Source organism: Sinosporangium album (genome assembly GCF_900100605.1).
In the GTDB taxonomy this organism is placed as follows: Bacteria; Actinomycetota; Actinomycetes; order Streptosporangiales; family Streptosporangiaceae; genus Sinosporangium; species Sinosporangium album.
On sequence record NZ_FNCN01000010.1, the window covers coordinates 126,566 to 241,908 of the forward strand.

89 protein-coding genes and 1 pseudogene (1 of these 90 cut by a window edge) are annotated in these 115,343 nt (G+C 68.2%); 50 read left to right on the top strand and 40 right to left on the bottom strand.

Annotated elements, in window-relative coordinates:
• The first annotated feature begins 19 nt into the window (after positions 1–19).
• Positions 20–8,356, top strand: a complete 8,337-nt coding sequence (locus BLQ73_RS12785) for an NUDIX hydrolase (protein ID WP_093170644.1) — start codon at positions 20–22, stop codon at positions 8,354–8,356.
• Positions 8,357–8,471: 115 nt separating this feature from the next.
• On the opposite strand, the gene eccCa is transcribed toward BLQ73_RS12785, so the two are convergent.
• Positions 8,472–12,506 (bottom strand): type VII secretion protein EccCa, encoded by a 4,035-nt coding sequence (gene eccCa / locus BLQ73_RS12790; RefSeq protein ID WP_093170645.1) that lies wholly within the window; start codon positions 12,504–12,506, stop codon positions 8,472–8,474.
• A gap of 104 nt (positions 12,507–12,610) precedes the next feature.
• Between eccCa and eccD the strand changes: the two genes are divergently transcribed.
• The 10 genes from eccD (at position 12,611) to BLQ73_RS34605 (ending at position 20,870) form a co-directional block, all read left to right on the top strand.
• Positions 12,611–14,098, top strand: a complete 1,488-nt coding sequence (eccD, locus tag BLQ73_RS12795; RefSeq protein ID WP_245691039.1) for a type VII secretion integral membrane protein EccD — start codon at positions 12,611–12,613, stop codon at positions 14,096–14,098.
• 117 nt (positions 14,099–14,215) lie between these two features.
• Positions 14,216–14,638 (top strand): YbaB/EbfC family nucleoid-associated protein, encoded by a 423-nt coding sequence (locus BLQ73_RS12800; protein WP_245691040.1) that lies wholly within the window; start codon positions 14,216–14,218, stop codon positions 14,636–14,638.
• A gap of 75 nt (positions 14,639–14,713) precedes the next feature.
• Entirely contained in the window at positions 14,714–15,028 is a 315-nt protein-coding gene (locus BLQ73_RS12805) for a WXG100 family type VII secretion target (RefSeq protein ID WP_093170648.1), read from the top strand.
• A gap of 34 nt (positions 15,029–15,062) precedes the next feature.
• Positions 15,063–15,395, top strand: a complete 333-nt coding sequence (locus BLQ73_RS12810) for a WXG100 family type VII secretion target (RefSeq protein WP_093170649.1) — start codon at positions 15,063–15,065, stop codon at positions 15,393–15,395.
• Positions 15,396–15,408: 13 nt separating this feature from the next.
• Complete coding sequence (locus tag BLQ73_RS12815) at positions 15,409–15,819, top strand: hypothetical protein (RefSeq protein ID WP_093170650.1); 411 nt, start codon at positions 15,409–15,411, stop codon at positions 15,817–15,819.
• Positions 15,820–15,859: 40 nt separating this feature from the next.
• The gene (locus tag BLQ73_RS12820) at positions 15,860–17,290 is read left to right on the top strand and encodes a WXG100 family type VII secretion target (RefSeq protein ID WP_093170651.1); all 1,431 of its coding nucleotides are present in this window, start codon (positions 15,860–15,862) and stop codon (positions 17,288–17,290) included.
• A gap of 41 nt (positions 17,291–17,331) precedes the next feature.
• Positions 17,332–18,483, top strand: coding sequence for a hypothetical protein (locus BLQ73_RS12825; protein ID WP_143020237.1), 1,152 nt, complete (start codon positions 17,332–17,334; stop codon positions 18,481–18,483).
• 1 nt (position 18,484) lies between these two features.
• The gene (locus BLQ73_RS12830) at positions 18,485–19,270 is read left to right on the top strand and encodes a WXG100 family type VII secretion target (RefSeq protein WP_093170653.1); all 786 of its coding nucleotides are present in this window, start codon (positions 18,485–18,487) and stop codon (positions 19,268–19,270) included.
• 65 nt (positions 19,271–19,335) lie between these two features.
• A complete protein-coding gene (locus tag BLQ73_RS12835) occupies positions 19,336–19,638 on the top strand; it encodes a hypothetical protein (RefSeq protein WP_093170654.1) in 303 nt (100 codons plus the stop codon).
• Positions 19,635–20,870 carry a transglycosylase SLT domain-containing protein gene (locus BLQ73_RS34605; protein WP_093170655.1) on the top strand — a complete coding sequence of 412 codons (1,236 nt, stop codon included), beginning with the start codon at positions 19,635–19,637 and terminating at the stop codon, positions 20,868–20,870. The genes BLQ73_RS12835 and BLQ73_RS34605 overlap by 4 nt, the downstream gene beginning before the upstream one ends.
• 102 nt (positions 20,871–20,972) lie before the next feature.
• Here BLQ73_RS34605 and BLQ73_RS12845 read toward each other — a convergent pair whose 3' ends face one another.
• The 3 genes from BLQ73_RS12845 to BLQ73_RS12855 form a co-directional block, all read right to left on the bottom strand.
• Positions 20,973–23,171 carry a serine/threonine protein kinase gene (locus BLQ73_RS12845; RefSeq protein ID WP_176955410.1) on the bottom strand — a complete coding sequence of 733 codons (2,199 nt, stop codon included), beginning with the start codon at positions 23,169–23,171 and terminating at the stop codon, positions 20,973–20,975.
• A gap of 183 nt (positions 23,172–23,354) precedes the next feature.
• On the bottom strand, positions 23,355–24,509 hold the full coding sequence (locus tag BLQ73_RS12850) for a S8 family serine peptidase (RefSeq protein WP_093170657.1): 1,155 nt from the start codon (positions 24,507–24,509) through the stop codon (positions 23,355–23,357).
• Between the two features lie 117 nt (positions 24,510–24,626).
• Positions 24,627–25,085: a MarR family winged helix-turn-helix transcriptional regulator gene (locus tag BLQ73_RS12855; RefSeq protein WP_218125821.1), complete on the bottom strand. Its 459-nt coding sequence runs from the start codon at positions 25,083–25,085 to the stop codon at positions 24,627–24,629.
• A 97-nt stretch (positions 25,086–25,182) separates the two neighbouring features.
• Here BLQ73_RS12855 and BLQ73_RS12860 point away from each other — a divergent pair, with 97 nt between their 5' ends.
• From BLQ73_RS12860 to BLQ73_RS12870, 3 genes are all read left to right on the top strand, one after another.
• The gene (locus BLQ73_RS12860) at positions 25,183–26,619 is read left to right on the top strand and encodes an MFS transporter (RefSeq protein WP_093170658.1); all 1,437 of its coding nucleotides are present in this window, start codon (positions 25,183–25,185) and stop codon (positions 26,617–26,619) included.
• 245 nt (positions 26,620–26,864) lie between these two features.
• The gene (locus BLQ73_RS12865) at positions 26,865–27,794 is read left to right on the top strand and encodes an ABC transporter ATP-binding protein (RefSeq protein WP_093170659.1); all 930 of its coding nucleotides are present in this window, start codon (positions 26,865–26,867) and stop codon (positions 27,792–27,794) included.
• Positions 27,791–28,642, top strand: a complete 852-nt coding sequence (locus BLQ73_RS12870; RefSeq protein ID WP_093170660.1) for an ABC transporter permease — start codon at positions 27,791–27,793, stop codon at positions 28,640–28,642. The genes BLQ73_RS12865 and BLQ73_RS12870 overlap by 4 nt, the downstream gene beginning before the upstream one ends.
• 370 nt (positions 28,643–29,012) lie before the next feature.
• Here the strand turns inward: BLQ73_RS12870 and BLQ73_RS12875 are convergent, their stop codons facing one another.
• On the bottom strand, positions 29,013–29,552 hold the full coding sequence (locus BLQ73_RS12875) for a winged helix-turn-helix domain-containing protein (protein WP_176955411.1): 540 nt from the start codon (positions 29,550–29,552) through the stop codon (positions 29,013–29,015).
• A gap of 215 nt (positions 29,553–29,767) precedes the next feature.
• Between BLQ73_RS12875 and BLQ73_RS12880 the strand changes: the two genes are divergently transcribed.
• Positions 29,768–31,258 carry a flavin monoamine oxidase family protein gene (locus BLQ73_RS12880; protein ID WP_245691041.1) on the top strand — a complete coding sequence of 497 codons (1,491 nt, stop codon included), beginning with the start codon at positions 29,768–29,770 and terminating at the stop codon, positions 31,256–31,258.
• A 136-nt stretch (positions 31,259–31,394) separates the two neighbouring features.
• Here BLQ73_RS12880 and BLQ73_RS31265 read toward each other — a convergent pair whose 3' ends face one another.
• The 3 genes from BLQ73_RS31265 to BLQ73_RS12890 all read right to left on the bottom strand — a co-directional run bounded on the left by BLQ73_RS31265 (position 31,395) and on the right by BLQ73_RS12890 (position 34,610).
• The gene (locus BLQ73_RS31265) at positions 31,395–31,610 is read right to left on the bottom strand and encodes a hypothetical protein (RefSeq protein ID WP_143020238.1); all 216 of its coding nucleotides are present in this window, start codon (positions 31,608–31,610) and stop codon (positions 31,395–31,397) included.
• A gap of 130 nt (positions 31,611–31,740) precedes the next feature.
• Positions 31,741–33,312, bottom strand: a complete 1,572-nt coding sequence (locus BLQ73_RS12885) for a peroxidase family protein (protein ID WP_093170662.1) — start codon at positions 33,310–33,312, stop codon at positions 31,741–31,743.
• Positions 33,309–34,610, bottom strand: a complete 1,302-nt coding sequence (locus tag BLQ73_RS12890; RefSeq protein ID WP_093170663.1) for a cytochrome P450 — start codon at positions 34,608–34,610, stop codon at positions 33,309–33,311. The genes BLQ73_RS12885 and BLQ73_RS12890 overlap by 4 nt, the downstream gene beginning before the upstream one ends.
• A 218-nt stretch (positions 34,611–34,828) precedes the next feature.
• Between BLQ73_RS12890 and BLQ73_RS12895 the strand changes: the two genes are divergently transcribed.
• Complete coding sequence (locus BLQ73_RS12895) at positions 34,829–35,884, top strand: acyl-CoA desaturase (RefSeq protein ID WP_245691042.1); 1,056 nt, start codon at positions 34,829–34,831, stop codon at positions 35,882–35,884.
• A gap of 36 nt (positions 35,885–35,920) precedes the next feature.
• Complete coding sequence (locus BLQ73_RS12900; protein WP_093170665.1) at positions 35,921–36,700, top strand: aminotransferase class IV family protein; 780 nt, start codon at positions 35,921–35,923, stop codon at positions 36,698–36,700.
• A gap of 4 nt (positions 36,701–36,704) precedes the next feature.
• On the opposite strand, the gene BLQ73_RS12905 is transcribed toward BLQ73_RS12900, so the two are convergent.
• On the bottom strand, positions 36,705–37,466 hold the full coding sequence (locus BLQ73_RS12905) for an FHA domain-containing protein (protein WP_338056624.1): 762 nt from the start codon (positions 37,464–37,466) through the stop codon (positions 36,705–36,707).
• A 461-nt stretch (positions 37,467–37,927) separates the two neighbouring features.
• Between BLQ73_RS12905 and BLQ73_RS12910 the strand changes: the two genes are divergently transcribed.
• Together BLQ73_RS12910 and BLQ73_RS12915 are read left to right on the top strand one after the other, a co-directional pair.
• Positions 37,928–38,509, top strand: a complete 582-nt coding sequence (locus BLQ73_RS12910) for a MarR family winged helix-turn-helix transcriptional regulator (RefSeq protein ID WP_093170667.1) — start codon at positions 37,928–37,930, stop codon at positions 38,507–38,509.
• A 139-nt stretch (positions 38,510–38,648) separates the two neighbouring features.
• The gene (locus BLQ73_RS12915; protein ID WP_093170668.1) at positions 38,649–39,185 is read left to right on the top strand and encodes an NUDIX hydrolase family protein; all 537 of its coding nucleotides are present in this window, start codon (positions 38,649–38,651) and stop codon (positions 39,183–39,185) included.
• A 13-nt stretch (positions 39,186–39,198) separates the two neighbouring features.
• On the opposite strand, the gene BLQ73_RS32375 is transcribed toward BLQ73_RS12915, so the two are convergent.
• Entirely contained in the window at positions 39,199–39,861 is a 663-nt protein-coding gene (locus BLQ73_RS32375) for a hypothetical protein (RefSeq protein ID WP_093170669.1), read from the bottom strand.
• 196 nt (positions 39,862–40,057) lie between these two features.
• Between BLQ73_RS32375 and BLQ73_RS12925 the strand changes: the two genes are divergently transcribed.
• Positions 40,058–43,462: a CHAT domain-containing protein gene (locus tag BLQ73_RS12925; protein WP_143020239.1), complete on the top strand. Its 3,405-nt coding sequence runs from the start codon at positions 40,058–40,060 to the stop codon at positions 43,460–43,462.
• An 18-nt stretch (positions 43,463–43,480) separates the two neighbouring features.
• The gene (locus tag BLQ73_RS12930; RefSeq protein WP_093170671.1) at positions 43,481–44,770 is read left to right on the top strand and encodes a hypothetical protein; all 1,290 of its coding nucleotides are present in this window, start codon (positions 43,481–43,483) and stop codon (positions 44,768–44,770) included.
• A gap of 220 nt (positions 44,771–44,990) precedes the next feature.
• On the opposite strand, the gene BLQ73_RS12935 is transcribed toward BLQ73_RS12930, so the two are convergent.
• Positions 44,991–45,479, bottom strand: a complete 489-nt coding sequence (locus BLQ73_RS12935) for a hypothetical protein (protein WP_176955412.1) — start codon at positions 45,477–45,479, stop codon at positions 44,991–44,993.
• A 599-nt stretch (positions 45,480–46,078) separates the two neighbouring features.
• On the opposite strand from BLQ73_RS12935, the gene BLQ73_RS12940 reads away from it, so the two are divergent.
• Together BLQ73_RS12940 and BLQ73_RS12945 are read left to right on the top strand one after the other, a co-directional pair.
• Entirely contained in the window at positions 46,079–47,104 is a 1,026-nt protein-coding gene (locus tag BLQ73_RS12940; RefSeq protein WP_093170673.1) for a sugar ABC transporter substrate-binding protein, read from the top strand.
• Positions 47,105–47,278: 174 nt separating this feature from the next.
• Positions 47,279–47,903 (top strand): annotated as a pseudogene (locus BLQ73_RS12945) (response regulator).
• A 47-nt stretch (positions 47,904–47,950) separates the two neighbouring features.
• Here the strand turns inward: BLQ73_RS12945 and BLQ73_RS12950 are convergent.
• Positions 47,951–48,292, bottom strand: coding sequence for a DoxX family protein (locus BLQ73_RS12950; RefSeq protein ID WP_245691043.1), 342 nt, complete (start codon positions 48,290–48,292; stop codon positions 47,951–47,953).
• Between BLQ73_RS12950 and BLQ73_RS12955 the strand changes: the two genes are divergently transcribed.
• Complete coding sequence (locus BLQ73_RS12955; RefSeq protein WP_093170675.1) at positions 48,291–48,767, top strand: hypothetical protein; 477 nt, start codon at positions 48,291–48,293, stop codon at positions 48,765–48,767. The genes BLQ73_RS12950 and BLQ73_RS12955 overlap by 2 nt on opposite strands.
• Positions 48,768–48,920: 153 nt before the next feature.
• On the opposite strand, the gene cas6e is transcribed toward BLQ73_RS12955, so the two are convergent.
• The 9 genes from cas6e to BLQ73_RS13000 form a co-directional block, all read right to left on the bottom strand.
• On the bottom strand, positions 48,921–49,610 hold the full coding sequence (gene cas6e / locus BLQ73_RS12960) for a type I-E CRISPR-associated protein Cas6/Cse3/CasE (protein ID WP_093170676.1): 690 nt from the start codon (positions 49,608–49,610) through the stop codon (positions 48,921–48,923).
• A complete protein-coding gene (gene cas5e, locus BLQ73_RS12965; protein WP_093170677.1) occupies positions 49,610–50,317 on the bottom strand; it encodes a type I-E CRISPR-associated protein Cas5/CasD in 708 nt (235 codons plus the stop codon). The genes cas6e and cas5e overlap by 1 nt, the downstream gene beginning before the upstream one ends.
• Positions 50,317–51,510: a type I-E CRISPR-associated protein Cas7/Cse4/CasC gene (gene cas7e, locus BLQ73_RS12970; protein WP_093170678.1), complete on the bottom strand. Its 1,194-nt coding sequence runs from the start codon at positions 51,508–51,510 to the stop codon at positions 50,317–50,319. Before cas7e ends, cas5e begins: the two co-directional genes overlap by 1 nt.
• Complete coding sequence (gene casB / locus BLQ73_RS12975) at positions 51,510–52,175, bottom strand: type I-E CRISPR-associated protein Cse2/CasB (RefSeq protein WP_093170679.1); 666 nt, start codon at positions 52,173–52,175, stop codon at positions 51,510–51,512. The genes cas7e and casB overlap by 1 nt, the downstream gene beginning before the upstream one ends.
• Before the next feature lie 30 nt (positions 52,176–52,205).
• Entirely contained in the window at positions 52,206–53,861 is a 1,656-nt protein-coding gene (gene casA, locus BLQ73_RS12980; protein WP_093170680.1) for a type I-E CRISPR-associated protein Cse1/CasA, read from the bottom strand.
• Positions 53,854–55,137 (bottom strand): CRISPR-associated endonuclease Cas3'', encoded by a 1,284-nt coding sequence (locus BLQ73_RS12985; RefSeq protein WP_176955413.1) that lies wholly within the window; start codon positions 55,135–55,137, stop codon positions 53,854–53,856. The genes casA and BLQ73_RS12985 overlap by 8 nt, the downstream gene beginning before the upstream one ends.
• Positions 55,138–56,005: 868 nt before the next feature.
• On the bottom strand, positions 56,006–56,620 hold the full coding sequence (locus BLQ73_RS12990) for a hypothetical protein (protein ID WP_093170681.1): 615 nt from the start codon (positions 56,618–56,620) through the stop codon (positions 56,006–56,008).
• Positions 56,621–57,250: 630 nt separating this feature from the next.
• Positions 57,251–58,516 (bottom strand): sensor histidine kinase, encoded by a 1,266-nt coding sequence (locus BLQ73_RS12995; protein ID WP_245691044.1) that lies wholly within the window; start codon positions 58,514–58,516, stop codon positions 57,251–57,253.
• On the bottom strand, positions 58,513–59,169 hold the full coding sequence (locus BLQ73_RS13000) for a response regulator transcription factor (protein WP_093170682.1): 657 nt from the start codon (positions 59,167–59,169) through the stop codon (positions 58,513–58,515). The genes BLQ73_RS12995 and BLQ73_RS13000 overlap by 4 nt, the downstream gene beginning before the upstream one ends.
• Positions 59,170–59,423: 254 nt before the next feature.
• Between BLQ73_RS13000 and BLQ73_RS13005 the strand changes: the two genes are divergently transcribed.
• The 7 genes from BLQ73_RS13005 (at position 59,424) to BLQ73_RS13035 (ending at position 64,785) form a co-directional block, all read left to right on the top strand.
• Positions 59,424–59,960: a hypothetical protein gene (locus BLQ73_RS13005; protein WP_093170683.1), complete on the top strand. Its 537-nt coding sequence runs from the start codon at positions 59,424–59,426 to the stop codon at positions 59,958–59,960.
• A 98-nt stretch (positions 59,961–60,058) separates the two neighbouring features.
• Positions 60,059–61,084 carry a peptidoglycan-binding protein gene (locus tag BLQ73_RS13010; RefSeq protein ID WP_218125822.1) on the top strand — a complete coding sequence of 342 codons (1,026 nt, stop codon included), beginning with the start codon at positions 60,059–60,061 and terminating at the stop codon, positions 61,082–61,084.
• Positions 61,081–61,779, top strand: coding sequence for an ABC transporter ATP-binding protein (locus BLQ73_RS13015; RefSeq protein ID WP_093170685.1), 699 nt, complete (start codon positions 61,081–61,083; stop codon positions 61,777–61,779). The genes BLQ73_RS13010 and BLQ73_RS13015 overlap by 4 nt, the downstream gene beginning before the upstream one ends.
• Entirely contained in the window at positions 61,779–62,993 is a 1,215-nt protein-coding gene (locus tag BLQ73_RS13020) for an ABC transporter permease (protein ID WP_093170686.1), read from the top strand. The genes BLQ73_RS13015 and BLQ73_RS13020 overlap by 1 nt, the downstream gene beginning before the upstream one ends.
• 122 nt (positions 62,994–63,115) lie before the next feature.
• Positions 63,116–63,736: a pentapeptide repeat-containing protein gene (locus BLQ73_RS13025; protein ID WP_093170687.1), complete on the top strand. Its 621-nt coding sequence runs from the start codon at positions 63,116–63,118 to the stop codon at positions 63,734–63,736.
• 221 nt (positions 63,737–63,957) lie between these two features.
• A complete protein-coding gene (locus tag BLQ73_RS13030) occupies positions 63,958–64,161 on the top strand; it encodes a cold-shock protein (protein ID WP_093170688.1) in 204 nt (67 codons plus the stop codon).
• Positions 64,162–64,539: 378 nt separating this feature from the next.
• Positions 64,540–64,785: a GvpL/GvpF family gas vesicle protein gene (locus tag BLQ73_RS13035; RefSeq protein WP_245691045.1), complete on the top strand. Its 246-nt coding sequence runs from the start codon at positions 64,540–64,542 to the stop codon at positions 64,783–64,785.
• A gap of 647 nt (positions 64,786–65,432) precedes the next feature.
• On the opposite strand, the gene menC is transcribed toward BLQ73_RS13035, so the two are convergent.
• The 4 genes from menC to BLQ73_RS13055 all read right to left on the bottom strand — a co-directional run bounded on the left by menC (position 65,433) and on the right by BLQ73_RS13055 (position 70,044).
• A complete protein-coding gene (gene menC / locus BLQ73_RS13040) occupies positions 65,433–66,542 on the bottom strand; it encodes an o-succinylbenzoate synthase (protein WP_093170689.1) in 1,110 nt (369 codons plus the stop codon).
• Complete coding sequence (locus tag BLQ73_RS13045; RefSeq protein ID WP_093170690.1) at positions 66,539–67,420, bottom strand: GNAT family N-acetyltransferase; 882 nt, start codon at positions 67,418–67,420, stop codon at positions 66,539–66,541. Before BLQ73_RS13045 ends, menC begins: the two co-directional genes overlap by 4 nt.
• 144 nt (positions 67,421–67,564) lie before the next feature.
• A complete protein-coding gene (locus tag BLQ73_RS13050) occupies positions 67,565–69,160 on the bottom strand; it encodes a PucR family transcriptional regulator (protein WP_093170691.1) in 1,596 nt (531 codons plus the stop codon).
• Between the two features lie 371 nt (positions 69,161–69,531).
• On the bottom strand, positions 69,532–70,044 hold the full coding sequence (locus BLQ73_RS13055) for a hypothetical protein (RefSeq protein WP_093170692.1): 513 nt from the start codon (positions 70,042–70,044) through the stop codon (positions 69,532–69,534).
• A gap of 323 nt (positions 70,045–70,367) precedes the next feature.
• Between BLQ73_RS13055 and BLQ73_RS32380 the strand changes: the two genes are divergently transcribed.
• Together BLQ73_RS32380 and BLQ73_RS13060 are read left to right on the top strand one after the other, a co-directional pair.
• Positions 70,368–71,168: a helix-turn-helix domain-containing protein gene (locus tag BLQ73_RS32380; protein ID WP_176955414.1), complete on the top strand. Its 801-nt coding sequence runs from the start codon at positions 70,368–70,370 to the stop codon at positions 71,166–71,168.
• Positions 71,165–73,447, top strand: a complete 2,283-nt coding sequence (locus BLQ73_RS13060; protein WP_176955415.1) for a WD40 repeat domain-containing protein — start codon at positions 71,165–71,167, stop codon at positions 73,445–73,447. Before BLQ73_RS32380 ends, BLQ73_RS13060 begins: the two co-directional genes overlap by 4 nt.
• Positions 73,448–73,495: 48 nt before the next feature.
• On the opposite strand, the gene BLQ73_RS13065 is transcribed toward BLQ73_RS13060, so the two are convergent.
• Entirely contained in the window at positions 73,496–74,332 is an 837-nt protein-coding gene (locus BLQ73_RS13065) for an SAM-dependent methyltransferase (protein ID WP_093170694.1), read from the bottom strand.
• 824 nt (positions 74,333–75,156) lie between these two features.
• On the opposite strand from BLQ73_RS13065, the gene BLQ73_RS13070 reads away from it, so the two are divergent.
• Positions 75,157–75,885, top strand: coding sequence for a response regulator transcription factor (locus BLQ73_RS13070; protein WP_093170695.1), 729 nt, complete (start codon positions 75,157–75,159; stop codon positions 75,883–75,885).
• A gap of 18 nt (positions 75,886–75,903) precedes the next feature.
• The gene (locus tag BLQ73_RS13075; protein WP_093170696.1) at positions 75,904–77,433 is read left to right on the top strand and encodes a sensor histidine kinase; all 1,530 of its coding nucleotides are present in this window, start codon (positions 75,904–75,906) and stop codon (positions 77,431–77,433) included.
• Positions 77,434–77,915: 482 nt separating this feature from the next.
• Here the strand turns inward: BLQ73_RS13075 and BLQ73_RS34610 are convergent, their stop codons facing one another.
• The 3 genes from BLQ73_RS34610 to BLQ73_RS13090 form a co-directional block, all read right to left on the bottom strand.
• The gene (locus BLQ73_RS34610; protein WP_420820009.1) at positions 77,916–80,498 is read right to left on the bottom strand and encodes a SulP family inorganic anion transporter; all 2,583 of its coding nucleotides are present in this window, start codon (positions 80,496–80,498) and stop codon (positions 77,916–77,918) included.
• Between the two features lie 87 nt (positions 80,499–80,585).
• A complete protein-coding gene (locus BLQ73_RS13085) occupies positions 80,586–81,194 on the bottom strand; it encodes a carbonic anhydrase (RefSeq protein WP_093170697.1) in 609 nt (202 codons plus the stop codon).
• A 477-nt stretch (positions 81,195–81,671) separates the two neighbouring features.
• On the bottom strand, positions 81,672–83,198 hold the full coding sequence (locus BLQ73_RS13090; protein ID WP_245691047.1) for a phospholipid carrier-dependent glycosyltransferase: 1,527 nt from the start codon (positions 83,196–83,198) through the stop codon (positions 81,672–81,674).
• Between the two features lie 163 nt (positions 83,199–83,361).
• Here BLQ73_RS13090 and BLQ73_RS13095 point away from each other — a divergent pair, with 163 nt between their 5' ends.
• Together BLQ73_RS13095 and BLQ73_RS13100 are read left to right on the top strand one after the other, a co-directional pair.
• The gene (locus BLQ73_RS13095) at positions 83,362–84,018 is read left to right on the top strand and encodes a response regulator transcription factor (protein ID WP_093170698.1); all 657 of its coding nucleotides are present in this window, start codon (positions 83,362–83,364) and stop codon (positions 84,016–84,018) included.
• A 50-nt stretch (positions 84,019–84,068) separates the two neighbouring features.
• A complete protein-coding gene (locus BLQ73_RS13100; RefSeq protein WP_218125825.1) occupies positions 84,069–85,184 on the top strand; it encodes a sensor histidine kinase in 1,116 nt (371 codons plus the stop codon).
• 312 nt (positions 85,185–85,496) lie between these two features.
• Here the strand turns inward: BLQ73_RS13100 and BLQ73_RS13105 are convergent, their stop codons facing one another.
• The gene (locus tag BLQ73_RS13105; protein ID WP_093170699.1) at positions 85,497–88,586 is read right to left on the bottom strand and encodes an AfsR/SARP family transcriptional regulator; all 3,090 of its coding nucleotides are present in this window, start codon (positions 88,584–88,586) and stop codon (positions 85,497–85,499) included.
• Positions 88,587–89,787: 1,201 nt separating this feature from the next.
• Between BLQ73_RS13105 and BLQ73_RS31275 the strand changes: the two genes are divergently transcribed.
• Entirely contained in the window at positions 89,788–91,020 is a 1,233-nt protein-coding gene (locus tag BLQ73_RS31275; protein WP_143020242.1) for a hypothetical protein, read from the top strand.
• Between the two features lie 357 nt (positions 91,021–91,377).
• Here BLQ73_RS31275 and BLQ73_RS13115 read toward each other — a convergent pair whose 3' ends face one another.
• Together BLQ73_RS13115 and BLQ73_RS13120 are read right to left on the bottom strand one after the other, a co-directional pair.
• Positions 91,378–93,552 (bottom strand): tetratricopeptide repeat protein, encoded by a 2,175-nt coding sequence (locus BLQ73_RS13115; RefSeq protein ID WP_176955416.1) that lies wholly within the window; start codon positions 93,550–93,552, stop codon positions 91,378–91,380.
• Between the two features lie 186 nt (positions 93,553–93,738).
• Positions 93,739–94,074: an rRNA adenine N-6-methyltransferase family protein gene (locus BLQ73_RS13120; RefSeq protein WP_093170702.1), complete on the bottom strand. Its 336-nt coding sequence runs from the start codon at positions 94,072–94,074 to the stop codon at positions 93,739–93,741.
• A 305-nt stretch (positions 94,075–94,379) separates the two neighbouring features.
• Between BLQ73_RS13120 and BLQ73_RS13125 the strand changes: the two genes are divergently transcribed.
• On the top strand, positions 94,380–95,405 hold the full coding sequence (locus tag BLQ73_RS13125) for a zinc-dependent alcohol dehydrogenase family protein (RefSeq protein WP_420820010.1): 1,026 nt from the start codon (positions 94,380–94,382) through the stop codon (positions 95,403–95,405).
• Between the two features lie 53 nt (positions 95,406–95,458).
• On the opposite strand, the gene BLQ73_RS13130 is transcribed toward BLQ73_RS13125, so the two are convergent.
• Positions 95,459–96,367, bottom strand: a complete 909-nt coding sequence (locus BLQ73_RS13130) for a helix-turn-helix domain-containing protein (protein WP_420820011.1) — start codon at positions 96,365–96,367, stop codon at positions 95,459–95,461.
• A 255-nt stretch (positions 96,368–96,622) separates the two neighbouring features.
• A complete protein-coding gene (locus tag BLQ73_RS13135; protein ID WP_093170704.1) occupies positions 96,623–96,847 on the bottom strand; it encodes a hypothetical protein in 225 nt (74 codons plus the stop codon).
• A 2-nt stretch (positions 96,848–96,849) separates the two neighbouring features.
• On the opposite strand from BLQ73_RS13135, the gene BLQ73_RS13140 reads away from it, so the two are divergent.
• The 5 genes from BLQ73_RS13140 to BLQ73_RS13160 all read left to right on the top strand — a co-directional run bounded on the left by BLQ73_RS13140 (position 96,850) and on the right by BLQ73_RS13160 (position 102,971).
• Positions 96,850–97,665, top strand: coding sequence for an SAM-dependent methyltransferase (locus BLQ73_RS13140; protein WP_093170705.1), 816 nt, complete (start codon positions 96,850–96,852; stop codon positions 97,663–97,665).
• 207 nt (positions 97,666–97,872) lie between these two features.
• Positions 97,873–98,484, top strand: a complete 612-nt coding sequence (locus BLQ73_RS13145) for an RNA polymerase sigma factor (RefSeq protein ID WP_245691048.1) — start codon at positions 97,873–97,875, stop codon at positions 98,482–98,484.
• Complete coding sequence (locus tag BLQ73_RS13150; protein ID WP_093170706.1) at positions 98,477–99,694, top strand: CU044_5270 family protein; 1,218 nt, start codon at positions 98,477–98,479, stop codon at positions 99,692–99,694. The genes BLQ73_RS13145 and BLQ73_RS13150 overlap by 8 nt, the downstream gene beginning before the upstream one ends.
• A 137-nt stretch (positions 99,695–99,831) precedes the next feature.
• Positions 99,832–101,565, top strand: a complete 1,734-nt coding sequence (locus BLQ73_RS13155) for an NAD(P)/FAD-dependent oxidoreductase (RefSeq protein WP_093170707.1) — start codon at positions 99,832–99,834, stop codon at positions 101,563–101,565.
• Positions 101,562–102,971, top strand: a complete 1,410-nt coding sequence (locus tag BLQ73_RS13160) for an ATP-binding protein (RefSeq protein ID WP_093170708.1) — start codon at positions 101,562–101,564, stop codon at positions 102,969–102,971. The genes BLQ73_RS13155 and BLQ73_RS13160 overlap by 4 nt, the downstream gene beginning before the upstream one ends.
• 3 nt (positions 102,972–102,974) lie before the next feature.
• Here BLQ73_RS13160 and BLQ73_RS13165 read toward each other — a convergent pair whose 3' ends face one another.
• A complete protein-coding gene (locus BLQ73_RS13165; RefSeq protein WP_093170709.1) occupies positions 102,975–103,361 on the bottom strand; it encodes a type II toxin-antitoxin system VapC family toxin in 387 nt (128 codons plus the stop codon).
• Positions 103,361–103,624: a hypothetical protein gene (locus BLQ73_RS13170; RefSeq protein WP_093170710.1), complete on the bottom strand. Its 264-nt coding sequence runs from the start codon at positions 103,622–103,624 to the stop codon at positions 103,361–103,363. The genes BLQ73_RS13165 and BLQ73_RS13170 overlap by 1 nt, the downstream gene beginning before the upstream one ends.
• Before the next feature lie 50 nt (positions 103,625–103,674).
• Here BLQ73_RS13170 and nfi point away from each other — a divergent pair, with 50 nt between their 5' ends.
• The gene (nfi, locus tag BLQ73_RS13175; protein WP_093170711.1) at positions 103,675–104,346 is read left to right on the top strand and encodes a deoxyribonuclease V; all 672 of its coding nucleotides are present in this window, start codon (positions 103,675–103,677) and stop codon (positions 104,344–104,346) included.
• 34 nt (positions 104,347–104,380) lie between these two features.
• Here the strand turns inward: nfi and BLQ73_RS13180 are convergent, their stop codons facing one another.
• The 4 genes from BLQ73_RS13180 to BLQ73_RS13195 all read right to left on the bottom strand — a co-directional run bounded on the left by BLQ73_RS13180 (position 104,381) and on the right by BLQ73_RS13195 (position 109,503).
• On the bottom strand, positions 104,381–104,737 hold the full coding sequence (locus BLQ73_RS13180) for a hypothetical protein (protein ID WP_093170712.1): 357 nt from the start codon (positions 104,735–104,737) through the stop codon (positions 104,381–104,383).
• Positions 104,738–105,271: 534 nt separating this feature from the next.
• The gene (gene ltrA / locus BLQ73_RS13185; RefSeq protein WP_093170713.1) at positions 105,272–106,531 is read right to left on the bottom strand and encodes a group II intron reverse transcriptase/maturase; all 1,260 of its coding nucleotides are present in this window, start codon (positions 106,529–106,531) and stop codon (positions 105,272–105,274) included.
• 868 nt (positions 106,532–107,399) lie between these two features.
• Positions 107,400–108,932, bottom strand: a complete 1,533-nt coding sequence (locus tag BLQ73_RS13190) for an alpha/beta fold hydrolase (RefSeq protein WP_218125827.1) — start codon at positions 108,930–108,932, stop codon at positions 107,400–107,402.
• A 118-nt stretch (positions 108,933–109,050) separates the two neighbouring features.
• Entirely contained in the window at positions 109,051–109,503 is a 453-nt protein-coding gene (locus tag BLQ73_RS13195) for an Lrp/AsnC family transcriptional regulator (RefSeq protein ID WP_093170715.1), read from the bottom strand.
• A 124-nt stretch (positions 109,504–109,627) separates the two neighbouring features.
• On the opposite strand from BLQ73_RS13195, the gene BLQ73_RS13200 reads away from it, so the two are divergent.
• From BLQ73_RS13200 to BLQ73_RS13220, 5 genes are all read left to right on the top strand, one after another.
• Positions 109,628–113,182 carry an indolepyruvate ferredoxin oxidoreductase family protein gene (locus tag BLQ73_RS13200; protein WP_093170716.1) on the top strand — a complete coding sequence of 1,185 codons (3,555 nt, stop codon included), beginning with the start codon at positions 109,628–109,630 and terminating at the stop codon, positions 113,180–113,182.
• Between the two features lie 88 nt (positions 113,183–113,270).
• A complete protein-coding gene (locus BLQ73_RS13205) occupies positions 113,271–113,555 on the top strand; it encodes a hypothetical protein (protein ID WP_093170717.1) in 285 nt (94 codons plus the stop codon).
• A 111-nt stretch (positions 113,556–113,666) separates the two neighbouring features.
• Entirely contained in the window at positions 113,667–114,047 is a 381-nt protein-coding gene (locus BLQ73_RS13210; protein WP_093170718.1) for a hypothetical protein, read from the top strand.
• Between the two features lie 283 nt (positions 114,048–114,330).
• A complete protein-coding gene (locus tag BLQ73_RS33420) occupies positions 114,331–115,209 on the top strand; it encodes an SDR family NAD(P)-dependent oxidoreductase (protein ID WP_093170719.1) in 879 nt (292 codons plus the stop codon).
• 8 nt (positions 115,210–115,217) lie between these two features.
• Positions 115,218–115,343, top strand: partial view of a YceI family protein gene (locus BLQ73_RS13220; protein ID WP_093170720.1) — the 5' portion only. 444 nt of this gene lie beyond the right edge of the window; only the first 126 of its 570 coding nucleotides appear in the window; the start codon lies at positions 115,218–115,220; the stop codon falls past the right edge of the window.

Below are 115,343 nucleotides of genomic sequence, written 5' to 3' on the forward strand. Positions count from 1 at the left end.
ACCCGACCAGATCATCGCGATGTTCCCGCGACTGGCCTCCCCACCGACGGGAACCAGCGATCTGGCCGGGCGGCCGGTGCCCGGCAGCACGTTCGTCAACGACGGACGGCCGCCGGGGATGCGGGACCTGACGCCCGCGGAAGCCCTCAACCGCTTTGAAACCGGGGTCAAACCGGAGGACTTCGGCACTCCCACCCTCACGTGGAGCCGGGTGAGCGAGGACACCCTCCTCATCGGCGGGCACCACGTCCGCTTCAGCGTCGGCCCGGTGGACGGCGGCAACCTCGGCCGCCCGCAGGTCCGCTCGGGCACGCCAGAAGACCCCCACCTGGTGGTCCTGGCCCCCCGAGTCAACTCCCACGTGGCGGCGCGGCTGGTCTTGCACGAGATCAGCGACATCCTCCAGCAGCTCCACGGACCGGACACATCGATCGCCGACCTGAGCCGCCATCCCGACGGACGCGACGACTGCCACACCGCACGCAGCAACGAACTGCGGCACCTCCTGCGGAAGCGGGACGAGGCATCGCCGGCGGAACGGGGGACCTACGAGCGCGAAATCGAGCGCCTCCTCACCACACTGCCCGGCATCAGAGCCGAACACGACCCCAGAAAGAACGGCGACTACTCCCTGCCAAAAGGCATCACGTCCGTGGCGGGACCGTTCTTCCGCGGCGGCGGGTTCCTCATCGAACTCGGCAACCGCGGCAGAGAGCTCTACGTTCCGATCTCAGAAAGCCTCCACCACAACCCCATCACCACGGTCAAGGTGCAAAAAGGGGAGGACGGCCGCACCAGCGTAGTCGTGGCCAAGAAGCACCTTTTCGGGGAGAAGATCAGCGCCCCCGCGGAAGGGCAACGCGGCTGGACGTCGAGAGATGCCAGACGCCCCTTCGGTCTCGGCCCCATACTCTGGCAACTCCACAGAGCCGGTTTCCAAGAGACCCACCGCCAAGGTGATCAGGTCGTGCTGCGCTACACCGACGAGAAGACGACACTGCTCGCAGTGGTCGCCAACGGCAGACTGGACGCCATCTACACCAACGCCACGCTGAACAGCAGCGAGCAGCGACTGCTCGACACGGCTCGAATCCAGGCCACCGACAACCGTCTCACGCTCGACCTGGGCATGGCCAGGCTCTACCTCCAACACGCGTGGAGCGGCCGCTCGACCCTGGTCGACGCCCTCGGCAACCGGGTCGTCGACCTGCCGGAAGCGCCGGCCGCCACAGCCCTGCACGGGGCGTTCACGCCCCCGGGACTGCTGGGGGACACCGAGGTCATCGGCGGTAGCCGAGAGCACGGCCTCCGCCTGCGCAACCGCTGGCTCTCGTGGACCGAGCACCCCATAGCCCCTCGCGTGCGCGACCTTGAGGTGCACACGCTCCCGCCGGATATGGCCGCCTTCCACACGCCCAGTTGGCGAGCGGAGGACCTCGGCAGGTGGGAACCCCCTGTGGCCTCGGATCTGGATGTCCGGGAGGTCATCGCCTGGCGACGGCACGATCACTGGCTGGTCCGCGCCCAGGGGCAGACCCATGACGCCCTGGCCGCACCCCTCGCGATGATCACCGCCCTCAACGACGCGGCGCCGGGCTTTGACCGGATCGTCGTGGACGGCGATGAGTTCACGATCCGACGGGAGACACCGTCGTTCAACATGCGTTCCCCCTTCGGGGATCCGCTCAACTACAGCCCCGACTTCGTGATCACCTCCTCCACCGGGCAGGAGCTGCGCTTCCCGGGACGGCTGCCCGAACTGATCGCCCGTCACGGCTTCTACGGCGACAACACACACATGCCGCGCGTGGCACCCGACCAGATCATCGCGATGTTCCCGCGACTGGCATCCCCACCGACGGGAACCAGCGATCTCAATCTCGCCGGGCGCCCGGTGCCCACCACCATGTCCGTCAACAGCGGACGACCGCCAGGGATACGAGACTTTACGCCCGCGGAAGCCCTCGACCGCTTTTTTGCCGAGGTCAAACCAGAGGACTTCGGCGACGTCACTCTCACGCGGCGCCGGATGAGCGAGGACACCCTCCTCATCGACGGGCACCACATCCGCTTCAGCGTCGACCCCGTGGCCAGCAGCGACCTCGTCCGCCCGCAACTTCGCTCGGGCACTTCAGAAGAACCCCACCTGGTAGTCCTGCCCAACCAAGTCAACTCCGACGTGGCGGCCCGGCTGGTCTTGCACGAGATCAGCGACATCCTCCAGCAGCTCCACGGACCGGACACATCGATCGCCAAGCTGAGCCGCTATCCCGACGGACGCGACGAGTGCCACACCGCGCGCAGCAACGAACTGCGGTATCTCGTGCGGAAGCGGGATGAGGCATGGCCGACGGAACGGGAGAAACACAATCCCGAAATCGAGCGCCTCCTCGGCCTACTGCCCGGCATCAGAGCCGAATACGACCCCAGAGCGCACGGCGACTATCCCCTGCTCCACGTCGGACGGCTGCTGAACAGAGCATCGGAGCCGGCAGACATCCTAGGCCGCCCCACAGTCGAATCGGCGCCGGAACTCGCCGCCGCGGACGAGTTGCTCGCCCTGCCGCAAGGCATCACGCCCGTGGCGGGGCCGTTCTTCCGTGGCGGCGGGTTCCTCATCGAACTCGGTGACCGCAGCAGAGAGTTCTACTTTCCGATCAACTACAGCCCCGACACCACCATTTCCACAGTGAAGGTGCGGAGGGGGAAGGACGGCCGTACAAGCGTGGTGGTGGCCGGGGAGGGTCTTCCCAGAGCAGGGGAGACCAGAGCCCCTGCGGAAGGGGAACGTAACTGGACGTTGAGAGGTGTCAAGCGCCCCTTCGGTTTCGGATCCATCCTCTGGCAACTCCGCAGAGCCGGCTTCCAGGTGACCCACCGCCAAGGGGAGCAGGTTGTGCTGCGCTACGCGGACGAGAAGACGACATTGCTCGCGGTGGTCACCGACGACAAGTTGGACGCCATCTATGCCAACGTGGGGCTGAACAGCGAACAGAAGCGGCTGGTCGACGCGGGTCGACTCCGGGTTGCCGATGGTCGCCTCGGTTTCGAGTTGGGCGGGGGCGGGCTCTACCTCCAACGCGCGAGGGACGGCGGGGTGATCCTGGCCGATGTCTTCGGCAACCCGGTTGTCGACCTGCCGGAAATACGGGCCGCCACGGCCCCGAGCGAGGGGTTGGCGAGTGAGCCCGTAGCAAGACACTTCCTGGATCTCGGGGAGATCGGGCTGCACATCCCGGGATTTCAGCAGATCGGCACCAGCCAGTTCTTCCTGGGCGATCCATTCCTGATCTCCGAGTCCGAAACGAGTGCCCGTCTCTTCGTGGCGGCGGCCTCCCCTCTGGCGGGTGCGGAATCCGTTCAGGTCTATCGCGATGCGCAGGTCCATCACGATGCGGATGGCTGGAAGGTGCTGGGCTTGAGCGACGGGACCATCGCCGTCATGCGTGACGGTGCTCCCGTGCGCCACTTCAGGCCGCCTGCGACCTCGGGACCGTTGAGGGACGCCGAGGTCACCGGCGGCAGCCGACAGCACGACCTCCACCTACACAACCGCTGGCTCTCATGGACCCAGCACGCCGAAGCCCCTCACGTGCGCGATCTTGAGGTGCACACGCTCCCGCCGGATATGACCACCTTCCACGCACCCGGTTTACGAGCGGAGGACCTCGGAAGGTGGAAGCCCTTCCCGACCGCGGATTTGCTTAACCGGGTCCAGGACCGGCTGCGACACGATCACGAGCTGGTCGGCGCCTGGGGGCAGACCCATGACCGCCTGGCCGCCTCCCTGGCGATGATCACCGCACTGAACGACGTGGCGCCGGGCTTTGACCGGATCGTCGTGGACGGCGATGAGTTCACGATCCGACGGGAGACACCGTCGTTCAACATGCGTTCCCCCTTCGGGGATCCGCTCAACTACAGCCCCGACTTCGTGATCACCTCCTCCACCGGGCAGGAGCTGCGCTTCCCGGGACGGCTGCCCGAACTGATCGCCCGTCACGGCTTCTACGGCGACAACACACACATGCCGCGCGTGGCACCCGACCAGATCATCGCGATGTTCCCGCGACTGGCCTCCCCCCCGACGGGAACCAGCGATCTGGCCGGGCGGCCGGTGCCCGGCACCATGTTCGTCAACGACGGACGGCTGCAGCCGGCGGACCTGACGGCCAGGGAAGCCCTCAACCTCTTTGAAGCCGGGGTCAAACCAGAAGACTTCGGCCACGCCACTCTCACATGGGAGCGGAAGAGTGAGGACACGCTTTTCATCGGCGGGCACTACGTCCGTTTCAGCGTCGGCCCGGTGGACGGAGGCGACCTAGGCCGCCCGCAGATCCGCCGGGGCACGCGAAGCGAGCCCCACCTGGTGGTCCTGGCCCCCCGGGTCCACTCCGACGTGGCGGCGCGGCTGGTCTTGCACGAGATCAGCGACATCTTCCAGTGGTTCTACGGACCGGACACGTCGATCGCCAGGCTGAGCGGCCTCCCCGACGGACGCGACGACTGTCACACCGCGCGGAGCAATGAACTGCGGTACCTGGTGCGGAGACGGGAAGAGGCATATCAGGAGGAAGAGGCGAGAAACGGCCGCATACACCCGGTACAGAGGCCGAACCATCAACCACCGGGCGGCCGTACGCACCTGGTGCGAGGGCCAGACGATCAGCAAGCACCAGGACGCACTCACCTGGTGCGAGGGCCAGACGATCAGCAGGCACCAGGCCGCACGCACCCAGTGCGGAGATCAGACGATCCCCCATCACCGGGCGGTCGCATGCACCCCGTGCGAGGGCCAGAGGATCCCACGACGGGATCGGCGATGTACGACCGTGAAATCCAGAGGCTCATCGACGTACTGCCCGGCATCAGTGACATGTACAAGGACTCACTGAAGCGCCCCTACGGCCGGAACCGCGTCGAAGAGCTTTTGAACACGCGCTCCAACATGGTCCTCCCGAACACCGCGAAACCGACGAACACCGCGAAACCGACGAGCACTGCGAAACCGACCGCCGAGCACCAGTCGCCGCCAGGATCGGGGTCAGCCGGCACGACGCACATCACCGAAGCGGCCACAAGCGTGGAGTCGCCGCCCAACCGCGGCAGCGACACCCCGGTCGCGCCTACCACCCTGCCGGAGGGCATCAGGCACGTGGCAGGGCCGTTCGTCCGCCATGGCGGGGTGCTCATGGTGGTCCACGAGCGTCACAAGGAGCTCTACGTTCCGATCACACACTTGAGACCCACCACGCTCTTCACGATCACGACGAAGGTAGGGGTCGGCGGCCGCATAAGCGTGGTGGTGACCGAGCAGGACAGAAACGAATCAAGAGAAATCCAGGCCCCTGAAGAAGGGAAACGCGGCTGGACGGAAAGACCGACTCGGTTCTCACCCAATTTCGGACCCACGCTCTGGCAACTTGAACAGGCGGGCTTCCACGAAATCCACCGTCAAGGCGAAGACATTGTGCTGCGCTACCCGCACGAGAAGACGACATTGCTCGCGGTGGTCAGCTACGGCAGGTTGATCGGCTTGTACACCGACGCGGGGCTGAACAGCAGCGAGAAGCGGCTACTCGATGCGGCTCGCATCGTCGTTGATGAGGACCACCGCCTCAAATTCGCCGTGGACGGGGTCGAGTTCACCCTCAAGTACCCTCGGGACGGCACGGCGACCCTGCTCGACCCCAACAACAGGCCGGTCGTCGACGTGCCGGAAGCATCGGCTTCCACGGCCCGCAGCGACGTCTCGCCGAGTGCACCCGAAGCCCGGGATCTCTCGCATGTGGAGTCGAAGGCTCCCCCTTCCTCCCCCCCATCGGAGCTGGACGCTCTGGTCGAGCGCCTGCCGGAGAACTCTCCGTTCCGCACGCTGAGCACCGAACAGCTCCGGGCACTGCACGAATTCACCGGTGGCGCCAAGGTCGATCCCACGGTGCTGGAGTCCGCGTTGGACCGCCTCGACCAGGTGCGTCCCACCTTCCGCGGCCCGGTTTACCACAACTTCAGCGTGCAGACCGTGGAGCAGCTCGTTCAAGGAGTGGTGGCCACCAGCCACGATTTCAAGCTCGTGAGCCGCTCGCCGCAGCCGCAGCCCGGGGTCGCGACGGCGAGGATCACGTCGTGGTCGGGGCACGACCTGTCGCCCATCGCCAAGGCCGGCGCCACAAAGACGATCATCTTCCGTCCCGGATGGGCGATCAAGGTCTTCCCGCCTTTCCGGGACGGGCAGGTGTTCGAGCTGTCCGGGAACCCGGTCGAGATGGCCGAGCCGTACGCCGACCCCCGTGAGATCGGGCCGTGCACGTGCAAGGAAGGCCGGCACAGTGGCCGGTACGGCCAGGCCGGTCTGTTCCTGCTGGCGAGGGGGACGGACGGCGACGTCCGCGTGCTCGTGCAGCGCTACCCGGACTCGTCTTGGGGGCTGCTCACCGACGCCCGCGACAAGCATGAGGGCCCTGGCGCCACCGTGCTGCGCCTGGCAACGGAGCAGAGCGTGTTCAACCCCGACGGCGTGCGGATCTACGGGAGCGAGACCTGGAGTCACGGCGACTGGTCCCATACCTCCGTGATCGCGACACTGCCCACGCGGGTGGAGACCGGCGGCTCCGGCGACGTGCGGTGGGTGAGGGTGTCCGACCTCGGAACCATGAACCTCCACTCCAACCTGCGGGCCAGCCTCGAAGCAGCCGTCGCCTCGGCGAAGGAGTTCGTCACCTGGACGGCCGCTGCCGCGCCGGAGACCCATACCATGGTGAGGGACGGGGAGGTCATCGGCACCGACAAGCCCGTCCGATTCGTCATCCACACCAAGCCGGGCCGGGGCGAGGGTGAGCCGGCACTGATCGCCGCCGAGGTGAACGGCTTCCGCGCGCCCGACGGGAAAAGCGGAGACCGGCTCTACTGGGCCCCCCTCATCGAACGCCCGGCAGATCGATACAACCAGATGCTCACCGTCGACCAGATCCGCCTCATGGGCGAGACGCTGAGAGACGTCGATCCTGGTGTCAGCCTCGTCTTCAGAGACCGCGGCAACCCCGAAGACCAGGTTGTGCTGGACCATGTCCGTGAAAAGCGGGGTCTCAGGGATGTCCTCGCCGTCGGCGTGCGCACCTCGCCCATCGGCTTCGCCACGGGCTCCCACGACATCGGGTTGGCCGACATGGCGGCGATCCTGGCGCAGCGCCTCCGGACCATGCCATCGCAGAAGCCGATGCCGATCATGCTGGTCGGCCCTCACGCCGTGGTGGACGCCCACCTCATCCAGGGTCTGGCGGACCGCCTGCAACGCCACGTGATCGCCTTCGACGATCCGTCCACGCGCTGGCCTGTGGACGGCAATCCAGTGATCTTCTCGCCGGATGTCTCGCCGACCAGCCCCACGCGGGGAACCGCAAGGCTGGGACCGGCCGCCGTCTTCGGCCCCCCGACGCTTCCACGCACCGAACCGGGAGGGTCGGCGTTCCGTCTCGTCACGGAGGCCACCCGGCTGGAGAACCGCCTCAATGAGCTGCGCAGGGCCGGACAGGCGGAAAGCCGGGAGTACCACGATGTGTTCGGCCGCTGGAGCGACATCCGTCAGCAGATCTGGCGTTCCTCGACGGACCCCTCGGAGCGGGCCTTCGTCGACCTCTACACGGAGATCCACGAACAGATCAACCGGCTGGCGGCCGTGTTGAGAGGCTTCGAGCCCCCGATGCTGCGTGAAAGCATGCGGAAGGAGCTCGCCGCCCTGGTCGCCGACCGCCCGGTCTCTCTGCGCATCTCCCCGGAGAAGCTGCTCGACGTGCTGCGGCAAGGCCGGTTCCCGACGTATCACGAGTCCGGTCGGACGAACTCCGATTACGAGCGGCGCATGGCCAACGAGGAGCTCTGGTTCGGCGCTCGGACCGCCTACATCCGGTCGGAGCAGCGCCCCGTGTACGGCTACGTCAACCTCGACGAGAGGATCTCAGAACCTTTGAGGGTTCGCCTCGCCCACGGCATCCTCGACCAGCAGGGCTCGGTGCAGGTGACGTTCCGCGAGGAGGTCCGCGAGCGGACGACCTTCACCGTCGACGACTCGACGAGGGCGTACGGGCACGTGCTGCCGAGCCGCCTCACCGACCCCCGCCCGGAGGCGTTCAGGGCGCGGGCCCCACGGGATGGGGAGCCCACGACCCTGTGGGGCCTCGGCCGCGACTACCGGAGCCCGGAGTTCCGCGAGAGCCACTACATCGAGGCGCAGATCCACGGCGGTGTCTCCATCAGCGACATCGCGCACGTGCTTTTCACCCACATGCCGTCGCCGGACCTGATAGCCACGCTGGAGGAGGCGCGCATCCCGTGGTTCTTCGTTCACCCTCGGGAGTAGGAGGCGGCGGGTGAGCGACGGGTGGGCGTCCCGCGGCGCTCACCCGGTCCCAACGGTGCTCACCCAGTCCCAACGGTGCTCAGTCGGCCAACGGCGCTCACCTGGCCGGCGGTGCTCAGTCGGCCGGCGGTTCGAGGAAGGCGGTCTGCGTCAGGCGGGAGCCGTACTTCCTGTCGACGTGGTAGCCGCGGCCGGGCGGCAGCGGGTGGGGGCGCACGTTGCCGAACAGTGTGCCCTCGTCCTTGCTGCCGGACATGATCAGCGCCGGGCTGGCCATGTCCTTCAGTTTGGTGATGACGGGGTCGAACATGGCGCGTCCCATGCCGCCCATCTGGCGGGCGAGGATGAGGTGGAGGCCGATGTCGCGGGCCTGGGGCAGCAGGTCGGCCAGCGGCGCCAGCGGGTTGGTCGAGGTGGCGACGAGGTCGTAGTCGTCGACGACGATGTAGAGGTCGGAGCCGTTCCACCAGTTGCGCGCCTTGAGCTGCTCGGGGGTGAGGTCGGCGGGCGGCAGCCGCTTGAGCAGCGCGGCTCTGGCGTCGGCGATGAGGTCGGCGGCGGCGGTGCTTGAGGCGGCGTAGCCGATGCGGTGTTCGGTCACGGCCGAGTCCAGCAGCGCGCGGCGGTAGTCGATCACGATCATCATGGCGTCGTAGGGCGTCTGCCTGGCTACGATGCCCTCGGAGATGAGCCGCAGCAGGTTGGACTTCCCGCTTTCGGTGTCGCCGACCACGATGAAGTGCGGGTCGGTGTCGAAGTCCAGCACGACGGGCGAGAGCGTCGCCTCGTCGATGCCGATGGGGATGCGCCTCGGCGCGTTCTCGGCCACGGGCGGGAGCTGCGCGGCGGGCAGGAGGGCGGGCAGCAGCCGTACGGCCGGAGCCGACGGGCCCCGCCAGGCTTCCTTGACGGCCTGGACGAGCGCCCGCACGCCGACGGACAGGTCCTCGGGGTCCCGCACGCTGTCGGTCCTCGGCAGCGCCGACAGGAAGTGCAGCCCTTCCTTGGTGAGGCCGCGGCCGGGCACGCCCTCGGGTACGGCGAGTGCCGCCTTGCGGCTCACCTCGGACTCGTAGGCGTCGCCGAGCTTCAGCTCGATGCGGCTGCCGAACAGGTCGCGGATCCCGGGCCGGAACTCCGACCATTTGCCGGTGGCCGCCATGACGTGGATGCCGTAGCCGAGGCCGCGCACCGCGATATCGGTGATCGTCGCCTCCAGCGCGTCGAACTCCTGCCTGATCGTCAGCCAGCCGTCCACGACGAGGAAGATGTCGCCCCACCCGTCGCCACCGACCCCGCCACCGACCCCGCCACCGGTCTCGCCGCCGGTCTCGCCGCCGGTCTCGCCCTGGGCGAGCATGCGGCGGTAGGAGCCGATGGAGTCGATGCCCCGTTCGGTGAACAGGCGTTCACGTTCCGCGAGGATGGAGGCGATCTCGGCGACCGTACGGCGGACGCGGTCGGCGTCGAGGCGGGTCGCGATGCCGCCGATGTGCGGCAGGCCGTGGAGGGAGGCGAGTGAGCCGCCGCCGAAGTCCAGGCAGTAGAACTGCACTTCCCGTGGTGTGTGGGTGAGGGCCATTCCGGCGATCAGCGTGCGCAGCACGGTGCTCTTGCCGCTCTGGGTGCCGCCGGCGACGGCGACGTGCCCTGCGGCGCCGGACAGGTCCAGCCAGAAGGGGTCGCGGCGCTGCTCGAAAGGCTTGTCGATGACGCCGACGACCGCGTACAGCCGTCCGCGTCCCTCCCAGGTCGGTGTGGACAGGCCGAGCTCCGGCGTGACCGCCATGGGCGGCATGAGGTCGGTGAGCGTGGGCGGTTCGCCCAGCGGCGGCAGCCAGATGCGGTGCGCGGGAGGACCTTGGCCTTTCAGCCTGTTCACGACGATGTCGAGCAGGCTGGACTGTGAACCGGTCTCCTCGGCGGCGCCGCTCTTCTCGGCCGCGGGCTGTTCGGCGACGGGGACCGCGACGAACTCGGGTCCGTACGCCACGACCTCGCGCGCGGGCGCCGCGCCGCCCGCCACGGCGGCGTGGCGCGTGTCGCTCTGGTGGGGGCCGGAGACATAGGCGGCTTTGAACCTGGTCATGCCGCTGGTGTCGAACTTCAGGTAGCCGTTGCCCGGCGCCGGCGGCAGCTCGTAGGCGTCGGCCACTCCGAGGACGACCCGGCTCTCCATGGCGGAGAAGGTGCGCAGGCCGATCCGGTAGGACAGGTGGGTGTCGAGGCCGCGCAGCCTGCCCTCCTCCAGGCGCTGGGAGGCCAGCAGCAGGTGCACGCCGAGCGAGCGGCCGAGCCGCCCGATCATCACGAACAGCTCGATGAACTCCGGTTTGGCGGTCAGCAGTTCGCTGAACTCGTCCAGGACGACGAAGAGGGTGGGCATCGGGGCGAGGCCGGCGCCCTGTTCGCGTGCGCGTTCGTAGTCGCGCAGCGAGGCGTAGTTGCCGGCGGAGCGCAAGAGCTCCTGGCGGCGCACCATTTCGCCGTGGAGGGCGTCGTGCATGCGGTCGACGAGCGGCAGCTCGTCCTCCAGGTTGGTGATGACGGCGGAGACGTGTGAGAGCGACTCCAGGCCGAGGAAGGTCGCGCCGCCTTTGAAGTCGACGAGAACAAAGTTGAGGATCTCGGAGGAGTGTGTGACGGCCAGGCCGAGCACGAGTGTGCGCAGCAGTTCGCTCTTGCCCGAACCGGTGGCGCCGATGACGAGGCCGTGCGGCCCCATGCCGCCCTGGGCGGACTCCTTGATGTCCAGTTCGACGAGGCGGCCGTCCACGCCGAGCCCGATCGGCACCCGGAGTCTGTTGCGGCCGGCGCGTGGGCGCCACACCAGGCCGGTGTCGAGCGCGGTCGGGTCGCCGACGCCGAGCAGGTCGGTCAGGGTGGTGTTGACCGTGAGCACGTCCTGGGTCTCACCGCCGCCCGAGCCGCTCGACAGCCGCAGCGGCGCGAGCTGCCTGGCCAGTCCTTCGGCTCGGAGGTAGTCGAGCGCGTCGGGGTCGCCCAGGCGGTTCCGGTTCTCCTTGCCGGCGTGGTCGAGTTTGATCATGTGGAAGCCGTCGGGCCGCACGTCGAGCCGGAGCGTCGACTTCTCCTCGACCTCGCCCGTGTCCCCCGACAGGTCGATCACGGTGACGCCCTGGATGGCGTCCTTGCCGAGCTGGGAGTCGTGCGGGACGCGCCCGCCGTCCACGATCAGCACGTGGTACGGCAGCGCCTCGGACGCCGCGCCCGCCGTGAACCTGGCCCGTTCCTTGAGGTCGGCGCCGAGCAGCCGGTCGAGTTCGGCCAGGTTGCCGGTCATCAGCCGCACCTGGCCGGCGGCGTCGGTCTCGTCGGGGTGCAGGGCGTGCGGCAGCCACTTGACCCAGTCCCACTGGGGCATCCACTCCGCGTCGGCGCACACCATGACGCGCATGTCGTCGGGGGCGTGGAACGTGGTCATCTGCGCGACCATGGCACGTACGAGGTCGCGCACGGCGGCGGGGTCGCCGGTCAGCCGGATGCGCGCGAACGAGCCGAGCGCGACGGCGACGGGCAGCTTGGAGACCGTGGAGTGGGTGCGGATGAACCTGCGCAGCGCTCCGGCGGACAGCGCGTCGAGGTCCTCGACGGGCTTGGAGTCCGGCGGCACCATCTGGATGGCGAGCTTCTGGACGCCGGTGCCGAGCCGTACGGTGCCGAAGTCGGCGTCGCGTGGCCGCCGCTCCCACAGGCGGGAGCCCATCGCGATCCACCAGAGCGAGTCGGGCGCCGGACCGCTCCATTCGAGGGCCTCGCGCTGCTGCGCGGCGGCTTTGCGGGCTTTGCGGCGGATCTGGGAGAGGTAGCGGAAGTAGTCGCGGCGCTGCCCGTTGAGCTGCTGCTTGCGTTCGGCCGCCTGCCGTCCGAGCTGTCCGATCGTCATGCCGAGCATGGAGAAGGCGAACAGGCCGCTGGAGACGTACATGAGCGGGCTGCTGTTGCCACCCGACATGAACATCAGCCCCATCGCCACGGCGCCCGCCACCATGGGCAGGAAAGTAAGCACCGCCATGAACCCCTGACCTTGGACTTCAGGGATGTCGGGTGGGGGTTCGAGCAGGATCTCGCCCCGAGGCGGCGTTGGAGAGGGGCGGCGCTCCGGACGCCGCACAATCACAATGCTCACGTGGTGATGGCCTCCCCCCGGTAGCTTTGAACGACTTTCATACCAGATGCACCGCCGCTATGTTCAGGCTTGTTCTGGTGCTATTGGGAAAAGGAAGCACATCTGTGGCAACGCTCGCCCAAGCGCCGCAAGGCCCAATCCAACCCGGTGCCGCCTCGCAAGGCCCTGTCCAGCAAGGCCCCGTCCAGCAAGGCGCCCTTCCCCAGTCCGCGCCACCGCTGACGGCGCTCTGCCATGTCACGATCGTGGCCCCGCGCAAGCGGGCCGACCTGGCGCTGCCCGCCGACATCCCGCTCCCGCACGTGCTGCCCGCGCTGCTGCGCGCCGTGGGCGAGATCGACGGCGAGTCGGCCGCGGCGCCCGGCTGGGTGCTCCAGAGGCCGGGCGGCACCCCCTTCGACCTGGGGCAGAGCCTCGGCGCGCTCGGCGTACTGGACGGTGAGATCCTCTACCTGCTCCCGCGCGATGCCGCCCTGCCCCCCGCCCTCTTCGACGACGTCGCCGACGTCGTGGCCACAGGGGTCAAGGAAGGCACCGCCCAGTGGACGGGCGCCCACACACGCCGCCTCGGGGTGGGCGGCTCGTGCGCGCTGCTGACCGCGGGCGCCCTCGGGCTGGTCCTGGGCGGACCGCCGTGGGGAGTGACGGCGATCGTCGCCGGGGTGCTGGCGGTGCTGCTGGTGGTCGTCGCGGCCATCATGTCGCGATCGGCGGGGGCCGCCTCGGCGGGCACGCCGATCGGATACACGGCCCTGCCGTACGGCTTCCTCGCCGGACTGTTCGCACCCGCGGGCGCCAACGAACTGTCGCAGCTCGGGGCACCGAGCCTGCTCGCGGCCTTCGCGTGCACCACGCTCATCGCCTCGTTCTCCGCCACTCTGGTCGGCCAAGGCGGCGCCGGCTTCCTCGGTACGGCGATCGCCTCGGTCGTCGGCGTCGTGGGCAGCGCCGCGGTGATGCTGTTCGACGCCCCCGGGGCGGGGGTCGCGGCGGTCGCCGTCACTGTGCTGGTGGCACTCGGCCCGCTCATCCCCACGCTGGCGTTCCGGCTGGCCAGGCTGCCGATGCCGACCATGCCCACCAACGCCGAGGAGCTGCGCGAGGACAATCAGAAGCTCGACAGCCCGGTGGTCCTGGCCCGCACGCGCCACGCGCAGACCTACGTGACCGGCATGATCGTGGGCACCGTACTGGTGGTCCTGGGCACGCAGCTCCTCCTCCTGGCCAACGGCGGGTGGATCGCCCTGCTGATGACGCTGACACTGTCGCTGACCATGCTTCTGCGAGCGCGGGTCTTCCACGGCGTCGGCCAGCGGCTCTGGCTTCTCGGTGGAGGACTGGCCGGGCCGGCGATGCTCGCCCTCACGCTGTCCGGCACGGGAGGCGGCTCGGTAGCGATCGGGGTCGGGGTCGGCCTGCTGTGGATCGCCATGCTGGTCGCCGGGCTGGGCATCGCCCTGCCGTCGGCGCGGCTGTCGCCGTTCTGGGGACGGGCCGGCGACATCGTCGACGTGCTGCTCATCGTGCAGCTCTTCCCCGCGGCGCTGGGGGTGCTGGAGGTCTACACGTGGGTGCGCGGACTGTCCGGCTGACCAGCATCTTCAAGAAAGGGATGCTATTTTCCTAGAGGAAAACGCCATGCTTTGGTAGTTTTCTCACCACTTGCGCATCTCGGGGGACGCAGATGCAGAGTGAGTTACGGGGATTTCGTGAACGTTGATGTCGACAAGCTTCTTGCCGACGCGGAGAAGCAGTTCGCCCGCGCCGACGAGATACAGCAGGTGCTCACGTCCGCCGTCGGGCGGGCGAAGGACGAGGACGGGCTGGTCAGCGTCGAGTTCGCCGCCGAGGGCCTGCGCGAACTGGAGCTGCATCCCAAGGCCATGAGGCTCGGCTCTGCCGAGTTGGCCGAGAAGATCAAAAAGACGATCCGCGATGCCGCCGACGATCTCAGCCAGGAGATCGATGCGGCCATGAACGAGACCTTCGGCGAAGCCGGGAACCCCCTGCGCTTCCTCAACGATCCGGACGCCGCGCTCCAGGACGTCAGGAGCACCGAGGCGGCCTTCAACCGGACCTTCGACGATGTGATGGGCGAGCTTGAACGGATTCGCCGACGTCTCGAACTCTAACGCCAAGCCGTATTTCATCAGATTCATGGCGATTGCAGTAACAATGTCGGTTTACAGGGCAAGCGAGGGGCGCCAATGGACGGCTTCGGAGCCAGTAAGACCCAACTCGACGCAGCCAAGATCATCGTCGAGAACAAGGGCCAATACATCGAGCAACTCATCAAGAACGTCGAACAGACCGCGGTCGAACTGACCAGCGCCGACTGGGCCGGACCGGCGTCACGCGCCTTCGGTAACGTCATGGTCGGCTGGCGGGATGAGATGGGCATTATGCGGCAGATGCTCACTGACATCGCCGAGAAGCTCGGCATGAACGCCAACGTTTACCAGGCCGTCGACGAGGACGCCAGGGCCGCGACCAGCAGCATCCAAGGCCTGATCAACCGCTGACGCCACGTCCACCACAACCTCCTGGGAGATCGACGTGCCTCTCGACGACTACACACGCGTCCACTTCGGCAACATGGAACTCAGGCAGCAGGAACTCGCCAAACTGGTGGGCCTGTTCGAAACCGCCTTCGACGACATGGTCAAAGAGCTCCGAGTCGCCCTCGGAGACGACGGCAACTCGGCGACCGACGACAACTGGAGCGGTGCCGCCGCCGTCTACTTCAACCAGATGAAGGTCCGCTGGCACCAGCAGGCCTCCCAGATGCGCAACGAGCTCAACCAGGCGCAGCTCACCGTGGGCATCGCCCGCGACAACTACCAGCACGCCGAGAAGCTCAACGCCGGCATGTGGACCAGAGACGCCTGAACGGCCCGCGCACATGCCACCTGAACAGGAGCCGGACTGGCCCGGCCTCGACGCTAAAAGAGACGAGCTCTTCTACAACACAGCCAGAATGCGCGAGATCGCCGACGAACTGGACCGGCTCCTGGCCCCCCTGACGGGCGAGGGCGCCGGCTCGGTCGGCCATCTGGAGTCCGCGGCACCGCTGAGCGAGGCCGCTCTGGGCACGTGGAGCGAGGCCGGACCGCTGGTCAACAGCGTCCGGTCCACCGGCACCGGCGCGATCGGAGTCATCGCCGGGAGCGAACCGGGAAGCCAGTTGCCGCATGTCTATGGGCTGCTGGTCAACCGGTACAAGGAAGTCATAGAGGCGATCCGCACCCAGGCGGCGATCTATGAGCGGCACGATCCCGACGGGGTCTCCGACTCCGAGGCGCGCTCCTCGTAGTAAAGGTCCGCGCAGGAAGGTCCGCGTAGGAAAGGTCATCGTGGCGGAAAAGAAGACGCTGCCCATCCGCGACAACTCGATCTGCCCGACCACGGGCGCGGTCACCGCGTCGCCGGAGCAGATCAAACAGTGGATCATGGGCACCACTCCGTTCACGATCGAGAAGGCCGGAGCCGCGCACACCAGCGCGGCCGGTCTGGTCAAGGAGCAGACCGAGCAGCTGCGCGGCATCGCGACCCGCCTCGCCGAGCACTGGCGCTCGGAATCCTCGGCCAAGACGCAGGACGCCCTGCGGATGCTCGCCGAGACCGGCACGGAACTGGCCGCCAAGCTGGAGATGATGGGCGAAGCCCTCACGGACTACGGCTCGCGGCACCTCCCCGACGCGCAGAAGAAGATCCTGGCGCTGCCCGACGCGGGCTCCTCCCCGCGCACTATCGACGAGGGCGCCGGCGGCGGCACCATCGGCGTCCCGAACACCGGCAACGTGATAGGCGGCGACGCCTCGGACGACCGCACCTCGCAGGCGCAGGCGATCATGCGGGAGCTCAACGAGGCGGTCGTCAAGGTCTACTACCAGGTGCCCACCGAGGTCACCTATGTGCTGCCCATCGTGGACCTGCCCAACGACACGGGGGGCGCGCAGCCGTACGTCCTGCCGAGCGTCTCGAACGGCAGCGACCCGCTGTACGGCACCGCGAACGGCGACTACACGGGCGGCGGCTCCTCCGCTGGTTCGTCCGGCGGTGGCTCGTCCGGGTCGGTGGGCGGCCCTTCCGGCGACTCCTCCCCCGGATCCATCGCGGGCTCCGCGTCCGATTCGGAAGGCTCCGAGAACGGCGCGGACGGTCGCGCGGACAGCGGGCAAGGCAGTGGGCAGAGCGGCGGGCAGGATGGTGGATCCGCGGACGGGGGCGGCAGCGCCCCGGCAGGGTCCGACAGCGGACAGGGCGACGGCGCTCAAGGGCACGCCGGGGACTCGTCCGCGTCACCGGGCGCCGGCGGGGACTCCGGCGACGGGACCGCACCGCAGGTGATCGGCGGAGACGATGGGACCGGCGACACGTCGAACGCCGACATGACCAACATCGCCGACCCTCGCGGCACCGAGGTCGCGAGCGTGCCGCCCACCATTACCGGCGTGCCCACCCCGGGCACCTGGGCGCCGACCGCGGCGGTCGCCCCGGTCGGCGTGGTCGCCCCGGTCGGCGCGGTGGGCGCGGCCCCACTCGGGGTGCCGCCGGTTCTGGGCGCCCCCACCGGCTTCCCGGGCACGCCTTCCGGCATGGCACCGGCCGCCGCCTCAGCGGGCGCGATGGGTACGGCGGGCACGGGCATGTATCCGTTCATGCCGATGGGCACCGGTGCCGGCGCCGGCACCGAGGGCGGTTACGAGCACACCACATCGCTGCACGAGGACCCCGACTCCTGGGCCGTCTCCCCCGACGTCACCAACCCCTTGATCGGATAGAGAACATGGGCCCCACCAGGCGGAGAAGGCGATGATCCGGCATGTCCAGTGACCCTTTGGCCTTCACCCCGGGGATGCGTCTCTCGTCCGGCGTCTCTTTCAAAGAGGGCAGGCTCAAAGCCAACAGCACGGCCCTCACCCACGACTCCAGCGAGATCGGCAAGTGTGCCGACCGCACCAGCTCCATCGACATGCCGTGGCCGGGGTTCAGCCTTTTAGGTACGACCGCTGACAGCGCGCACAAGACCGCACGCGACCAGGCGGCCGACACGCTCAAGACGGCTGCGGCGGTGTTGGAGTCATGGCGGGAGGCCCTCAGCGTCGCCGACAAGAACTACTCGGCCGCCGAGGAGGCCAACCGCGACATCAGCGACCTGGGCAAGGTGGGGGACGGAGGTATCGGCGGAGCGAACGGTGGCATGCCGAAGGCTCCGGCCATGCCTGCGGGTGGAATACCTGCGGGTGGAATACCTGAGGGTGCGACGCCCGGCAGCATCCCCGCATCGGCCACGATGCCGGACGGCGCCGACGGCCTCGCCACCCCCGGCACCGACATTCCAGGTGTCGGGACGCCGAAGCCCACCGATCCCGGCATCGAGGTCCCGAGCCCCGAGACACCCACCCCCGTGGATCCCGACGCCATCAACCCCGGCATCGCGCAACCTGATCAAACCGTCCCCTCCGTACAGTCCCCCTCGGACATCGACGGCCTGATCAACCGTCCCACGCCGGGCCAGGACGGCCTCACCCCCTCGCTGCAGGACCCGAACGCCACGGACCTGGCCTCGTCCACGCCGCCGCAGTACACCCAGCCGCAGTACCCCACGACCCAGTACCCGCAGACCCCGGGCGTGTCCGACCCGCTCGGGGGGAGCGACCCGACCCGGGGCACCCCGGGGTACGGCTCGCCGGCGGTCGGCCCCGCCTCCGGGTCCCCGACGGGCATCGGCGGCTCAGGGGGCTCAGGGGGCGCTGCCGGCGTGCGCCCCGTGGGCGCCGCAGGAGCCGCGGGGGCCGTGGGGGCCGCGAGCGGCGGCATGCCGTTCATGCCGATGACCCCGATGGCCGGCGCCGGGGCGACGGGTGACAGCGAGCGGCAGAGCTCCGGCTCCGAGGCCCTGCGCGCCGACGAGAGCGTCTGGGACGACGACGAGGACATCGCCCCGCCGGTGCTGGGATCGGAGGACTTCTGACATGGCCGAGGACACCGGCGCCAGGAACCGATACCTGTCCGCGGCGGCGGCCGCCTCGACGGCGGCCCTACTCATCAGGCATCCCATCGCGTTCTACATCGCCGCCCTGCTCGGGCTGATGACCGCCGACCCCGACGCGATGAACAAGGCCATGGAGCAGTGGAAGACCACGCAGGCCGGGGGCAAGACCGACGAGCTCGCCACGCTGCGCGACTCGGTCAAGAGCCTCATCGAGCGCCTGGAGGAGGACGCGAAGTGGGAAGGCGAAACCGCCAAGACGGTCAAAGACACCATGACCGCGTTTCTGAAGGAGCTCGACAAGGCCGCCGGGCTGCGCGACGGGGTGGGGGATGCGCTGGGCTCCGCGGCGAAGCTGTACGACTCGCTGTCATGGGTGGCCGTCAGCATCGGGTCCGTGATGACCGCCTATGCCGCCTACATGGCTGCAGCGATAGCGTTTCCGCAGCTCCGCCTGCCCGCCATGGTCGCCATCAACCCGGCACTCCAGCAGAGCAGTCAAACCACCTGGGGGCTTATCAAGAAGCAGTTGCTTTTCCTGGCCCTGCTCAGCCCTCTCTTCGGAGGCGCGTACGCCCTGAGCGCCCAGCAGGGAGCCGAGATCCAGAAGATGGCGGCGGCGACGCCGTTCATCGGCGGCCACGGCCTCGGCAACGACCCGACGTCCAAGAGGCCCATCCCGACGCCCGTCATGTCCCCGGACGCGGCCGGCGCGGCGAAAGGACAACCCGACACGCCGAATCCGGTCACCGGCAGCACCTCCAAGTAGGTGCCGGACGCCGCTTCTCCCACAGCCCCAGCGTGTTCTGGGACCAACGCCGGAAGGACAATCACGTGGCGGGTTTCGACATCCACTTCCAAGCCCTCAAGAACTGCGGCTCGGCCGTCTACCGTCTGGCCAAGGACTTCGACCAGGGGTACGGCCAGCTGAAACCCGCCCCGCGCACCGACGCCGCGCTCTTCGGCGAGCTGGAGGGCGGCGACGCGCTCGCCGCGCAGATCAAAAGCCTGGAGGAGGGGCTCATCAAGAAGGAGTTCAGCGACGCGGCCGAGAAACTCAGGGCCGTGGAGAACGCCCTGGACCAGGTCGAGGCCAATGTGCGCGCCGCCAACCGGGCCGCGGGGGGCGACAAGTGATCGACAGCGCGGGTGTGCGTGAGCTCCCCGGCGGTGGCGCCCTGGCCGACATCATGGACAAGGTCGCCGTCGAACCCACGGCGATCAGGCAGGCGGCGAACCGGTGGCGCAATGCGGGTGCCACCGCGGTCGACTACGTCGGCGGTGTCGGCAACGTGGTCGCCAAGGTGGACGGCGCGTGGCAGGGCCAGGCGGCGGACGAGTTCGTGAAGCACATGGCGAAGTACCGCAAGGCCGGTGAGGGCCTGTCGACCGGTCTGACGGCATGCGCGGGCGCACTGGACAAGGTGGCGGACGAGCTCGGCACGGCCAGGAGCGAGATCAACGGCATCGCGAACCGGCTCCTCGACGCGGCGGCCGACCACCGGACACGCTTCAAGAAGGACAACCCGGACGCCGAGGCCGGTGCCGAGGACGAGGGCATCAGGAAGCTCGCCGCCGAGGCCGCCGCCGAGGCCGAACCCAAGCTGAAACCGGTCAACGACGCGATCTCCGATGCCACCACGCTGCTCGCCGGTCGGGTGAAGGACTCCGGAGGCTTCACCTTCACCGACTTCAAGGCGCCCGGGGCCGAGCAGTTCGTGCCCGCGAAGGGCGAGGGCGGCTGGGTGCGCACCGCCGGTTTCCAGGACCGTTCGGGCGGCGACGGGGGCGGCGGTCAAGGCGGCGGTGCCGGTGAAGGTGGCGGAGGCGGTGGAGGCGGTGGAGGTGCCGGTGGAGGCGGAGGTTCCGGTGAAGGCGGCGGAAGCGGAAGCGGCGGCGGTTCCAAGGGGTCGCCCGGCTACGAGTACGGAGGCGTCTCCTCGGGCGGAGGCGCCCCAGCCCCCAAGGCCGAGGTCACCGCATGGATCAAAGAGGCGTTGGAGATCATAAAATCGCCGGAGATGGCCGGTGTCCTCGCCGAACGCGGCCTCAAGGTCGGCGACCTCGACCCCAACGACTCCCAGGACATCCAGCGCATCTGGACGATCATCCACCACGAGTCCGGCGGCAACCCCAGCGCCATTAACAACTGGGACATCAACGCCAAGAACGGCGTGCCGTCCCAGGGGCTGATGCAGACGATCCCGCCCACGTTCAACGCCCACAGCCTGCCCGGCCACAAGCAGATCCTCGACCCGGTCGACAACATCATCGCGGGTGTGCTGTACACCTACAGCCGCTACGGCAACCTCGGCAACCATCCGGGGATCGAATCCCTGGAAAGCGGCGGAGGCTACCGTCCTTACTAAGCCCTATCAGGCTCTACCAAGCCGTATCGGGCCTTTGTGAGCCCGGGGTGCCGTGGAACCGTCCCACGGCACCCCGCCGCGGCCCGGCCGTACGTTTCCCGGTCAGCCGCAGTTGCCCCAGTCGACGCTGGTGCTGCCCGAGCCCGCTGAGCCGGAATACTTGGCACACTTGCCCTTGCCGTACACCTTGACCGGACCCGCGTAGTACGAATAGTTGCCGCTGGAGCTGTCGCTGCCGCCGTTCTGGATCTGCAGGCTCACGCTGACGGACGTGGACGTGCCGACGCTCGCTGTTTTCATCGTGACCGCGCAGTTGTAGCCGGTGCTGTTGTTGTAGAGCAGGTAGGTGACGCCGCCGGAGAAGGAGCTCTGCCGCACGACGTTGAACCCGCCGCCGCAGACCTGACCCGGGGTGTAGGGGTTCGACTTCTCCGCCGGTTTGGCAGCCGCCTTCGCCACGGGAGCCTGAGTCGGCGCCTTCGTGGGTGCCTTAGTAGGGGCCTTGGTCGGAGCCTTCGTGGGGGCCTTCGTCGGAGCCTTGGTCGGAGCCTTAGTGGTGGGTTTCTGGGTGGGCTGGGTCCGCGTCGGGGTGGGCTTCGGCTGCTGCTGAGCGGGCTGCTGGGCCGGTTCCTGCGCGGGCTGCTGGGCGGGCTGCTGCGCGGGCTGCTGGGCCGGCTGCTGCGCCGGCCTCTGGGTGGGGCGTTGCGTGGCCCTCTCCGCCGGCTTCTGCTGCGGTTGCCGCGTGGGGCGTTCCGTCGGCTTGCGCTCCGGCTTCGGCGTCGCCTTCTGCGCGGGTTGCGCCGTGGCGGCCTGCGGTGCGGCCGCGGGCGGAGGAGCCGCGGGCGCAGGAGCCGCAGGCGCAGGCGCCGCAGGCTGCTGTGTCGGCGGGGCCGGCGTCGGCACCGAGGTCAACTCGGGTACGGCGGGCGTCGACAATTGGGGCCCCGTGCCCTCGGGCGACAGCTTCAACGGCATCACCGCCCCGTCTTCCGGCGCGGACGGCTGCGCCCACGGCACCGTCACCTCCGGCTGCGGCCCGACCTGGATCTGCGGCCCGCCCTGGCCTTCGCCTCCCTGCGCGGGAGTGGTCACCGCCGGCTGGGCGGCGTTCATGTGCAGCACCTGCGAGTCGTCGGCGAGGCTGAGGGCGCCGTACAGACCTCCCGCGGAGATCAGCATGACGGCGGCCAGACCCGCGACCATCGCCACCGGGAACTTCCTGCGCGGGGGCTCGGCTGTCTGCGCTGCCCAGACCTGCTGCCGTGGCGGGGTCGCCTGCTGGTCGGGCGCCCCGCCCACGGGCGGCGGCCCCCAGGGCCGCTGAGGCGGCGGCACCGGCACCCCCTCCAGCGGCGGCTGCTCGGTGTGCTCGGTGTGCTCGGTCTGAGCGGTGGCCCCCGGCAGGGCCCGCGCCGGAGGCTTGGAAGGCCACGCGGGCTGCGCCGCACCGGGGCCGGGAATCGGGGCCAGGGGCTGTGCCGTACCGGAGGCGGGAGTCGCCGCGCTCGGCCGTGCCGTACCGGAACCCGAGGGGGCGAAGGGGTGCGGATGCGCGCCGCCCTGCCCGCCCAGCAACTGCATCAACGCGGCGTACCTGGTCGGCCGCCCCGCGGCCTCCTTGGCCAGGCACGCGCTCACGACCTGCCGCATCGGTTCGGGCACGCCGGTGAGGTCGGGCTCGTCATTCAGTACGGCGCCGGCCTCGTGCTTGAACGGCGCCCTGCCTGTGGCGGCGAACACCACCGTCGCGGCCCACGAGAACAGGTCGGAGTGGGGCCCGGACGGTTTGCCGGCGAGCTGCTCGGGCGAGCGGTAGCCGATCTCGCCCTGCGGCTCCCCGATGGCCACATCGGTCAGCCGCGGCCCGTCGGACGTAATGATCACGTTGTGGGGGGTGAGCCCCTGGTGGGCCAGCCCGGCCATGTGGATCGGGGTCAGCGCGGTGAGCACGCCGACGGCCAGACGTTCCAGCGCGTCCCCGTCGAGCGTCCCGTCGGCCTTCACCGCCTCGGCGAGACTGGTCCCTTGCACATGCTCGCGAACGACGTAAGCGCGGCCGTCATGCCAGCCCGCTTCGACGACACGCGCCACGTATGAACTGGACACCTGCCGGGCCGCGAGCAGCCGGGCCGGCAGTTCCTTCTCGTCTCCGGCCGCCGCGGTCACGGACTTGACCGCGTACGGCTCGGCTCCCTCCGCCTTCCGCCCCAGGTAGACCGGGCCGCGCGGCCCCTCCCCCAAGCGGCCGACGAGCGTGTAGTCGCCTAATTTCTCCGGGTCGCCGGACAGCAAATCGCGCATCACAACCCCCGTTGTCACACAAATCGCAATTCGCCACATTGAACCAGATTTGCCATTGCGATAGCAGGGGTTTAGATGTCCGTTCGCTACCAATCGCGTAAGCATCGTTCCCCGCCGGACCGCCCGCCCCGCACCCGGTCCCCGTTACCGTTGCGATCGCCTCCGACGGACCCCGGTGAGCCGTCAGGTCCGGTGCGCGGGGCGCCGACCGCGCCCGCCGTTCGCCGACCTCACCACACGGCCCACCACCATCGCGGCGGCCAGCGCCAGGGCGCCACCGCCCACCGCCAGCGACACCGCGATCGCGCGCTCATCCGGAGGAGTCACCTTCGTCACCGCGCTCGGAGGCAGCGGAGCCGCGCGGGGTGGGGCCACCACGACCTGTTCGTCGGGCAGTACCGCGGTGACCGCGTACAGCGGATTGATCACACCTCCTCCGCTTCCCTCCCCGATCGCGCCGTCGGCCGTAACCTCGATGCGCCGCCGTATCTGCGCCTGCGTCATGCCGGGGAACCGCGAACGGACCAGCGCCGCGACGCCCGTGACGTACGGCGCCGCGAAACTCGTGCCCGGCAGATCGTTGTGGTAAGTGCGTCCCGGCCATGTGCTGGTCAGCCCCTCGCCGGGGGCGACCACCGAGACCTTGGAGTCCACGTTGGAGAACATGGCGACCCCGCCGTCGGGGGCCAGCGCGCCGACCGACAGCACGCCCTCATAGGCGGCCGGGTAGGCGGGACCGGGCGTCCCATCCTCCTTGTCCACGTTCCCGGCGGCGGCCACGACCACGATGTCCTGGGCCAGCGCGTAGTCGATCGCCGCCTTCAGATCGGGCTGGTCCCTCGCCTGCACCGAGATGTTCATGACATCGACCTTGATGCGGGCGGCGTATCTGATGGCCTCGACGAGGTGGGCGAGGTCCCCGGTTCTGGCGTTGGTGTGTTTGAGCGACAGAATCCTGGCCGCCGGGGCGACGCCGTGGAAGGGGGCGCCTTCCTGGTATTGCGCGCCCACGATTCCGGCCACCGCCGTACCGTGGCCGGTGCAGTCGCGGTGGTCGGTGCGGGAGAAGTCGGCCTTACCGGCGATCTTGAGCTGGGGGTGGGAGACGTCGACGCCGCTGTCGATGACCGCGATCGTGGTGCCCTCCCCCATTGTCAGCCGCCACGCGCTTTTGATGTCGATCCGCTGCTGTGCCCACGGCGCCGCACCTGTGGTCAGGGACCCCCGATCGGGCGCGCATTCGGGCGCCGCCACCCGCGCGGACGCGGACGCCACGGCGACAGGCGACGCGGTGACGGCCAGAGCCAGCGCACCCGCCACGATCACTCGACCCACCATGGCCGAGCAGCTTATCCCCAGTCATTTTGCGCATTCCACTCAAACCACGGAGCAGCACAGCTCAAACCAGGGAGCAGCACAGCTCAAACCGCGGAGCAGCACAGCGCTCGATGGGAGCTATCTCGAATCCTCGTATCGTGCGATCAACTGCGTGGCGACCTCCGTCAGGCCCAGCTTGGCCTCCTGCGACAGGGGGCCGGCCAGCGTCTCCAACCGCTCGGTGAGCTTCTCGTGGGAGTCGTTGGCGAGCTTCACGCCCTCCGGCGTCAGGGCGATCCGGCAGGTGCGGCGGTCGCGGGAGTCGCGGACCCGGACGACCAGGCCGCGCCGTTCCACCCGGTCCACCAGGCCGCTGACACTGGACTTCTCCAGGTTGAGGAGTCTGCCGAGCTCGGTCACGCCGACCGGCCCGGGGAGCAGCCTGCACAGGAGCTGCGCCTGCTGCGGGGTGACGTGGTGCTCTCGGCTGACATCGGCGAAGACGTGCTGCACAAGGCGCGTCAGGCCCATCAGCGCCTCGGCGAATCCCGTCTGCTCACTCATGGTTCCCGCTTCCGCGCGGGTCGTGGTGGTCACAGCACCTCCTGATCCCGAGTGTAGTTGACGATCGTTCGTACTGCTAACTAATCTCGTTCGCAGTACGAATATTTCGCAGTGCGAACGTGGAGCCAGTGTGACCGCCCCCGCACCCCCGGCCCTCAAGGCCCGCCCCCAAACCGCCAACACGCTCATCCTGACCGCCGTCATCACGACCGTCTTCAGCTACGCCTTGATGCAGACGGTCGCCATCCCCGCCCTGAGTCTGCTGACCAGGGAACTCGATACGACCCCCACCTGGTCCGCCTGGATCCTCAGCGCGTTCCTGCTCTCCAGCGCGGTACTGACCCCGATCCTCAGCCGCCTCGGCGACCTGTACGGCAAACGCCGCATCATGACCGGCGTCCTCATCGCCTACGCCATCGGGATGCTCGGCGCGGCGGCCGCGCAGGACGTCGGCCAGCTCATCGCCGCTCGCGTCGTCCAAGGCTCGGCCCTCGCCGTCGTGCCGGTGTCGCTGGCCATCATGCGGGAGACCCTGCCGCGCGAGCGCGTGCCGTACGCCATGGGCCTTGTCTCCGGCACCGTCGGAGCCGGATCCGGAGCCGGCGTCGTGGTCGGCGGCCTGCTCACCGACCACCTGTCGTGGCGCTACCTGTTCGTGCTCGGCGCGGTGCTCGCCACCGTCAGCCTGCTGATGGTGCTCCGCTGGGTGCCCGCCGACCACCGCAGGGAGACCGGCACACTGGACGTGCCCGGCGCGATCCTGCTGGGGCTCAGCCTCGTCGCCGTGCTCCTGGCCCTCACCCAGGGGCCCGCCTGGGGGTGGACCTCCGCGCCGGTGCTCGGGCTGTTCGCGCTCGGGGCGCTGCTGCTCGCCGCCCTCGTCGTGGTGGAACGCCGCACAGACGACCCGCTCATCGACATCGGCGAACTGACCGACCGCTCGGTGGCGGTGGCGCACGTCGGGGCGCTGCTGTTCGGCACAGGGTCGTACTTCTTCTTCCTGGCCCTCCCGCTCTTCGCCCAGCAGACGCCCGGCCCCGACGGCGCCGGCTTCGGCGCCACGATCACGATGGCCGGGCTGCTGATGCTGCCCGGCATGCTCACCGCCATTCCCGGCGGCGCGGGCGTCGGCCCCATATCCACGGCCTTCGGCCCGCGCTGGGCCCTGGCGGGGGGATTCCTGCTGTTCAGCTTGGGCGCGGTCCTGATCGCCCTCGCCCATTCGGCCGAATGGCAGCACGCGGTGTTCTACGGAATCGTCGGCCTGGGCTCCGGACTCATCATGGGCGCCCTGCCCTCCGTCATCGCCGACGCCGTCCCCCCGGAGAGAACCGGCACGGCCATCGGGATCAACAACATCATCCGCACCGTCGGAAGCGTCGTCGGAAGCCAGCTCGCCGCAGGCGTCATCACCTCGCTCTCCCCCGCCGGAGCGGACTATGTGCCCGACACCGCCTTCACCACCATCTTCTGGCTGAGCGCCGCCGTCACCGTGCTCGGCGCCGCCCTGGCCCCTCTCGCCGTACAGCGCACCGCCCCGATATCGCGTTCGACGGTCACCGGTTGAAGGGGCGCCGGTTGAAGGGCCACCGGTTGCAGGGGCGCGGTCGGAGGTTATTCGCTTGCGATGGAGTCATCGGCATGCCATCATGACGCCACAGTGACGTCACGATGGCTTGGCTGTTGGTCGATTCCAGGTTCGACATCCCAGGAGCGAAACCGCGATTCAGGAGGGGGAACGCGGGGCTCGCTCCTGGGCATGGCCCGTCGTCGTGCCGCCACATCGAGGCACCAAATGGATGAGGTGACACCATGGCGGCAGACCGGAGGGTCGTGCTCGACGTCGAGGGCTTGCGCATGCGTTACGGCGCGACCGACGTCCTGCACGATGTGACCTTCCAGGCACACCACGGGGAGGTGTTGGCCCTGCTCGGGCCCAACGGCGCGGGCAAAAGCACCACGATCGAGATCCTGGAGGGCTTCCGGATGCGGTCGGCGGGGAGGGTGGAGGTGCTTGGCACCGATCCGGCGCACGGGGGCGAGGAGTGGCGGGCGCGGCTCGGCGTCGTGCTGCAGTCCTGGCGCGACCACGGCAAATGGCGCGTGCGCGAGCTGCTCGCCCACCTCGGGTCTTACTACACGTGCTACTCCACCGACGCGATCCCGCGGCCGTGGGATACCGACGACCTGGTCCGCACCGTCGGCCTGGCCGAACACGCCGACAAGAAGATCAGGATGCTGTCGGGCGGGCAGCGCCGCCGGCTGGACGTGGCGATCGCGATCGTGGGCCGGCCGGAGGTGCTGTTCCTGGACGAGCCCACCACGGGGTTCGACCCGGAGGCGCGGCGGGAGTTCCACGACCTCGTCCGCCGCCTCGCCGACGAGTTGGAGACCACGGTGCTGCTCACCACCCACGACCTTGACGAGGCCGAGAAGCTCGCCGACCGCATCGTGATCCTGTCGCAGGGGCGCATCGTGGCGGACGGCACGGCCGTCGAGCTGTCGCGCCGGATCGCGGGCGAAGACCACGTGCGCTGGACGCGTGACGGGCAGCGCTTCACGCATTCGACGGCAGAGTCGACCGAGTTCGTGCACAACCTGTTCAAGCAGCACGGCGCGGAGATCCGCGAGCTCGAAGTCCACCGGGCCTCACTGGAGGACACCTATATGGCCCTGGTGCGCCGGGCCGAATCCGGCCAGGACTCGGCGACGGAATCCACCTGGAAAGAGGCGACCCGATGACCCCGACCACCGTGGCTGCGTGGGCCGGCTGGCGGCGCGGCCTGATCGAGCTCCGGCAGTCGTTCACCAACGGCCAAGACCTGTTCGGCCACCTGTTCTGGCCCGCGGCCATGCTGGCGACGATCTACTTCGTGGGTGACACGGCGCTCGACGCCGGCGGCCTCCTGCTCGGCACCATGCTCCTCCCGAGCATCCTCGGCATGAACGTCGCGTTCAACGGGCTGCTCACCATGAGCCAGCTCCTCGCGGTCGAGCGGGAGGACGGCACGCTCCTGCGGGCCAAGGCCACGCCGAACGGCATGCTGGGATACCTCGTCGGCAAGGTCGTCACGGTGTCCGGCACGCTGATCGCCGGCGTCGCCATCGTGCTGATCCCCGGCCTGTTCCTCGTCGACGGCCTGGCGTTGGGCAGTCTCAGCGCCTGGCTCACCCTGGCGTGGGTTGTGCTGCTCGGCACCGTGGCGAGCCTACCCCTCGGCGCCGTCCTGGGCTCGTTGTGCTCCAGCCCTCGCAGCCTCGGGTTGATCATGTTTCCGATCATGGGCTTGGCCGCGATCTCCGGCATCTTCTACCCGATCACGTCGATGCCCGAGTGGTTACAGTGGATCGCCCAGGCGTTCCCCCTCTACTGGCTGGGTCTTGGCATGCGGTCGGCCTTGTTGCCCGACGCCGCCGTCGCCATCGAGATCGGCGAGTCCTGGCGACACCTCGAAACCCTCGGGGTGCTGGGCGCCTGGACCGTCTTCGGTCTGGTCGTCGCACCCATCGTGCTCCGCAGGATGGCCCGCCGCGAGTCCGGTTCAAGCGTGGCCGAGCGCCGCCACAAGGCCCTGCAGCGCATCGCCTGACCCTGATCCCGGCGCGACGCACGGCTTCCACGCCGCGCAGCAGAACCGGAATACCGGCGGGAGCCGTGCTCGCCATGCGATCAGTTGGGTGACGTATCAGTGGGTCGAGAAGCCGATGGCACCGGTTCGGTAGTGACCCGAACGGGCGGGGGTTCAAGAGGCGAGCGTGTCGGCACCTCGCCCACGCCAGGGCGTGGGTGCGAGGGCGTCCGGTGAAACAGGTCAGGCGTGCCAGGCGACGACGGATCTCGGCAGGTGCGAGGCCGATCGGGTAGCCTCCCTTGAGATGCGGACCGAGATGCGGACCGAGATGCGGACCGAGATGCGGACCGAGATGCGGACCGGAAGGCCGCGCATCCTCGCGAGGCGGCTACGAGATCATGTCACGGGCTCTCGGAAGAGGCACGATGTGCGCTGGGCCACCCCTGTCGGCCTGCGGATGGGCGGTCGGGGTGACATACGCGATGACGTAGGTCGCGCGGGCGGGGATGGTGTGCACCCAGCCGTGGTGGCGGAGCAGGGCGATGGCGGCGCGGATGGTGTCGCGGGCGACGCCGTATTCCGCGGCGAGCCGGATTTCGGGGGGTAGGGCGGTGCCGGGCGGGAAGTGGGCGGCGCGGATGCGGTCCATGATGTCGCCGGCAATCAGATCGTACTTGCGCTGGGGCCGCACTTTGGGGGCCTCCCGCGGGCCGACGTAGGAGCCTTCCGCGCGGACTGTGTAGATGATTCCCTCGTCGCGGAGGAGGGTGAGGGCAGACCTGACGGTCATCCGTGACACCCCGTGCATCCTCGCGAGTTCGATCTCGGATGGCAGAAGTTCTCCTGGCTGGAGCCGTCCCTCGACGACTTCAGCCTTGATCAGCCCGGCGATCTGCCGGTAGATGCCCCGGGGTCCGTGACGTGACATGGCACTCAATGTAGTACGTGGTCTAGCCCAGCAGGTACGTGTTATAGACGTCTTGTCTTTGACCTGCGCGTTTTCTGGCACGGCTACCTCCCCAGACACCCCGATCGCCCCGCAAGCCCCCCGGTACACACACAACACGAACAACACACCTTGACAGGGATGGTTACTCATGGAAATTAACAATTGACACTCCGTGACTCTTCAAGGAGCCCCCCATGTCCACACCGTTCGGTACGGCCATGCCCGAAGAATCGGCCGCCGCAGGAGCCCCCAGGCCGAGCCCCGAGTTCCGCGTCCCCGCGGACGTGGTCGCCACGGCCGAGCACGGGCTCACGGCGAGCACCCTGCCGCGCAAACGCGTTCTGATCATCGGCGGCGGCATGGCCGGCCTGGTCGCGGCCTACGAGCTGATGCGCCAGGGCCACGAGCCGCTCGTCCTGGAGGCCCAGCAGCGGGTCGGCGGGCGGGTGCTGACGCTGCGCGACTTCGCCCCGGGGCTATACGCCGAGGCGGGCGCGATGCGGATCCCGCGCGTCCACGACCTGACGCTGACCTACTGCGAGCGGTTCGGGCTGAAACTGCGGCCCTTCGTGATGGGGAATCCGCGCACGCTCGCCTACATCCAGGGCATCAGGACGACGATCGGCGAGCTGAACTCCAACCCGGGGATCATCGACTTCGAACTGGCCGAGCATGAGCGCGGGCGGACCTACGAGGACCTGTGGGGTGCCGCCACCCAGGAGATCCACGACCTCTACGCGGCGGAGGGCGAGGATGCCTTCGACCGCATCGCCGCGGAATACGACCGGTATTCCATCCGGAGTTTCCTGCGTGACCGCGGTTTCTCCGAGGGCGCGATCGAACTCTACGGCGTCATGAGCTTCCGCGAGTCCAACCTCAACGCGGCGGTCATCGAGCAGTTCCGCGAGATCATCGGGCGGGCCTTCGAGGACATGCAGGAGATCGAGGGCGGTGCCGACCTGCTGCCGCGCGCCTTCTACCGGGAACTGCGCGACCACGTGCGCTTCGGCCACGAGGTGACCGCCATCGAGCAGGACACCCACTCGGTCACGCTGCACGTGAAAACCGGATCGGGCAGAACGACGATCACGGGTGACTACGCCATCTGCACGATCCCGTTCTCGGTGCTGCGCGACATCGAGACCAAACCCGCTTTCTCGCGGCGTAAACAGCGCGCCATCCGCGAGCTCAACTACAACGCGTCGACGAAAATCCTCTTCCAGGTGCGCCACCGCTTCTGGGAGGAGACCGACGGCATCGTGGGCGGCACCACGGTGACGGATCTGCCGATCCGCCGCGTCTGCTACCCGTCGCACGGCAGCGCCGACGAGGAGCGCAGCGTTCTGCTGGCAAGTTACACGTGGGGGCAGGACGCCCTCCGGTGGGGGGCGATGTCACCGCAGAAGCGGGTGGAGCAGGCGTTGGAAGACGTGGCGAAGATCCACCCTCAGATCCACGAGCACTTCGAGTTCGGCGTCACCCACGCGTGGTACGACGACCCCTACGCGGCCGGGGCCTTCGCCCTGTTCGAGCCGCACCAGCAGACGAACCTGCATGACGCGATCATCACGCCGGAAGGGCGGGTGCACTTCGCCGGAGAGCACTGTTCACTCTGGCACGCGTGGATCGAGGGCGCCCTGGAGTCGGGGCTGAGCGCGGCGCAAGCCATACACGAGTCGCCCTGAGCACGGCGCAAGCCGTACGCGACTCGCCCTGAGTACGGCGGAGGCCGTGGGCGTGTCGCGAGGCGCTGAGCCTCGGCGCCTCGGGAGGCGGTGAGCCCCCGAGGCGTCGAGGCTCGGGGACGGGCGCGGGCACCGGTCAGGAGCGGGCTCGTTCGGAGTGGCAGCGCAGGCGGGCGGCTGCCTCGGCGAGGTCGCGGCCGTGGCACCACGCCTGTGGGGCGTCGAGCCGTACGTGCTGCCGGTGGAGTTCGACCTCGCTCGTACAGCAGCATCCCCGAGCGCCGCCGGTCGGCCCCGCGCAGCAGGTCGAGCCGTACACGCCCCGCCCCGGGACGCCACGGGTCGCCCACAAGCACCCCGACATGCACCTCGCGGTAAGCCCCCACAGCCCCCACAGCCCCCGCACCACACCCGCCCCCCCGCGCCGAGTTCGCGGGCGGAGTCGCGCAGGAGCACCGCGCCGGGGTCGGTGCGCATTGCCGTCACCGCGCTTTCCACGTCATGCTGACGACGCTGGGTTGCGGGTCCTCGGGGATGTTGCGGTGCAGGACGTCCGACAGGGAGCGTGTGGTGGCGATGATCTGGGCTCCGTGCGGTGAGAACGTCGCGGTGGTGAAGACGCGGGGGGCCAGCAGCGGATTGGTCAGCGCCTGGGAGAACGCGTCGATAGCGATGATCTTGGTGAGCAGCGGCGGCAGGATGGCGTCGGGGGAGCCGGGCTCCTCGGCGAACATCCCGACGTAGAGGTCGAGGTCGTCGACGCCGCCGTACAGCTCGCGAAGCGTGCCGGCGACCCTCTCGTCGCTCGACACGTGGTCGAAGCGGCGCACGCGGGGAAAGCGGCAGTGCTCGCGGTAGTCGTTGTAGGGCGCGAGGTCGAGCGCCCGCGACTCGGCGATGCTGTCCCGGTCGATGCCGGCCAGCAGAGGGTCGGTGTTGAACAGCCCGATGCGGCCGGCGCGCTGGCCGGAGGCGTCCTCGAAAAGGCTGCGCAGGCCGTGTTCGCAGATCAGCGTCCCGGCGCTCAAGGTCTTGCCCATCGGCACCTCGCCGCCGCCCACGATCAGGCTGGACGGGATGAGGCTGTGCCAGCGGTAGACGAGGTTGAACTCGACCGAGGCCCAGTTCTGGCGGTGCCACGGCGCGGCGGACAGCGTGGCCGACAGTTTCCGGTCGAGGGAGAACCGGAAGTGGTAGGGGGTGACGTGGTTGATGTACTCCTCGATCACCAGTTTGATGAGCAGCACGATGAGGATGTTGCGCGCCGTCTGGAACAGGCGCTCGTCGTCCCAGTGCGGATAGTGTCCGGCGAGCATGCGGGCGACCCTGTTGTGCTCGCGGAGGAACAGCACCGTGAGCATGGTGAAGCCGATCTGGATGTTGCCGCGGTCGCTGCCGGTGGCGAACAGCGTGTCCCGCTGCGCGGCGGTGAGTTCGTGGAAGCGGACGACGCCGAGCGGGGCGAACTCCGGTGTGATCCGGCCGTCCTCGCACAGGTAGGGCGGGAACTCACCGCCGTTGAGGATCTGGCTTTTGAGCCGTCCGCCGTCGAAGGTCCGCAGCGCGGCGGTCGCGGCGGGCGTCAGGCCGTAGAGCTGGTTCAGGTCGATGTGGTGGTTGGAGGAGTTCTTGCGGGGGTCGCGCGGGATGTTGGTGTCGCCGCGGAGGAAGCCGTCGGTGAACCACTGCGCGAAGTAGGCGAACAGCACGGTGGAACGGGGGCAGAGGATCATGGTGTCGCCCCGGGTGAACAGGTCGGCGGCGGCGCGCTCGGGCGTCGGCCTGCCGTCGTCCGGCAGTCTGACCGGCGGCAGGTGCCGTCCGCTGAAGGTCCGGTCGATCAGCGAGTCCCACGACGTGTAGTCCGCCATGGTGCTCAGCGGTTCGGGCCGGGGCGGCATCTCGCGGATCGCGCGGTCGATCAGGGAGGCGTTGACGCGGCGCCGCAGCGGCGGGACCGCCTGCACGGCGTCCCAGAGGGGCCGCCCGTGGATCAGGGCCAGGTAGCGGAGCCGGTTGGCGGCGCCGTCCACGGCGATGCTGCGGGCCTTCACGCGGCGCGCCCCTCCGGCGTGGGCTCGCCTTCCGGTGCCAGTTCGAGGACGAATCGGTCGGGGAACACGGCGTGCGAGTAGACGATCTCCCCTTCCGGGGGCGGGAGCAGGTGGACTCCGGGGCGTCGCAGGAGGCGGCGGGCGATCTCGCAGATCACGGCGCGGGCGGGGTGGGCGCCGAGGCAGGCGTGGTGGCCGTGGCCGAAGAACAGGTAGTGGTGGTTCGGCCGTCCCGGCCGGAACTCCTCGGGCTCCTCCAGCACGTCCTCGTCGAACATGGCGGAGGCGGGCGAGGCCAGCACGAGCGTGCCGGCGCGGATCAGCGTACGGCGGGGCGTGCCGGCGGCGAGGACGTAGTCCCGTTCGCACAGGCGCGGCAGCAGCTTGAAGAACGGGTTGAAACGCAACGCCTCCCAGACATGCGCATCGAAGACCTCGGGATCGTCCGGTCTGGCGTGTGCGAGTGCGTCGGGGCGGAGCAGAAGCTGTTCGACGGCGGCGACGGCGGCCCCGGGGCCGCTCTCGACGAACCCGAGGGGCAGCCCGGCCAGGTTGATCAGGATGCGCTCGTCGTCGATCGCGATCCCGTCGGGCAGGCCGGTGCCGACGAGTCTGGCGAACACGTCGTCGCGCCCGCCCGGCGAGGCCCGGCGGTGGGCCAGTTCCTCGCGCAGGTAGGCCAGCATCTCGCCGCCCGCCCGTACGGCGGCGGCCTGGATCTCCTGGTCGCCCGCCGCGTTGGCGAAGCAGTCGGCGATGACGGCCCTGGTCCACTGGGAGAGCGTCTGCGGGTCGGGTCCGGGGATGCCGAAGTAGCCCGCGCACACCTCCAGCGCGGCGCGCCGCGCGAGGTCGTGCACCACTTCGATCCGGCCGTACGGCACCGCCGCGTCGATGGCCTCGTCCGCGACGCGCCCCACCAGTTCCCGTACGGCTGCGGCGTCGCCGGGGTCGAGCATCACCTGCATCAGCCCCTTGTCGCGCCAGTTCATCGGGGTGGCGTCCCATCCGAGCATGAACGGCCCCGCCAGGGCGGCGTCCAGGCGGGGGCCGAAGGCGCGGACCGTGAAGACCTCCTCGCGGGACAGCACCTCGGTGACGTCGGCGAAGCGGGTGACGACGGTGAAGGCCGGTGTGGCGAAGACGGGCCGCCGGGCGCGGAGTTCGGCGAACAGGGGGCGCCAGTCCGTACGTATCCATTCGCGGACGAGGCCGAATGCGGCCCTCGGGTCCCGAGCCAGAGTCTCGTCGTATTTGTCCAGATGGCTGCTGGTAATCGTGTGTTTGTTGGCCACCATGGCGTAAGCACCTTCCATCCGGAAACACGGAGAACATAAGTAGTTACATTGCGTAGCGCATAATTTTGGCCCGGCTTAGATGGCTCCATGATGACTACCGTGTGGATTGTTTTAGTTCCTCTAAGTAATTCACCCCTCACTTCCCGGTCATAGCCGCGCCCCCGGGGCTCGCCCCTTGAATGAGGGCCGCGTCGTTTCCCCACCCGCTCGGAGGCATCGTGACCTCGCCGCGTATTCCGCAGCCCTCTCAAGACCGATCCGCGGCCACCGCGGAGACGGTGGCGATCACCACCGGCCGCCGCGCCGCCTATTTGGTGGTCCTCGTCGTGCTTCCGGTGGTGTTCCTGGCTCTTGCCGTACCGGCGGCGTGGGGGTGGGGAATAGGGCCGCGGGATGTGGTTATCGCGGTGGTGATGTACCTCGTCAGTATTTTCGGAATCGCTATCGGATATCACCGACTTTTCACCCATCGGGCGTTCAAATGCCGGAGGCCGCTGCGCATCGCGCTCATGTTCGCCGGCGGCATGGCCGTCGAAGGGCCGGTGAGCCTGTGGGCGGCCGAACACCGCCGCCACCACAAATACGCCGACCGCGACGGCGACCCGCATTCACCCTGGAAGTACGGCACCGGCGGCCTGGCCCTGCTCCGCGGCATGGCCCACGCCCACGCCGGATGGTTCTACACCGCGCGCCGGCGCTCCAACCTGCGCCACTGGGTGCCCGACCTGATGGCCGACCCGGACGTGCGGCGGTTCGACGCCGCCTACCCCGCCGTCGTGGCCCTGTCGTTCGCCCTGCCCACCGCCGTAGGCGGGCTGTGGTCGATGTCGTGGGCGGGCGCGTGGACCGCGTTCCTCTGGGGCGGCCTGGTCCGCTACGCCGTCGTCCACCATGTGACGTGGTCGGTCAACTCCATCGCGCACACCTTCGGCGACCGGCCCTTCCGCACCCGGGACCGCTCCTCGAACGTGCGCTGGGTGGCCTTCCTGACACTCGGCGAAGGCTGGCACAACTGGCACCACGTCGAGCCCACCTGCGCCCGGCACGGCGTGCTCAAGGGCCAGCTCGACCCGAGCGCCAGGCTGATCCGCTGGTTCGAACGGGCCCGCTGGGCCTACGACGTCCACTGGCCCGACCCCGTACGGCTGGCCGCCCGCAGAGCCTCCCACGCGGCCGATCAGCGCACAGCCGATAGCCACGCAGCTGAAGGCCGCACAGCCGATCGTCGGGCAACCGATCAAGGCGCTGTCGATCGCCGTGACGAGCGGCCGTGACTTCCCGGCCCGCCGTACCGGTGCCAAGCTGGGACCGTGGCTGAACTCAACGGCGCGCCCGTCACCCCCGACGCCCTCTGCCGCCTCGCCCTGCTCAACTACGGGCACTTCACGTCGATACGCGTGGACGACCGGCGGGTCCGCGGGATGGCCCTGCACCTGGACAGGCTGGTGCGCGACAGCCGTACGCTGTTCGACGCCGACCTCGACCCGGATCTGGTGCGCGGCTACGTGCGGCGGGTCGTGCGCGGCACGTCGGGCCCCCTCGGCGTGCGGGTCACCGTGTTCGACCCCGACCTCGACCTGGGGCGGCCCGGGGCGACCGCCCACCCGCAGGTGCTGGTCACGGTGAGAGCCGCCGGGGCGACACCCGCTCCCCCGTTCACGGCGCGGACGGTGGAATACGGGCGCGATCAGGCGGCGGTCAAACACGTGGGGCTGTTCGGCACGATCAAGGTCCGGCGGGACGCGCAGCTCGCAGGATACGACGACGCCCTGTTCGTGGACGCCTCCGGCCACGTCACGGAGGGCCCGACGTGGAACGTCGGCTTCTTCGACGGCGAGCGCGTCCTCTGGCCGACGGGCGACGTCCTGCCCGGGGTCACCATGCGCCTGCTCCAGCAGGCCCACCCCGACCACGCCATCGCGCCCGTCCGCCGCCGCGACGTCCCCGCCATGCGGGCGGCCTTCGCCACCAACGCCGCGGTGGGTGTCCGCGCCATCGGCGCGATCGACGGCGTCCCCTTCCCGTCCGACCATCCCGTGCTCTCGGCCTTGCGGAAGGAATACGAGGCCATCCCCGCCGAACCGGTCTGACGGCTCACGCTTCCCCGCGCCGGCGTGGGACTCGCCGGAGGTTGGGGAGGAGCTTGAGGTCGTGCGGGCCGATCAGCCCCATCGCCAGACACCACTCGCAGAGGGACCGGCGCGCGTCCACGGCGTCGAGGCCGCTGACCCCCGCCGCCACCAGCCGCACCCGGACCCGCTCGACGCGCTGCCTCACCCGGCCCGCCCTGACGCCGAGCAGCGCCGCGGCGTGTTCGTAGCGCAGCGGCCGGGGGTCGTAGTGCGGGTGGGGGCGCAGATAACCGCTGGCCAGAGCGGCGAGTGCGGCCCTGTGGGCCTCCGTCAGCACCGGCACCCGAGCCACGGCCGGCACGGCCGGCACGGGGGGTGGGGTCGGGGGCGAGGTCGGAGGCGGGGTCGGCTGCTCGGTCTCAGACGCCGTCTCGGCTCTTTCAGGTTCCAGCACCAGTTCGTGCGTCCACAGTTCACCGGCCACCAGCACCGTGACCACCCGGAGCCCCACCGCGTATCGGCCCTGCGGCCAGCCCTCGGCGTTTACAGGAAGGGGTACGGCACGGCGCGCGTCGTCCACGATGTGCAAGGTGCGCCTGGTGCTGCGGTTGACGATCCACCACGTTCCGGCATCACATTCGACGCTTCCGGCGACACGGCTGATGCCCGGGTCGGCCGGATCCAGGCAGATGTCGCACGAGCGGTCACGTCCGAAACTGAGAGTGCGGTCGGGCGGCAGCGGAATCACCCGTCCCGCCGCTCTCACGCTCAACGTGGTCAACATGGTCACGCTTTCACACTCCTGAGGGCGGAACCTTGGGAGGAGTATTCGCCATGGCCGCTAGACAGGAACATGCTTCACTATTTCACGTTATGAAGTGACATGCAGGAAGCGTTTGGCTGCTGAATTTTTCTTTTTCGCTTTTCGGCGCGGCAAGGCGGCCAACGGACTTTGCCGCCTTTCGGAAACGGGTGGCCGCAATCGGTCGGGGATGCCAGGAGACGGCCTCGCCGGGCGGCGCCGGGCGGCACGAGCCCGGGTCACCTCGCCCCCAGGGCCGTGCCGTACGGTGTGTGCGGCATATCGTACGGCGGATCGCGTATAGGCCCGCGTTCCGGCGGCCATCCCTGGCGAAGTCCCACGGGTCCCACGGGGAGTTCCCTCAGGAGCACCGCCCGGCCGCGCGCCGCGCAAACCGTCGTACGCGAATGAATCCTGCGCAAAAGTCGGACCTAGGAGCCAACGTGCCCGCGCACTACTCCCTGACGGAAACCGAGGAAGCTGTCAACCACCGCCTCGGCGGGATTTCGATCGACCGTGAGGCGGTCGCCGCCGTCTCCAACATCCACCGGGCGGCCGTGGCGGTCCGCCAGCACCTCGAAAACTCCGCACTGCGCCGAGTCGACCTCACGTGGACGGCCTTCTTGGTCATGTGCAACGTGTGGGTGTGGGAGGAAATCGAAACCCGGCATGTCGCCGCCGAAGTCGGGATTTCGAAGGGCACGCTCACCGGCATCGTCAAAACCCTGGAGTCCCGCGGCATCGCCAAGCGCTCCCAGCATCCCGGCGACGGCAGGCTCGCCCTGCTCACCCTGACCCCCGAAGGCATCGCCCTGATGGAACGCCTCTTCCCTGAATTCAACGAAGAAGAGGTCTTCGTGGTGGAAGCACTTGACACGGGCGAGGCCAAGCAGTTCACCGACACGCTCCGCCGCATCGTCACCCACCTTGAGGAACACGGCGGACAGCGCCGCGCCCACCTCCGCAGCCTGCGCCCCGTCCCCCCGCGCAAGAGCGGCCGCCGCCCCGCCCTCGGCGGACTCTGACCCCCACGCTCGAAACGACAGGGCCCCGCGCCGCCCTCCACCCAGCGGCGCGGGGCCCACGCCGTTCAGGCGCCGCTGTGGTCAGCGCGTCTTCGCCCGGAACCGTGCTATCGGGGCGGTCGCGACGTACGATCGATCAATGGCCGAAAAGACCGAAACCACGCCCGGTTGGCTCACTCCCGAGGAACTCGAACTTACCCGCGCACGGATGCCGATCCTCTACGTCGACGCCGTGCCCGTGCGGGTCGACGGCACCGGAGTGGTGACGCATATCGGCCTACTGCTCCGCATAGGCGCCGACGGCGCGGTCACGCGCGCCCTGGTCTCCGGCCGCGTGCTCCACCACGAGCGCGTCCGCGACGCGCTCGTGCGCCACCTGGAGAAGGACCTCGGCCCCGTCGCACTGCCCCAGGTGCCCGTCTCACCGCAGCCGTTCACCATCGCCGAGTATTTCCCCACGCAGGGCGTCACCCCCTACCACGACCCCCGCCAGCATGCCGTCTCCCTGGCCTACATCGTGCCCGTCGTCGGCGACTGCCGCCCCCGCCAGGACGCCCTCGACCTCGTCTGGTTCACCCCCGAGGAAGCCTCCTCCCCCCTCGTCCAGCAGGAGATGTCCGGCGGCCAGGGCATACTCCTCAAACAAGCCCTCGCCCACGTCGGCGTGCTTTCGTAGGCGGCCGGCCGGGTCAGGGGTTGTGCCAGGGGCCGGGGCCGGGTTCGAGGTCGGCGGCCTGGGCGAAGGGGGCGAGGCCGTCGGGGGCCGCCCCCGCCAGTTCTACCGCGAAGCTCCCGTCGCGGGCTTGGTAGGCGATGGCGAGGATGCCGTCGCCGGAATAGAGGCGCCCGCCGTACACGTCTGGAAAGGGCAGCGGGGTGAGCGGGGCCAGGAGCGTCGCGCATTGCCGTGCGTCGAGCCCCCGGCCCCGCAGGCCGTGCGCGGCGCCGTTGACGATCTCGTAGACCAGCAGGCCCGTGAGGAAACCGGCGAGGGTCAGGTGGTCCGGATGCGGGTCCCAGCTTTCGCTCTCCGCGTCGACCCGGCAGCAGAAGACCTCGGGATCGTCACCGTCGGCGGCGAAAGCGAATTCCACGGTCTCATGGTCGTCACCGCAGAAAGTGAACTTCCCCTCGAAACCATACATGCGGTCCGGGGGATAGATCGTGTGGTTGGCGGTGACGGGGACGGAATACCGTGACACCGCGAAATGCCACTCCCGGAGGGGCCAGGGCACGTGAGGCGGGTATTCCTCGGCCCGCGCCGCCGGGCCATCGATGTCACGGTCGGGGCGGCCCCGCCACGCGAGCAGGAACCCGCTGATCTCCTCGCGGAACCGCGCCTGTGCGTTCATCGCCTCAGTATCCCGGTTCGCGATGGGATGCCCTTACACCAACCCGAAATATTCAAATCCGCGCAGAAGCCACAGGCCGTGGCTATCATCCGAGGCGGTGAGACCGGGTGCGGAGACCGGAGCAGAGCCTGCCATTCCGCACCGCGTGACTGTTCGTGCTGTGTCCATTGTTGCGGCTGTACTGCGAGGTGCATGCATGCGGTGGCGCGTTCCAGGAAGTTCCATCGCCCGCGAGGTGCGGCTGCGTGTGCTGCTCCTCAGGGCCGGACGGCTCGCATTGAAGGGGAATGGCAAAGAGGTGGCGGCTTTGCTGGAAGGCGAGGCCGGAGTGGCGGGCATGGACTACGACTCCGCGGAGTTCGACCACGCGCTGCACCGATATCTCAACCGATACCGCGGTGAGACCGCGCTGGAGTTCGCCGCGGCTCTGTCGGCCGTGCTCGGCATGGTGGACCGCAATACCGACGGGCTGCGCGTGCTGGAATCGGCTCTCGGTGTGAGCGGGCGGGACTACGCGGACAACGCCCATCTCATGGACAAGCTCCGCACCCACCGGAGCGCGGTGCGCCCGGACATCCAGGCCGGCTTTCTGTTCACACTGATCGGAAACCTCGGCGTCCTGAGCCGTGTCACCGAGAGTACGGCGCTGCTCAGCGCATATCTGGAGCTCGACGCCGACCTGCCGCCCGCGGACACCGCCGCGCTCGTAGCGGACCTCGAAGTCAAACTGCGACGGCGCCTCGACGGGCTCTCCCCCGATGTCCGGGCATCGTTTGTGAACCTCGTCGCGATGAGCCTCGACCGGCTCGCCGTGGGCGACGCGGGGGTCGACGCTCTGACCGGGTATCTCGGCCTCAGTGCGGACGACTTCGCGTCGGCGCAGGCGCTTGAGGGGAAGTTGCGTCCGCTGTTCGCGGGGTTCACCTCCCCTGTCGTCGGGGACATGCTCGTCATCTCGCTGGCCGCCGCCATCTCCGAAGCCCATGGGAACGCTCAGGCCCTCGCGCTCCTGGAATGGCACATCGGCGTCACCCCCGCCGACTACGGCGACATCGACCGGCTCGCCCGCGCGTGGCACGCCTTTCGCGCCTCCAGGCCCGCGGACCTCAGTGCCACCGTGTGGCGCGTGTGGAACGGACTCCTCACGGAAAGCGGGCGCGAAGGCGACGCGTTCACGCTGGTGCGGGCCGACAGCGGTCTGCGTGAGGCCGACCTCGCCTCCCCCGACGCTTTCGGCCCGAAGCTCGAACTCCGGCTCGCGGCGGCGCGGCAAGGCACACAGGCGGCCTATGTCCTCTCCCTCGCCGCCGACCTCACCACCTTGAACCGCGGCGAGTCCGGGAACCGCATCGTCGACTGGTATCTCCGCGGCTACGCCGACCTGTGGGAACCGCGGGCTTCGGGCGACCCCGGTGTGATGCATCTGGTCCCGCTCCTCCTCCACTGGCTGCGGCACGTGGCACCCGAGCGCCCGGATGACGCCTGGACCCTGTGCGACCAGGCGGTCCGCTATCTGCGCACCAGCCTGATCCTCGATGAGTTGCTCGTCGCCGACCGGCGCGAGTTCATCGACTACATCGACGGCCTGCGTCGGCAGATCCTCCAGATCGGAGACAGGTGGAGCAGCGCGTCGACGGTCACCCCCGACGATGAGCCGCGCCTTGTACAAGCCCACCTGTGGGACGCCGAGCTGGGCCAGCGGAAGCTCTTCGAGGAGTTCCTGCTCACCAGCGCGAGACCCCTCACTCGTACGGAGGCCCCCAAGGACGGGTGGCCTCTAAAGCGGGTACGGCGGCCGTCCGGGATGGACGGGGTGGACGGGCACGGGGTGCACGGGGTGCACGGGGTGGACGGGGTGGACGGGGTGGACGAGGTGGACGAGGTGGACGGCCATCTTCCCCCGCCGGCGGCCTGCCGGGACGAGGACATGCTCCAGTTGCTGAGGCCGCGCCGTACGCGTCGGTCAGCCGCGGGGCCGCTGTCACCCGTCGAGGCCCGTGAACGGCTCCCGCCGCCGGAGGACTGGCTGCGCGACGCCGAGGTGCTCGTCCGCGCGGGGGTCACCGAGGCGCTCGTCGCCGAGACGGTCGGCTCGGGCGGGCTTCTGGTCCGTGCGGGGTTCCGCGCGGACGGAGCGCTGGTGTGGGCGGCCCTGCGGGCGCACCGCGACGGCGGACTGCGCGTGGCGGCGTCGGGCGCGGGGGCTCAGGGCGACTCGTGGCGGCTGCACTGGGCGTCTTTACGCCACGACATCGGCCTGCTCACCGCTTCGGTGCGGCAGGGGGATCCGGACGTGGCCGACATGTTCCTCCACGTGATGACAGGCGCCGTCACCACCATGCTCGCCGCGCTCGACCGGGCCACGGACGGCACCACGGACGGCACCACGGACGGCACCACGGACCGCACCACGGACCGCCCCGAGAGCGACACCGCAGCCGATACCGCAGCCGATACCGCGGCCGGCGCCGCGTGGTGGCGCGAGGCCGAGCCCGCGCTCGCCCTCCTCGACTCGCGCAAGTCCTCCGTCTCCCACGAGGAGCGCCTGGGGAGCCGCCTGCGTCCCCTGCTGCCCGGCCCGGACGCCTGGCATGCCGTACGTCCGTTGCTCCATGCCGAACTCACGCGTCTCCACGGCACGCTCACCGACCACACGCGCGGCGAACCGCGCAACGCGTTCGACGACGCCGACGACCACACCCGCGCCTACCTGGCCGACGTCGCCCGCATCTGGCCGCTGACCGCGCTCACCGACCGGCTCACCCCGGAAGACGACCTGGTCTTCCAGCTCGAAGACGTCCTCCAGTCGTTTCCCATCGCGCACTATCCGCTCCCGGACGGCACACCGCTCTACGCACGCGTACGGTCGACGCGGGTGTCGCTGTCGGCCCTCATGGCCATCATGCAGACCGGTGTCGAGCGGCGGTTCGCCACGGATTCGACGCGGATCCTGGCGCTGTCCCACTTCGACGACGAAGACAGCGAAGACAGCGAGGACAGCGAAGACGGATTCGGCGCCGGGAGCTATGCGAAGTGGCTGCACCACGGCCAACGCCACCTCGCCGCGCGCAACGGCATGACCTGCCTGAACGCCGCCGAGACACCGCGCGGCGCGGCGGGCGCGCTGCGGGCCGCCTTGGAGGACCACCCCGCCTTCCAGACCGTCACCGTGTGCGGACACGGGACCGCCGGCCGGGCGGGCATCGCTCTGGCCGACGGCGAGTGGAGCGGAGACGGATGCGACTGGCGCTCGGTCAATCTGCTGCTTCTCGCGAGTTGTTCCGTGGGGAGGCTCGAACAGACCGGGGACCAGGATGTGGAGGGCCTGTGCGTACGGCTGGCGCTGCACCGGGCCCGTGCCGTACTCGCTCCGCGGTGGCCCGTCATCGCCCCGCAGGCCATCGCCTTCGTCAATGAAGTGGTCGCCCGCTACCTCGACCTTCGCGGGCGGGAAAGCGCCGAGGCGTCGGGCGGGAATCTCCGCGCACGTGCGGTCAACGCGGCGCGGCACCGTTTCCTCCAGGGAGGAGACACCAGGGTGGAGGGGCAGATCGTGAGACTCCACACCGTGGCGGCGTTCGAACTCTATGGACTCGGCTGAGGGCCGGGAAGGGCAGCCATGTCACACGCGAACGACGGTCCGCGTTTCCACGATTTCACCCTCGTCTCGTTCGACCGGCACGGTGTCCTGCGCGACGAGGGAGACTTGGTGGCGAGCCTGGTCGAGACGCTGCGACGGCCCTCGGGACCGCCGGTCACGGATGTGTTCGTGTTCAGCCACGGCTGGCTCAACGACCGGGCACAGGCCACCGCCACCTACCGCGAGTGGATCCGGGGGATGGGCGAGTACTACTTCGCCCGGCGGGACGAGATCCAGCGCAGACGTCCGGGCTTCCACCCCCTGCTCGTCGGGGTCCATTGGCCCAGCGCTCCCTGGGAGGACCAGCGGAGGCTCACGACGGTCGAGGAGCGGGTGGCCTTCTACGCCGACGTGATCGGGCACGAGGCCGCCACCGACGACCTGCGGCCACTGCTGGAGCAGGCCGACCGCGACCCCGACACGCTGTCGAAGGAGAACGAGGCGCGCCTGCACCGGTTGGACGAGCTGTCGGGGCTGCGCCACGACCGGGTCGGCGCGCCGCCCGGCCACGACCGGGCGGCCTTCGAGGCGAAACGCATCTTCGCCCGGTTCCGCCGGGCCGACTGGCGGCGCTCTCTCGACTCGGGACTGCTGCGGACCCTTCTCGCGCCCCTGTGGGTGACGAGCTTCTGGAAGATGAAGAACCGTGCCGTGAAGGTGGGCCACGGAGGTGTCCACGGCCTGCTGCGGACCCTGCGGCAGGCCGGCGACCCGGACGTGCGCGTCCACCTCATCGGACACAGTTTCGGAGGCGTCGTGTGCGCCGGCGCCGTACAGGGGCCGGACGGCGCTTCTCCGCTCGCACCCGTACATTCCCTCACGCTTCTGCAGGGCGCGCTGTCCCTGTGGTCGTTCGCCCCGGAGATCCCCGACAGCCATAGGACCGGCTACTTCCACCCCGTCATCGAACGCGGCCTGGTGGCCGGGCCCGTCGTGGCCACACAGTCGTCGCACGATCGGGCCCTGGGCTGGTTCTACAAGGCAGCCGCGACCCTGTCCAAGGCCGACCACCTCGCCCCGGGAGAGGATGCGCGGCTCCCGCGCTACGGCGCGGTCGGAAGCCACGGGGTGGCCGGGCTTCCCGACAGGACCGTCGCCCTCACCGCCGGAGCGTCCCAGTTGCGTTTCCGCATGGAGTCCGGCCGCTGCTACAACGTCGAGAGCAGCGCTCTCATCGACGGCGGCGCCCTCTCCCCGGTCGGCGCTCACTCCAATCTCAGCCATCCGAGCGTCGCGGCCCTCGTCTGGGAGGCCGCCACGTCGGCCTGAGCAGTGACCGACGTGCGATCACGCGTGGTCGGCGGTCCGGGCGACGGCCGGAACGGCATCCGCGACATCTGGCGACACGCTGGTGACCCCGTCCTGACCCCGTCCTGACCCCGTGATGACCCCGTCCTGAGCCGGTCCTGAGCCCGTCCTGACCCCGTGATGGCCCCGCGGTGAGCCCGTCCTGAGCCCGGCACCGCGACCGGGCTCAGGACCCGGCCGCTCAGTTGAACAGGAGCCGCCTGACCTCGGCCACCTCGCTCGGCAGGGGCACCTTGACGAGGAGGCGGGCGATGCGCCCGACGAGCCGGCCGAGGTCCTCGGCGGTGAAGTCGGGCCGGGAGAAGTCCGCCGCGCAGGTCTTCCCGAGCCGGTAGGTGAACAGGCCGTTCAGCATCACGTTCACCGCCAGTACGGCCGGCACTCCGGCCACGGGGAACGCGATGAGCAGCGGGGCGGCGAGGAAAGTGAGGATCTTCGAGCCGACGTAGTAGCCGGACACGGCGGAGACCGCCGCCGACACCACCTTTCCCACGGTGGCCTTGGACATCGGGTTGCCGGAGGCGTTGGCGATGGACACCACCATCCCGGTCCAGATGGCGGCTATCCCCGCCATGTCGAGGACCGGAAGGAAGACCCCGGCGCCACCTATTCCAGCGGCCGTGATCATGCAGCGCTTGACGATGTCGTGATAGCGAGGGTCGAGTGACAAGGTTCCCCCTGCGATCAGGTTGGACCGTTCCTCTCCCGGCACACGCGACCGCGGACACGCCACGTCACGCCACGTCATCTCATGTCATGTCATGTCATGTCACGGGCGCATCTACGCGGCGGGCACGGCGGTTCGAGATGCTGAGCGGGGAGAACCGGTCTGGAATCGATGTGTTCGATGTGCCATCTCCCACAATCGACGCGAGCCGCCGCGAGAACCATCCCCACTATTGGGGAGCAATCCCTTCACAATGAACATGCGCGACACTCACCTTATTGGGCGTCCGGTACCTCAAAACGCGTACGGCATACGCCACCACAGGACGCGTCGCCCGAATATCGGCCAGGACAAAACTCGACCGCGAGAGCACCGAACGTACGTCGCCAGGTGGTATTTCTCACACCGATAAAACGGGGGCGAAACACATTATCCGTGTCTATGATCAGGCCCGACGTTTGACCTTTCCCCACTACCACCATGAAATCGGTCATTGAACACCGATTAGGCAAATTACCGAATCGGCGGGGCAAGGCCCCTGTTTATTCGTGCATGGTTCGACCTCGGACCATGCCTGGCCAATCCCCGCGAAGGAGAGCTCGATGCCCATGCGCCGGAGCAGAGCAACCATGTCCGCCGCCGCACTCCTTCTCGCCGCCGCTCCACTCCTCACCGCCGCCTGCGCCGACGCCGGATACGGCGACGAAGCGCAGGAGACAGCCACGAACCGCCGGCTGCGCATCGCCTTCTTCGGGTTCGCCAAAAGCAGCTCCGTCGCCTCCGCCGCCTTCGCCGGCGTCCAGGACTACGCGAAGGCCGTCAACGCCACCGCCGAGTTCATCGACCCGAACTTCGACCCGCAGACCCAGCTCCACCAGATCCAGGACGCGATCGCCTCCAAACACTTCAACGTGTTCATCGTCCAGGCCAACGACGGGACGACCATCCTCCCCGGCATCCGCTCCGCCGTCCAAGCCGGCATCACCGTCGTCATCCAGCACGCCCCCGTCGGCCCGCGCTACGACACGGCCAAACCCCAGGTGGACGGCACCATCACCCTCGTCGACGTCCCCACACACAACGGCACGACCCTCGCCTCCCTCGCCATCGACGCCTGCCAGACCGAAAAACTCGCCCCCTGCAACGTCGCCTACCTGTCCGGCCTCTCCACCTCCCCCGCCGACAAGGCCCGCACCAAAGCCGCCGCCAACAAACTGAAAACCGCCGACAACGTGCGCCTGGTGGCGCAACTCGAAGGCGGCCACACCACCGACAGCGGACGCAAGGCCATGCAAGAACTCCTGCGCCGCGAGCCGAACGTCCACGTCGTCATCGGCTCCCCCCAAGCCATCACCGGCGCCGAGACCACCGCCAAGAACAAGAAAATCCTCTACATCGCCAACGGCGCATCACGCCAAACCGTCAGAGCCGTCCAACAAGACCGCTGGCACGCCGCCTACTACCTCCCCATCCGCACCCTCGGCGCCCGCGCAGCCGAACTCGGCCTCGCCAAAGCACGCGGCAAAAAAGTCCCCACCGCCACCGACATGACCGACCACCGCCCCGACCGCAGCATGGGCACCAAGGGCGTCCTCTCCGACGTCACCGGCGAATACGACGACGAATAACCCGTCACCCACCGCCGCTCCCCGATCTCTCCCCCCAGGACGTGCTCCGGCGGCGGCTACAGGCCGGCACAGCGGATCACACCGGGCGAATGATTTACGGTGGAAGTGCCCCCGACCATGAGGAGCCGCATGAGTCGCCGTGATCCGCGTCTCCCTCACGATGCCGACGGCCCCATGAAGGTCCTGGTGGTCGACGACCATCCCGTGGTCCGCACCGGCCTTTCCGCCCTGCTGGCGGCACACGGCGAGTTCGCCGTCGTCGGCGAGGCGGGCAACGGGGAGGAGGCGGTACGGCAGGCGGCCCGCCTCCGGCCCGATCTCGTCCTCATGGACATCCAGATGGGCGGTTGGTTCGACGGCCTGGAGGCGACTCGGCGCATCGTGGCCATGCCCGACGCGCCGAAGGTCCTCGTGCTCACCACGTACGACTCGGAGGCCGACATCCTGCGTGCCATGGACGCAGGCGTCCACGGTTATCTGCCTCAAGGAGTCGCCTCCCGAAGAGCTGTTCGCCGCTCTGCGCACCGCCGCGGCCGGGGAGACGGCCTTGTCGCCACCTGTCGCCTCCCGCTTCGCCGCGCGTTTCCGCAGCCCTGGACTGGTCCTCAGTCAGCGTGAAATCGAGATCCTGGAGCTTCTCGCCGCCGGGAAATCCAACCGGGACATCAGCAGGGCCCTGTTCATCAGTGAGGCCACGGTGAAGACCCACCTCGTCCACATCTACGGCAAACTCGGAGTCGACAGCCGTACCGCCGCAGTGCGCCGCGCCCTCGACCGCCGTCTGATCCGTCTCTGCTGATCCCGTGGGCGGATGCGGTACGGCTTCGCCGGGTCGCGGCGGACGAGTCAGACCGTGGCGTGGGCTCCGGCACGTTTGCGCTGCACAATGTCGTCGACTGCGAAGGCGCCTCCACCGCTGAAGCCGATGGCGACGCCGGCCGCGGCGAGCGTGAGCACGAACTCGTATCCCCCGTCGCGCACGAAGAAACCGCTGTCGAAGTGCACCAGGAACAGGGCGCCGAGCATGACCGCGGCGAGCAGCGTACCGGCGACGGGAAGTGCCGCACCGAGAATGAAGGCCAGACCTCCGACGACTTCGATCACGGCCACGGCCGGCGCGACGAGGCCGGGCAGCGGGACGCCGAGTTGCTCAAAGAAGCCGGAGACACCGGAGATGCCGCGGAACATGAACCAGCTCGCGGACTGGCTCGGCAGAACCGACACCTTCAGCACCGCCATGGCCGCCTACGACAAGGCAGCAGCCGACTTCCGCACCAGGCACGCGGCATCCCTGCGGAACGCGCGGGTGGGCATCCTCGCCTACTACGACCCGGAGCTCTCCTTGGTGCACGACCCGGTGAAACTGCTGCCGCCGCAGGTGTTCACCGACCTCGGCGGTCAGCTCGCGACCATCAAGGGGCGCAGCGGAACCGACAAGGTGAGCCTGGAGAACCTCGACCTGCTCGACGACCTGGACGCGATCTTCCTGCTCGCCCCCAAGGCGGACATCGGCGGCCTGGACTCGAACAAACTGTGGCGCCGGGTCCCTGCCGTCTCCCGCTCCCGAGTGGTGGTCGCCGACGAGCGGACGTATTACGGCTCCATCTACTCCGCGACCGAGTTGGTCACACAATTCGACAAGCTCTTCTCCACGCTTACCTGACCCGCAGCCCCATACCGAACCGGCCATCCTCCACGAGACCAGATGGGGGCCCATCCCCGCGCGTCGTTGAGGGCGTGGGGGTGCCGACCTTGTCCTTGGGGCGGCGGATCAGGGCAGCGATGACTTGCCGCGCTTGCCGACGGTGGACACGTGTCACCTCGCGGCCAGGGTCATAAGGCCGCAGCCGTACGCCTTCGCTCTGCCGAGCCCTTGGATGAGGGTGCGCCGGAGGGCTTGGGGGTCGGTGACCTCAAGGAGGCCGTCGTAGGTCACGGTCACGAGGGTGACCGGTTTCCCATTGCCGGACTTGCGGAAGGCGAGTGTGCGCTGGTCGTGGACGATGAGTTCGTGCTGGTCGCGGTCGGGGGTGACACGCTTTTCGGCGGTTTTCTCCAGCACGGTGAACCCGGAGCGCTCCTGGCGTTGGAGTAGCCAGCGCATCTGGTGGAGGTGGCCGATGTGCGCCGTCCATTTGGTCGGCTGCTCGTCTTTGCAGCGGACGGAGTGGACGGGGTTCGCGGTCAGCCGGAAGGACCATCGGTCTCCGGAGGCGAGCCGGGACAGGAAGGGCCCGTAGTCCTGGGTTTCCCAGCGTCCGGTCGCGGGCCATCCGGCCTGTTCGACGAGGTGGGTGAGGTCGGGCTTGTCGGGGCTGACGATGTAGAGGTGGATTTCGGCTCGGCTGGTGCTGTCGATGCGCCACAGCACCCTGGAGCCGTCGTCTCTCTGCTTGGGCAGGTCGGCGAAGGAGGAGAGCACCGCGGCGTGGAGCATCTGCGGCGAGGAGAGCAGTCGGCGGCTGCCGAGCCGCGCGGTGTTGAACCGGAACCGGGTCAGATGCACTAGGCACCTCCGAGGACGGACAGGGGGTCGTGGGGCATCGAGCGTGCGGCGGGGTTGATGAGTATGGCTCTGGGGGCGCGGCGGATGCCGCGGAGCGCGTAGCGGCGGTGTCGCGGGTCGAAGCTCAGTGGCTGGTCGCGCAGGCTGTCGGTCGGGCCGTCCGACGCGGTGGCCTCAAGGAGGAGCTCCGCTTCGATTCGAGGCTCGGCGCGACGCCGCCGCTGGTGCCAGGGGGCGGCGTGCCACGGCTCTCCTCTCAGGGCCTCCTCCAACGTCTGGTCGTGGTGAACGCCGAGGTCGATCGGCCGCGAGGGCGGGCATGACCGACGCCCGAGATAGGGAAGGAAGCGGGGTTGGCGGAGCGCCCTGTGGAGGGTGTCGATGACGTCGGTCTCGCCTTCGACGCCCGCGACGAAGACGGCGTCGGCCAGGTAGAAACGCTCCGAGACGGGCATGGCCTCACCGCCGCTGAAGTGGTGGGCGGTGTGGAAGTCACGCAGCGGAGTGCCACGCTGGTCGACACGCACGCCGAAACGCAGCGCCGCCAGGTCGGCGATGTCGTCGGTGCGCTCGCGCCCCAGCGCCGCGGCCAGCAGACCGATCACGCCGCTTTTGGTGGGCGCGGATTCGGTGGACCGCCGGGCGAAGCGCGAGGACGCCCCCCAGGACTGCAAGGGGCCGGCGAGCTGCATCAGCAGGACGCTCATCAGGAGCCCTGCCTCCGGGCGACCTCTGCGCCGACCGCTGTGACCAGCTTGGGCAAGGGCAGTTCGACCCCGAGGTCGGCCAGCGCCCCGGTGTTCGTGCCGACGCGGAGCACCCAGGTCTGTGCGTCCTCCTCGACGCCGTAGACCCGTTCGACCTCGGGGATGTAGGAGGCTAAGGCCTCCGCCGCCTGCCGCACGTGGCCGCCGGTCTCCTCAGTGGCGTGACAGGGCTCTTCGAAAGCCCCGACGAAGCTGATCGGACGGGATGAACGGAGTTTCACCACGACGGCGTCGGGGAGCGTGTGATTGCCGAACGTATTGATCTTGCCGGTCGGCATCGAGGTGATGAAGCACTGCACGAACGCCTCGACGGCCCGGCGCACGGGCTCGGTGAGCGGCTCCTCCTCGCGGAGTCCAATGCCGAGGTTCTTGTGGAGCAGGTCGACGTCGACGGCGGCGTATCTGTAGAGGGTGGCGGAGTTGAACTCGACCGTGCCTATCATCCCGGCTCCGAGGTCGTCGGACTCCCTCTCTTTGTAGTCGTCAACAGCGGTGTAGTAGTCGGACTCGTTTTCCACTCTGTGCACGCTGATGGCGTGCGCGACCTGCGCTGCGGCGTCGACGTTGATGTCCGCGCCGTCGGCCACCATGCGGCCGAACAGGGCGATATCGACGGAGTGGCCGCTATTGGCGATCTTCTTGGCCTGGTCTTTGAGCGCCTTGTCCTTAAAGTAGTCTTTGTCGGCGCCGTGGGCTTTCGCGGCGATCTCGGCGAGACCATCCACCTGGTGGGCGCTGAGGAACATCAGGTATTTCGACTCCGGAGCGGGTTCCGGCCCGTCGCTTTTCGCCGCGTCGGCCTTGCGCTTGCGCACCTCCACTTTGGAGCCGGTCGCGATCTGGACGGTGGCGGCGGCGAGCGCCCACGCCTCGGACTCTTGGATCGTGGCGTCGAGTTCGAGGATGCGCACCGCGAGCAGCTCGGCGACGCGGCGAGTGCGGACCCCGAGCTCGCTCGGGTCGAGCAGGTGGTGGAAACCCTGCCTGGTGGCGCGCTTCCACGCCTGGCTGGAGACGCGGGCGCGGCGCACCCCACCGTAGACGGCGGTCTTCGGAGTGCCGGTGTCATCACGGTTGAGGCAGCTTGGGGGCACGGTCTGCAGCAGGTGGAGATCAAGGATGGTGCGGGTCATCAGCCGTCGTCCTTGTCGTTGAGTACGGCACCGGCGGGGACACGGGGTTGTGCCGTGGACGGCCGGGGCTCGGCCCCGCCTTCGTCCGGGCGATAGGCGTGGAAGCTCCGCCCCCATCTCTGGCGCACGCGGCGTAATCCGCCGGGAAGCTGAGCCTGGTAGAGCTGCCTGGCCAGCAACGCGTAGTCGAGTGGGATGGACTCGCGGCGCAGCAGGGAGACGACCTCGCGAAGCCGGTAGGCCAGTGTCTCTCTGGTGCCCGCGGTGCCCACTCGGACGAAGCGCCGGCGGATCGGCTCGTCGATGGCCCCGGGCATCAGTCTGCGCACGGCCGCGCCCAGGTCGACGCCCGTGCGGTGCATGCCCCGGTCGGAGCGTGACTGCTGGTGCAGGGCGTAGAGGGTGACTGCCAGGAACAGGGCGGCCTCGGCCCTGAGCGCTTCGCGATCAGGCAGTGAATGGTCTGCGTAGAGCCGCTCTGTGCCGGTCATGCCCCACAGATCCGGCATGTCCTCAGGCAGTTTTCCGGCACCGCGCCGGAGCCGCGCGAGAGCCCCCACACTGGGGCTCCTGTCGGCGAGGTAGCCGTGCTGCAACTCCGCGATGAAAGCGCCGGCGACATCGCCGACGAGCCTTTCCGCGACTTCGCGGACGTCGTGCGTCATGACCGCACCTCCACGTGGTGCTGTTCGTTGTCATTTGCCTACAGGTTCATTGAGGGTGGCCATGGGCAGCGCTCGGCTTAACCGGGTGCGGAATGCCAGGTCGGCGTAGGAGGCGGTCAACCAGATGTCCTGACCTTTTTTGGTCTCGACGACGCGGCCTTCCCAGGCGGCGTCACCGGCCGACCTCAGCAACTCGTCACCGAGACGGCTCACGATCCGATGCGTCCGCCGCTGCCATGCCGATCTCTGTTCGATGGGGACGTCGAGCACGCTGAGCGCCGCGAGCCAGTCACGGAACGGTCCGTCGAGCGTGGCGAAGCCGAGATCTCGCGCCGCCGCTTTGGCCGGATCGGCCGCGGCGCCGGCGGCCTTGGCGAGGTCGGCGGCGAGGTCGCCGAGCACGGTCACGGCCGTTTCGGCATCGTTGACCGCGTCGATCGCGGCCTGGCCGAGGACACTGCTCTCGCGGTGCAGCAGCACCACCGGCATCACCACGGCGTCGTCGATGATCTCGTCGACGACGGACTGCTGCGTGCCGTAGACCACGCCGAAGAGCCGTGCCCGGATGAGGAAGTCCGGGGTGAAATCGCCTTCCACAGTCAGGCGTGCGACCCAGTCGAGGATGCGGGGCCGGACGAACGCAGCCGCCTCGCCGCGCTGCTCGGCCCCTTCGGCACGGCCGGCGATGAGCGCGCCGAGGCCGCGCCACGGGCTGCGGGTGGGGTCGTGCTCACGCGGCATGTAGACCTGGGGCAGGCCGAGTTTCCTCTCTTGGGCGGCGCTGCGCCGCCACCCCGTCATAGGTTCGTGCAGGTGGCGGTTTTGGGGGGCCAGAGCGTCGCCGTATGCGAGGAGGACGCCGACGACGCCCTCCCCATCGTGGGCGAGCCTTATGCGCCTGGACTGCCACGTGTAGAGATCGCGCAGCCCCGTCGGCCGTCTGCTGAGCTCGACGGGGTGAAGTGGCCCCGGCCCGGACGGCGGGCGCCGCCAGGTGGGCATGTCGTCGTCGAGGTCGACACGGAGGTTGGCCGTGTCAAAGGTGATCAGGTTGAGGAGCAGCGTCTCCTGGAGGTCGTTCCCTTCCACCACGACCCCGCCGAGGTTGCCGCACCACCCGACCCCCTGGGGGTAGACCTTCCCTCCCTTGGCGCGGGGATCGCCCACGGCACCGGTCTTGATGCCGGAGGTGTCATAGGCGTGGGCGTGCACGAGCCAGCGCGCCGCCTCCGCGAAGCCGAGCCGGTCGACGCCGAGGGCGCGCATGGTGAAGAACGAGACGCCGTTCGGCACGTCGGCGACGATGCGGTCCAAGGTGCCGACCTCGTCCTTCGCCGAGCGCAGGCCCGCGATCTGGAAGAAGGGGGTCTCCTGGTGCAGGAGGTCGAATCGATCGCTGTGCTCGTCGAGGTAGTCGCCCAGGCGCTTCAGCGGAAAGCCGCTGTCCCAGAGCTGCTGCCACTCGTCGAGATCGCGAGGGCCGTCGAGCGCGTCGTGCAGGATCGCCAGGAGAAGCCGCAGCATGGCGAATTCCTGTGTGGGCACATCACCTACGATCCTTCGCAATTCACGAGCTTTGGCGAAAACCTCCGTGAGTGACAGTTCCGCCTCCGCGCCATGCAGATATTGCACGACCACCCAGGGGCGATGCGTCAGGTCAAAAGAGGACGGAGCGATGCTACTCATGACGAGTTACCTCCAAGCCATCGGCGGAACTGTAGCGGAGTTCATAGCCTGCCAGTCGCCTCCGACAATTTTCGTCGAGAGTCAAGATCAATTCTCCGGCCAGCCAATAGCACTCCTTGGTTTGCCAGGCAGGAAGGTATTCCTCCTCTAATTCCTCAATTGCCCGATCAAGCGTTGCCGGGATAGAAAAGTGATGCGATAACCGCAATCCGCAGGAACCGATGATACGAGCAACTTTCTGCTCGGGTGCGACGTCCGTGGGCAGTTCCACCCCTCCGTGCCCCTCGGCCAGCCACGGCACAGTGGCCGGCAAGCCGTCGGCCCGGCGCTGCACGGGCCCCGGAGCCGGCATCGACCGCGCAAGCCGTACGGCACGCTCCTGAACCGGGCGAACACACGACCCCGGCGGGAAGTCGAAGCGGGCGGCGAACAGGTCGGCCGGTTCTTCGGTCGGGTCGATCCCCTGCCAGAGTTCCGGCAAATCGAGAGCGCTCCATGCCGCCTTAATGCGCTCGCCGTCGGCGGTCCCGCCCGCTTCCGGAAAATAGGGAAAGAGGTCGGCATTGCTGGCTATCCAATCGGCCACAATAACCAAACCGGTCAACAGCACTTGCACAGGCTGCGGAAGCTTGACCTTCGCCCAGTCGGCAAGTCGGTCTTCAACTCCGCTTTCCACGGCGGCTCGGTCGAGGATCTCGTGCTGGACATTTTTCCAGACGGATTCACATCCATGTGTACGGAGGAGATCCGGGTGAACGTTTAATGCTTGAATATTTGAGTGTGTCGGCGGAATGCCATGATGGCTCCCGGCGACGACAGCGAATTGGAGGGCGGCCGAGCGGCTCCAGCCGTACCGGTCGACCAGCCACTCTTGCAGTAACACCTGACCGGCGAGACCATGCGGGGCCAGCTTGCGGTCAGGCATCTGCCTTTGATGGGGCATGTCCAGACCGGCCAACCTCATTTGGTCGGCCAATACCTCCACCTGGCAGGCGAAGGCCGGGGTCGCCTTGCCGATATCATGAGCCATGGCCAGCCAAGTGGCGAGCCGACGAGCGTCGCCATTTCCGTTGGGAAGAGACTCAGCGACCAGTCGGCGAATTTGAAGGGGAAGCCATCCGTCCCATAGCAGGGCGGCCACCGCACCACTATCGGCCATGTGCCGCCACAAAGGCAGCCAGCCATCGGTTCGCCGGTCATGTTTGGCCCAGACCGTCCGGGCGGCTATCGACAACCCTTTGCTGAAGGAACGGCCAGGCCGCTCGTCGTCAGGCATGACGATATTTAAGGGCAGAGACCTCGACGTTTTCCGGGAAATCGAAATTTTTCTTGGATTAATGGGTCGCGCGGAGCGCTGGACAAACACCATTGAGCTTGTTTGGCCACCAGGCATCCACGAAGCAGGTAAATGGAACAAATCATCCCAGGGCCATCGCCTATACCGCAAAATCGCCCTACACGGCCTCCTGCCCCCGGGGCTCCCCGGAAGAACGACTTGCCCGACGGCTCCCCGACGTGCACGCTAACGCTGTGCCCTCCCAACCCATCCACTCCACACCCGAAATGTCCGACCCAACGAAAGTGCTTATTTTCTGGGCTCACCCGTGACAACGCCGCAGGTCGGCAAGGGTGCTCCCCGCGCACGCGGGGGTGGTCCTTGGCCCTGCACCCCGGCCCGCGCATCGCCGTGGTGCTCCCCGCGCACGCGGGGGTGGTCCCACGAAGTGGCCTTTGGCTCACCATCGCCCGTGGTGCTCCCTGCGCACGCGGGGGTGGTCCCTCACCCGAGTGGCCGAGGTTCTCGAACGGCCTATGCTCCCCGCGCACGCGGGGGTGGTCCCTCTGATCCGAGAACGGCCTGACGCCATGCATCATGCTCCCTGCTCAGGCGGGGATGGTCCGTCCGCCGGTTCAACGCATGCGTTGCAGGTGGGCCGTGCTCCCCGCGTACGCGGGGATGGTCCTGTGGTCAGGTGCCGCTGGAAGGAGAACGTGACTGAACCGAGTGGGTACGGCGCAAGCCGTACAGGACTTTCGATTCGGTCTCCAAGGTTTCGACGTAGACCGCGGTCGTTTCCGTCTTCGGGGGACCACATAGGCATGGCCGTGCCGTACGCGTGTGGGCGGACGGCACGGCCGTTGGGTTATCGGTCGGCCGGGCGGGCCGGTTTGGCGGGGCTCGGCTTGGTGGCTTTGATGCCTTTGACGATTCTGTTCAGGTGGCCTTTGAGGGCGGGGCTTGCCATGACGGTGACGGCCATTCCGGGGCGTTCGATCCAGCCGAGGTAGGTGCCGGGGCCGAGGGCGCCGTCGCCTTTGCGGACGAGGACTTTACGGCCGCCGATCTCGGCTGGTCTGGCCATGCGCGTGAAGGTGCCGATGTCGACGGGGAGTTTGGCCAGGCTGGTGAGAGTCTTCAGGTGGGGTGAGCAGACGACGCGCACCCAGAGGGCACGGCGGGCGCGGTCGGTGTCGTCGCGGGCGTTGGTCCAGGCGTAACCGTATTCGTGTTTGCCGGATGTGCGGGTGCCCAGGGTGAAGCCTTTCGGCAGATAGCCGATGTGCAGGCCTTTGACGGCGTTGCCGCCCAGGGGCGGGCGGTCTTCACGCACTGTGCCGCGCGGAACGGCCGGCTTGAGGCAGCCGGTGCTCAGGGACGGGATGCGCGAGTCGCCGGGTGCGGCGGCTGCGGCCTCGGGAGCGACGGCGAATCCGATCAGCAGAGCAGGTGTCACGAGCAGCGCTTTGGCGGCATTCACGAAATGTTTCCTCCGGACTTGGGTGGATTTGACTGAGGATCAGCCTTTCACCGATGCCCGTGAATTCTGCACTATGACCAAATATTTTTCAGCCGCTTACGCACCTTCCGAAGGTGGATCCTATGTTTTCCGACCCCACAAACCCGATCGCTATACGCCCTTCGCCCCCCACCTGCCACGCATGTCGATATATCCGAACTTTCTGAAAAGTACGGCAAAGCTGTGGATTATAGCCAGTCGCTCTCCGGAGTAGCAGCGCTCAGCGCCGCTCTCCCCTCCGCAATAAACGGCTCGCCATGCGGAAGGCAAAACACATCCACATCCAATGCGGCGACCCGGTGAAAGGAGTCGATCGCCTGCTCCCTGTAGGTCGATATTGAACGTCCCCAGAATGACCGACCGGGAACGGCAGTTGCCATACGGAGGAGGTCATCGGCACAGGTTCCATGGAAAAATGCTAACCGACACGGCCGTGGCAACCCCGCGAATTATCCCCGTAGCAAATTCAGCAGACGGCGAACAGGAATCGCCGCCGGTTCGAAAGATGAGCGGTCGAAAGATGAGCCGGCTCAGGGGCAATTGTGCCACCCGTCTGAATCACGTATTTCTTTGAGGTGATTCAAATCCGGATCAGGCGTTCTGCGGCACCCAATCATTTCCCAACAACGCGTGGTAGGGCAGGGTGATGGTGACGATCAGGCCGCCTTCGGGGCGGGGGTGGGCGGCGACGGTGCCGCCGTGGGCGTGGACGACGGACGCCACGATGGACAGGCCGAGGCCGACGCCTTTGGCGGTGACGAGGCGGTCGGTGTTGAGGCGGCGGAAGGGTTCGAAAAGGCCGGGGATGTCGTAGGGGGCGATGAGGGGGCCGCTGTTGCTCACCTGGAGTTCGACGCGGTCGCCGGAGATCGTACGGCTGGAGACGCGCACGAAGCGGTTCTCGCCGGTGTTGTGGCGGATGCCGTTCTCGACGAGGTTCTGGGCGAGGCGTTCCAGCAGTACGGGGTCTCCGCAGGTGGGCGCCTCCCAGGGCTCCTGGTGGAGGGTGACTTGGGCGTCGGCGGCCTCGGCGGCGGCGTGGGCCACGACGTGGGAGACGACATCGGCCAGGTCGACCGGGGAGTGCTCGGCGAGTTCCTGGTCGGAACGGGCCAGCAGGAGCAGGCCGTTGATGAGTTTCTCGTGTCTGGTGTTGATTTCCAGGAGGGTTTCGCCGAGCTGGACGAGGTCCGGTGAGGCGTTTCTGCGATGCATGGCGACTTCGACGAGTGCGCGCCCGAGAGTGAGGGGGGTGCGCAGTTCGTGGGAGGCGTTGGCGACGAATCGGCGCTGTCCTTCGAAGGATTGTCCGAGGCGCTGGATCATGGTGTCGAAGGTGTCGGCGAGTTCTTTGACCTCGTCGCCGGCGCCGCGGAGGGCGATGCGTTCATGAAGGCTGCGGTCGGGAGCGCGGGAGATGCGGCGGGCGGTCTCGGTGACCCGGTGCAGTGGGGCGAGGACGCGGCCGGCGATGAGCCACCCGAGACCGACGGCGGTGGCGCTGACCATGACCAGAGCGATGCCTCCATAGGTGAGGAGAGAGCTTCTCGTGGCGTCGCGCACGTTGCTTTCCCGCTCGGTGATGAATTGTTTCGCCTCGCCGGGAGGAAGTGTCTTGGTTCCGTCGGGCTGGACAATGCGCACCTTCTGATCGAGCTCCGACGGGGCCGGAGGAAGGGTGTCCGGGCTGGTGGCGATAAGGCTGATGACGCGGGGCAGCCGTTCGCCGACCAGTACGGCGGTGGCCCCCAGCAGCAACAACCCGGAGACGATGAACAGGCCGCCGTAGACGAGGGTGAGGCGCATGCGCAGCGTCAGCCGTACGCGGCGGCGCCGGGAGGTCGGGCCGGCGGTCACGGGAGGCGGTATCCCACACCGGTGACGGTTTCGATGACCGCGGGGTCGCCGAGTTTTCTGCGTAGTCGGAGCATGGTGATGCGCACGGCCGCGGTGAAGGGGTCGGCGTTCTCATCCCACACTTTCTCCAGGAGGTGTTCGGCCGAGATGGCGGCTCCTTCACCGCGTAGGAGCTCGACCAGCACCCCGAACTCCTTTTTGGAGAGGTGGACGTATCTGCCGCCGCGGAACACCTCGCGGCGGGCGAGGTCCACGATGAGTTCCCCTCGCCGCAGAACGGGGGGTACGGCGGGGCGGGAACGGCGGCCGAGGGCCATGACGCGGGCGGCCAGCTCGGGGAAGGCGAAGGGCTTCGGCAGGTAGTCGTCGGCGCCGAGCGATAATCCGGTGACCCGGTCGTCGATCTCGGCGGCGGCGGTGAGCATGAGCACACGCGCGGACGATCCGGAGGCGATCAGGGTGCGGCACACGTCGTCGCCGTGCACCACGGGCAGGTCGCGGTCGAGGACCACGACGTCGTAGTCGTTGACGTCGAGCCGTTCGAGGGCGCCCGCGCCGTCGTGGGCCACGTCCACGGCGTGCGCCTCGTCGCGCAGCCACTCGGCGATCGCGCCTGCGAGCAACGGTTCGTCTTCGACCACAAGCACCCTCACGGCTGCCCCCTCCGCGCGCGGCCCGATCGGCCGCCTCCCGACCGGCGGCCCCGTCTCCCGCCTTGCGCCCCAATGGTCTCTCACCTGATGTTTCGCAACTGTAAAGCACCGGCAATGCCGAGTTCGCGGCCGGCGGACGCTTCGAAACACGGGTGAAACGGCGATGCGGGTTGACTTCCCGGTTAAAGCGGCAGGCATTCGCGCCGCCGCGTCAGAAGCCCCGTCAGAAGCCGCGCCAGAAAAGGAAACCAACCATGAGTAGTCAACTCCGCACGGCCGTGCTCGCCGTACCGTTCGCGGCCTTGTTGGCCCTGACCGCGTGCGGGACGGACAAGCCGCAGGCCCAGATCGCCTCTGCCGGGAACACGCCGGCGGCCGATGCCAGTGCGCCTGCGGGTGGAGGCGAGGAGCAGTTGAAGCCGGAGGAGAAGATTCTGAAGTTCGTCCAATGCATGCGGGAGAACGGCGTGCAGATGGAGGACCCCGACCCGAGCGACGGCGGCCGGTTCCGGATGGACATGAGGGGCCAGGACAAGTCGATCGTGGAAGCCGCCCAGCAGAAGTGCCAGAAGCACTCGCCGATGAGCGGGCCGGGGGCCAAGCAGGATCCCCAGATGGCCGAGAACATGGTGAAGATGGCCCAGTGCATGCGGGCCAACGGGGTGGAGAAGTTCCCCGACCCCGAGGGGCAGGGGCTGCTCATCACTCCGGAGATCAGCAAGGACCCTGATTTCCCGGCGGCGCAGAAGAAGTGCGAATCCCCCCTGCCTGCTCTCGCCCCTCAGTCCTGATCGGGTAGGCCATGGCGAACGACGGTGTCAAAGATGTGCCCACCCGTCCCGAGGGGAGACGTGGCCGCTCGCGGGGGCGCGCATGGGGTGCTCTGGCCGTGGCCGTGGTGATCGCGGCCACAGCGGGCGGCACGTTCATTCTGCTTTCGCGGGAGGGGGGCGAGGGCGAGCAGAGCAGCGCGCGGCTGCCTCCGGCGACGGCTCAGGTGACCAGGCAGACGCTGCACGACACAAAGACGATCAGCGGCTCGTTGGGGTACGGGCCGACGACCTCTCTGGTGAACCGCCTTTCCGGCACCGTGACATGGGTGCCGGGAAGCGGTGATGTGGTCCGGCGTGGAAAGCCGCTCTACAGGGTGGACAACACTCCGGTGGTTCTCATGTACGGCTCGCTCGCGGCGTACCGGGAACTGGCTCCGGGGGTCGAGGGGCGCGACGTGAAACAGCTCGAAAGCAATCTGAAGGCTCTCGGCTACGGCGGTTTCACGGTCGACGACGAATACGACTGGGAAACCGCCGAGGCGGTCCAGGAATGGCAGGACGACCTGGGGCTTGAGGAGACCGGCAGGGTCGAGCTCGGCCGGGTGGTGTTCCGGCCGAGCGCGGTGCGGGTGGACAGTGTGGAGGCGACGGCCGGCCAGCCGGCCGCACCGGCCCAGGCGGTCTTGACGTACACGGGGACGTCCAGGGTGGTCACCGTACAGATGGATGTCTCCGACCAGCGGCTGGCCAAGGAGAAGGCGAAAGTCACGATCAAACTTCCGGACGGCAAGGAGGCCGCCGGCAGGATCCGCGATGTCTACACAGTGATCCAGCCGGCTCAGGGCCAGGGCAGCGAGGCGGAGACCAAGATCGAGTCGATCGTCTCGCTGTCGCGCAAAGCCGCGCGGGGGCTCGATGCGGCGGCGGTGGATGTGACGTTTACCGCCTCTTCCAGGAAGAACGTGCTCACTGTGCCGGTCTCGGCGCTTGTCGCCCTCTCCGAGGGGGGCTACGGCGTCGAGGTGGTGTCCGGTGGGGCCAGCAAGTTCGTGCCGGTGGAGACTGGATTGTTCGCCTCGGGCAGGGTCGAGGTCAGCGGTGGGGATCTCGCCGAGGGCGTGGCGGTGGGAATACCGAAATGATCAAGCTCTCTGAGGCGACGAAGGTGTACGCCGGTGGCGTACACGCCCTATCCGGGGTATCGCTCACGATCGAGTCGGGCGAGCTCGTGGCGATCGTGGGCCCGTCGGGCTCCGGCAAGTCGACGATGCTGAACGTGCTGGGAACGCTGGATCGGCCCACTTCGGGCACGGTGTCCATCGACGGATACGACATTGCACGTCTGTCCGACCGGGAGCTCTCCGCGCTCCGGGCGAGCCGGATCGGTTTCGTGTTCCAGCAGTTCCACTTGGCGGCGGGGATGTCGGCCCTCGACAACGTCGCCGATGGGCTGCTGTACGGCGGCGTCCCCCTGGCCGAGCGGCGCCGCAGGGCGGAGGTGGCGCTCCAGCGGGTCGGGCTGGGGCACCGTACGCACCACAAGCCCCACGAGCTGTCGGGCGGCGAACGGCAGCGCGTCGCGATAGCCCGCGCGGTGATGGGTGACCCGCCGCTGCTGCTCGCCGACGAGCCGACCGGCAACCTCGACACCGCCTCCGGAGCGGGTGTGATGGCGCTGCTGCGCGAACTGCACGCCGCCGGCACCACCATCGTGATCATCACCCATGACCGGGAGCTGGCCGACGGGCTGCCGCGACAGGTGCGGATGCGCGACGGGCGAGTGGTCGGCGACTCCGCCCACACGCCTGTGCCCCTCGCCGATACGGCGGTGACGTGATGGCCGTCGTCGACCCGCCCAGGCTCGTCCCGGCGCGTATGCGGGTGCGGGACATCGTCCGTGTGGGGGGCGTCGGGCTGCGCACCAGGCCGACCCGGGCGTTCTTGTCCGCGCTCGGAATCGCCATCGGCATCGCGGCGATGATCGCGGTCGTCGGGATCTCGGCGTCGTCTCAGGCGCAGCTCGACCGGCAGCTCGCCGCGCTCGGGACCAACCTGCTGACGGTCACTCCGGGCCAGACCATGTTCGGAGAGGATGCCAAGCTGCCCCCCGAATCCGAGGCGATGATCGGACGGATCGGGCCGGTCACCTCGGTGTCGGCGGTCGGCAGGGTGAAGGGCGAGAAGATCTACCGTACGGACAAGATCCCCGTTGTGAACACCGGCGGCCTGGCGACCTACGCCGCACGTGTCGACCTGCCGGCCACCATCGGTGCCACCGTACGCAACGGCACCTGGCTCAACGGAGCCACCGCGCGATATCCCGCCGTCGTGTTGGGGGCGACGGCGGCCGAGCGGCTCGGCATCGGCAGGGCCGACCCTGACCGCCAGATCCTGATCGGCGATGTCTGGTTCACCGTCGTGGGCATTCTCGACCCGGTCGCGCTGGCGCCCGAGCTGGACTCGGGGGCGCTGATCGGCTGGGAGGCGGCGGAGAGCTACCTGGGGTTCGACGGGTACGCAACGGTGGTCTTCACGCGCTCCGACGAGGACCAGGTGGAGAACGTACGGAACGTCCTGGCGGCCACGGCGAACCCGCAGGCGGCGAACGAGGTCGACGTGTCACGTCCGTCGGACGCGCTCAGCGCCAAGCGGGCCGCCGGAGCGGCCTTCACCGGGCTTCTGCTCGGGCTCGGCGGGGTCGCGTTGCTGGTGGGAGGGGTCGGAGTGGCCAACACGATGGTGATCTCCGTGTTGGAGCGGCGGGCCGAGATCGGCCTGCGCCGTTCGCTCGGAGCTACGCGGGGGCAGGTCCGTACGCAGTTCTTGACCGAGTCGCTGCTGCTGTCGGCCATGGGAGGAGTCGGAGGTGTGCTGCTGGGGGCGGCGGTCACGATCGGCTACTCGACTTTCCAGGACTGGCCGTTCTCCGTGCCGTTCTGGTCTGTCTCTGGAGGTTTGGGAGCGACCCTTTTCATCGGAGGGCTCGCCGGGCTCTATCCCGCGATCCGCGCCTCCCGGCTCTCGCCCACGGAGGCGTTGACGACGCCCTAAGGTCCGTCGCTCTCCCCGGTGCGGCGGGGAGAGCGACACGTCTTTCCGAACCTGGTCTCGTGGGGTGTCGGCAGGCGTAAGATGGATCGAACACAGGATCGAATGGAAGGTGGTGTCCTGCCATGGCGGAGCGTCTACACGGGAAGCCTGTGCCGGAGACCTATTCGAGCGTCGACTCCGAGGACTGGTCGTGTGACGACCTGTCGGGCCGGAAGTACGAGCAGGTGGCGTTCAACGACGTCGACATGATGGAGACGTCGAGCCGGGGCGCGGTGTTCTTCGAGTGCACGTTCAGAAATGTGCGGTTCAACGCCTCGGAGCACCACGACTCCGCCTTCCTCAACTGCACGTTCAAGCGGTGCGCGTTCTTCGACGCCTCGTTCACCGGCTGCAAGTTCGTCGGCAGCATGTTCGACGGGTGCACGTTCGACCTGATGAAGGTCGACGGCGGCGACTGGTCGTTCGTCGGCATGCCGGGTGCCCCCGTGGGCACGGCCTCGTTCACGAACGTGCGCATGCGCGAGGCCGACTTGACGGGGCTCCGGGGGGAGGGTGTCGTGCTCCGGCAGGTCGATCTGGCGGGGGCGCTGCTGCGCTCCGCCGATCTAAGCAGGGCCGATCTGCGCGGCAGCGAGATCGGGGCGCTCGATCCGCTCTCGGTCTCCCTCAAGGGCGCCAAGATCGACCTTGGCCAGGCGGCCGTGATCGCGATGGCGCTCGGCCTGGAGGTCAGCCCCACCTGACGACACGCCGAGTCCACCGGCCACCTGCGTGTCTTGGTGAAGTACGTGCTAGCATGCCGAACAGTTGCAGTTGTGGTACCCATGAACTTTGTGTGCACCTGACGGGATGTGGCGTCGGGTGCATTTTGTTTTTGGCCGGTCATCTCCGGATGGGCTCAATGCGACGACGCGAAGTCGGCACAGGGTCGGCTTCGGCTCCGCCCCTTGGTAAGGAGACTGATATGGCTACCGGCACCGTGAAGTGGTTCAACGCCGAAAAGGGTTTCGGCTTCATCGAGCAGGACGGCGGCGGCCCCGACGTCTTCGCTCACTACTCCAACATCGCCTCCCAGGGCTTCCGTGAGCTGCTGGAGGGCCAGAAGGTGAGCTTCGACATCACCCAGGGCAAGAAGGGCCTGCAGGCCGAGAACATCGTTCCCGCCTAAGGACACTCCCTTCGGCCCAGAGGTCTGGGCTCGATCCCACGCTCTGGCCCGCGCCTTCCCTGGAAGGCGCGGGCCAGACGCATGTTCCGAGCGGACTCGGGCTGACCCGGCGGGCCCGAGTGGGCCTGGTAAGCCGGCCCGCGTCGCGGGCCGGAGTCCGTCGGGCGCTGTGAATCGCACCACACGAGGCCCACAGGCGAGGACGCCCGATATGCAAGGCCGACCGCAGGATGCGGCGACGTGGTCGCCGCAGATCAGAGCCGACAAGTCGGATCTGCGCCACCATTCCACCACCCCCATGTCGCCCGAAAGTGTGTTTCGTCGGGTTTTGGGCGGGTAGGGCTGGCCGGGCATCCATCCGCGCCAGGACCGGAAGACGTGATCAACACGGTTCTCGACAAAGGACTCGCCATCGAGACGTACTCCCAAGACCCACACATGGACCCACACATGAACGCCCACGAGCGGCTCCTCGACGAGACCTCGCTCACAGCCCCGGTGCTGCCCTTCCGGTTCGGCGCGGTGACGGCGGGCCCGCAGGCGATCGTCGACGAACTGCTGACGCCGCACCACGACGAGTCCCTCACCGAGCTCAGTGGTGCGGCCGTATCGACCTGCGTCTGATCGGCCCGCTGTCGCCGTACGACTTCGTGGTGCCGCAGCCGCGACACTCCGGTCCGTGACCGTTTCGGGGCATCGACTCGGGCGGCCGACTCGGGGGTGGCCACCTGCCGGCCCCTTGTCCAAGCACCGGAACTCCGGAACTCCGGCGATACGCGTGACCGGCGGCCGGCGCCGCCGCGACACGCGGCCCGATGATCGGCTCCGGCTCCGGCGTGACACGCCGCGCCCTGACCGCGCTGACGTGACACCCCGCGCCGCGGCGAGCCGGTCGCCATCCCGGCGTACGGCCAACCCTGGTGTGCGGCGCCCTGGCCGGTGGCGAGCTCGTGGACAAGACCGACCCCGGTGTACGGCGCACCGGCCCGCGGGGCTGTGGCGAGCCGGTGTCGGCCTGGTGAACAGGACCGGCCCCGGCGCGCCTGCAGTGAGGGCGGGCCGGGGCCGAAGGTGGAGGTCCGGACCGTTACCGGTCTGCACCACGGGAGTAGGTGGACACTGCTCGTGGACCTCCACGCGCTCAGCGCGTTGGGAACAACCCTCACGGGCGCGGGTGTCCGGCACGACGACGCCGCATGTCCCCCTGGTGACCAAAAGGCGAAATTCCAGCGTTTCTTGTGAAGCGCCCCCGGTCATCAGATGCCGGGCCCTCAGCTACGACCGATCCACTCCGTGGCGGTCGTCAGGTCGGCCAGGTTCGACTGTAGCGGCGCGATGCCGAGCCCCGGGCCCTGCGGGACGGAGAGGCGACCATCGGCGAGCACGAACGGGGCGGTGATGTCCTTTTCGTAATACCGGGCGGTGGCCGAGATGTCGCCGGGGAGGGTGAACCCGGGCAGGGCGGCGAGAGCGAGGTTGGCGGCGCGGCCGAGGCCGGTCTCCAGCATGCCGCCGCACCAGACGGGGATGCCGTTGGCACGGGCGAGGTCGTGGATGCGGCGGGCCTCGAGGTAGCCGCCGACGCGCCCCGGCTTGATGTTGATGATCGAGCAGGCCCTGCGGCGGATCGCGTCCGCGGCGTCGCGGGCCGAGGTGATGCTCTCGTCCAGGCAGATCGGGGTGTCGACCCGAGCCGCGAACCGGATGTGGGAGTCCAGGTCGTCGGGGTCGAACGGCTGCTCGATGAGTGTCAGGCCGTAGGCGTCGAGTTTGGCGAGGTGGGGGATGTCGCCCGCCTCGTAGGCGGTGTTGGCGTCGACGGTGAGCATGATGTCGGCGCCGAAGGTCTCGCGTACGGCGCGGACCGGCTCGATGTCCCAACCGGGTTCGATCTTGAGCTTGATCCTCGCGTACTGCGCGCTGAGGTGCTTGTCCACGATGTCGAGGAGGTCGTCGACGGTGTCGGTGATGCCGACGGAGACGCCGACGGCGAGGCTGCGCCGTACGGCTCCGAGGTGGGCGGCGAGGGAGATGCCGCGGGAGGTGAGCCAGGCGTCGAGGACGGCCATCTCGACGGCGGACTTGGCCATGGGGTGGCCGCGCAGGTGGCTGAGGGCGGGGGCCACGCCGGCGGGGTCGAGGTCGTCGAGGCCGAACAGAGTCGGGAGGAAGAAGCGGCGGATCACGTCGGCCGCCCCTTCGAGGTATTCGGGGCAGTACATCGGGTCGTCTTCGGCGACGCATTCGCCGAAGCCTTCTCCTTCGTCGGTGACGACGCGCACGAGGAGGGCGTTGCGCGTGGTCTGGGTGCCGAGGGAGGTGCGGAACGGGGTGACGAGGGGAAGCGCCACCTGGCGGAGTTCGACGCCTTCGAGTTTCACGGGGTTCCTCCGCGGGAGAGTAGGTACCAGCCGGAGCGGGTGATGCCGTCGATGGTGTAGCCGTCGGCGAGCGCTCCTTGGAGCGCCGTGCCGAGAGCGGCGCGCCACCGCTTGGCGGCGGCGGGGTTCTGAACGCGCAGGGCCTCGATGTCGGTCGGCGTCGCGCACCGCAGGAGCGGCGAGCCGCCGGCGTCGTGTACGGCTCCCGCCTCGTCCACGATCGCCACCGCCTCCGCCGGGTCCCGCCCGTCGCGGCCCGCCCCGGACACGCCGACCGCCTCGGACACGCCGACCGCCTCGGATACGCGGTCTGGCTCGGATACGCGGTCTGGCTCGGGGGTGACGGGCCAGGAGACGAGGAGCCGGTCGGAGACGTCACCGTCGTTGATCCCGTCGCTGAGCGGCCCGTAGAAGTCGGGCAGGTACGCGACGGCGCGGGCGCCGAGCCCGACCAGGTTGAAGTAGGCGTTTCGCCGTACGAGTGGGTCGAACGTCCAGGTGATGGCGGTCAGGCCGCGTTCGGCGGCCCAGGCGCGCTGGTGGGCCTTGAGCAGTCGGCCGACGCCCTTGCCGCGCGCGTCGTGCGCGACGCCCGCGACGTGGGAGTGCAGGGTGGCTCCTTCCGCGAGGAATCCCCCCGCGACGCCGACCAGCCGGTCCCCGAGGTAGGCCCCGCCGATGTAGCCGCCGGTGTGGGCCAGGGCGCACATGATGTCGAGGGCGAGCGGCGGGTCGTCCTCCGGCCGGGTCTGCCAGACATCGCGCAGCAGCCGGTCGGCACGCTGAAGGTCAGGGGTGCCGTGAAGGGGGATGACGCGGACCTCGGCCGGGGCCGGGTCCGGGGTGAGGAGTTCGACCTGTTCGACCTGTTCAACCATGTTCTCAGCATGTCCCCGGGCCGCGCGCGTCGCCTTGGCGCATAGGCCGAACTTCGCCGGTCCGCCTTTGTGGGGCCGCTACACGCCACTACCACCACAACTCATCAGAGAACAGGACAAACTGCACATCGATGTCCCAGACGATCACGGGGCGGGTCGGTCGTCTGGCCGGTCGTTCGCTGCGATGTCGCGCAACCGCAGTTGGAGCCCGAGCACCAGGCGGGTGTCGTAGTCGTCCAGATCGATGAGCTCGCCGATCCGGCGCAGCCGGTAGCGCAGGGTGTTGGGGTGCAGGGACAGCGTTTCGGCCGCCTTCGGCACGTCGTAGTGCGCGGCCATCCAGACGCGCAGAGTGCGGAGGTAGTGGGTGCCCTGCCGCTGGTCGTGGTCGGCGATGAGGTTCAGCGGCTCGCCGTACTTCGCCGGCGTGTCCCGTACAGAGGAATCCACCTCCATGAGGAACAGCGCCGCCGCGAGTTCGGCGTGCCCGCCGACCTGGGTGGTGGCGAACGGGCCGCACAGGGCCCGCAGCGCCTCATCGGCCTGGCGGGCTGCGGCGGGGAGCGCGGCGAGGGAGGGCGCCGTACGGCTGACGCCGGCCCGCCACCGCCCTCCGATCCGGTCGGCGACCCGGTCGAGCGTGTCGCCGGTGATCTTGCGTAGGAGCGGGAGGGCGGAGTCGGCGGCCACGATGGCGTAGGCGTGGCCGTCGACGGCGCCGGCCGCGGCGCGCATGCGGTAGGAGGCGTAGGCGGTGCGGAGCAGGTCGCCGGCGTGGGTGGCGGCGAAGGCGTCGGACGGCCCGGTGTGCGGGCCGATGGTCACGACGGTCAGGGGCTCGTCCTGGAGGAGGCCGAAGGATGCGGCGAGTCCCCTGGCGGGGCCCATGCCCCGCAGGAGCCGGCCGAGGCATTCGTCACGGCGGCGGCGGGCCTCGTCGGCGGCGAGGCTGATCTTGGCGAGGTGGGGTGCGGCAGCGAGGGCGGCGTCGGCGAGGATGTCGGCGGCGTCCGCGGCGAGCGGGGTTTCCGACTGGACGGCCCAGATGGTGCCGAGCGCCTCGCCGTGGGCGCGGACGGCGATGGCGAGCCGGGGGTAGAACTCGACCGGCTCGTAGCTCCACACCGCGCCGTCGGCGCGCAGCACCGCCGAGTACTCCCCGGTGTTGGTGGGGTGTTCGGGAACTCTGCGCCCGAGGATGCCTTCTCTGCGCAGTTCGTCGATCTTCTGGTCTTCGACGGTGGAGTAGGCCAGCACCCTCATGGCGAGGTCTTCGATGGCGACCGCGCCGCCGACGCGGACGGCGACCTGGTTGGCCAGCGCGAACAGGTCGGGGGCGCGGGACGCGCCCCCGACCTGTTCGGTGGCGGGGGCGACGACGGCGAGCAGGGCGTCGATGAGGGTGTAGAGCTGGCCCCAGGACAGGTCGGAGGCGGCGGCGAGCAGGGCCGTGCCGGCGGCGTGAGCGGCCTCGGCGAGCGTGGTCGCGTCGCAGGAGCCCGGTTTGACCACGACGACGGCGACGCCGGCCTCGCCGGCCCGGGCGATCATCTGGGCGGAGGGCCGCCCGGTGGCCAGTAGCACGGCGCCGTCGAGACCCTTCATGGGCTCCTCGGGGTCGTAGATGACCGGGGCGCCGATCAGGATCTCCCTGCCGCGCGGCATGGACAGCACCTGGACGACGTCGGGGCCGAGGCTGTCGACCAGCACGCCGAGCGTGACGCGCCCGTGGACGGTCATGGCGTGTGCCGCCCGGCGAGTCCACGGCGGACCGTTCCACAGTGGAGCGTGCTCTGGCTTAGCAGCAGGTCATACATATGGCTAAAGCCCTCTCGCCTTACACTTCATCCGCTACCAACTGAAGTATTACAACCCATCCGAAATCCTGTTGACGACGGCGTCGGCGGCACCGAGGCCACCAACCTGCGGGTGTAGTCGTGCTCCGGGGCGTCCAGAACCCGGGCCGTCTCCCCTCCTCCACCACCGGGGTTCCGGCGGGCAGGGCGACCCCGCCGGGCGTGCGGCTCCCGCCGTCCGGCCCCCTGGACGGCGGGAGCGCGTCCCCCGCGTGGGTGGTGCCTACCTACCGCGTCTCCGGTGGCGACAGCGCGCTACCGGAATGTGCGGGTGCATCTGATGGAGAGCCAGTGGATGTTCGAATAGAACGTTCCACTGGGATATTCCGCCCGAACCTGCATAAACCTAGTGGAGGAGCGGAAAACAAAACTCCGGTCGAACGTCTTGCGCACCGCCGTACCATCTGGGCCGGCCTCGTCGAAGGTGACCCGACGCCAGTTGCTGCGACCGCCGTTGCTCCATTGATAACGGAAGTCGAGCGACTGGAACCCGTTCCGGATGGCCGTGCTGTGGACGTCGATAGTGGTCTGGAAGCGCCACCGGATGCGGCGGCCGTAGCCGTCCACGGGATAGCCGAAGTTGTCGCACGGACCACTGAAGGACGTCCGGTAACCGTAGACCTTGACGATTCTGATGGGGATATCGGCACGTGCCGCGGGCCCGTTCCGCGAGAGCAGGGCGGGCGCGTCGGCGCTCGCCGGCGTGGGGGCCCACAGGAGCATCGCGGTCAGCACCGCGAGCACCTGAAGGCAGGTTTTCCGAAGCATGGATCCCTCCTTGGGCGAGAGAAGTGTGAAATCTTCTCGGTGGTCGATACATGCGTGGAGCTCATATATGGAGCTCATGTATGGATAAAGGCGGCGATGCTCTGACGATCGGGGCCCGCCACCTGCCGAGAGAAGAGCGGCCGAGTTTTCCGTACAAATCCGTACAGCCGCGTATAGCTCTGTACGGCATGGCGTTGTTGTCATGGTTGGCGTCAACCGTGAGAGGTTTCCACGCGACTTCTCAGGGAGCGTTTCTCATCGCGGGGCCGGCGCGAAGCCGGGAGAAAGGCTCACCCGTCGAAGGACCTCTGAAGGAGAGCGCGATGGCCGACGGTTCGCCCACTCCCGCGACCGCCCCCGACCCTCAGCCCGCGACCACCCCGACCCCCGACACCGACACCGACACCAGCGCCGACAGCGACACCGAGCCCGACCCGGACCGCGTCCAGGACCGGCGGGACTTCGCCCGAGAGCTGTCCCTGCTGCGGGACCGTGCCGGCCTGACGGTCAGGCAGGTGGCGTCGAAGGTGGGGGCGTACGGCGCGCACAGCACCCTCGGCGACTGGTTCGCCGGGCGCGGCCTGCCCTCGACGGCCTCCCGCGACCTGTTCACCAAGGTCCTGGCCGCCTGCGGGGCAGGCGACGCGGCCCAGGTGGAGCGGTGGACGGCCGCCTGGCGGCGGGTACGGCGGGCTCCCGGTCCCCGGCCCACCGGGCCCGAGCCGTACCGCGGCCTGTCGAGTTTCCAGCCCGAGGACGCCGCTTGGTTCTTCGGCAGGCGCGACCTCACCGAGCAGCTCGTCGCCCGCCTCGGCGAGCTGAAGGCCGCCGGGGGCGGCGTTCAGGTGGTGGTCGGGGCATCCGGCTCGGGCAAGTCGTCGCTGCTGCGCGCCGGGATGGTGGCCGCGTTGCGCGCCGGCGCGCTGCCCGGGTCGGCCGACTGGCCGATCGCGCTGTTCACGCCCGGCGACCACCCGTCGGCCGCGCTGGCCGCCGTACGCCGGGTCCGCGGGGCGGGCGGGACGGGCGGGACACCGGCCGTGCTGGTGGTGGACCAGTTCGAGGCACTCGCCTGGCGTCCGCCCGGGAGTGGGCCGGGTCCGGCGGCCCTCATGCGGCCTTGACGCCGTCGGCTCGGGAGTTCCTCGACGCCTCGGCGGAACGCGAGGCGGGCGAGCGCCGTACGGCACTGCGCCGCGCCCGCCACCTGCGTGTGCTGGCCGGTGGGCTGGTCGCCGTGCTGCTGGTCGCCGCCGCGGCGGCGGGCGTGGCCGTGACGGGCACGCTCAACGCGCGCGTGCAGCGGGACCTCGAACTGTCGCGGCGCGTCTCGGGCGAGGCCCTCGCCCTGCGGGTGGCCAATCCGGCGCTGGCGGCCCAGCTCGCCTTGGCGGCCGACCGGCTGGCGACCACCGGCGAGTCGCGCGGGGCGCTGCTCAGCGTGGCGGCGTCGCCGTACGCGACCCGGCTGGCCGGCCACACAGACGGGGTGTACGCGGCGCGGCCGAGCCCCGACGGGAGCCTGCTGGTCACAGCCGGCCTCGACCGCACGGCGATGCTGTGGGACGTCCGCGACCGGTACCGACCGAAGCGGCTGAGCCGCCTCGCCGGCCACACCGGCGAGGTGGTCTGGGCGGAGTTCAGCCCCGACGGGCGGGTCTTGGCCACGGCTGGCGGAGACCGGACCGCCAGGCTGTGGGACGTCGCCGACCCGCGGCACCCGAGGCCGCTGGCGACAGTCGCCGGCCATGGCGACACGCTGCGCCACCTGTCGTTCAGCCCTGACGGGAAGACGCTCGCCACCGCGAGCTACGACCGTACGGCACGGCTGTGGGATATCACCGACCCGCGTGATCCACGCCCGCTGTCCGTCGTCGTCCGCGCCGATCAGCAGGTGGGCGTGGCCCAGTTCAGCCCCGACGGGCGGACGCTGGTGACCACGGACCCCGCCGAGGGGCCGCGGCTGTGGGACGTCACCGACCTCCGCGCACCGCGTCCCCTCGCCGCCTTGGCGGGGCATAGCGACAAGCGCATCCTGTCGGTGGCGTTCCGGCAGGACGGCAAGGTGCTCGCCACCGGCAGCTTCGACACCACCGTGCGGCTGTGGGAGGTTTCCGATCCGCGGAAACCCCGCTCCCTGGCCATCCTGCGCGGCCACGGCAACGGCGTCAGCGCGCTCGCCTTCCACGGCGAACGCACCCTGGCGAGCGGGGGCTACGACCAGACGATCAGGCTGTGGGACATCACCGCGCCCGAGACGGCTTACGCCGTACTCCGCGGGCACGCCGAAACCGTGCACACCCTCGCGTTCACCGCTGACGGCCGTACTCTGGCCAGCGGCGCGCGAGACAGTACGGCACGGCTGTGGAACCTGGACATCCCCGTCATGACCGACCCTTCCGGCGGCGTCAACCACGTGGCGTTCAGCCCTGACGGCGCCACCGTCGCGAGCGGCAGCCACACGACGTCACGCCTGTGGAACGTCAACACGCCCGATCGGCCGCGGCCTGCGACGACCTTGAGCGGCCACACCGACGGGGTCTTCGCCACGGCCTTCAGCCCGGACCGCAGGCGCGTCGCCACCGCCGGGCTCGACTTCACCGTGCGGCTGTGGGACGCCGGCGCTGCGGGCGGCCCGCTCCACCGGGCCACGCTCACCGCGCACACCGACAACGTCAACACCGCCGCCTTCAGCCCCGACGGGCGGCTCCTCGCCACGGGAAGCGCGGACGGCACCGCCCGATTGTGGGACGCCACCGCCCCCGACGCACCCGTGGAGATCGCCAGGCTGGACCGACACGACAAGACCGTGTATTGGACGGCCTTCAGCCCGGACGGCCGGCTCCTGGTCACCACGGGTCAGGACCGTACGGCGCGGCTGTGGGACATCCGCGTCCCGCATCGGCCCACCCAGCTCGCCGTACTCACCGGGCACAGCAACGACGTGTGGACGGCGGCCTTCAGCCCCGACGGCCGCACCCTCGCCACCGCCGGAGCCGACCACACCGCCAGATTGTGGGACATCCGCGTCCCGCATCGGCCCACCCAGCTCGCCGTACTCACCGGGCACAGCAACAACGTCTGGACCGCGGCCTTCGCCCCCGACGGCCGCACCCTCGCCACCGCCGGTGCCGACCACACCGCGAGACTGTGGGACATCACCGATCCCACAAGCCCTTCCCCGTTCGCCGTACTCACCGGCCATGACCAGGCGGTCCGTTCTGCGGCCTTCAGCCCCGACGGCCGCATCCTCGCCACGGGCGGTGGCGACGCCACCGTCCGTCTCTGGGAGACGAGTCCCGAGCGGGCGGCGGTCCGCGTCTGCGCCCTGGCTCATCCGCCCATCACTCCGGAGGAATGGAGCAGGTATTTCCCCGATCACCCCTATGATCCCCCGTGCTGACCACGCCCCGTGGACCCGCGGAACACCCCTTGGGGGTGGTGTGCGGGGTCAGGGTTTGCGGCCCACACCGCAGAACTGGGAGACCTCGGCGGGTTCGCCCCAGGGGGTCTCCTCCGAGCGCCACCGGGAGCAGGAGACCACGCCGGGTTCGAGGAGTTCGAGCCCGTCGAAGAAGTTGGCGAGGGTGACCCGGTCGCGGGCGACGATCGGGGTGCCGCCGCGTTCCATGAACTTGCGCATGGACTCGTGCATGGCGTCACCGTGGACTTCGGCGGTGGCGTGGGCCAGGGCGAGGTAGCTGCCGGAGGGGATGGCGTCGACCAGGGCGCGGACGATCTGCCGGGCCTCGTCGTCGTCGATGATGTGGTGCATGATGCCGAGCAGCATGACCGCGACGGGCTTGTCGAAGTCGAGGGTCTCCGCGACGGTGTCCAGGATGTGCCGCGGGTCGCGGAGGTCGGCGTCGATGTAGGTGGTGACGCCTTCGGGCGCGCCGACGAGGAGAGCGCGGGCGTGCGCGAGCACCAGGGGATCGTTGTCGACATAGACGATCTTGCATTCGGGGGCGATGCGCTGGGCTACCTCGTGGGTGTTGTCGGCGGTGGGCAGACCTGTGCCGATGTCAAGGAACTGCCGAATCCCCTCATCTGCGACAAAGTGTTGGACGGCTCGGCCGAGGAATGCGCGGTCTGCACGGGCCGAGTCTTTGATGCCGGGAATGAGCTGCTCAACCATGTCCCCGGCTTCGCGATCGGCGGGGAAGTTGTCCTTACCTCCCAGCCAGTAGTTCCAGATGCGTGCCGAGTGCGGTCGGCCGATTCCCAGATCGACGGCTGAAGAGGCGGATTCGCGGGGGTTGTTCACAGAGTGGTTCCGTTCACGCATATTTCACGCCAAATGGGGTGAGTGTAGTCGACCCTCCCTATCTCTATCGAGATCAGGAGGGTCTCGGTTTGATTTACCCATCACCCACTCGGCCACCCGGCCGGCCGTCCACCTCGGTTCAGCTCCGGAAGGGCCCGGCACCCCCTCCCCGACCTGCAGATCCACTTCATGAAAGAATTCTCATGCAAGAAGTTTTATGAAAGAAGTCTCATAGAAGGACGTGGAAGTGCACCGATGCGCGGGGGTCGGCGAGCCCCGGCCCGACACGTTCGCTCCCTTCGAAACGCCCCTTGCCCCGGTCAGGCCCACCCGCCTCCCCGGCCGCCCGCCGAGTTGGGTCGAGCCTCCAGCCCCGGAGGACCACCTCGCGCCCCGCGACTGACCAGGCCCTTGACGGCGGAGTCGACAGGCGGCCTCACACCCCGCCTTCAGGAGGCTCCAGGACGGCCGTTCTGGCCCTGACCTGGGCATAGTCGATCGAGGTTTCCGGCGAGGGTAAACCGACAAAAAGGTCAGAGCATCACATACTCGACCGCAGCTCAGGGCCCCACCGGGGCGAATACAGGATATTGAGTGGCTTTGAATGCTCAGCGAGTCAGGAGTTTAGGGCTCGCTTCTCGCTGACCAGGTGTTGCGCCTGGTGAAGATGTGAATCCTGGTCTGGCCATGTTACCGCTGGGTCAAGAACCTCCCACACTGTAACTTATTCATCTATGTCAGGACGTGTGTCAAATGTCCGGTGCTATCGCCGATCCGTGCTGTACCATCCGTGACTGAGATTGGGGGGAGGGCTTGTCAGCATTGCGAGCGAAACGGGCACTGGCATGCGTGTACTACTCGTCGAGGACAACGAATCAATCACCGAGCCACTGGTAGACGGCCTGAGCCAGTACGGCTTCACCGTCCACCAAAGCAGGACGGGTGCCGACGCGCTCCGCGCCCCCCTGGGCGACATCGTCCTGCTTGACCTTGGGCTTCCCGACATGGACGGCATCGATGTATGCCGTCAGTTGCGACGGAATTCCGAGATCCCCATCATCATCCTGAGCGCCCGCGGCGAGGAGACCGACCGCGTGGTGGGATTGGAAATCGGCGCCGACGACTACGTAGCGAAACCCTTCAGCCTTCGCGAGCTCGTCGCGCGCATGCGCGCCGTGACCCGGCGCACTCGCACCACGGCCGCACCCGCACCCGCGGAGGAGGTACCGGCCCCCAGTGGGGCCAGGATCCTCGGCGAGTTGGTCATCGATCGACGGACTCGCCAAGTGCAGGTCAGGGGCCACTTCGTGGCGCTCACTCCTAAGGAGTTCGACCTCCTGGCCCTCCTCTCGGAGGACCCGGGAGCGGTGTGCCCACGCGAACACATTCTCCGAAACGTGTGGGACCCCAACTTCTTCGGGTCAACCAAGACCCTTGACTTCCATATCGCGACATTACGTCGCAAACTCGGCAACCCTACCTGGATCAGAACCGTACGCGGGGTTGGATTCAGCCTCGTCGTACCCGCGTCATCACCGCCCGGCCAACCGGCCGAGTTCCCACGACACCATTAGTGTTGCCGGCCATCGTCAATGATCCGCCGACTGCTACTCAGTCACCTGTCCATAGCCCTCCTCTTCCTCGTCCTTCTCGAGTTCCCCCTCGGATACCTCTACATCCAGCAGGAACGGGAACGAGCGATCACAGAAGTCGAACACCAGGCCGAAGCGCTGGCCGTCTTCGCCGATGAGGCGATACGAATCAGCCGGATGGACCAGCTCGCGGAACTGGTGTCGTCAAATAGTCGGCGCATCAACGCCGGCGTGGTCATCGTCGACCCCGCCGGCCGCGTCATTGTCAGCTCCCGGACACTCGCCGACGCCGAGAAGAACGAGCTTCCCCAGCAGCCCGACATCAAAGCCATCCTGAACGATCGGCAGTCGCTCGGACGCTCCCACGGTGAGATCGACGGCGTCCCCCACGTCAACATCACAGTGCCGCTCGGCTCCGCCGTCACCGTCCACGGCGCCGTCCGCCTCACCGTCCGCGAAGACTCACTGGGCGTCGACGTAAGCCGAGTGTGGATGTCCCTGAGCGCGATCGACCTCGTGCTCCTGGCCGGAGTCTTCGCCCTCGTGGTCGTCCTCGTCCGCTGGGTCAGAAAACCAGTGCGTGAGCTGGAGAAAGCCACCAAACGCCTCGCGGACGGCCAAGGATTCAAGCCGGCCTCTGTCCTCACCGGACCGCCCGAACTCCGCCAACTGGCCGTCACCTTCAACGGCATGGCGTCACGGCTGCAACAACTCATCGCCTCCCAACGCGCCTTCGCCGCCGAGGCATCGCACCAGCTCAAGACACCCCTGGCCGCGTTGCGCCTCCGGCTGGAAACGCTGGAGCCGTACATCGCCCTACGCGCGCGGCACAACCTGGAGGCGGCCCTCGCCGAAACCGACCGGCTCGCGCGAATGGTGGACGGGCTCCTCGCCATGGCCGCGTTCGAAGAATCGTCCCTGGTGCGTGAACCCGTCGACCTGGACGCGCTCGTCTACGACCGGGCGCAGACCTGGGCTCCGGTCGTCGCGCGCAGCGGCGTCAACCTCACCGTGAGCGGCACCCGTATCGGGGAGGTCTGGGCCGTTCCCGGGGCGATCGAACAGATCATCGACAACCTGCTCGCCAACGCGCTGCGCGTCTCCCCCAAGGGAAGCACCATCACGTTGGAGCGCCGCTGGCAGTTCCCCGGCAAATCCCGCAGATACGAGGGCGCGGCTGAGCTCCACGTCATCGACCAAGGACCGGGCATGTCCGAAGAGCACCGGCAACGTGCCTTCGAGCGGTTCTGGCGTGCCCCCGGTTCAGGGAAAGACGGGACGGGCCTCGGCCTCGCCATCGTCCAGCAGCTCACCCGCGCCGGCGGCGGCGAGGTGTTCCTCCTGCCCGCCGTCGGCACCGGCCTCGACGTCGTCATCGCGCTGCTCCCCGTCCACGACGAGACCCCGCGCCAGTCGGGCGAGAAGTGGGGTCTCTTCCGGCGGCTGTTCGCCAGCCGGGGGCGCCACAGCGCCACTGGCCGCAAAGCCACCTCATGCGGCGGCCCCGGCGACACCCCCGCCCCCGGTTAGGCCAACAGGTCAGTCCCCGGCAGGCCCCGTCGGCCCGGGGTCGGCCCGGGGTCGGCCCGGGGTCAGAGCGGGCCAACCCGTTGCCGTGACCGCCGTGCCGTACGGCACCGGCCCGGCTTGAGGCGTCCCCGGTCACGAGGCCCGGGCGAGGCCGGGGCGAAGAGGGGGTCGGCGCGGCACTGGGCGGAGGGCCGGGCGAGGCGGCGCGGCCCAGGAGCCGGCCGGGCGGCCAGGCGGCGGGGCCGCGGGGCCGCGGGGCCGCGGGGCGCACGATAAAGGCCCGCTGTCCGCACCCCCGGGGTCTAGGGGTAGGGACAACGGGCCTTATCGCGGCGACCGGGTGAGCGCCCCCGCCCGACTCGGAAAGCCGATCGGCGGGGCTTTGTCCGACCTGCGGGGCGGGCTTATGGCCCTGTTCCCCGCGCGGCTTGCGAGCTCGGAGGGTGGACGCTCACCGGTCTGATGACTCCGGGTGGGAAGGGTCACCCGGTTCGGGGCGGACCGCCGACCGGCGTCGCGCCGTATGGGGCGCTCCTGTCGTAGCCCCGGCCGGTGTTCGGGTCGTGCCCGGTTTCGTAACCCTGGTTGCCGTATCCCTGGGGGTTCCCGTGACCCTGGTTCGGGTCGGCGTAGCCCTGCGGGAAACCGTACACCTGCGTGCTGGCGTAGCCCTGGGGATCAGTGTGAGCTTGAGGGTTGACGTGACCTTGGGGAGTTCCGTAACCCTGGGCTGTGCTGTAGCCCTGGGGGTTTCCGTAGCTCTGGGGGGACCCGTAAGTCTGGGGGTTGCCGTAGCCCTGGTTGTCGCCGTAGCCCTGGTTGTCGCCGTAGCTCTGGCTGTCGCCGTAGCTCTGGGGAGACCCGTAGCTCTGGGGAGACTCGTAGGGCTGGCTGCTGCTGTAGCTCTGGGTGTTGCCATACCCCTGAGGGGCTCCGTAGCTCTGGGTGTTGCCGTATCCCTGGGCTTGGGGGTGTCCTTGGCCCTGGGGGTGGGCGGGGGCTGCGGGGCTTCCGTAACCCTGGCCGTAGCCCTGGTTGTGGGACTGGCCGTACCCCTGGCTGTAGGACTGGCCGTGGGACTGGCTGCGGCTTTGGAGCTGGGCCTGGCTTTGAAGCTGGGCCTGGCTTTGGAGCTGGGCCTGGCTCTGGAGCTGGGCCTGGCTCTGGAGCTGGGCCTGGCTCTGGAGCTGGGCCTGGCTTTGAAGCTGGCCGTGGCTCTGGACCTGGCCGTGGCCTTGGGCGTTGCCGTACCCGTAGGTGGTGCTGTACCCCTGGGCTCCGACATAGGTCTGCGGCCTGTCATAGTCCCGGCTGACCTGCGGTTCTATCGGCTGCGTGTGGCCGCTGTAGGCGGCGACCGGCACAGCCGCGTGCTGGTACTGCGGCTGCTGGTACTGCGGCTGCTGGTATTGGTGCTGGTATTGGTGCTGCTGCACGTGGCCGTAGCCGTGTCCGACGGGCTGACCCTGCAGAACTCCCTGGTGGGCCATCGCCGGTTCCAGCATGGCCGGCGCACCCGCCTGTGTCTTCGGGTAGTCGGCGAACCACTCGTCGGCGTCCTTCTCGGGCGCCTTGAGTTCGTCGCCCTCCACCTCGGGCAGCAGCAGTTCCAGGTGTTCCACACCGGCCTTGCGCTGTTCGGCCGCCCACTCCTCGACCTGGCTGCGGCAGGCGAGGTCCAGGTGGGACACGCCGACCATGTTGATGTTCAGCCTGGCCTTGCCCTTCAGCGAGTCGAGGGTCTCGTTCAGCTTGGGCAGGAGCAGGAAGGTCGCGTTGCCGACCATGGTGAGGTGCGTGGTGTCGCCGACCTCGGTCCGCTCGATCTTGAGCTGCGACATGCGGAGCGCGGCGAGCACAGTGGCGAGAGCGAGACCCGCCAGCACGCCTTCGAGCAGGTTCGTGAAGAGGATCGCGCCGGTCGTGATGATCATCACGAGGCCCTCGCCGCGGTCCATCTTCCACATCTTGATGAACTGGGGCGGGTCGAACAGCTTCCATCCGGCGTGGAAGAGGATGCCGGCCAGCACCGCGATCGGGACGTAGCCGAGAACCTGCGGGAAGAGCACGCCGAAGCCCAGCAGCCACACGCCGTGGACGACGCGAGACACCTTTGTCTTGCCACCCGCCTGCACGTTGGCGGCGCTGCGGGCGATGACGGCGGTGATCGGCAGGGCTCCGACGATGCCGCAGAGGGAGTTGCCGATTCCCTGAGCGGTGAGTTCGGCGTTGTACTTGGTCTTCGCGCCGTCGTGCATGCGGTCCACGGCCGCGGCGCTGAAGAGGCTCTCCGCCGAGGCGATCACGGCGAAGGTGATCGCCATGATGATGATCGCGGGGTCGGCGAGCCCCTTGAACTGCTCCAGGCCGGGGACGTTGAAAGCCCCGAGGAGGTCGTTGATCACCACCATCTTGATCTTGAAATCGGCCATGGCGGCGATCAACGCACCACCGAGGACCGCGACCAGAGGGGCCGGCACCTTGTTCAGGGGAGCCGGCACCTTCTTCCAGGCGAAGCAGAGCACCACGGTGCCCACCGCCAGCGCCAAAGCGGACATCACCTGCGGGCTGGAGAATGCCTTCTTCAGCAGCTCAGGCAGTCCGAGCAGGTTCTTCAAGGGGTGGCCGTGCTGCGACTGGTCGGCCATGGCGTACACCTGGCTGAGCATGAGGGGCAGACCGATTCCGGCCAGCATTCCCCCGACCACAGACAGGGAAATGGCCTGGAAGATGCGTCCGAGACCGAACACCCCGAGGGCCACCTGAATGAGTCCGGCGAGCAGCACGACCGGGCCCAGCATTGCCACGCCGTGCTGATTCACCATGTCCAGAACCAGGGTCGCGAGGCCGGCTGCCGGCCCACTTACCTGCAGGCTGCTGCCCGGCAGCAGGCCCACGATAATGCCCCCGATAATGCCGGAGATGATCGCAAGCTCGACCTTGACACCCGACGCCACACCGATGCCGATGCACAGCGGCACTGCGACGAGGAACACGACGAGCGATGCGAGGAGGTCAGCACCGATATAGGCGGTGGTGAATGATGGTTTCGGCGTCGACGACATAGAGGATGGTGACGTTTTTGCGTGACGAGCTCGACGCGTCTGCACAATCGTTTCTGCCCCTCATGAGTAGGTAGGGAGGGCCCCGGGTTAGAAAGCCCCGTGAACTCGGAAATCCTCCCTGCCGTCGAACTCACGGACCTCGCCCGTGTCCACCTTGTAGAACCACCCGTGCAACGAGATGTCGTTGGTGTCGAGGAGGCGCTGAATGGCGGGATAGGTGCGCAGGGCCGCCAGCTGGGCGACCACATGGCGCTGACCGAGGTCCAGCAGGGACGGGTCCTCCGGCGGTCGGCCGAGGGCGTGGGCCAGCGGGGACTTGGCGAGTTCCAGCCACTTTCCGATGGCCGGCAGCGCGCTCAGGTCGTCGTTGCGCGCCAGGGCGCCGAGGGCGCCGCAGTGCGAGTGGCCGCAGACCACGATGTCGCGGACCTTGAGCACGTTGACGGCGTACTCGATTGTGGCCACCTCGCCGGACGGCGTCTGGTAGCCGTACGGCGGGACGATGTTGCCCGCGTTCCGCAGCTCGAAGAGCTGCCCGGGCCGGGCCACGGTGATGAGTGCGGGCATCACCCGGGAATCAGAGCACGCAATGAACAGCGCGTCCGGAGACTGACCGGCGGCGAGTTTGCGGTATTTCTCGCGCTCAACGCCGATCCGCTGACTGAATGAACGAGCCTTTTCGAGCAGGTCCTTCATGGATTCACTCCCGTGTGTGCTGATTTCCACACACCGTAATGAGCCGCGAACCAGCCACGGGCGAGCAAAGCTCTTGGGGAGGGTTAGGATTCGACCGGCCGTTGACGGCGTTCATTACTTCGAGATCTTGTCCCCACCCGGCGTACTTCGACCTGCGGATATCCATCACGCCTTGGATGCGCTCGGGATCTGTATCCTGCGAAGGCCCGCCGGAGCCGTGCCAGGCTCTTCAAGGAGCGGGTGAGTGTTCCTCCAGAAGTGGGAGTGAAAGATGCTCGCCGATACGCAACTTCACTCGCGTAACACATGCCTCGAACCTGAGTATGGTCGATGGCCTCTTCGGCCCTCTTGGCGGGTGCGTAGTTGACACGCTTGGCCGGTGGGCGGATTCACCATCGGGCGGCGCCGTACATATATACGTGCCGTCGAGAATTTTTCACGGCCGTGCCGTGCCTTCGCGAACGCCTTCCTGAAGGTCTACTCGCGCGTCCCCTTGACCGCCTTGCCGAGCGTCTTGTCGAGTGCCTTCTTGGGCTTCTTGTCGAACGTCCTGTTGAGCGCCTTGTCGCGTTTCTTGTCGCGCTCCTTGTCGCGCTCCTTGTTGAGCGTCTTGCTGAGCGCTGCGACGCCGAGGGCGGCGGCGACGCAGGCGAAGGGGAAGACCGGCATGGCGTACCGGTGGTCGAAGTCGAGCGCCGCGACGGGGGCGACCAGGAGGAAGACCGCGGCGGTCCACGGCAGGAGAGCGGGGCGGCGCCGTACAGCGGACCCGGCCGCGCCGATCAGCAGCAGGAGGGCGAGCAGCGGCCCGTAGAGCAGCGCGGGATACCGGTAGGCGCTCAGAATGCCGATGTACGGCTCGGCGGAGTGCATGGGGGCGATGTCGGAGTCGTACTCCCGCTTCACCTTGTCGATCAGGGGGTTCGCCGGCAGGGTCCAGGGGCCGCGGGGGAACGCCAAGGCCGGCGGGGAGACCCTCTTCGGGTGGGCGACGGGAGGCCACGCGAAGACGATGGAGGTGTCTCGGGCGACCTCGCCCAGGTAGTCGAGGGGCTGGCTCCGAATGGCGCGCAGGGCGAAGGCCCTCGCCAGGTCGTTGTGGGCGAACCGTCCACCCGGCAGCAGGTTCAGGGAGGCCCCTTCCGCCCAGACGTATTCCGAGGCGGCGTCCACCTTCGTGCCGTTGGGGCAGAGTTTCGCCTCTTCGGGCGGCGGCTTGATGACGGCACAGTCGGCGAAGGTCATCGTGCGGGCCCACAATGCCACCCCGTCCGACCCGCTCAGTGCGAATCGACCGTGGTGGGCGGCGTACCACGCGCCATAGGCCGACAGCGGCAGGGCTCCGGCCACCGTCAGGGCGAGTACGACACGCAGCCCGGCCCGCCGTACCACCAGATAGAGGACGAACAATCCCAGCAACGGAACGGCGACCGTACGGGTCAATCCCGCACAGGCCAGGAGAAGCCCCGCAAGAGAGGCCGCCCGCACGGACACGTCCGCGCGCCACATGATCACCGTCAGGGCCGCGACCACGAGGAAGATGAGCCCGATGTCGGAGAGAATGGCGTGTTCAAGGCGCATGAACGCGGGGTTGAGCAGCACCGGCAGCGTCGCGAGCGCCGCACCCCACGCGGGCAGCGAGTGGCGGCGCAGCACCGCATACATCATCAGACCGATACCGAGCCCCATGAGGTGCTGTACGGCGGCGACCAGGACCACGCTGTGGAAGGGCCGGAATAACGCCAGGAACATCGCATAGCCCGCGGGGTGGAATTCGCTGGACGGCCGGAGATGGACGGCCGTGTCCATGTAGGTGAAGGAGTCGTACCAATAGACCTGGGCGGTGGGATAGGCGAGCATCACCAGCACCCGCAGCCCGGCGGCCACTGCCAGGACCATTGCGAAGAGACGGTGGGCGCGGAAGAGCGCCCGGGCTTTGCCGTACCGGCGGCTCCCAGGCGCGGACGCGTGCACGGCGTCCTGAGTACGCGTCTGAGCGTTCAAAGTTCCCTCCCCCAGCCCATATCCGGATGGATCCCGACCTGGGGGAAGAGTTCAACTTAGGCTGTATACCCTGGGCATAACCAGATATGGTTATGCTGGAGTTATGCCGTATTCCTCATAATTCGGGGGCTCTATTGAGGGATACGGCGGACACGGGGGAAAGTTGCGCGTACTCATCGCAGAAGATGAGCGGATGCTTGCCGACTCGATCGCGGAAGGGCTGCGTGCGGAGGCCCTCGCCGTCGACATCGCCTACGACGGCGAGGCGGCGCTGGAGCGGCTCGCCATTCACGACTACGACGTGCTGATCCTCGACCGGGATCTGCCGCTCGTCCATGGCGACGACGTGTGCCGGCAGCTCGTGAGCGGAGGCGGCCTCGTGCGCATCCTCATGCTCACCGCCGCCGGCGACGTCAGGGCGCGGGTGGCCGGCCTGTCGCTCGGAGCGGACGACTACCTGCCCAAGCCCTTCGCCTTCGAGGAACTCCTCGCCCGCGTCCACGCCCTTGGCCGCCGCGTACGGCCCGCCGACCCGCCCATGCTGGAACGGCTCGGCATCCGCCTCGACCGCGCCCACCGGCAGGTCTTCCGCGACGGGCGCTACATCCCGCTGGCACGCAAGGAGTTCGGCGTGCTCGCCGAACTCCTGCGCGCCCAGGGAGCGGTCGTCTCGGCCGAGACGCTGCTGGAAAAGGTCTGGGACGAGAACATTGACCCGTTCACCAACACCGTTCGGACGACGATGATGAAATTGCGCCGCAAGCTCGGAGAGCCTCCCGTGATCGAGACCGTGCCTGGTGTGGGGTACAGAATCCCGTGAGGATATCGATCCGAGCGAGATTCGCTCTGGTTTGCGGAATAGTGACAACCTTGCTTGGCCTTCTGGTGGTCACTATCTCCTACATGGTCGTACGGCAGACGCTGGAACCCCGCGACGGCCTCCTACGGCCGGCCCACGTCTTGCCGAAGGCCATCAACGAAACGCTCTACCCTAACGACTGGAAATACTCGCTCGCCGTCGAGAGAGCCGCGCACGTCCGCGCGGTGTACCAGCGGGACACCCTGAATAACGTGCGCCTCATCGGCGGCCTCGCCGCGCTCGGGTTCGGCCTGGTCGGCACCGGCGTCGGCTGGCGCGCCGCGGGCTACGTCCTGCGCCCCGTGACCAAGGCCACCGAGACCGCCCGCCGCGTCGCCCAGAGCCACGACCTCACCGAACGCATCGCCTACAGCGGCCCCAAGGACGAAATCAAGGAACTGGCCGACATCTTCGACACCATGCTCGGACGGCTCGCCCGCTCCTTCGACGGCCAGCGGCGCTTCGTCGCCAACGCGTCACACGAACTGCGTACGCCCCTCACCATCAACCGCACCCTGGTCGACGTCGCCGTCCGCCGCCCCGACGCCACCGAGGACGTCAAACGCCTCGGCGAGTCCCTACTCCTCGTCAACGCCCGGCACGAACGGCTCATCGACGGGCTGCTGGCGCTGGCCGAAGGGGAACAGACCATACTCAACCTTCAACCCTTCGACCTGACCGACGTCGTCGAGCACGTCATGGACCAGGGCGCCAAGGAGGCCGAGGAACGCGAGATCGCCCTCCACCGCCTCCTCGACACCGCGCCCGCGTCGGGCGACCCCGTCCTCCTCGAACGGCTCGTCCAGAACCTCGTCGAGAACGCCATCCGGCACAACCACCCGGGCGGCGAGGTGTGGGTGACCACCCGCCAACGGGCCGACCAGGTCGAACTCGTCGTCGCGAACACCGGCCTCGCCGTACCCGCCTACGAGATCGAGACGATCTTCCAGCCCTTCCGCCGCCTCCACGGCGACCGCCTCAACTCCGAACGCGGCAGCGGCCTCGGCCTCTCCATCGTCCGCGTCATCGCCGAGGCCCACCGGGGCACCGTCATCGCCCGCCCCCGCGAGGAGGGCGGCCTCACCGTCACCGTGGAACTCCCGATCGCCGCGCAACCGTCCGGGTGACCTTACGGTAATTCGTCGCTACAAATTTCCCGATTTATAATCCCATTCCATAGGGAAGGGATTATCCTGCCTATTTCTCATGCCGTCCCACCCGCGATTCCGACGCCCACCTCGAACGGGCCGTCGTCTCAGGAGACGACGAACTGGGCACCAACGTGTACGGCAAAGGCGAATCCCCTGCTGGCTCTACACCGGCTGGATAAACAACAACCTGAACAGCTGAACTCCTGGACCTCCCCGACCGAACACGTCGACTGAAGGCATGCTGAAGGCGTGCCCAAAACGCGCTCAAGGCGGCTCCCCCGCCGGGTCTCATTCGAGCGCGTCGAGCTTGATGCGTATCTCCTCCGCGTCCGGGAGATCCAGGCTTTCGAAGATGCCGAGCGCCTGCCGCCAGGAAATGCGCGCGGCGCTCGGCTCCTGAAGGCAGTGGGAGATGTCCCCCATGCGCTTGTGCACCTGAGCCTCCTGGTAGAGGTCGTCTCCGCCGTCCCGCGCGATGTCGAGGGCCGCCTGGCACAGGTCGAGCGCGGGGCGGTAGCGGCCCCTGGCGTAGTTCACGTCCGCGATCCCGACGAGCGCCCACGCCTTCTCATGACCGCGATCGATCACCTCCGCTATGTCCCTGGCCTTTTCAAAAAAGATCATGGACTCGTCCGGGGCGCCCATCTCCAGGTAGGTCCTGCCGAGACAGATGAGCACCTCCGTCTCGTGATAGCGGTCACCGCTGTTCTGAAAGGTTGCGATGGCGGCCGTGAAGTACTCAAGTGCCCGCTGATGGTCGCCCTTGTATTGGTAGACCTCACCGAGGTTCTTATCCAGAAGGGCGAGATTCTGCCGCCCGGGGATCTCCTTGAAGATCTGTAGCGACTGCTCGTAGAGGGCCACGGCATCGCGGTGGTAACCGCGGTGGCTCTGGATGTCTGCCAGGTTGTTGAGTGTCTCCCCCTCGCCACGGCGATCGCGTATGGCCCGATACGCCACGAGCGCCTGTTCGAGCAGTTCCAACGCCTGCGTATAGCGGCCGAGACTCGCGTTGACCAATCCGCAGTGGGCGAGAGCGCCGGCCTCGCCACCGGCGTCTCCCACGGTGCGGAAGAGCGCGCTCGCCTCCTCTGTGTAGGCCAGGGCCATCCGATGCTTGCCCTCCAGCATGTTGACAAGGCCGATCCTGTCGAGCGTCCTCGCCTCGCCACGCCGATCGCCCAAGCCGATGTACGTCCTGCGAGCCTCCTCGATGAGCTGGATCGCCTCAGCGCGCCTACTCACCCTGTAGCGGAAACGCCCCAGCTCCAGCAGCATCACCGCGACTCCCCTGGCGTCCCCCAGCTCGCGGCACGCCTGGAGCGCTTGCTCGCACGCGGCGACCGCCTCGGCCCACCGGCCCTCGGCGTCCAGGAACTCGCACATCTCGTGGGTGAGGCGCACGCAGTACGCCTTCCACTCGTGGGACGCCGCATAGTCGGCGAGCAGCAGGACGTTGCCCCATTCCTCCTCCAGCCAGCGCTTGGCCGACGTCGCATCGGTGAAACCGAACCCGGGAGCCAGCACCTCCCCGTCCGGCGGCTGGCCGCCCTCGGACAGAAAGGCCGCCTTCTCGGTCGAGCGCACATAGTGGTTGAGCAGCCGTTCCATGGCCCGCCGACGGTCGCCCCCGGAGTCCTCGCGCAGCGTGCGATCGTAGGCGTAGAGCCGTACGAGATCGTGGAAGCGAAACCGGCCGTCCCGCATTTCCTTAAGAAGGTGGTGTTTGACGAGCACGTCCACGAACCAGGCGGCACGGGCGATGGGAAAGCCGCTGAGCACGGCGGCCGTCGGCACTGTGATGTCGCGGCAGGGGTTCAGGCCGAGGCGGCGGAAGAAGGACTGCGCCTCCACGGTGAGGCCTCTGTACGAGAGGTCGAAGGCGGCGTTGATCTGCTGATGTCCGCTGTCGAAACCCGGCAGGCCGTGCGACCGCTCAACCGGGCCCCCAAGGCTGCCGGCGCGCAATGTGATCGCCAGCGGAAGCCCCCCGCTGAAACGGACCACCCTCTCAACGACATCGGCCCCCGCGCCTGCCGACCTGTCGACGACCCGCCTCACCAACTCCGCCGCCTCGGCGTCGGGCAGCACGTCCACGGGCACCACCACCACACCGTCCTCCACCTCGAACCGGGATCTCGTGGTGACCAGGGTGAGCACATTCCGCGCCCCCACCAGCAGCGGCTTCACCTGTTCGAACCCACTGGCGTCATCCAAAACCATGATCGCGCGCCGGTAGGCCATCTCCGCATGCCACATCGCCGCCCGCTCCGCCAGCGCGAGAGGAACACGCGTCGCGGGAATGCCCAGCATGCGCAGCGCCGCCAGCAGCACCCCGGACGCGTCCAGCGGCGCACTCACGCGATCGTGGCCTCGCAGATCCAGATACAGGCGCGCGTCTGGATAGAACCCGGCGAACCGATATGCCAGATGCACCGCCAGCGCCGTCTTCCCCACCCCTGCCATGCCCTGCAATACCACCGACAGGCCGTTCCCCCGCTCCGCACGCAACCCGTCCACGACCTCGATCTCACGTGCCCGGCCCGTGAAGTACGGCACGTCCGCCGGCAGCGTGTCCGGCTGAGAGTCGCCCCCACCCCGGTGGTAGACCGGCGTCACCGCCAACTCGGCGTCCCCGTGCAGAATCCGCTGGTGCAACTCGTCTAACGCACTACCCGGACGCATCGCTAGATGCTCCCTTAAATGACGGTTGATCTCGCGGTAAACCCGCAGGGCGTCGGCCTGTCGCGAGCTCCTGTACAGCGCGATCATGAGCTGCTTCGCCACCGTCTCATCGATCGGATGGTCGGCCATGCTCTGCTGCAACTCCGCCAGTACCTCGGCGTGATGCCCGAGGCGCAGCTCCAGCTCGATCCGGTCCCTCCGCAGATCCCGCCGCTCCCCATCCAGCGACTCCGCCATCCGCATCGCCCATGCGCCCGGCAATCCGGCCAGCGCCTCCCCCTGCCAGAGCTCCTCGGCCTCCCGCAGCAGTCTCAACGCCAACGTCACATCCCCGGCCTCCAGTACGGCCTTCGCCTCACGCTGGCGCCTTCGCACCACATGGAGGTCGATGCATTCAGGCGGCACCCGCGCTGTGTAAGTCCCACCCTTGTGAACGATCTGCACACGGTCACCGACAATGCCCCGGAGCCAGCTACGCAGCCGGCTGACATGAGCCTTCAGGTTCTCCCGCGCCTTCATAGGGGCGTCCTCGCCCCAAATCTGGTCGACGATCTGACCGACCGTGATCGCCCTGCCGACGCGCACAAGCAACAGCGCCAGCAGGACCTGCTGTATCGGGGGGTAGAGGGGATGCTCCTGGCCTTCAACGCTTAATTCGATCCCTGAGCTGGGGGAAAGCAGTCTGAAGAGCATGTGTGTCCTCCGGCACCGCTGGAGCAAGGACCCGGATTGCTCGTGAGAGGTTCTCACAATTGCATGCAGATCAGTCTTCTTAGTAACCCATAATCACGACCGACACAACCGCCACGGTCACGCTCTGTGCCCCCATCCACCGATATCAGTCGCAAGAAACCAGATACGGCCGAGCCAAAACCTCCGCGGCCCCGGACGGACGTCCAACCCCAAACAGTCAATACGGACAACTTTCCTGTCCTTGGAAATTTCATAATTGGGAGCGCTCCCCCTTCACTGTTGGCTACGATCTTGCAAGTGATCGGCCTCACTGCCGACCTGGGATATGCGAAAGGCATCACCGCATTGTTGAAGATTGCAACAATACCCCTCGCCATCGTCGGCTTGTCGCTCCTTTTCTCCGCTTCACCCGCCATGGCGGACACATCTTCGACGGACACTCCAAACCAGCTGATCGGCACAGAAAGCACCGCCCACGCTCCCACCTCACAAGACTCAGCGACGGTCACACGCACCCCGTGCAGAGGTGATTCGTTCATGTTTCGCAAAGCAGCCCGCTAGTCCTGACTAGCTCATGGGGTCGCGTCCGACTTTTCGGGCATGACCCCATGAGCCGGTACGCTTTTCGGGCAGCCTGGATGGACAGAAAATTCCAAGAGATCCAGCCAGCGATAAATCTGTCGACCAACTCCATGAAGTAGCGATAAAAAGCCCTGTTCCAACCTGCTTTCGGCAGCGGCCTCCAGACCGCTGTGGTGGTCAAAGAGCGCCCGATCGACCATGCGATTTCTCGCTGTCACGCGCTTCATCAAACCCCACGCAACCGAGTGGTCAATCCTCCCGGCGCATGCTCAGGGCGGGCGGTTGAACCGTAAGCCGCCGAGCCCTTCCACAACGCGGCAGTCGGCATTCCAGGACGCTCAGATCAGGAGCCGCGGGGCGTGGAGGTGCTCCCCTGTCCACAAAGCCAGGAGGCAGCCGTGCGATATGGCGAGATACCCAGCAGAGCCCCCCGTTCCTTACGCAGAACCAGCGGCGAGGTCCAGCAAATGCATCGGCCCCGCTCAACGGCGGCCGTCTGGCGCGGTAGCTTCATGCACCGAGCGCAGGTTTCCGGGAAAGGCGTATGCCTGCCGCACCCGCAGACCGGGCGCGCCGACAAGCCGGGCGGTTCCCGTGGCGAGCTGCCCGGGAGGCCCGCATGACCTACGCCGGCCGCCTCGTCAAGGGGCCTTTCTCTCTCGCGGCACGCTACGGCGACACCAATAGAACCGAGCGCACGGTTGTCGCCGTCGTCCACCATTTCGCGGGAGCCACTCGACTGTTGGATGTGCTGCCGCTCGTGGAGCGGGACGAACGCGTGCAGACGGTTTTCACCGTGCCGCCGTCATCGGTGTTCGAGGAGAGCGCCCACAGCTTCCTGCGCAGTACGGGAGCGCTGATGATGCCTTGGGCCCAAGCGGTGGAGACCCCGTTCGACCTCGCGCTATCCGCCGCTTTGGGACATCTGGAGCAGCTCCACTGTCCAATCCTCGCAATGGAGCACGGAGCAGGCCCATATTCATATGTCCCGATTCGATCGGGTTCTGGGAGTCTGGCCCGTCGAGCAGTGATCAGCCTAGGCGCGCGAGGACTGGTCACACATGGGCGAGTCATCCCATCAGCCCTCATGCTGCCCCATGCCCACGATCGCGAACTCCTCGCGCAGGAGTGTCCGGAAGCGCTCCCCGCAGCCGTGGTCGCGGGAGACCCCTGCCTTGACCGCATGCTGGCGAGCCGGCACCTGCGCCTGGCTTATCGGAACGCCCTCGGAGTCGGGCCCTCGCAGAAGCTCGTCGTGGTCACGTCGCACTTCGGGGAGGACTCACTTCTCCAGAACCACCGCGAGCTGCTGCTGCGCCTTCCCGCGGAACTCCCCACAGAGGACTACCGGGCGGTCGTCATCCTGCATCCGAACATCTGGTTCTGGCACGGGAGGCGACAGGTCGCCGCGTGGTTCGACGCGTGCAGCCGCTCCCGGGTCACTGTGCTGCCTCCCGAGGAGGGCTGGCGCGCGGCCCTGGTCGCGGCGGACTCTGTCATCGGCGATAGGGGAAGCCTGGCATGCTACGGCGCGGCCCTCGGCGCTCCGGTCCTCCTGGCTCCCTTCAAGGAGGAGAACGTCGTCCCCGACTCCCTGTTCGCCTGCCTCGCCGCCATCGCTCCGCGCCTGGACCCGGACAGCCCCCTGGTGGACCAGCTTGAGGCCCTTGAACGGCTGTGGACGCCCGAGGACACGGTGGCGGTACGCAGTCGGCTGGTGAGTGTGCCGGGCCAGGCGGCTCGGCTGTTCCGCCAGACGATGTATCGCCTGATGCGACTGTCTGAACCCGTGAGCGAGGCACGCACCGAGCCGGTGCCAATGCCCTTGCCCCTGAGACACGCCTCCTCATGAAGGTCGTACGCGTGTCAGTCACCACATTCAACTCGCGCGGTGTCGGTCACGACCTCGCCTTCGACGAACACGTGAGTGCAAGTGCTTCGGACGATCGATGGCTTGCCTGCGCTGACGTCATCATCTGCCAACCCGCAGCGGTACGGCAGATCGCCGCCGATGCCGTGGCCATGGCACTCAGCCGGTTCCCCGGATGCCTGATCGCGGTATGCCCATATCGGGCAGACTCATGTCTGCTGGGCGCGAGAGGGGCTCAGCTCGCCGAATGCGAATACGTAGAGCCGTGGGTGGCGGGGTCCGCGGCGCATGGTTGGCTCACCGCCGGGCGACATCTCTCGGAGCTTCGCGGTGTCTCCATCAGCCATTGGGCTGATCAGCACCCGACAGCGCATCGAGCCGTTCCCGGATTTGCCTGGCTCCAGGTGCGCGAAGTTCGTCATAGATAGCAAGGGCCTGCGGCAGCAGCATGCGACAGCCCTCGATATCGCCCTTCTTCTCCAACAGGTCGGCCTGGGCGACACGGACTTCGGCCTCTTGGCGCCGACTGCCGAGCCTCAAGCTCAGCACCAATGCCGCGTCCAATCTGCCGGCCGCCTCTCTGAGGCGGCCGGCCTTTACGTAGGTCTGCCCAAGTCCCGTCAATGTGCGCGCTTGATTGTGCTCGTCATCGTGACGCTGAAAGTAGTCATATGCGTTGAGGAAGTGGCGTTCGGCTTCGTCAAGTACGCCCGCTGCGCGATACGCCTCTCCGAGATATCTGATCGCCAATGCCGCCCCCCGCATTTCCTCCGCTCGTTCGTGCATCGTCAGCGCCCTCTGAAAGCACGTGATGGCTTGATCGGGGTTCTCCTCCTGAAGGCGCGCGAGACCAAGGCTGCCCCAAGCAGAAGCTTCGGCGACCTCATTCTCCGCGACACGCGACTGCTCGATGGCGGCCTCACACAGTAACGCCGCCCGGCTGAAGTCCCGCAGGTCCAAGTGCGCCGCAGCCAACGCGAGCTGCATCCGGGCGACCGCGAGCGGAGGCCCCTCGACCTTGGCGGACGCGAGCCCGAAAGCATGGGTCTGCAACCATATTTCATAGTGCTTGCGGGAGATGAAAAGCCCCCACAGCGACTCGCACAACTGCCAGCAAAGACCATGCAGTCCTTGCAGATGTGTCGCCTTGACGAGAGCGGCCAGCGTGGGCAGGGCCGACTCCAGCCAGTGCAGCGCCTTGCCCCGCTCATCGAACTCGGCCGGACGCTGCCGCGCTTCCCGATAGCGTGGGCCGACGTGCCAGCGGCCCGGCAGGACCACCAGATCGGCCGCCACAGCCCTGTCCAGATACCATCCGGCGATTCTGGCGAGGATGTCACGCCGGAGATCAGGGGTGTCCGTGGCCATCGCGGCCTCGTGCGCGTGGAGGCGCAGCAGGTCGTGGAAGCCGAAGCCATCGCCCTTCCGCTCCTCAAGGAGGCTTGCGGCGACGAGCCCGTCGAGAAGTTCCTCTGCCTCCTCCACATCGATGTTCAGGGCTGCCGCCGCGACCTGTGAGCCGAACTCCTCGCCGGGGTGCAGGCCAAGCGCGCGGTAAAGGCGTGCCTGGTCCGGGGGCAACGCCTGGTAGGAGACGTCGAAGACCGCCTTCACATGCATGTCGTCGGTGCTCAACCCCGACAGCCTCCTCGCAGCATCGGAGAGTTCCGTGACCAGGCGTTCGATCGACCACCGGGGGCGGAGGGCGAGTCGTGCCGCGGACGCCCACACGGCCAAGGGCAGCCGTCCGCAGAGGCCCACCAGATCCGCTGCCGCGTCCGGCTCCGCTGTGATTCGCTCGGCGCCGAGCACACGGGTCAGGAGGTCCACGGCGGCGTCCTCGCTCAGGGGGGTCAGCTCGACGAACCGCGCGTCGTCGAGCATGAGGCCGGTGAGCCGCTTGCGGGTCGTGGCCAGGACCAGGCTCTCCGTGGCCGCGGGGAGCACGAGACGCACCTGCGCGGCGGAGATGGCGTTGTCGAGCATGACCACGATGCGCTGCCCCGCGGTCACCGATCGGTAAGTCGCGACCTGTTCGTCGAGCTGGGTGGGGATGCGGTCGGGTGCGATGCCGAGAGCGCGGAGGAACCTCTCCAGAACCTCGGTCGGCTGGGTGGGGTCACCGCCATGGCTGAACCCCCGGAGATCAGCATAAAGCTGACCGTCGGTGAACAGATGGCGGATCTGATGCAGCCAATGCAAGGCGAGCGAACTCTTCCCGACTCCGCCGAGACCGCTGATCACGAAAAGCTGGGGCGAGTTGGGCGCGTGAGGTTTTTCCGTGAAAAGGCGTTGGAGCTTGGCCTGTTCGGCCTCTCGGTCCACGAAAACACTGGGGGCGGGACCGAGTTGCGCGGGAACAGCGCGGGGGGAGCTCTCGACGTCGATGTGCTTGATGTGCTTGATGTGCACGTCGCCGTAGATTGCCTCGGCCTGTACGGCTGCGCCGGATATCGTGCCGGCGATCTCGTTGGTGGGGAGGTGCTTGGAGTTTTCGTCTTCCTCGCGCCCCACGGCCACGTGCTAGGCCCCCAATGTGAAGGTTTGTTTTGTGAATCTGCTTCAAAGCTATCCCCGAGCCCAGACCTGAACAAGGGCTTGCGCCGGGAGGTCAGGCCTCCGTGCGCCGCATTCCCACGCAGCGCACGGAGGGGTGGGTTCACTCTACACGTCTACTACTCGTCCTTACACGGTTTGAGGTTAAGGGCATAGGTGTTCGAACAGGGTGAGCCACGCGTCGGGGTGGACGAACGCCATCACGGTGGCCGGGGCGGCGAGCAGCGGGTCGATTTCGTAGGCCGTGACGGTGGAGCACCGTGCGGCCAGGGCGAAGGTGAGGGCGCCTTCTCCCGCGCCGGGTTCGAGCACAAGTTCGTGCGCGCCGGCCATGTCGGCCATGTGCCGTACGGCGCGGCGGTCGACGAGGAAGTTCTGGGAGAGGGTGCGCCTGGCCAGGTCTCGCGGGGTGCGTCCGCCGCGGTTCTTCGCCTGTCTCTGGGTGTGTGAATAGTTTCCGTGCGCGAGGGACTTGCCCATGCGATCACGCCCTTTTCGGGTCCGAGGGTGGATGGGTCTCGGAGGCCCGGGCGCGCATGGGGACGCGCTATGCGGTGTTGGTGAAGTGCGTCCCCTCTAGCGAGCCTGAGCCGGCAGGCTGCGGGGACGGATCACATAGGCCACCGCCAGGGCGGCGCAGTACGTCGTCATGAGGCAAGACGGTACGTCTCTCCTCGGGAAGGGGACAACCGGTTTTCCCTGCGCGTGATTCACGGTGTTGTACCTGGTTAGAGGGTCGGCGGGGCCGGGGAGGGGGGTGGTGAGAACCCGAGGAAGGACATGCCGTGATCCCTGCGGAGATGGATGCGTGGGTGGTGGCGCGCCCCGGGCCCATCGCCACGGGCCCTTTGGAGCGCGTACGGTTGCCCGTGCCGCAGCCCGGCCCCGGCGAGGTGCTGGTCGAGGTGGAGGCGTGTGCGGTCTGCCGTACGGACCTGCATTTGACCGAGGGGGAGCTGCCCCCGCACCGCCCGCGGACGGTGCCGGGGCACCAGGTGGTGGGCCGGATCGTCGCGTGCGGTGAGGGACGGACGGGGCTCGCTCCCGGGAGCCGGGTGGGCGTGGCGTGGCTGCGCTGGACATGCGGCCAGTGCCGTTACTGCCACCGGGGGGCGGAGAACCTCTGCCCCTGGTCGACGTATACGGGCTGGGACGCCGACGGCGGCTACGCGGATTATCTGACCGCCGTGGCGAACTACGTCTACCCGCTGCCCGACGATGTCCCGGCCGAACGGCTGGCGCCGCTGCTGTGCGCGGGGATCATCGGCCATCGGGCGCTGCTGAGAAGCGACCTGCCTCCCGGCGGCCGACTCGGGATCTACGGTTTCGGCTCGTCCGCCCACCTGACCGCCCAGGTGGCGCTGTGGATGGGGGCGACGGTCTATGTGATGACCCGCTCGGAGAAGGCGCGGGCCCTGGCGACGGAGCTGGGCGCGACCTGGGTGGGCGGAGCGACGGACACGCCTCCCGAACCGTTGGATTCGGCGATCCTGTTCGCCCCCGTGGGGGAGCTCGTGCCGGTCGCCCTCGCCGCCCTGGACCGCGGAGGCACCTTGGCGGTAGCGGGCATCCACCTCAGCGACATACCGTCGCTCAACTACGACGCGCACCTGTTCCGGGAGCGCTCCCTGCGCAGTGTCACCGCCAACACCCGGGCCGATGGCAGGGAGTTCCTCGAAATCGCCGCGGCCCGCCCGCCGCGGGTCGCGACTGTCGCCTATCCGTTCGACGCGGCCGACCAGGCCTTGCGCGACCTGGCGGGCGACCGGGTCGAGGGCTCCGCCGTACTGAGCACGTTCTCGTCGCTCTAAGCGGCGTCGGCCTCGGCGTCGGCGTCGGCTCGGCGGGTGATCAGGCGGGACGGTCAGAGGTCGCGGAGGATCTGGTGCAGGTGAGCGATGGTCTTGCGCGGCTGTATGGCCTGAATGCCGAGCCGGTTCATCACATGCCAGTAGCGTTGCGTGTCAGCGGGCTTGTCCAGGTAAAGCGCGCTGGTGAGCTGCTCAAGGTAGACGATGTCGGGAAGCTCCCCTTCAGGGAAGCGCAGAATGGTGCTGGCGCCCGCCGCTCCGGCGTGGCATCCGAAGCTGAACGGCATGAGCTGGAGGGTGATGTTCTTCAGCTCGGCGATCTCGATGAGGTGCTTGAGCTGGGCGCGCATGACGGCCGCACCGCCGACGGGCCGCCGCAGCGCCGTCTCGTCGATGACGGCCCATAGTTTGGGCGGAGTCGGCTTGGCTAGGAGGCGCTGGCGCCGTTTGCGCAGGTCGACGCGGCGCTCGACCTCCTCGGGGGTGGCCTGACCACCTCGGCCGATCCGGATGATGGCGCGGGCGTAGTCCTCGGTCTGGAGCAGGCCGGGGACGAACTGCACCTCATATGTACGGATGACGCAGGCGGCCTGCTCCAATCCGAGGTATGCCTCGAACCAGCTCGGGACGACGTCGCCGTAGTAGTGCCACCACGCCGGCGCGTTGGCCCTCTCGGCGAGGGAGAGCACGGTGGCGCGCTCGGCCTCGTCGTCGACGCCGTACAGGGTCAGCAGGTCGTCCACGTCCCGCAGTTTGAACCCGGTCCGCCCCAGCTCAAGCCTGCTGATCTTGGAGGTGGAGGCCCTGATGGTGTCACCCGCTTCCTCGCGGGTCATCTTTCTGGCCTCGCGTAGTCTGCGGAGCTGCGCGCCTACCAGCATGCGCAGCACGGTGGGTCCGGCCTGCCGATAGTCCACAGCACGGCCTTCGGGCATCTCTGTCGCTGTCCGAGCAGTTTGCAAGCCCGCTCCTTACATCACAAACCGATACGGTCCGGTTCATAAACATTCATCATCCACGGACCGGGTCCGCAGTCGGAGATCGACTACCGCAAGCCGCAGCTGCCGAATGCCCGGTTGCAGACCGTGATGGACGACGTACATACATGTCAGCTTTGCAGCTCACGCACTTCCGCACAAAGTGAGTAAGTCCTCTCCGCGTCGCCGGCGGAGGCGCGCGAACTCCGCCGAATGGAACACCCTGCCTTGTGGCCTGCATCAGCGCCGCACTTCCCCCCGCGGTGCGGCCCGAAAAACGCCCGCCTCCACCGCCGCATTGAGGACGTTCATCTCGGCCGATCTTTTCTCAATGCCGTCACCGTCCGCCATGATGGCGACCACGGGTATGAGGGAGGCATGTGAGCAGAACGCCACCGCATGACCGCCCTTCGCGGCAGCCGGACACCACAGGTTGAACTTCAGGCACGAGTCCAAGGAGAACATGCGTGAGCCAGAACCGAAACCCCTCTGATTCAGAGAAGCTCAATCCCGAGATCGCTCACAGCGCGAGAGTGTGGAACTACTGGTTAGGCGGCAAGGACCACTACCCCTCCGACAGGGAGGTCGGGGACCACGTCTCCTCCCTGCACCCGAACATCGCGCACGTGGCACGCGCCGACCGCGCGTTCCTGGGCCGTGTGGTGCACTACCTGGCCGCCGACATCGGCATCCGGCAGTTCCTCGACATCGGCACCGGGCTGCCGACGGTGGACAACACCCACGAGATCGCGCAGCGCGTGAGCCCCGATTCCCGCGTGGTCTACGTGGACAACGACCCCCTTGTGCTCGTGCACGCCCGCGCGCTTCTCACCAGCACCCCCGAAGGCGCCACCGACTACATAGAAGCCGATCTCCACGATCCGAAGGCCATCCTTACGGCCGCCGAGGCCACACTTGACTTCGATAAACCCGTGGGCATCATGCTGCTGGGAATTTTGAATTTCATTCTCGACGATGGCGAGGCCGCCGCCGTCGTACGGCAACTGCTCGACCGGGTGCCCTCCGGCAGCTATGTGGCGGTCACGCATCCGACCTTCGAAATCGGCGGCGAGGCGAACATCGAGGGTATGCGCTTCTGGAACGAGAACGCCACCCCCAAGATCCGCGCCCGGGGCAGCGCGGAGATCGCCCGTTTCTTCGACGGGCTCGAACTGCTTGAGCCGGGCGTGGTCTCCTGCGCCCACTGGCGCCCCGATTTGCCCGATATCGCGGACCAGCCTCCCGCGGTGCCGCAGTACGGCGCGGTGGGCCTGAAGCCGTAGTCGGACCTGAAGCCGTAGTCTCGTCTTCCTGTGGGCGCGGGGAGCCCACAGGAAAACTCTTCCATCCCACGGTGAAACAGATGGACCTGCCTCGCGGCCTGCGGCGAAGAACGGGGTGAAGAAGCAAGCGCCCACCCCGAGAGGATTCACTCACGTGTCAGGCCACACGAGAATGCCGAGCACCGCGCGCCCACCGGGGCCTGCGCAGTGAGCCCAAACGCGGCATGGGACACGGACGGCGCCGGGGAATCCGATTCGACGCTCATCGAGCGTTCCCTCATCGAGCCGGAACTCTTCGCGGCGCTGTTCGACCGGCACTCCGATGAGATGTTCCGCTATACGGCCCGGCGCCTCGGCCCGGAAATCGCCGAGGACACCGTCGCGGACCTGTTTCTCGTCGCGTTTCGTGGTCGCGCCAAGTACGACCGCGTCCACCAGGACGCTCGGCCATGGTTGTACGGCATCGCCACGAATCTGATCGCCCGGCAGCGCAGAGCCGAACGGCGGCGCACGAAGGCCATGGCCCGAGTGGCGGTCGAGCGGCCGAGCTCCTTCCACGACGGCGCGGACGACCGCCTCACCGCCGAGCGGTTCCAGCCCAAGCTGGCCAAGGCCTTGGCGTCGCTGTCCGCCGCCGAACGGGACCTGCTGCTCCTCGTGGCGTGGGCCAACCTCACCTACGACGGCGCCGCCCGCGCCCTCGGCATCCCCGAGGGCACGGCCCGTTCCCGGTTGCACCGTGTCCGCAGCAAGGTGCGCCGGGCCCTCGGCGGCGTCAACCCCTTCACCGTGGAGCCTTTGGAGCCTCAGCATGGATGAGATCAAAATGTTCGCCGAGCATCCACCGCCCGACCCCGCCTATCCGCAGGGCGCCAAGAGCGCCGCGCGGGGGCGCCTGCTGGAAGAGGCAGCGGGCAACAGGAGGCGTTTCGCCTTCCCCCGGGCCGGGTGGCAGGCCGTGGCGGCCTTCGGGGTGACCGTCGCCCTGGTGGGAGGGGTCACCGTAGGACTGTCGTTGAACACGCCGGCACCGACACGCGGGAGCACGGGTGGGGGCGACGCCATGGCGGGGGCCGTCGTCGCCACGCCGTACACCGGGCAGACGGGGCAGGAGCTGGAGCCGAAGCCAGGGCAGTATGTCGTGGTCGAGTCGGAGACGATGTTCGTCATGGAGTCCAAGGACGCCGACCGCCAGAAGCAGCCAGACAGCTACCTCTATCGCACAAAGCGACGAACCTGGCAATCCTACGATGGATCGGCGCCGGGATTGCTGCGGGTCAGCGATCTGCCCCCGCAGCAGTTCGCGGATAGACCACTTCCGCCGCGCTCCCAGCGGATGGCCGGTCGGAACTTCGCCATCTCCCCGGACTGCGCGCACTGGCCGGAGGGATTCCGGCCGGACTACGCCTACCTCAGCACACTGCCGACCGACGGCGCGATGATGCGTGAAGTCCTCTACAAGCGGGTCACAGGGGACGTAGACCGTGAGGTGGGGGCGTTCACCCAGGTGCGGGAGCTTGTCACCGAGAACTATCTTCCGCGTCCACAACGGACGGCCCTCTTCGAGGCTGTCATGTCCCTCCCGGGGGTGGAGAGGACCGAGGGGGTCAAAGACGGTGACGGGCGTGAAGGCGTCGCGTTCGGCATGGTCAGCGACGGCGTGAACCACCAGCTCGTGTTCGACCCGCAGACGTTCATGTTCCTCGGTGAACGGCAGACGGCCGCCAGTGAGAAGAATCCTCATAGCGTTCCGGTCGGCACAGTTCTCGGCCTGTCGACGCAACAGAAGATCTCGGTGGCGGACGAGTTGCCGAAGGTCGAGAACGTGCTGAAGGACTCCACGTGCGAAATGGGGATGCCTCCGGCGACGGATGGGCCGGTGCCGGCGACGGATGGGCCGACACCGGCGCCGATGACGGCACCCGAACAGGCACCTGCACCGGCATCGACGGACCCCGCGGCTCCGAAGGGCGGCGCAACGCCAATACCGAACGACCCCATGGCGACCAAGGAGAGCAAGCAGGACTGAGTCCCGCTTCCCGGACTACTGCCGCACGGCCCCTGCCGTACATCCCGTACGGCAGGGGCCTCGCTGTGCGCCGCCCTCCGGGCGGCGTATGACATGCTGCGGGAAAGAGACCTCCGTGGCATCCGGAAAGGCGGGACATGCCCGATACCTCCTCCGTCGCCTCGCACCTGTCCACGGCCGCCAAGCCGGTGATCGTGACGGTGGACGACGACCCCGGCGTGTCGCGGTCGGTGGCCAGAGACCTGCGGCGGAGGTACGGCAACGCCTACCGGATCGTGCGGGCCGAAAGCGCGGACCAGTGCATGCACTCGGTGCGGGAGCTGCGCCTGCGGGGCGAGGAGGTGGCCCTGCTGCTCGCGGACTACCGGATGCCGCAGATGAACGGCGTCGAGTTCCTCGAACAGGCCATGGACCTCTACCCATATGCCCGTCGCGTGCTCCTGACGGCCTACGCCGACACCGATGCCGCCATCCAGGCGATCAACGTGGTGGATCTCGACCACTACATGCTGAAGCCGTGGGACCCTCCGGAAGAGAAGTTCTACCCGGTGATCGACGCCCAGCTCGACGCGTGGCAGCGCACCGAGCGGCGGGCGGTGTCGGAGCTGCGGGTGGTGGGAGCGCGCTGGTCGTCCCGGTCGCACGAGGTGCGCGACTTCCTGGCGCGCAACCAGGTGCCCTACCGGTGGCTGCTGGCCGACGAGGGCGAGGGGGCCGAGCTGGTGTCGGCCGCGTGGGAGGTGTGCGGCGGTACGGCGGAAGCCGTACCGCAAGGCGTGCCGCCGGCGGCGAAGCTGCCGCTGGTGGTGACGGCGGAGGGGGTGACGCTCGCGGCGCCCGACACGGCGCGGCTCGCCGAGGCGGTGGGGCTCTCCACGGCACCCGCCACGGACTTCTACGATCTTGTCGTGATCGGTGGGGGTCCGGGTGGGTTGGGCGCGGCGGTGTACGGCGCGTCCGAAGGGCTCAGCACGGTCCTCCTGGAACAGCACGCCTCAGGCGGGCAAGCCGGGCAGAGCTCCAGGATCGAGAACTACCTCGGCTTCCCCGACGGCGTGTCCGGAGGGCAACTCGCCGACCGGGCCAGGAGGCAGGCGCTCAAGTTCGGGGCCGAGCTGCTGACGGCCCGCCAGGCCACAAGCCTCGACGTGAAAGGCCAGACCAAGGTCATCGGCTTCGCCGACGGCGGCAGCATCGCCGCGCACACGGTGATCCTCGCCACCGGCGTGTCCTACCGGCGACTGGCCGCGCCCGGCCTTTCCGACTTCGTCGGCCAGGGCGTCTACTACGGCGCCGCCCTGTCGGAGGCCCCCTCCTGCCGCAACGCCGAGGTCTACATCGTGGGCGCCGCCAACTCGGCGGGCCAGGCGGCGGTCTACCTCTCGCAGTACGCGAGCAAGGTCCACCTGCTGGTGCGGGGCGACGGGCTGGAGAAGTCGATGTCGCACTACCTCATCGAACAGATCTCCCAAATCCCCTCCATCGTGGTCCACACCCGCACCGAGGTGGTGGCCGGGGAGGGCGACGGGCATCTGGAGCGGCTCACGTTCAGCGGCCCCGACGGCACCTGGACGGACTCCGCCGAATGGCTGTTCGTGTTCATCGGGGCCGAGCCGCTGACCGACTGGCTGGGCGACACCGTCGAGCGTGACCCCCACGGGTTCGTGCTGACCGGGCCCGACCTCACGGCCGCCGGGCGACGGCCGAGAGGCTGGACGCTGGAGCGCCAGCCGTACTTCCTGGAGACCAACGTGCCGGGCGTGTTCGCGGCGGGAGACGTGCGGGCCGACTCGATCAAACGGGTCGCCTCCGCCGTCGGCGAGGGCGCGATGGCCGTGTCGATGGTCCACCGCTACTTGGAGAAGACATGATCGGGCCCGACGACCTGCGCGACCTGTTCCTGTTCGAGGGGCTCGACAGGGAGCGGCTGGAGTGGCTCGCCGCCCACGGCGAGGAGCGCGCGTACGACGCCGACGAGTTCATCGCCCGCCAGGGCGAACCGGCCGAAAGCTTCTTCGTGCTCGTCGAAGGCGAGCTCGTGCTGTCGCTGCAGAGCACGTCCGGGCCGGTGTCGGGCGAACCCACCTCCCAGCCCGGCGTGTACGGCGGAGCCGTCATGGCCTACCTCGGCTCCCACACCTCCGAGATCTACGGCCATTCGCTGCGCACCACCAAACCGTCGCGGCTCTTCGTCCTGCCCGCCGAGCGGTTCTCCTGGATGATGCACGAGTGGTTCCCGATGGCCGTCCACCTGCTGGACGGCGTACGGCTCGGCGGCCTCGCGCAGCGTGAACTCATCGACCGGCGCCAGCGCCTGACGGCCCTCGGCACGATCACGGCCGGGCTGACGCACGAGCTGAACAACCCGGCGGCGGCAGCCGTACGGGCCGTAGGGGAGCTCCGCACGCAGGTGAACGCGTCGCGGCGGCGGCTGGCCGACCTGGCCGAGGCGGGCATCGCGCCGGAACGGCTGCGCGCGTTGATCGACCTCCAGGAGACGTGCGTGGAAGGGGCGTCGGCGCCGCCCGTGCGGACACCTTTGGAGCTCTCCGACGCGGAGGACGCACTGGCCGAACACCTTGAGGATTACGGCGTCGAGGACGGTTGGGAGATCGCGCCGTCGCTGGTCGCCGCCGGTTTCGGGCCGGGCGGCCTCGACCAGGTGCGTGAGGCCGTCGGTGACCACTACGTGGGGGCGGCCGTGCGCTGGATGGCACGCGCCACGGAGATCTCCCAAATGCTCGACGAGGTCGCCGACGCCACCGAGCGCATCACCACCCTGCTGAGCGCGGCCAAGCAGTACTCCCAGATGGACCGCGCGCCCTACCAGGTCGTCGACGTGCGCGAACTGCTCGACAGCACCCTGGCCATCTTCCGCGGAAAGATCCCTCCCGGCGTCACCGTCGTCACCGACTACGACCCCGACCTGCCGCCCATCCCCGCCTACGCCGGGGAGCTCAACCAGGTGTGGACCAACCTCATCCACAACGCCCTCGACGCCATGGGCGACACCGGCACCCTCACCGTGCGCACCTCGCGCGGGCACGACGTCGCCCTCGTCGAGATCTGCGACACCGGCCCGGGTGTGCCCGAAGAGCTGCGCGAACGCATCTTCGAACCCTTCTTCACCACCAAACCCGTCGGCAGCGGCACCGGGCTCGGGCTCGACATCTCCTTCCGCATCGTCGCCGGCCGCCACGGCGGCGACCTACGTGTCGAGTCCCGCCCCGGCGACACCCGATTTCAGGTGCGCCTCCCCCTGACCGAATCCCGCTGACGGTCAAAGCTTCACGACACGAGCCCAATCACCCACGAGGACGCTGATGTCCTCTGGGTCTGACGTCAATATGGTGACCGGCCGCTCATGCCGCTGGGCCGTGGCGCACACGATGGCGTCGATCGCGTGCCGGTGACCGTGCAGCCCGGCCTCCTTCAGCAGACCGGTCGCCGCAACAGCGACCTCTTTGGTGACGGGTTCGACGACAAGCCTGGACAGCGTCCACTCGAAGCGAGCACGGTTGATCTTGGGATGGAGCACTTCGACAATCGTTGCGGCGCTGACCACAACCCGCACATTTTCCTCGACCGCCCCGGCCAACCACTCAGTGAGGCGCTGTCCGACTGCTCTGGACAGACCTTCACAGTCGAGAACAAGTGTGCCCGGCATCAGGCGGCGGGGGGCCGGGAGTAACCGGTACTCTCGGCTTCTCCGCGCAGAATGGCGCGCTTGGCATCCACCTCCGCACGATCCACGGGGCCATGCTCCGCCTCGGCAGAGGCGATGAGATCACGGAGGTTGTCCTGTTCAACCTGCCGTGCCAACGCCTCGGACACGTAGGCCGAGAAGCTTGCCCGACCGATGCGAGCCTGGACGGTCTCAGCAAGGTCCTCCGGGATCGTCACGCTGAACTTCTTTGTACCATTAGCCATGCTACCAACGGTAGCATAAGTAGCACCCATGGGGGGATAGGGCCGGGACGATGGTGTTCGTGAATCGACTGCACGAGTGGCCGGAGAGCGCTGAGGAGGCGGTGGCGATCCAGGAGCGGCTCCGGCCGCTCGTGGTGCTGAACGAGCCGGGGCCGGACGAGGTCGAGCTGGTCGCCGGGCTGGACGTCGGCTACGCGAAGGACACCGACGACCTCATGGCCGTGGCCGTGGTGCTGTCGGCCTCCGCCTTGGAGGTTGTCGACCAGGCGGTCGTCGCCCGGCGGGCGACTTTCCCCTACATTCCCGGCTTGTTCGCCTTCCGGGAGCTCCCCCCGCTCGTCGAAGCCCTCGAACGGCTGCGCACCACGCCCGACCTGATCCTCTGCGACGGGTACGGCACCGCCCACCCACGCAGGTTCGGCCTCGCCTGCCACGTCGGCGTCCTGACCGGCCTGCCCACGATCGGCGTCGCCAAGACGCCCTTCCTGTTCGACCACGACCCTCCCGAGCCCAAACGCGGAGCGTGGACTCCCCTCCTCGACACCCACGAGATCGTCGGCCGAGCCCTCCGCACCCGCTCCACCGTCAAACCCGTGTTCGTCTCCCAGGGCAACCGCATCGGCCTCGACAACGCCTGCCGCCACGTCCTCCGCCTCGCCCCCGCCTACCGCCTCCCCGAACCCATCCGCCAAGCCGACCGCCTCTCCCGCACCCCGACCTGACCGACTCAGTTCATCAAACGGTCGACAGGGCAGTTCATGATGGCCAGATGAACACATTGACCACGATGTACGGCGCGAGCAGCACGAATACGCTCAATGGCCAATACCCCCGGCGTGGAGCATCCGTCTCTCGTCGCACCACATAGTTGAATGCAGCGAAAAGCAGCATGATCACCGCGAACCCAACCAGTCCTATCAGGGCTACCAAAGGATCATCGATTTTCGCTCTCTGGACTTGCTGTATCGCACTGAGCTCGGGGAGCGTTATCGCCTCGATGTGAATTCTCAAGAGCGTGAAGGGCATGACAGCCATGACCCCCAAGACCGCATTGAATACAACCGACAGCGGCCAGAGCATCCAACGCCGGATTCGGAAGTCGATAGCACCCATGGGCGTCTCCGAAATGTGTCAGCTTAATAGCAGAGTACTGCATGGCCCGGCAGACGGAAGCCCAGGTTGGCATGGCTCAGTCGAGACGGCAACTGGGAGCCATCCTGCTTGGAACCTTTGAGGAACCATCAAGACCAACTGCGATGGCATTCACCATGGGTAATTGTGCGTTGTCGCTCACAATCACTGTAATGAATGCGCCGAAGTATTTCCAGTTCCCGTCGGCTTGCTGGTATGCGCTCTGCGCGTTATTCCAGACTACATCCCTCACGTGGGACTCAGAGATGCCACGCGCGGCCATCTGGACGCGCGCATGAGTGGTGAACCCTTCTACAAGGAGCCTGTTTCATCCTCGGCCGACTTGAGGAGACAAATCGATGGCGGCACGGTAGAAAAGCACTCGAAGCCTATGGTTCGGTAGGGCAGATCTTGGTCGATCAACCCACCTGTCGGGTGGCCCCGAGGGATTTCACCTCGGGGCTCCCACAGATCCCGGCGTGAACCTCTCGGTTCACCGGGCTCCTGTCACTCTGGTCACCAGGCGTGCGGGACCGAAGGCGTCCATGGCCAGTGCGCGAACATGCGGGGATATCGCTGTGTAATTCCCCGCCAGCACTCCAGGGCCTTCTTCTTACCTTGCAGCCGTTTGTATTTGTTGCGGATCCAGCGCACCAGGTAGGCGTTGATGCGCGCCAGAAGAGGATACAGAGCCGAGCGATAATACGCGCCGTAGTACTGCATCCAGCCGCGAACGATCGGATTGACCCGTCGTGCGAGGTCGGTGAAGGTACGGCGGGTGCGGCGGTGCAGTCGCCAGGACCGCACCTCCTCATTCAACCTTTTCAATGCCTCTTTGCTGATCGCGGGCAGGAATGAGCTGAACTGCCGCCCATGCTTGTCCCGCGCCCTGCGCTGCCGGAACTCAAACCCCAGGAACGTGAACGATGTGTGGTTGTATGAGCCACGCCTCTTCCCGTCCTTGCAGTAAACGATCCGCGTCTTGTCGGGATGCAGCCGCAGCCCGACCTCCTCCATTCTGCCCGAGATCGCCTTTACCATCGCAATGGCCTGCGCCTCGCTGACGCAGTGCACAACCACGTCATCGACGTAACGTTCGAACCTGATACCCGGGAACTCCCGTGACATCCACATGTCAAACGCGTAATGAAGGAACAGATTAGCCAGCACAGGTGAGACCGCTGAACCTTGCGGAGTTCCGCGGTCCCTTCGCTTCCAGGCACCGTCGGGCTGCTGCAACGGAGCTCCGAGCCATCTTCTCACATACAGCAGCACCCAAGCCTGATCGGTATTGGCCTCCACCGCTTTGACGATGAGGTTCCAAGGAACACTGTCGAAGAACTTCTGGATGTCCAAGTCGATCACCCAGTCGGTCTTCCAGCAGCACCTGCGGCATGCCCCGACCGCATCGAGCGCCGATCGTCCCGGCCGGTATCCGTAAGAGTCGTTGTGGAAGATCGCCTCGACCTTCCGCTCCAACCTCCCGGCCACCACCGTCTGAGCGACGCGGTCGGCGACGGTGGGCACACCCAGGATCCTCGTGCCGCCATGCGGTTTCGGTATCTCTACCGCCAGCACCGGAGGTGGAAAGTAACTCCCTGAAGACATCCGATTCCAGATCTTGTACAAATTGTTCTTCAGATCCTTTTCGAACTCCCCGACAGTGCAGCCATCCACTCCCGGCGCACCTTTGTTGGCTTTAACCTTCTCCCATGCCTCCTGAACTTCCCGCTTCGAGATATCGAACGGCTTGCCTGACGATTTCAGCTCGTCCACGCGACTCCTCCCGGAGGATCTCCGGTTGATCGAACGAACAACAGCCTCGAATGACCTGGCCCCTTCGCTCCACCTCCATTACAGAGGCTTCGTCACTACTACGAGCCAGTCCGCCGGCGTGCCTCGCAACGGTACTCAATCCCTCCCGGATTCAGCCGGTCGGGAGTCTCCCTCTCGCCGTCCAACAGGACGGCACTATCGGGGCACGCCTTCTCACGTTCCACGCGAAAGCAGCAGATCGGCCTCACGTCGCCTATATGCCGGACACCACCTGGCCAGTAGGCGGGCACCCGCCAGGCTCATCCCGAGGCTCCTGATACGCCTCGGTTTCGATGTCACCCGAAAAGCTTTCGACACGTCATCAGCGATTCACTTGCGTTCGTCTTCCCGATCCCCACCTGATGCCTCTTACGACACCTTTTCCCACATCGCTTACCACAACGGTCTTCAGCCAATGCGGCAGTGGGCGGTTTGAAGCCTTCCCCCGCAGGACGACTCCGAAGGGCCACCATCCTTCATCTTCCACGCAGCACCGCGTCAAGAAGCTCTCCCTACATCAAGCCTCCCTCAACGTTCGTGACACACACCAGGGGCTTCCCTACGTCACAAGCGGTTCGACAGCATCGCGATCACGCTGTGACGTGCCTTCCCTCAAGTGAGGATGAAAAAGGTTCACGATGACGTTTTCTCACTGACTTTCAATTGATCCTGCGATCAAAATCGACCAAGCAACCGCGACTGTCGTACCGGTCGAGAGATGGGATGCTCGCTCCGGACATTCCCCCAATGCCCAATTCTTCCGCGCGACCCGTCGACCAACGTCTAGCGAATTCTGGTTTCGAATCTCCAAAGGCAACCCGGTGTGACGTCAGCGGACGGGTTTCACCGTGATCGGTGGAAGGTCGTTGATGCAGGTGGTGGGCCCGGTTTTCCCGGTGCGGATGAAGTTGACGATCACGCTGGTGACGCAGCCGCCGGGGTCTGCGTCGGGGGTGTGGCCCATGTTGGGGACGACGATGAAGGTCGCCCGTTTGAATTGGGCGGCGGCGAGGCGGCCGGCGGCTTCGGTGGTGTTGGCGTCGAGGTCGCCGGAGAGGACGAGGACGGGGACGTCGGGGAAGTGTCCGGTGGAGACGTAGGGCCGGGCGGTGCCTTCGCGCGGCCAGGTGATGCAGGCGTCGGCGAGGTCGTCGAGGCCGCCGGTGAAGCCGCGGGGGCTGAAGGCGCCGAAGGCGCCGGGGCGGGTGGCGCCGAGGGCGGCGGCGAATTGGCGGCGCCGTTCGGGGATGGACGCGTCGACGGAGTAGGGCCGCGGGTAGTCGTTGCAGACGACGGAGACGGACTGGGCGGCGTCGTCGCCGCGTCCGCCGACGCTCTGCTGGAGCATGGTCCGCAGCGGTTCGTAGTCGCTTTTGGCCGCGCGGTCGAGGATGTACGGCAGGCCGCCGAGCAGGCTGGGTTTGGTGGGGTTTTCACCGACGCCGCTGCTGGCGCCGGTGAAGGTGGCGGAGGCGAGCATGGATTCGTTGAAGGTGACGGTGCGGGGCTTACCGTCCATGGTCAGGGTGATCTTCAAGGGTGTGGCGCGGAGGCGGGCGGCGAAGACGGTGAGGTCGCGGACGGCCTTTTCTCCGTCGCAGGCGCCGCCGCTGCGTGCGCAGATGCGGCGCAGGTTGGTGGAGACGGCTTGGGCGCTGTCGCGGCCGAGCGGGTCGATGTTGAGGGGGTAGGCGCCGGTGAGCACGATGGATGCGACCCGGTCGGGGTGGCGTTGGGCGTAGATCGGCATGAGGTAGGTGCCGTAGGAGCTGCCGAACAGGACGAGTTTGTCGATGCCGAGTTCGGCGCGGACGGCGTCGAAGTCGTCGGCGGTGGCGGCGGAGGTGTAGCCGGCGGCTTTGGGGCCGAGGTCGGCGGCGCAGCGGGCGACGCCTTCTTGGAAGCCGAGTCTGCCGGAGTGCGGCACGTCGTTCTTGTTGACGTGGCAGTTGAGCTGGCCGGACAGGCCGGTGCCGCGGGGGTCGACGAGAAGCAGATCGTGGTCGGTCAGCAGGGCTTTGAACTGCCGTGCGTATCCTTTGCCTTCGGCGATGGCCGGTGCGCCGGGGCCGCCGGGGTTGACGATGAGTGTGCCGGCTCGGGGCTTGTCCGGGTGGCTGCGCCGTACGAGGGCGTAGGCGACGGGGGTGGTGCCGAGGTCGGGCCTGCCGTTCACCAGCGGCCTTGTGATCTTGCCGCATTCGACGCGGTGGCCGGGGATGGCGGGGCACCATGAGGCGCGTGTCGCGGGGGCGGGCATGCCGCCCGTGGCGGCCACGGCCGCGGGGGCCGCGAGAGCGCCGGTGAGTGCGGCGGCGGTGACGGCGGCGCGTAGTCGGTGTGGGGAGCGGTCGTGCTTCACGGCACGTGTGGTGCAGCATCGCCGGCGGGGGGTTCGGCGGCCGGAACATCTGCCGAGCGTTCCGGCAATGGTGATCATTGGAACACGGCGCATGTGCATCCCCCCAGCGGAGCACCCTTCACAAGGGAAGGGTTCCGACGGACTTTAGGGCTTTCATAGCGATTTGCGAGGTCATCTTGTCCAAGCCCGGCAGTCGTCCGAGCTTCTCCAACCGGACGCGGCCGAACGCCTCCATGTCGGCCACGGCGACGCGCAGGACGTAGTCAGGTCTGCCGAACATGCGCAGGCATTCGATCACGTCGTCGATCTCCATGACGGCCTCCTCGAATGCCATGACGGTTTCAGCGTCCTGCCCCACCAACTCCACAAAAACGACTACCTGGAATCCGCGCCCCACCGAGGCGGGATCCACCACTGCCCGGTATCCAGTGATCACTCCAGCTTCTTCCAGGTTACGGACCCGACGTAAGCAGGGTGAAGGGGTGAGGCGGACTCGCTCGGCGAGTTCAAGGTTGCTCATCCTGCCCTCGACCTGGAGGAGGCGAAGGATTGCGCGATCTGTGGCATCCATAGCAGTAAATTCTATGACAACCCCCCCAACCTTCAAATATCAGCATCACGTGCCATTAGGTCTGACATAACCTTGCTCTATTCCCGCAACGCGCCGGAATATGCACAGGAACAGGGTGGCGACGATGACGATCTCTGAAGCCCGCGAGGTCACCGTCGAGGACAGGTACCTCCTCCCCGAGGGACGCATCTTTCTGAACGGCACCGGAGCCCTGGTCCGGGTGATCCTCGACCAGATGCGCGCCGACCGGACCGCGGGGCTCGACACCGCGGCCCTGGTCTCCGGCTATCCCGGCTCCCCTCTCGGTGGTTTCGATCTTGAGCTTTCCCGATCCCGCCGCCACGCCGAACCGCTCAACGTGGTCCACAAGCCGGGGCAGAACGAGGAGCTCGGCGCCACCGCCGTCTGGGGCAGCCAGCTCGTGCCCTCCCTCCCCCGCCCGCGCCACGCCGGCGTTCTCGGCGTGTGGTACGGCAAGGCCCCGGGTGTCGACCGCGCCGCCGACGCCCTGCGCCACGGCAACCACGTGGGAGCGCACCCGAACGGCGGCCTGATCGCCCTGTGCGGCGACGACCCGACCTGCAAGTCCTCCACCCTGCCCTCGGCCAGTGAGAGCCTGCTGGCGGCCTTCGGCATGCCGGTGGTCTACCCGGGCAGCGTGCAGGAGCTGCTCGACCTCGGCCGCCACGCGATCGGCCTGTCGCGGGCCAGCGGCCTCTGGGTCGCGATCAAGGCCGTGAGCGACGTCGTGGACGGCACCGGCACCGTCGAGGTCGGGCCGGACCGGGTGGTGCCCGTGATGCCGGAGGTGGAATTCCAGGGCCGGCCGTACCGGCACGTCCCCAACGGCACGCTGCTCGCGCCCGCGTCGATCGAGATGGAGCGCACCCTGTGGGGCCCGCGCGTCGAACTGGCCCGCGCCTACGCCAGGGCCAACAACCTCAACCAGGTCACCGTGAACGCGCCCGGCGCGTGGCTCGGCGTGGTCGCGGCGGGGGCGGCCTACTACGAGATGCGGGAGGGGTTCCGCAAGCTCGGACTCACCGACGACGGCCTGCGGGCCCTCGGCATCCGCCTGCTCAAGATCGGCATGCTGTGGCCCCTGGAGCCGGAGGTGATCCGGGACTTCGCCGGCGGTCTGGAAGAGCTGCTCGTCATCGAGGAGAAGGCCTCCGTCCTGGAGACCGCGATCAAGGAGGTCCTGTACGGCACCGCCAACGCGCCCAGGGTCGTCGGCAAGCTCGACGAGACCGGCAAGCCGCTGATCCCGGCGACCGGCGGCGTCGACGCCGACCAGGCGGCCCGCGCCTTCGGCGCGCGGCTGCGCCGCAAGGGCCTCGGCGACCACGTCGCGCAGGGCCTCAAGCGCCTGTCCCGCCCGGCCCCGCTCACTCTCCTCGGCTCCCCCAAGCGCACGCCGTTCTTCTGCTCGGGCTGCCCGCACAACCGCTCGACCGCGGTGCCGGACAACGCGCCGGTCGGCGGCGGCATCGGCTGCCACACCATGATCGTGCTGAACCCGGAGGGCAAGGGCGACTTCACCGGCATGACCCAGATGGGCGGCGAAGGCGCCCAGTGGATCGGCCAGGCGCCCTTCACCGACACCCCGCACATCTTCCAGAACCTCGGCGACGGAACGTTCCACCACTCGGGGTCGCTCGCCGTGCGCGCCGCCGTCGGGGCGGGCGTCAACGTGACCTACAAGCTGCTCTACAACAGCGCGGTCGCCATGACGGGCGGCCAGACCATCCAGCCGGCCCTGGCGGTGGCCGACCTGACCCGGTGGCTGGAGATCGAGGGCGTGCGGCGGATCATCGTCACCACCGAGGAGCCCGCCCGCTACAAGGGCGTCAAGCTCTCGCCGATCGCCGAAGTGCGGGACCGTACGGCGCTGCTCGACGCGCAGCGGGAGCTGGCCAAGGAGCCGGGCGTCACCGTACTCATCCACGACCAGGAGTGCGCCGCCGAACGGCGGCGGCTCCGCAAGCGGGGCAAGGCCCCGGACCCGGTCATGAGGGTGGCGGTCAACCAGCGGGTCTGCGAGGGCTGCGGCGACTGCGGGAAGAAGTCGGAGTGCCTGTCGGTGCTGCCGGTCGAGACGGAGTTCGGCAGGAAGACCGAGATCCACCAGTCGTCCTGCAACAAGGACTACTCGTGTATCGAAGGCGACTGCCCGTCGTTCCTCACCGTCATCCCTGGCAAGAAAGGCAAGCAGCGCTCCGCCGTACCGGCCCCGCCGCACCTGCCGCTGCCCGCGCCCGCCGTCGACGGCTCCGAGTTCACCGTCAGGCTCGTCGGGATCGGCGGCACCGGCGTGGTGTCGATCGCCCAGATCCTCGGCACGGCGGCGATGCTCGACGGCAAGCAGTCGCGAGGGCTCGACCAGACGGGGCTCGCCCAGAAGGGCGGCACGGTGGTGTCCGACATCCGCATCTTCGACGGGGCGGAGGACAGAACGGCCAAGGCCGGCGCGGGCAGCGTGGACGCCTACCTCGCGCTCGACCTCATCGGCGCGACCGACCCCAAAAACCTCAAGGCGGCCGACCGCGACCGCACGGTGGCCGTCGTGGCGACCGGGCTGATGCCCACGGGCGCGATGGTGGTGGACCCGTCGCGGCACGTCACCGACCTCGGCTCGCCCATCGCGGCGCTGGAGTCGCGGACCCGGCGCGAGCTCAACGTCTTCTTCGACGCCGAGGCGCTCGCCCAGGAACTGTTCGGCGACCACATGCCGGCCAACACCCTCATCGTCGGCGCGGCCTGGCAGCGCGGGCTGATCCCGCTCAGCCTCGACGCCATCGAACAGGCCGTCCGCCTGGGCGGCGGCAAGAGCGCCGAACGCACGCTCGCCGCGTTCCACTGGGGGCGTGCCGTGGTCTCCGCGCCGGAGGCCGTACAGCGCCAGACCGAGCGGCCCGCGCCCGTCGCCACGGCGACCCCGGACGAGCTCGCGCTCATCGACGGGGTCGGCGCGGCGCCGGACGGCGAACTGCACCGGCTGCTCATGGTCCGCGTGCCGGACCTGGCGGCCTACCAGAACATTCGGTACGCGGCCAGCTACGCGTACGCCGTACGGGCCGTGCTGGAGTCGGAGCGGGCCGCGCTCCCCGGCGGCGGCACCGCCGTCACCGAGGCGTACGCGCGGCATCTGCACAAGTTGATGGCGTACAAGGATGAGTACGAGGTCGCGCGCCTCCACCTCGACCCCGCCGAGCGCGCCCGCATCGCCGCGGAGTTCGGCCCCGAAGCGAAGGTCGCGTACAACCTGCACCCGCCTTTCCTTCGGGCGCTCGGCTACAAGCGCAAGATCCGGCTCGGCCCGTGGTTCGACCCGGCGTTCAAGGTGCTGTACGGCATGCGCGGGCTGCGCGGCACCGGGCTCGACCCGTTCGGCCTGGCGGGCGTGCGCCGTACGGAGCGGGAGCTCGTTAGGGAGTACACCCGCGATCTGCACCGCGCGCTCCGGCATCTCACCCCGGACACCGCGGAGCGGGTGCTCGAAGTGGCCGACCTGCCCGACGTGATCCGGGGCTACGAGGACATCAAGCTCGCGGGCGTCGCCGCCTACCGGGAGCGGGCCGCCACACTGCTCTCGACACTGAGCGCGCCGACCGCACCCTCCGCACCCGGCTCGCCCGCCGCGCCCGCTGCGGAAGCGGCGCCCCAGGCAGGAACGTGACAGGCGTTCCGCAGACTCCGGTGGCCTGAAAGACGCCGGCCGAGGGCCGGGCGGTGACTCTGACCGCCCGGCCCTCAGCGTGTCCCCATTGGGGGGTCTGGAGGGGGCCGACGGCGCTCTTGCCGACTCCTCCGAGCCCGCTGATCACGGCGACGGAGGGCTCTGGCGAGGGCTCGGCGAGGATCGCGTCGAGGGCGGCCAGTTCGGCGCCGCGGTTGACGAAGCCGGCGGGCATCGGGGGAAGCTGCCCGGGGATGCCGCCCGGCGGGGGCGGCGGAGCGCCGATGGTGACATGACCGATGTCACGGGCTTGGACGCCGCCGCCTACGACATGTCCCGATATTTCGTTGCTCGTGCTCGGATTGTCAGGTGACCCAGCCACGGGTCAGCAGCGTTCCGCGCGGATAGCGCTTTATGCAAGACGGTAACTAGGCTAGGAGTGATCTCCGCGACCGCAGACGGCCGAGGCTGAAAAGAGGTTCATATGGACCCGACCGCACTTGCCGCAATTGTCTCCGCATTGATCGGCGGAGTCGCCGGGGAGGCGGGCCGGAGCGCGTGGACGTCGCTGGCGACGCTCGTGCGCCGCCGGTTCGGCGGCGAGTCCCGGGCCGTGGCCGCCCTGGAGAGCGCGGAGAGCGCGTCCGACGCCGAGGAGATCACCGGCATCCTGGTGGAGGAGGCGCAGGCCGACCAGAGGTTCGCCGAGGAGCTCGCGTCCTGGGCCAGGCAGGCCGGCGCGGTGGTCCACCAGCGCCAGGAGGTCACCAACACCATCAGCGGCGACGCGCGCATCAGCGGGCCTGTGATCCAGGCGGGCAACGTGTTCGGCGGCATCCACCTCGGCGGCCCCGACAACCGCTGACCGCGGCCTCCAGACCAGGCAGGAGCAGGCCGCACGGCCCCCCGGCCAGGCGGGCACTGACCACGCGCCCCTCGAACCGACGGCACCTGGCCTCGCGGCCTCCGGACCAGGCGGCAGCAGCCCCCACAGCCGTGGAAGGGCACCCCGCCGCGGGCAACAGAAAGCGGGTAAGCCGCTTTCTCGTTCCACGGTTATCAGGGTCCCCCACAACATCTGTGGAAGACGGGCCCAAATGTCCCGACTATCGTCGGATCTGCATCTCCGACGGATGGGACGTGCTTTTATGCAGCAGCGAATCCGTACCGCCCTGGTGACCGGAGCTTCAAGCGGCATCGGCGAGGCTTTCGCCCGCGAACTCGCCCGGCGCAACTGCGGCCTCGTCCTTGTCGCCCGGCGCGCGGAGCGCCTCCAAACGCTGGCAGGGGAACTGCGGGAGCGGCACGGCGTCGACGCCGAGGTGCTGGCCGCCGACCTGCTCGACCGCGACCGGCTCGGGGCCGTGGAGGAGCGGCTGAGCGACCCCGACCGGCCGATCGACCTTCTGGTCAACAATGCCGGCGCTCTGACGTCGGGCTTCTTCTCCGCGCTGCCCCTCGACGAGGAGCTCTCCGAAATCGAGTTGAACTCCGTGGTGCCGCTGCGCCTGACCCACAAAGCGCTGCCGGGAATGCTGGAGCGGGGTCACGGGGCCATTCTCAACGTCTCGTCGATCGCCGGTGAGGCGCCGGCGCCGTACAGCGCGACCTACAGTTCGACCTACGCCTTCCTCACCGTGTTCGGGCAGAGCCTGCACGCGGAGGTGAAGCGCCACGGCGTCACCGTGACGACCCTCCTGCCCGGGTTCACGAGCGGCCCCGGCGAGGTCCCCGTCGGCGGCGCCGCCGCGAGCGGCGACGGCCCGAACGGGCAGACCGGCCAGACCGGCCAGACCGGTGAGACCGGTGAGACCGGTGAGACCGCGAACGGCGAGTACGGCACCGCCATACGCGTCCAGCGGGCCGACCGGGTGGTGCGCGACGCCCTCCGCGCCCTCGCCGCCGGGCATCCGCTGTGCATCCCGGGAATACGCAATAAGTCCTCGGCGGCCTTCGCCCGGCTGGCCCCCAGGAGGGCGCTCCTGTCACTGATGGAGACCGTGCGGGCTCCCGCGGAAAGCGGGTGAGGAGGCCGATGACCGCGCCGCTCCCGCTGCTCGGCCCGGTGATGCCGGGCGTGTGGCGCATCGATCCGAGCCGCAGCCGTGTCTTCTTCCGCATGCGCCACTTCACGCTGCGCTGGGTGCGCGGCTCCTTCTCC

Coding starts and splice junctions, on each gene's coding strand:
- BLQ73_RS13085 (WP_093170697.1), bottom strand. CDS start 81,194: ATGAAGGACCTGCTCGAAAAGGCTCGTTCATTCAGTCAGCGGATCGGC.
- BLQ73_RS13030 (WP_093170688.1), top strand. CDS start 63,958: ATGGCTACCGGCACCGTGAAGTGGTTCAACGCCGAAAAGGGTTTCGGC.
- BLQ73_RS13050 (WP_093170691.1), bottom strand. CDS start 69,160: ATGACCGTCCACGGGCGCGTCACGCTCGGCGTGCTGGTCGACAGCCTC.
- BLQ73_RS12925 (WP_143020239.1), top strand. CDS start 40,058: ATGCGGTGGCGCGTTCCAGGAAGTTCCATCGCCCGCGAGGTGCGGCTG.
- BLQ73_RS13015 (WP_093170685.1), top strand. CDS start 61,081: ATGATCAAGCTCTCTGAGGCGACGAAGGTGTACGCCGGTGGCGTACAC.
- BLQ73_RS12805 (WP_093170648.1), top strand. CDS start 14,714: ATGGACGGCTTCGGAGCCAGTAAGACCCAACTCGACGCAGCCAAGATC.
- BLQ73_RS13005 (WP_093170683.1), top strand. CDS start 59,424: ATGAGTAGTCAACTCCGCACGGCCGTGCTCGCCGTACCGTTCGCGGCC.
- BLQ73_RS12985 (WP_176955413.1), bottom strand. CDS start 55,137: ATGCCTGACGACGAGCGGCCTGGCCGTTCCTTCAGCAAAGGGTTGTCG.
- BLQ73_RS13065 (WP_093170694.1), bottom strand. CDS start 74,332: ATGCGTGAACGGAACCACTCTGTGAACAACCCCCGCGAATCCGCCTCT.
- BLQ73_RS12930 (WP_093170671.1), top strand. CDS start 43,481: ATGTCACACGCGAACGACGGTCCGCGTTTCCACGATTTCACCCTCGTC.
- BLQ73_RS13105 (WP_093170699.1), bottom strand. CDS start 88,586: ATGCTCTTCAGACTGCTTTCCCCCAGCTCAGGGATCGAATTAAGCGTT.
- BLQ73_RS13200 (WP_093170716.1), top strand. CDS start 109,628: ATGACGATCTCTGAAGCCCGCGAGGTCACCGTCGAGGACAGGTACCTC.
- BLQ73_RS12915 (WP_093170668.1), top strand. CDS start 38,649: ATGGCCGAAAAGACCGAAACCACGCCCGGTTGGCTCACTCCCGAGGAA.
- BLQ73_RS12845 (WP_176955410.1), bottom strand. CDS start 23,171: ATGCGCGATTTGCTGTCCGGCGACCCGGAGAAATTAGGCGACTACACG.
- BLQ73_RS32375 (WP_093170669.1), bottom strand. CDS start 39,861: ATGAACGCACAGGCGCGGTTCCGCGAGGAGATCAGCGGGTTCCTGCTC.
- casA (WP_093170680.1), bottom strand. CDS start 53,861: ATGAGTAGCATCGCTCCGTCCTCTTTTGACCTGACGCATCGCCCCTGG.
- cas7e (WP_093170678.1), bottom strand. CDS start 51,510: ATGACCCGCACCATCCTTGATCTCCACCTGCTGCAGACCGTGCCCCCA.
- BLQ73_RS32380 (WP_176955414.1), top strand. CDS start 70,368: ATGGCCGACGGTTCGCCCACTCCCGCGACCGCCCCCGACCCTCAGCCC.
- BLQ73_RS13170 (WP_093170710.1), bottom strand. CDS start 103,624: ATGGCTAATGGTACAAAGAAGTTCAGCGTGACGATCCCGGAGGACCTT.
- BLQ73_RS12785 (WP_093170644.1), top strand. CDS start 20: ATGTTCCCGCGACTGGCCTCCCCACCGACGGGAACCAGCGATCTGGCC.
- BLQ73_RS12875 (WP_176955411.1), bottom strand. CDS start 29,552: ATGTCACGTCACGGACCCCGGGGCATCTACCGGCAGATCGCCGGGCTG.
- BLQ73_RS12865 (WP_093170659.1), top strand. CDS start 26,865: ATGGCGGCAGACCGGAGGGTCGTGCTCGACGTCGAGGGCTTGCGCATG.
- BLQ73_RS13155 (WP_093170707.1), top strand. CDS start 99,832: ATGCCCGATACCTCCTCCGTCGCCTCGCACCTGTCCACGGCCGCCAAG.
- BLQ73_RS13120 (WP_093170702.1), bottom strand. CDS start 94,074: ATGGGCAAGTCCCTCGCGCACGGAAACTATTCACACACCCAGAGACAG.
- BLQ73_RS13075 (WP_093170696.1), top strand. CDS start 75,904: ATGATCCGCCGACTGCTACTCAGTCACCTGTCCATAGCCCTCCTCTTC.
- BLQ73_RS12830 (WP_093170653.1), top strand. CDS start 18,485: ATGGCCGAGGACACCGGCGCCAGGAACCGATACCTGTCCGCGGCGGCG.
- BLQ73_RS13045 (WP_093170690.1), bottom strand. CDS start 67,420: ATGGTTGAACAGGTCGAACAGGTCGAACTCCTCACCCCGGACCCGGCC.
- BLQ73_RS13210 (WP_093170718.1), top strand. CDS start 113,667: ATGGACCCGACCGCACTTGCCGCAATTGTCTCCGCATTGATCGGCGGA.
- cas5e (WP_093170677.1), bottom strand. CDS start 50,317: ATGAGCGTCCTGCTGATGCAGCTCGCCGGCCCCTTGCAGTCCTGGGGG.
- BLQ73_RS31275 (WP_143020242.1), top strand. CDS start 89,788: ATGACCTACGCCGGCCGCCTCGTCAAGGGGCCTTTCTCTCTCGCGGCA.
- BLQ73_RS13160 (WP_093170708.1), top strand. CDS start 101,562: ATGATCGGGCCCGACGACCTGCGCGACCTGTTCCTGTTCGAGGGGCTC.
- BLQ73_RS12955 (WP_093170675.1), top strand. CDS start 48,291: ATGAACCAGCTCGCGGACTGGCTCGGCAGAACCGACACCTTCAGCACC.
- BLQ73_RS12870 (WP_093170660.1), top strand. CDS start 27,791: ATGACCCCGACCACCGTGGCTGCGTGGGCCGGCTGGCGGCGCGGCCTG.
- BLQ73_RS13025 (WP_093170687.1), top strand. CDS start 63,116: ATGGCGGAGCGTCTACACGGGAAGCCTGTGCCGGAGACCTATTCGAGC.
- BLQ73_RS13070 (WP_093170695.1), top strand. CDS start 75,157: ATGCGTGTACTACTCGTCGAGGACAACGAATCAATCACCGAGCCACTG.
- nfi (WP_093170711.1), top strand. CDS start 103,675: ATGGTGTTCGTGAATCGACTGCACGAGTGGCCGGAGAGCGCTGAGGAG.
- BLQ73_RS12950 (WP_245691043.1), bottom strand. CDS start 48,292: ATGTTCCGCGGCATCTCCGGTGTCTCCGGCTTCTTTGAGCAACTCGGC.
- BLQ73_RS13055 (WP_093170692.1), bottom strand. CDS start 70,044: ATGCTTCGGAAAACCTGCCTTCAGGTGCTCGCGGTGCTGACCGCGATG.
- BLQ73_RS13195 (WP_093170715.1), bottom strand. CDS start 109,503: ATGGATGCCACAGATCGCGCAATCCTTCGCCTCCTCCAGGTCGAGGGC.
- casB (WP_093170679.1), bottom strand. CDS start 52,175: ATGACGCACGACGTCCGCGAAGTCGCGGAAAGGCTCGTCGGCGATGTC.
- BLQ73_RS13150 (WP_093170706.1), top strand. CDS start 98,477: ATGGATGAGATCAAAATGTTCGCCGAGCATCCACCGCCCGACCCCGCC.
- BLQ73_RS12880 (WP_245691041.1), top strand. CDS start 29,768: ATGTCCACACCGTTCGGTACGGCCATGCCCGAAGAATCGGCCGCCGCA.
- BLQ73_RS33420 (WP_093170719.1), top strand. CDS start 114,331: ATGCAGCAGCGAATCCGTACCGCCCTGGTGACCGGAGCTTCAAGCGGC.
- BLQ73_RS12940 (WP_093170673.1), top strand. CDS start 46,079: ATGCCCATGCGCCGGAGCAGAGCAACCATGTCCGCCGCCGCACTCCTT.
- BLQ73_RS13180 (WP_093170712.1), bottom strand. CDS start 104,737: ATGGGTGCTATCGACTTCCGAATCCGGCGTTGGATGCTCTGGCCGCTG.
- BLQ73_RS12825 (WP_143020237.1), top strand. CDS start 17,332: ATGTCCAGTGACCCTTTGGCCTTCACCCCGGGGATGCGTCTCTCGTCC.
- BLQ73_RS12890 (WP_093170663.1), bottom strand. CDS start 34,610: ATGGTGGCCAACAAACACACGATTACCAGCAGCCATCTGGACAAATAC.
- BLQ73_RS12905 (WP_338056624.1), bottom strand. CDS start 37,466: ATGTTGACCACGTTGAGCGTGAGAGCGGCGGGACGGGTGATTCCGCTG.
- BLQ73_RS12815 (WP_093170650.1), top strand. CDS start 15,409: ATGCCACCTGAACAGGAGCCGGACTGGCCCGGCCTCGACGCTAAAAGA.
- BLQ73_RS34610 (WP_420820009.1), bottom strand. CDS start 80,498: ATGTCGTCGACGCCGAAACCATCATTCACCACCGCCTATATCGGTGCT.
- BLQ73_RS13020 (WP_093170686.1), top strand. CDS start 61,779: ATGGCCGTCGTCGACCCGCCCAGGCTCGTCCCGGCGCGTATGCGGGTG.
- BLQ73_RS12850 (WP_093170657.1), bottom strand. CDS start 24,509: ATGGTGGGTCGAGTGATCGTGGCGGGTGCGCTGGCTCTGGCCGTCACC.
- BLQ73_RS13135 (WP_093170704.1), bottom strand. CDS start 96,847: ATGTTCTCCTTGGACTCGTGCCTGAAGTTCAACCTGTGGTGTCCGGCT.
- BLQ73_RS13165 (WP_093170709.1), bottom strand. CDS start 103,361: ATGCCGGGCACACTTGTTCTCGACTGTGAAGGTCTGTCCAGAGCAGTC.